Source organism: Streptomyces cupreus (assembly GCF_014257025.1).
In the GTDB taxonomy this organism is placed as follows: domain Bacteria; phylum Actinomycetota; class Actinomycetes; order Streptomycetales; family Streptomycetaceae; genus Streptomyces; species Streptomyces cupreus.
The window spans coordinates 56,237-171,256 of the sequence record NZ_JACMSF010000003.1 but is presented as its reverse complement, the minus strand read 5'-3'; the positions used below and the strand labels follow the sequence as shown (position 1 = coordinate 171,256).

Below are 115,020 nucleotides of genomic sequence, written 5' to 3'. Positions count from 1 at the left end.
TGGCCGATGTGCGGGGAGAGCGCGGAGTCGCTCACCCCCGAGATCTCGATCGTCTCCCACTCGATCGGCACCCCGTGGCAGCCGTCCGAGCCGATGACTTCGAGGTGATGCCGGATCCGCTCGGCGGTCTCCTCGTCCCGCAGCCGTGCCAGCACCGCCTCAGGCCCGCCCTCGCTCGCCCAGCTCGGCAGCAGCGCCGCGAGGGTGGTGCAGCCGGGGGTGTAGGGGTAGGTGTCGAGGCTGATGTCCGCCCCGGCTGCCAGCGCCTCGTCCAGCACCCCCAGCAGCTCCGGCGCCCGGCCTTTGTTCACACCGAAGTTCATGGTGGCGTGGGTGAGGTGGAGCGCGCAGCCCGCCTCCCTCGTCAGGGCCACCATCTCCTCGTACGCCTCGAGCGCACCCGCCCCGTACGACCGGTGGTGCGGGCAGTAGTAGCCGCCGTACGACGCCACCACCCGGCACAGTTCGGTCAGTTCGGCGTCCTTCGCGTACATGCCCGGCGTGTACGTCAGCCCCGACGACATGCCGACCGCACCCTGCTCCATGCCCTCCGCGACCAACCGCCGCATCCGGTCCAGCTCTCGGGGCGTCGCCTCCCGGTCCTCCCAGCCGACCGCGAGCGCGCGGACCGTGCCCTGGGGGATGAGGTAGGCGGCGTTCACGGCGATGCCCCGGCCCTCGAAACCGAAGTCCAGACGGTTCAGATACTCGCCCACCGACCGCCAGTCGAAGTCGATGTCGTCGCCGTGGCCGTTCCAGCCGGTGATCGCGCGGCGGACCTCGGCGAGCGTACGGTCGTCGACCGGTGCGTACGACAGCCCGTCCTGGCCGATGACTTCGAGGGTCACCCCCTGTGCGGCCTTCGCGCTGTGATCGGGGTCCCGCAGCAGGGCCAGGTCGCTGTGCGCGTGCATGTCGACGAAGCCGGGGGAGAGAACCAGGCCCTCCGCCTCCAACTCGCGCATGGCGGAAGGGCGTTGACAGCCCGCCGCCGCTGCCTCGCGCACGATCGAGACGATCCGGCCGTCGTCGACGACCACATCGGCGCGGTAGGAGTCGGCGCCGGAGCCGTCCACCACCTCGGCGTCCCGGATGACCAGATCCTGCACAGCGGGCCTCCTAGAAGAACGTCCGGATGTAGTCGACGACCGTGCCGTCCGCCTCGGCGACCGGGATCAGCGGCCACTTGTCGAAGGACGTGCAGGGGTGGGACAGGCCCAGGCCGACCCAGTCGCCCACCTCCAGGTCCGCCTCGGGCGCCGTACGCAGCCACGCATGCTGGTCGGACAGGCCCGTCACCTCGATCCCGGCCGCCGCGCGCTCCACGCCGTCCCGGCGGACCACCTGTGCGAAGGGCAGGTCCAGGTCGTACGCCGCGTCCCGCTTGCCGGCGTTCAGGAAGGCCTGCTCGGCGGACGGGCGGGAGACCACCTGCGCCCACAGCCGGAACGCGGGCTCCAGGGCGCCCTCCTCGGGGACCCGGTTGAAGGGGGTCAGCTTGCGATAGTGGCCGTCGTCGTGCGAGACGTACGCGCCCGAGCGCAGCAACTTCAGTACCGGTAGGGAGAGGTCGGGGATCTCCCCGAACACATCGGCCACCGCGTCGAACCAGGCGCTGCCGCCCGCGCTGACGACGATCTCGTCCGTGTCCGCGAACCGCCCCGCCTTGTCGAAGTCCACGGCCAGCGCCACCAGCCGGCGCAGCCATGCGTGCACCCGCTCCGGGGTTGCCTGCGGAACCTCGCCCTCGTACCCGGCGACACCGACCAGCCGTAGCGTCGGGGCGGCGGCCACGGCGTCGGCGACCGCGGCGCACTCCGCCTCTGTGCGGACGCCGGTCCGCGCGCCCTCGCCCGCGGCGAGCTCCACGACGACGTCCACGGGCCGGGCGGCGCCCTTCAGCGCCGCGTCCATCAGCTCCACCCCGCGCACGGAGTCGACGTAACAGACGAACCGGAAGGCCGGGTCGGAGGCGAGCTCAGCGGCGAGGCGGCGCAGAGCCGCCGCGTCCACCAGCTCGTTGGCGAGGAACACCCGCTGGATCCCGAACTCCCGCGCCACCCACACCTGGTGCGGTACCGCGAGCGTGATGCCCCAGGCGCCGTGCTCGATCTGGCGCTGGAAGAGCTGCGGGGCCATGGAGGTCTTGCCGTGCGGGGCGAAGGCGAGGCCGTGGCGTTCGGCATACGTCTCCATCAGGCGCAGGTTGTGCTCCAGGCGCTCGGCGGACAGGGCCAGTACGGGGGTGGCGAAGCCGTCCGTGAAGAGGTTGCGCCGCTCGGCCGCGAGCTCGGCGACCGTGCGGCCCATGGCATCCGGCGGGAGGCCCTTGAAGCGGTGGTCGACGCGTTCCTCGGCCAGAAGGGCGAGCGCTTCAGCGGCCATGGGGCCTCCCTGATCTGGAGTGTTGCGTTATCTGCAATGTTCATTGCGTATGTCGCTCACTGCTGTCTAACATCTCGGCCAACACGAGCACAAGGTTGGGGAGCTACGACCATCGTGACCATCACCGGGACCCGCAACACCCCCGACGTCGTCGACGTCGTCACGCTCGGCGAGTCCATGGTCGCGTTCCTCCCCGGCCGACCGGGCCGCCTCGCCGACGTACCGTCCTTCGACCGGTCGATCGGCGGCGCGGAATCCAACGTGGCCTGCGCCCTGGCCGCCGCCGGGCACGCGGCGCGCTGGGTGAGCCGAGTGGGTGCCGACGGCTTCGGCGACCACCTGATCGAGGCGATCGGCTCCTACGGCGTCGACGTGTCGGCGGTACACCGGGACCCGGTGCGGCCGACGGGCGTGTACTTCCGTACGGCGGGGGACCGCGGGACGCACGCGCACGAGGTGGCGTACTACCGGGCGGGTTCCGCCGCCTCCGCCATGTCTTTTCGCGAGGTGGACCTGGCGGCGGTACGGGCGGGCCGGATCCTGCACCTGTCGGGCATCACGGCCGCCCTGTCGGACGACTGCCTGACCTTGCTGCGAGAACTCACGGCCCCCCGGCCGGGGCGGCCCCTCGTCTCCTTCGACGTCAACCACCGACCCGGCCTGTGGACCGACCGCACCGACGCACGTGTGCTGCTGGAACTGGCGCGGGGCGCCGACATCGTGTTCGTGGGGGAGGACGAGGCGAAGGAGGCGTGGGGGGTGAAGGGCGGCCCGGAGGAGATCAGGGAACTGCTTCCGGAGCCGGGGGTGCTGGTGGTGAAGGAGGGGGCGAGGGGGGCGACGGCGTTCCAGGAGCCTGCCTTCGTATGCGAACCCGCCCTGGCCGTCGACGTCGTGGCGACCACCGGGGCCGGAGACGCCTTCGCCGCCGGATTTCTCTCCGGCACCCTCCGGAGCCTCCCCGTCCGGGACCGGATTCGGTACGGGCACCTCTGGGCCGCCGCCGCTCTCACCGCCCCAGGCGACCTCGCCCCGCCCCCCGCCCGCGACACCGCCGACCGCCTCACCGCCCTCGACGGCGACGCGTGGGGGAGACTTCGACTCGGCCCCGGCTGGACACAGACCGAACAGCGGGCCGATGAGGAGGTAGGCACCCCATGAGCCAGACCGTAGACCGCGCGCTGAGCATCCTGCCGCTGCTCGCCGAGGGCCCCGCAGACCTGGGCCAGGTCGCCGACCGCCTGGGGGTGCACAAGTCCACGGCTCTCCGCCTCCTGCGCACCCTCCACGAGCACGGCATGGTCTACCGCCAGTCCGACCAGCGCTACCGCCTCGGCGCCCGCCTCATCTCCCTCGCCCAGGAGGCGATGGAGAACCTCGACATCCGCGAGATCGCCCACCCCCACCTCGTACGCCTCAACGAGAGTTGCGGACACACCGTCCACCTCGCCGTGTACGAGGAGGACGAGGTGCTCTACATCGACAAGGTCGAGAGCCGCTACCCGGTACGGATGTACTCACGGATCGGCAAGCCGGTCGCCATCACCGTCGCCGCCGTCGCGAAGCTGCTCCTCGCCGACCTGCCCGAGCACGAGCGCCGGGCGCTGGCCGACAAGCTCGACTACCCCATGTACACATCCCGTTCGACCCCCAACGCCCCAGCCTTTCTGAGGGAGTTGGACAAGGTGCGCGAACAGGGCTGGGCCACCGACCTCGGCGGTCACGAGGAGTCCATCAACTGCGTCGCCGCCCCCATCCGCGGCGCGGACGGCAAAGTCGTCGCCGCGATGTCGCTCTCCGCGCCCAACGTCGTCGTCACCGCCGACGAACTCCTCACCCTGCTCCCGCTGGTGCGCCGCACGGCCGACGAGATCAGCGGCGAGTACTCAGGCAAGAACCCGGCAAAGGACCCCGTATGACGGACAAGATCGCGCTCACCCCCAAGACCCACACCACCCCGCCCGCGAAGTTCTCGCACGGCGTGAAGAAGGGCAACATCCTCCAGGTCGCGGGCCAGGTCGGCTTCCTGCCGGCCGAGGAGGGCAGGCCGCCCACGCCCGCCGGTCCCACGCTGCGCGAGCAGACCCTCCAGACCCTCGCCAACGTCCAGGCGATCCTGGAGGAGGGCGGCGCGAGCTGGGACGACGTGATGATGATCCGCGTCTACCTGACCGACGTGGACCACTTCGCCGAGATGAACGAGATCTACAACGCGTACTTCGAGGCGCAGAACCTCACCGCCCCGCCCGCCGCACGCACGACGGTCTACGTCGGCCTCCCCGCGGGCCTGCTCATCGAGATCGACGCCCTCGCCGTCCTGAGCTGACGGAGAGCATCTTCGTATAACGATGCAGGGGGCTGGCTGTGTGGCGCACAGGATCGTCGACCATACTGCCCGCTGTGGAGCAGCGCATAGGATCGAGCAGCCAGCCCCTGGAGGGCGCCGGATTCGACCCGGCCTTCGTCCCCGGGCTCACCTCGCCCGTGTCCAAGGAGCCCGTGTCCAAGGAGCCCGTGTCCAAGGAGCGCGAGTCCGAGGAGACGCAGGCGGAGGAGCCGGCGAAGACCGAGGCGGAGGCCGAGGAGACGGTCGTAGAGGAAGCGGCGGAGGCGGCGGAGGACGACGCCGACGATGCCGACGACGACGGCCCCGTTTTCGAAGCCTCCGACCGCCGGGCGAAGATCGTCGCCGACCGCCGCGGTGTCCGTCTCGCCCTGGACGACCAGGAGTGCGAGTTCCGTTGGGACGAGATCGGCGCCGTGGAGACGGAGTCCGCCCGCTTCGGCAAGCGGTTCACCGTCACGGTGCACACTCCTGACCGCCGTTGGTACCCGATCGAGATCGAGGCGACGGCCAGGAGCCGCTTCAGCGAGTGGGAGTCACAGCTCGACGCCGTGCTGGACGCCTACTTCGAGGAGTCCGAGTAGGGAGTCCTCCTAGCAGTACTGGGACTCCTTCCCGATCGACCGGTACATACAGTCCGCGTTCTCCAGCAACTGCAGCACCGCGTCCCGGTTACGAGAGGTCTCCCGCTCGATCACCTCGTCGGGCGGGTAGAACCCACCGCCGGAGCTGGAGCGCGGATACATCTCGAAGGTGTACCCGAAGATCTTGTGCGCACCCCAGAGATAGTCGTCGATCGACCCGTCGGTGATGTACAGATCGCTGGACTGCTCCGGCGTGTAGCCGTTGCTGGCCGCCATCTTGCCGCCGACCGTCGCGAAGGCGTTCCGGTCGTCGGCCGTCATCCCGGTCGTCGTGTCGGAGTACGTGTACCCGAAGGGCCACAGCACCAGTTCGCTGTAGGTGTGGAAGTCGATCGCGGCCTTGATCTGCTGCACCCCGCCGACGACCCGGCCGCGCACGAAGTTCGCGACCACCTTCACCTCGGGCGCGGACTCTGCCGCCGAACCCCGGTACGTCTCCGAGGACGTGGAACCGGAGGAGCCGCCGCAGCAGCCCCAGCGGTAGTTCCAGTTGCGGTTGAGGTCGGTGCCGACGTACGAGGAACCGGAGTTGGGCTGGCGGTTCTTGCGCCAGGAGCGGTACGAGCCGGTCGCGATGTCGTACTCGCCGCCGTCCGGGTTGACGTCGGGGATGATCCAGATCTCACGGCCGTTCACCATGCTGGTGACCCGGGAGTCGGTGCCGTAGTCGGAGGTCAGCTCGCGCAGCAGGTACAGCGCCATCTCGACGGTGAGGTGCTCACGGGCGTGCTGGTGGTGGGTGAACAGCACCTCCGGCTCGGACTCGTCCGTGCCGACGTTGTCGCTGATCTTGATGGCGGTGATGTTCCGGCCCTGGTACGACGTGCCGATCACACGCGTGCTGGCGATGCTCGGGTTCGCCGAGACGATCGAGTTGATCTCGCTCGTCATCTCCGCGTAGTTGTGGTAGCGGGAGTCGGCCGACGGGAAGTCGAGCAGCCGGATGTCGTCCGCGCCGTTCGACCGGTCCGGTACGGCGGCGAGCGGCGTGACCTCGTAGCCGAGCCCGCGCAGCTTGCGGATCTGGTCGGCGCGGCCGGAGACCACCAGGCCGTGTGAGTCGACCTCGTCCACGCTGACGCCCAGACGCTGGATCGCGGTGCGGTCCCTGGCCGTCGAGTGGGTGTGGATCTCGTACTGGCGGATGTCGTCGGCGGAGGGTGCCGCCCTGGTACCGCTGTCGGCGCTCGCCGTGACGTTCGCGGAGAGGGGTGCCGCGAGGGCCAGGGCGAGGAGGGTGGCGAGCGCGGCGGTGCGTCTGCCGCTGCGGGCGCCCGAGCCTCGTATGCGAAGTCGCATGAATTCTCCTTGTGTCTCCAGGAATTCCGGGATCTCCGGAAGTTGGGGAGTGGAGCAGGGGGGTGGTTCAGCGACGTGCTGGTGCGGGTGGCGCTCATCGTCCGCGTGTGGCATGAGCAGGTCAAGGGTGAAAACGGCCGCGATGGCGTGAACCGTTCGGGCGGCGAGGGCCGGGCAGTGTACGCGTGCGGGCGGCATGTGACACGGGCCTGACGGAAGTTGCACCCGGGCGTGTGAGCTTCGTGTGCATGTCCGGGGCGAAGCGGGGACAGTGAGGGTCCGCGGCCAAGAGGAGGGCCGCACTCCGGCTCGCTTCTCGGACCACAACCTCAGAGGACTGGACTGGCTGATCATGGGCGGATCAGCGCCACGGCGAGGCGACCACGGGTCGCCCGAGTCGACCGGCTTCGTCGACCGGCGCACCGAACTGGCTTCGGTACGGCGGTTGTTGGCCCGCGCACGCCTGGTCACCCTGACCGGTCCCGGCGGCGTCGGCAAGACCCGTCTCGCCACGCGCCTCGCGGACCGGGTCCGCGGCACCTTCCCGGACGGCGTCCGCTTCGTGCACCTGGCGGGACTCGACGACCCTGCCCTCGTCCCGCACGCCGCCGCCCACGCCCTGGGCCTGCACGACCACACCGACCGGCCCCCACTGGACGCGCTCGCCGAACGGCTCGGGCACCGGCGGCTGCTCCTCGTCGTCGACAACTGCGAGCATCTGCTGACGGCTTGCGCGCAGCTGACCGCGGCCCTGCTCCAGCGCACCCCGCATGTGCACGTCCTGGCGACGAGCCGGCACCGCCTCGGCCTGATGGGGGAGCACCTTCTGGAGCTACGGCCCCTGCCCGTCCCTGACCCGGACGGCGACCTGTCCCACGCCCACCGCCACCCGGCACTCGCCCTGTTCGCCGACCGGGCCGCCGCCGTGGACCCCGGCTTCCGGCTGACCCCGGACAACCGGGCGGCCGTGGCCCGCCTGTGCCGCCGCCTCGACGGACTTCCGCTCGCCATCGAACTCGCGGCGGGACGGCTGCGGGACCTCGGCCTCGACCAGCTGATGGAGAGCCTGGACGACCGTCAGGAGCTGCGTGCGACGGTCGACTGGAGCCATCAACTGTGCACGGAACAGGAGCAGTTGACCTGGGCCAGAGCATCGGTGCTGTCGGGCGGCTTCGATCTGGAGACGGCGGAGGCGGTGTGCGCGGACGGCGAACTCCTGCGCCCCGCGGACGTCGTGGAGGCGGTCACCGGCCTGGTGGACAAGTCGGTACTGATCAGACAGACGGCGGCCGGTGCCGTGCGCTACCGCCTCCTCGACACCCTCCGCCACTACGGCCTCGACCGCCTGCGCGCCCTGCCCGGCGAGGAGTTCGCTGCCCGGCGGCGCCAGCGGGCATGGATGCAGCGGCGGGCCAGTGCGTATGAACGCGCCTGGTTCGGCCCGGGGCAACGCGAGATCGTAGCCCGCCTGCGAGCCGACCACGACAACCTGCGCGCAGCCCTCGACTTCGGCCTCACGGCACGGGGAGAACGGCTCGCGGTCCCGGGTGAGCGCGACACCGTGCCTGGCGGGTGCTGTGCCGTGCCGGGCGGGTGCTGTGCCGTGCCGGGCGTGTGTTCTGCCGTATCGCGGGAGTGCCCTGCCGAGCCCGGCGAGCACCTTGCCGTCACCGACGTGCCTGCGGCCGCACGGGCCGAGTTCTCCGCCGTGTCTGAGGACTGTCCGGCTGCACCGGCCGAGTTCTCCGCCGTTTCCGACGAGCCTCCGGCCGCACGGGCCGAGTTCTCCGCCGTGTCCGACGACTGTCCGGCTGCACCGGCCGAGTTCTCCGCCGTTTCCGACGAGCCTCCGGCCGCGCGGGCCGAGTTCTCCGCCGTGTCCGACGACCCTCCGGCCGCACCGGCCGAGCCCTCCGCCGTGTCCGACGACCCTCTGGCCACTCCCGAAGACCGGCTCGCCGCTCTCCGTCTTGCCGGCACCCTCTGGTTCTACTGGCACGCCTGCGGCGCCCCCCGAGAGGGCCGTCACTGGCTGGAACGCGCCCTCGCCGCCAACCCCGAGCCCACCCCGGAACGCGCCCGCGCCCTGTGGATCGCCGGACTCCTCGCCGCCGTCACCCGGGACCTCGTGCACGGCCGCCGCCTCGCCGAGGAGGCCCGCGCCCTCGCCCGAGACCTGGGCGACCAGGCCGAAGCGGCCCACGCCGCCTACGTCATCGGCGTCATCACCCTCTTCCTCGACGACCTGCCCACCGCACTCACCCACTTCGAGGCCGCCGCGACCCGGGGCCGCGTCCCCGGCCAGCACCTCAGCCTGGTCGGCCTCGACCGCGTGGAACTCGCCTGCGCGCTGGGCTTCCTGGGCGAGGCAGACCGGGCCGTCGCCGTCTGCGAGGAGGCCCGCCGGCTCTGCGAACGGCACGGCGAGGAGTGGGTGCACTCGTACGTCCTGCGGATGCTCGCCCTGGCCCACACGGTGAAGCGGGACTGGCCCGCAGCCGATCGCCACGCCCACCAGGCCCTGCGCCTCAAGCTCGCCGTGCACGACATCACCGGCATCGCCCTCACCCTCGACCTCCTGGCCCGCATCGCCACGGAGACCGGCGCCCACGAACACGCGGCGCTGCTGCTCGGCGGCGCCGACCGGATCTGGTCCGACATCGACCGCGACCGCTGGGGCTCCGCCGCCCTCAACAAGACCCGCGAGGACAGCGAGCGCCGAGCCCGTGCGGCCCTGAGCGAGGCCGCGTACGAGAAGGCGTACCGGCACGGCAGCGAGCTGGATCTGACGGAGCTGGTGGGCCAGGCCCTCGACGAAGGACGGGCCGCCCCGGAGCCAGCAGCTCAACCACGAGGCACCCATCTGACCCCCCGGGAGTCCCAGGTGGCCGAGCTCGTGGCGCAGGGCCTGGCCAACCACCAGATCGCCGACCGCCTGGTCATCGCCCGCCGCACCGCCGAGGGCCATGTGGAACGCATCCTCGGCAAGCTCGGCCTGAGCAACCGCAGCCAGCTCGCCGCCTGGGTCACGGCCAGGCACTGAACCACCACCCGACACGGCACAGACAGGGGATCGCGTGAGCAACCGACCACAGGCGTTCGACCACCGCATGACCGTCCTCGCCGCCGACGACGCGTTCGTGGCCGCCGCCCTCCCCTTCCTCGCGGAGGCTCTGGACAGCCCCGACGAACCCCCGCCCGTCGCCATCGCCGCCCCCGGCAAACTGGACCTCCTGCGGGACGCCCTCGGCGCCGACGCGAAGCACGTGGGACTCGTCCCGCACACCGACTGGTACACCGGTTCGGCCGCCAATGCCGTCGCCCAGGCGGCCGGTTACCTCGCCGCGCACGGCGGCCCCGGCGGCCGTATCCATCTGCTGATGGAACCCGTCTGGAGCGGCCGGGCCGGACGCTCGCCACGCGAGAGCGCCGAGTGGATCCGCTACGAGGCCCTCGCCAACCTCCTGTTCGCCCCTCTCGCCACCACCGCCCTGTGCGTCTACGACACCCGCACGGCCGGCCCCGCCCTCATCGCCGAGGCCCGCCGCGCCCACCCCGCCACGGGCGTGTACGAGGACCCCGTCCGGCTCGCCGCCGAGCTGGACGCCGTACCCCTGCCACCGCCCCCCGCCGACGCCACGCCGCTGGCCCGCGCGGACGCCGAAGCCGTACGGGCCTGGTCGGGCGGGAGCGGGCTGTCGGCGGCGGACGCGGAGCTGTTCGCGCTGGCCGTCACCGAGGCGGCGGCCGCGCTCGGGCCCGTCACCGGGGTGCGGCTGTGGGGCGAGGCGCCGGGCTGCGTCTGTGAGCTACGCTCCACCCGGCGCGTCGAGAACCCCCTGGCCGGCTTCGTCCCGCCGGACACCGGCGAACTGGAACCAGGACAGGGCCTGTGGTACGCCCGCCAGGTCTGCGCCTACGTCGACGTCCGGGACGACGCGGACGGGTCGACCGTACGCCTGCAATACGGGTAGTGCGGGCGGGACGCAGGTAGGGAAACAGGTATATCTACCCGTGCGCCCGGTCCATGGCCCGACGACCATGGACAACATGCTGCAACTCCGGAACGGCCCCCACCGTCAACCGCCCGTCGGAGCAGGTCATCTGACCGCGGAGTACGACCCCCGCCCCTCCGCGATCCGCGAGGCCCGCGCGGAGGTGCGCAGGCAGCTGGAGCTATGGGGTCTCGCGGGCCAGGATGATGTGCTGGACACCGCCGAGCTGCTGGTCAGCGAGCTGGCGACCAACGCGCTGCTGCACTCGGCGAGCCGGTTCCGGGTGACCCTGTCCGCCGCGCACGGCATCCTGCGCTGCGAGGTCCAGGACGCCGGCCGGCGCACTCCGCAGGTGCTGGACGCGGGCGGTTCGGAGAGCGGGCGGGGGATGTTCCTGGTGGACGCGCTGGCCCGAAGATGGGGCTGCCATCAGGACGGGCAGCGCAAGACGGTGTGGTTCGAACTCTGACGCGCCCTCTTGTCGGCCCGGTCCCGCTGCGGTTTCTTGATCTGCATGGTGGACAGCTCGGGAAACACTCAGACAACACAGACCGACGCAATCGACTCCTCCCCCCGTAAGTCCAGTTGGAAGTACATCGGCCCTGGCATCGTTGTTGCCGCGACCGGTGTCGGCGCCGGTGACCTGGTGGCCACGCTGATCGCCGGAAGCAGCTTCGGGTACACGCTGCTGTGGGCCGCGATCATCGGCTGTCTGGTGAAGATCTCCCTCGCCGAGGCGGCCGGGCGATGGCATCTGTCCACCGGACGCACCCTGTTCGACGGCTGGGCGAGCCTCGGCCGCTGGACCACCTGGTTCTTCGTCGGCTACGTCGTGATCTGGGGCTTCGTGTACGGCGCGGCGGCCATGTCGTCGAGCGCGCTGCCGCTTCAGGCGCTCTTTCCCGATGTGATGGACCTGGAGTGGTGGGGCGTGGCCTGCGGCCTGGTGGGCCTGGTCTTCGTCTGGTTCAACAAGTACGCGGTCTTCGAGAAGGTCATGACGGTCCTGGTGGGCGTCATGTTCGTGGTGACCGTCTACCTGGCGATCCGCGTCACCCCGAACCTCGGCGACGCCTTCGCGGGCCTGCTGCCGGTGCTGCCCGACGAGAAGGACTCCGTCCTCAACACCCTCGGCCTGATCGGCGGCGTCGGCGGCACCATCACGCTGGCCGCGTACGGCTACTGGGTCAACGCCAAGGGCTGGACGAACACCGGCTGGATGAAGGTCATGCGGCTGGACAACCGGGTCGCCTACGCCACCACCGGAATCTTCGTCGTCGCGATGCTCTTCGTCGGCGCGGAACTGCTGCACTCGGCGAACGTCGCCATCGCCAGTGGCGACAAGGGCCTGCTCCAGCTCAGCGACATCCTGGAGGCGGAGTACGGCACGGCGACGGCGAAGTTCTTCCTCATCGGCTTCTTCGCCACCTCGTTCACCTCGCTGATCGGCGTCTGGCACGGAGTGAGCCTGATGTTCGCGGACTTCGTCGAGCGCTACCGCAAGGGCGACGAGACGCGCGGCGAGGAGATCGCCACCGGCAGCCGCGAACGCGGCCTGCCCTTCCGCCTCTACCTCCTGTGGCTGACCTTCCCCCCGATCGTCCTGCTCTTCCAGGGCCAGCCCTTCCGCCTGATCATCATCTACGGCGTCCTGGGCGCGGCGTTCCTGCCGTTCCTGGCCGGCACCCTGCTCTGGCTCCTCAACTCCGCCCGCACCCCGGCCCAGTGGCGCAACGGCGCTCTCAGCAACACCATGCTGGTGATCGCGGGCCTGCTGTTCCTGATCCTGTGCGTGAAACAGATCTGGGACCAGCCGTGGTCGGAGTTCTTCTGACGAACCCCGACCACGGACCGGGGCGGCGCTACGGCAGCGCGTGCACGTGCGGACCCACCGCGTTGGACCACGCGTTGCCCGCCGTCGCGTCCCAGTTCGTCGACCAGGTCATCGCGCCCCGAAGATCGGGATACGTCCTCGACGGCTTGAAGGAACCGCAGTTGGTGCCCTTCGCCAGACAGTCGAGCGCGCTGTTCACCACCGACGGGGACACATACCCGCTGCCCGCGCCCCGGGTCGAGGCCGGCAGACCCAGGCCCACCTGGGACGGGGCAAGCCCGCCCTCCAGCTGGATACAGGCGAGCGCGGTCAGGAAGTCGACCGAGCCCTGGCTGTAGACCTTGCCGTCGCAGCCCAGCATCGAACCGCTGTTGTAGTACTGCATGTTGACGACCGTGAGGATGTCCTTCACGTTCAGCGCCGTCTGGAAGTAGGAGTTCGACGTCGACTGCATGTCGATGGTCTGCGGGGCCATCGTCAGGATCATCGACGATCCCGCCTTCGCCGACAGCGACCTGAGCGCCTGCGTCATGTACGTCGCGTTGAGCCCGTTCTCCAGGTCGATGTCGACGCCGTCGAAGCCGTACTCCTGCATCAGCGCGTACACCGAGTTGGCGAAGTTGGTCGCGGACGCCGAGTCGTTCACCGACACCGTGCCCCGCTCACCGCCGACCGAGATGACGACCTTCTTCCCGGCCGCCTGCTTCGCCCGGACGTCCGCCTTGAACTGGTCGACGGTGTAGCCGCCGAGCCCGGCCGAGTCGAGGTTGAAGGTCACCGCTCCCGGAGTCCCGGTCGCGTCGGCGAAGGCGACCGCGATGATGTCGTACTGCGCCTGGACGTCGGAGAGCTTCTGCACGGTGGCGCCGTTGTTGAAGTTCTGCCAGTACCCGGTCACCGCGTGCTTCGGCAGCGCGGGTCCGGTCGGGGTCGCCGTCGTCGTCCCGGTCACCGTCGCCGACTTCGGCGACTCACCGGCCGAGTTGGTCGCCGTGACCTGGAAGGAGTACGAGGTGGAGGCCGCGAGGCCGGTCACGGTCGCCGAAGTGCCGGTCACCGCCGTCACCTTGGTGCCGTTCCGGTAGACGTTGTAGCCGGTCGCGCCCGAGACCGTGTTCCAGGCCAGGGAGATCGACGACGAGGTCCGCCCGGACACCGTCAGCCCGCTCGGCGCACCGGGGATCGTCGGCGCAGGGTCACCGCCACCGCCCCCGTCGGGCCCGAACACCGAGAGATCGTCGGCGTGGTAGGCGGCCTGTCCGTACCAGCCGTGCGTGTACACGGTCACCGAGCGGGTCGATGAGCCGGTGGTGAAGGTGGTGGTCAGCTGCTTCCAACTGGTGGAGTCCGGCGTCCACGTCGACACGTCCGTCGTGCCGGTGCCGGTCACGCCCAGATAGGCGTACCCGCCCTGCACCCAGGCGCTGAGCGTGTACGTCGAGTTCGGCTGGACCGCGACCGCCTGGGTGCAGCGGGCGTTGTCCTGCCCGGCCGGGGTCGCCTTCAGCGCGGCCGAGCCGCCGTGCACCGGCGAGGAGACGGTCGTGCCGCTGCTCGCGGAGCACGTCCAGTTGGTCAGGCCGGACTCGAAGCCGGCGTTCTTGGCGTTGTTGACATCGGCGGCGGACGCCTGGCCCGTGCCCGCGAAGGAGAGGGCGAGCGCCAGGGTGACGGCACCCGTCCAGAGACGTGTCGATCGTCTGCGTATGGACATGTCAAATAAGTTGGTCCAGACCAATCCTTCTGTCAAGGGGTGCCGTCGAGATGCTCAACCTGCCCCGATTTGGCGCAACTTGTGAAACGGCAGTTCCTCCATAGCTGCAGAAACGCTGTTCTCCGGTCATGGAGCCGTGGATACAGTGCTCAGGTAGTCACGCAGTGAAGTCGACTGTGTGTCCTGGGTGTACCGGAGTGACGCCGGTCGGGCCGGCGGGCATGGGGAGTGGGGAGCTGCGCGTGCCAACTGCCATCGCCGTGACCAGTGCCGACCTGGCGCTGCCGCCACAGGACGAACGGACCGTGCCCGCCGTCGTGCTCCAGGACCTGGACCGGCAACCGCTCGACCGGTCCCTGACCGCCCTTCAAGCGGTCGTCGAGCAGTACGGCCATGTCATAGTCGTCTGCTCCGGGGCCCTCGACCCCACCGTGGAACGCCGGCTGCACACCCTCCGCTCCCTCATGGAGAGCGACCGGATCGCCCTGTTCCGCCCCGAACTGCCTCCGCTCGGACTCGCCGTCCTGGCCCGCCAGTTGCGCCAGCTCGCCTCCTGCGACCTCAGCCCGGGCGTCCTCGCCTCGGCGGGCCGTCTGCTCACCCACTACATCCACGCCGGGGCGCTCCTCGGCTCCGTCACCAAGCTCGACCGGGTCCCCGTCGGGCTGAAGTCCCACGCCAAGTCCTGGGTCCCGGGCAACCACTTCGGCGTCCTCGCCCACCCCGAACCGCAGCTCGTCCGGATCGGCCCCGAAGCCGCCCTCACCGGCCCCGAGTTCGGCACCCGGATGCTCGTCGCCAGAGGCCAGCTCCAGTCCGACTGGGTCACCGACACCCTGGCCAGGTCCTGGAGCGTCCAGGGGCTGCGCGAGGTGCCGCTGCCCGCCGAGTCGGAGCGGTGGTGGGGGACGGGACGGCTGATCGAGTTCTGTGCCTACCTGTCCGACCTGTCCGTGCTGTACCAGCTTGTCACCTCGGTACGCCAGAGCACCTGCCACTGGTGCGGCATCGACGTCATCGGCGACCGCTGTGTGTTCTGCTCCGCGACACCGCCCGTACCCGAGACCCGCGCAGGCTGACCGAACCCGGAAGCCGCGTCAGACCGATCCCGACCGATTCCCCCAATGAGGTTGCACGGTTCATGAACTCCCGTCAGCGCCGCGGCGTGATACTCCTGATCCTGTCGGTCGTCTGCGCCCTCGGCGCCTTCGCCGGCGTGCTGTCCGTCATCGACGACGCCGAGTCCAAGGTCGGCCCCGAGGTCACCGCCTACCGGCTCAAGGCGAACGTGGAGCCCTACAAACCGCTGGCCGCGGCCCAGTTCGAGAAGATCTCGATGCCCGAGCGGTGGCTCTCCGACAACGCGGTCACCGATCTCCGCGAGATCGAGGGCAAGATCGCGGTCACCGCCCTGAAGAAGGGCTCCCTGCTGCAGAGCGACATGATCGTGGCACAGCCCGCCCTGCAGCCCGGGCAGCAAGAGGTCGCCATCATGATCGACGCGGCTACCGGGGTGGCCGGCAAGATCACGCCGAACTCCACCGTGAACGTGTACGCCACCTTCGAGGGCGCGCGGGAGGGCGACCCCGCCCAGTCCAAGATCATCGTCACCAACGCCAAGGTCCTCGACGTAGGCGACCTGACCCCCCTGGAGCCGGACGCCGACGACCGCGACCGGCAGCTCACCAAGGCCGTCCCGATCACCTTCGCACTGTCCACCCTCGACGCCCAGCGCCTCACGTACGCCGAGTCGTTCGCCCAGCGGGTCCGGCTCGCGCTGGTGGCGCCCGGCAGCGACACCACGGTCCCCGAGTCGGACCGGACGTACGAACTCGCGAAGGACAAGTGAGAGGCCCGCATGCCCACGAGGATCCTCCCGGCGGTCGGTGACGCGGACGCGGTCCGGTCGGTAACGACCCTGCTCTCCCAGCTCCCGGACGCCGAACCGGTCGCCCCGGTGACCGACTCCACCCAGCTCATCGACACCCTCGCCCGGCTGGCCGCCGAGTCCGTCGACGAACTGCCCGAGGTCGTCGTCGTCCACGAACGCATCGGCCCGGTCCCCGCCCTGGAACTGATCCGCGAAGTCGCCCTGCGCTTCCCGGCGGTCGGCGTCATCCTCGTCACCTCGGACGCGAGCCCCGGCCTCTTCCAGGCGGCCATGGACTACGGCGCGCGGGGCCTGGTGGCGCTGCCTTTGTCGTACGAGGAACTCGCGAGCCGCGTCCAGGCCGTCGCCTCCTGGTCGGCGGGCGTACGGCGTCATCTCGGCGGCGCCCTTGAGGTGTTCACCGGCGTCGGCGGCACCGTCGTCACGGTGAGCGGCGCCAAGGGCGGGGTCGGCACGACGCTGGTCGCCATCCAACTGGCCCTCGCAGCCCAGGCGTCGGGCCGTAGCGCGGCCCTGCTCGACATGGACCTCCAGACCGGCGACATCGCCTCCTACCTGGACGTCCAGTTCCGCCGCTCGGTCGTCGACCTCGCGACCATCACCGACATCACCCCGCGCGTCCTCGCCGACGCCGTCTTCCGCCATGACACCGGGCTCGCCCTGCTCCTCGCCCCCGGCGAGGGCGAACGCGGCGAGGAGGTCACCGACCGCGCCGCCCGCCAGATCGTCAGCGCCCTGCGCTCCCGCTACGAGGTCGTGGTCGTCGACTGCGGCGCCCAGCTCAGCGGCGCGGGTGCGGCGACCGTGGAGATGGCCGACACCTCCCTGCTGGTCACCACCCCCGACGTGGTCGCCGTCCGCGGCGCCAAACGCGCCGTACGCATGTGGGACCGCCTCCAGATCCGCAAGGCCGAGGAGACCACGGTCGTCGTCAACCGCCACACCCGCGGCACCGAGATCCAGCCCCCGCTGATCCAGAAGATCACCGGCACGGGTCTTGCGGCCACCGTGATTCCGTCGAACTTCAAGGAACTCCAGGGCGCCGTGGACGCGGGCCGCCTCCACGAACTCGACGCCAAGAGCACCGTCAAACAGGCCCTGTGGACCCTCGCGGGTGAACTGGGCCTGGTCAAGGCCCCCGAGGGCGACCGCAGAGCAGGCCGGGGGTCCTTTCGCCGACGGCGGGACGGTGGGGGATGAGCGTGCGTGCGGGGCTACGGGGACGCGACCGGGGCCAGGTCACGATCGAGTTCCTCGGCATGACCCCGCTGATCATCCTGACGCTGGTGCTGCTGTGGCAGTGCGCGCTGCTCGGTTACACCTTCACGCTGGCGGGGAACGCCGCGGACGAGGCCGTACGGGCAGCGACGGCGGCCGAGGACCGACAGGGCGCCTGCCAGGAGGCGGGGCTGAAGCATCTGCCGGACGCGTGGGAGGGCGGCGCCGACGTGGACTGCGGCGAGAGCGGCGGGCTGGTCACGGCCGACGTCCATCTGGAGGTCCCGGTCCTGTTCCCCGGGTCGATCGGCTTCCCCTTCGAGGTCGACGGCCACGCGGGCGCGGTCGTGGAGGAGGGGGACTGAGATGCCGTACGAGCACTTTCGCCGCGACCGTGGCCAGGTGGCCATCGAATACCTCGGGTTCATTCCGATCCTGATCCTGGTCGCCATGGCGGCCGTCCAGATCGGCCTCATCGCCTACACCGCCCAGCAGGCGGGCACCGCCGCGCGTGCCGGAGCGCGCAGTGCCTCGCTGGACGGGCCCTTCGCGCAGGACTGTCAGGCCGCGGTGAGCGGCTGGCTGGCCGACGGGACCGCGTGCGCGAGCGCCGGCCTCGGCGACGAGGTAGAGGTCACCGCGACCGTCGACATCCCGTCCATCGTGCCCGGCTGGGACTTCGGCGACGCCACCAAGTCCGCCACCATGCCGCTCGACCACTGAGGAGCACGAGAGCCATGAGCCTGCGGGCACGAATCAACTCCCCGGAGGAGAACGGACACAGGGGCGAGGACGGCCATCTGGTCGCCTCCTACCGGGCCAAGCTCCTGGAGGAGATCGACCTCGCGGAGATGAGTTCGCTCGCCGCGGCCGAACGCCGGGCCCGTCTGGAACGCGTCCTCGGCCACATCATCAGCCGCGAGGGCCCCGTGCTGTCGACGGTGGAACGCTCCCAGCTGATCCGCAGAGTCGTCGACGAGGCACTCGGCCTCGGCATCCTGGAACCCCTCCTGGAGGACGCGTCGATCACCGAGATCATGGTGAACGGCCCCGACGCGATCTTCGTGGAACGGGCAGGCAGGGTCGAGCAGTTGCCCCTCCGCTTCCCCTCCCACGACCAGCTGATGCAGACCATCGAGCGGATCGTGTCGACGGTGAACCGGAGGGTGGACGAGTCCAACCCGATGGTCGACGCACGCCTGCCGTCGGGCGAGAGAGTGAACGTGATCATCCCGCCCCTGTCCCTGACCGGCGCGACCCTCACCATCCGCCGCTTCCCCCGCTCCTTCACCCTGCACGAGATGATCGGCCTGGGCTCGCTCGACGAGCACATGGTGTATCTGCTGGCCGGCCTGGTGCAGGCGAAGTTCAACATCATCGTCTCGGGCGCGACGGGCACGGGAAAGACGACGCTTCTCAATGCCCTGTCCGGCCTGATCCCCGAGGTGGAACGGATCATCACGATCGAGGACTCGGCGGAACTGCAACTCCAGCAGGGCCATGTGATCCGCCTGGAGTCCCGCCCCCCGAACGTGGAGGGACAGGGCAGGGTCACGATCCGGGACCTGGTCCGCAACTCGCTCCGTATGCGCCCCGACCGCATAGTCGTCGGCGAGGTCCGGGGCGGCGAGTCCCTCGACATGCTCCAGGCCATGTCCACGGGCCATGACGGCTCCCTCGCCACCGTGCACGCCAACAGCACGGAGGACGCCCTGATGCGGCTGAAGACGCTGGCCTCCATGTCGGACGTGGAGGTCCCCTTCGAGGCGCTGCACGACCAGATCAACAGCGCGATCGACGTCATCATCCAGCTCACCCGCTTCGCCGACGGCGCCCGCCGCATCACCGAGATCGCCATCCTCGACAGCCACGGCGGCGAACCGTACCGACTGGCCACGGTCGCCCGCTTCAACGCCCAGCCGATGGCACCGGACGGCCGGATCTACGGCGCCTTCGAGTACTACCCCCTCCCACGCCGCACGGCGGACCGCCTCTACATGGCGAACCAGCCGGTGCCGCAGGCCTTCGGGGTGGCGCGAACCGTGGAGCAGTTGGCGATACGAGCGGCGAGGTAGGGAGGAAGTAATGGAATTCCGGACGCTGATCACGCTGACCACCGGCATCACCCTGCTGACCTGCGCCCTGGCGGTGGCCGGCATCCACGCCTACGCGGCCGGCCGGGCCCAGCGCCAGGCACTGGTGGAGCGACTCTCTTCCTCGGGCCAGATCGCTGTGGGGGGCCGTAGGCGCCGCTTCGGCGACCTGGACCGCAGACTGCGCCGTACGAAGCTGGGCCGGAAGCTGGAACTGCGGCTTGCGGCGACGGGCCTGGACGTGACGCCGGGCGAGTTCTTCGTCTACATGCTGACGGCGGTGGCGGGCCTGTGGCTGGTCGGCCAGGCGACGCTGGCGCCCTTCTTCGGCCCGATAGCGGGGCTGCTGGGGATCTGGGCGGCGGTCCAGTTCCTGAACTGGCAGCGCCAGAAGCGCATCGAGCGCTTCATCAACCAACTCCCCGAGCTGGCCCGCATCCTGGCGAACGCGACGCACGCGGGCCTTGCCCTGCGTACCGCGATCGGCATGGCGGCGGAGGAGCTGGAGGCCCCGGCGGGCGAGGAACTGGCGAAGGTGGCCAACCAGTTGGCGATCGGCGCCTCGATGGACGACGCGCTGGGCGAACTGGCGGACCGACTGCCGTCCCGCGAACTGGTCGTCCTGGTGACGACGCTGGTCCTGTCGAACAGGGCGGGCGGCCAGGTGGTCAGCGCCCTGCGCAACCTGACGGAGACGCTGGAGGAGCGAAAGGAGACCCGCAGGGAGATCCGCACCCAGCTCTCCCAGGTGAACATGACGTCGTACGCCGTCCCGGCCATGGGCATCGGCTCCCTGTTCCTGATGAACGGCGTGAAGGACGGCGCGCTGGACCGTATGACGGGTTCACCGGCCGGTCAGGTGGCGGTGATCGTGGCGTTCGGGCTGTACGCGATCGGTTTCGTCCTGATCCGCCGCCTGTCGCGGATCGACGTCTGAGAGGGGCTGTCATGGCACTGCTGCTGGCCCTGCTGATGGGCATGAGCGTGTGGGGCATCTTCGCGGGCATCCGCATGTACCGGGCGGATGTGAAACTCCCCGGTGACCTCCAGTTGGCGCTGGAGGTGGGCGCGACGCGCACCGGCGCGGTGGACTCGGTGATCGACCGCATGGGCATGCGGTACGCGCCGGCGGTGCTGCGCCTGATGGGCCCGAAGCAGGTGGCGAAGTACCGCCGCAAGATCGACCTGGCGGGCAACCCGGGCGGCCTCACGATCGACCGTTACGCGGCCCGCCGAGCGGTGTACGGCTGCCTGGGAGCGGTAGGCGGCCTGGTCTTCCTGATGCGAGGCCAGTATTTGGTGACTCTGCTCCTCCTCGCCTTCGGCGCGTTCTGGACGGAGGTCGGCATCTGGTCGGCGATCCGGATCCGCAAGGACGTGATCGAACGTACGCTGCCGGACTTCCTGGATGTGTTGGCGGTGGTGGTGAGCGCGGGCCTGGGTTTCCGCCAGGCACTGGACCGCGTGGCCTCCCGCTACGAGGGCCCCTGGGCGGACGAACTCCGCATCACGCTCCGCCAGATGGACCTCGGCATGAGCCGCCGCCAGGCCTTCGCGGAACTCCGACGCCGGAACGACTCGGAACAGGTCGCGATGTTCGTGACGGCACTCCAGCAGGGGGAGGAACTGGGGGCACCGATCGTCGACACGCTGGTGGCGTTGGCGAAGGACATGCGCAGGACGGACGCCCAGAACGCCCGCCGAAAGGCGGCGAGGGCGGTCCCCAAGGCCACGATGATGATCACGACGTTCATGGTCCCGGCCACGATGATCCTGCTGGGGGCGGGGCTGTTGCTGGGGTCGGGGACGGACTTCGGGTCTATTACGGGGGAGTAGGGGGGGAGTACGGGGGAGTGAGTCGGAGTGAGGTTGTGCCGACGGTGGCGCTCGCGCGAGCAAACGCTGAACGGCCGCCCTGGGTAAGGAATTTCCTCGAACTTCTTTCGCAGATGCAATCGGATGTGGGACAGTCGTGGTCGTACCGGCCAAGGCTTCGGCTGAGGGTGCAGGAGGGGGAGATCATGGACCGCATCGCATGCGGGACGCACGACCGACAGATCACCGCCCCCTGCTCCGCCGCCGAGAAGGCCACCAAGAACCACCTCGACCGCATCTTCGCCAAATCCCACAGCGTCAACCGTGCCGAGGCTTCCGCCAAGTGCCCGGGACGCAGGCGTGGTTCACGTCAAGGACTGAGGTGACCGGCGGTGACACGAGGTCGAATTTCAGACAGGACCCGAAATTGGGTCCTGGGACCCTCTGGTGTTCCGGCTGTTCCCGAATACGTTTCTCATGAGCCCTACGAGCCAACTGTTCAGCGATCGCCTGATACCAGAGGGGAACACAATGAAGAACTGGATCAAGTCCCGCGCCGCCCGGGGGGACGAGGGGCAGACGGCGGTGGAGTACTTGGGGATCATCGCGGTGGTCGTGGCGATTGTGTTGGCGATTACGGGGACGGATATCGGTCAGTCGATCTACAACGCGATCACCGACAAGATCATCGAAGTCACCGGTGGATGATGTGGCTGCGTAGGCACGGCGACTCAGGGCAGGCATTCCCCATCTACATCACGGTGGTGGGAGGCCTGCTCTTTCTCGCGTTCGCCTACCTTGCGGTCGGGCAGGCCGCGGCGAATCGGAACGGCGCCCAGACAGCCGCTGACGCTGCTGCCCTCGCGGCGGCGCAGGACACCCGGGACCAACTTGCGGGCAAGTGGATCGAAGTCGTACTCGACCCGACCCAGTGGCAGGACATCTTCGACGGCTACGCACCTGGACTTGTGCCTTCGTCGTGCGCGCGGGCAGATCAGCTCGCGGGACTGAACGACGCGCATGTGACCGGATGCGATCATCCGGGCCCCTTGGAGTACAAGGTCGCGGTCGAGATGGACAAGTCCGTCGGAGACTCCATCGTCCCCGGCACTGAGGAAATTCACTCGACAGAGTCCGCCATCGCCGTGATTGAGCCGCGCTGCACGTTCGAACTCCCCGAAGGCGACGCCGGAGACGATGTGCTGCCGCAGTTGACTTGCAAGGACAGGAACTGGGATCTCGATCCCGAAGACCTCACAGATCTGCCGGGCCCCGAGGACCTCTTCGACGTCCATCTTGCCGACTGACAAGCGAACGACGAGTGATGAAGGAATCAGAGGCATGAGCATTCGGTTCACGACGAAGGCCCGTAGGGGGATAGTCGCTCTGACTCTTGCGACTGGTCTGGCCCTCGGTGTGGCCGGCTGCGGCGGCGGAGACGACGAGCAGAAGCCGAAGCCTTCGGCGTCAGCCTCGGAGGAGAATGGTGGATCCGAGCCGAGTGCCCAGGAAGGACAGGCAGACGAGCCTTTGGCCGAACTGAAGGGGCCCGGCGGCTTGCTGCTTCAGCTCACCTCGGCACAGCGGGACTCGGGCGGCTTCGTCACGGTCGGCGGCACCCTGAAGAACGACGGCGACAAGACCCTGGCACTCCCGGCCCAGTTGAGCGGTAACGAGACCGAGATCATCAGAAACGGTCGATCGTTCGGTGGGGCGACTCTGGTCGATTCCAAGGGAAAGAAGCGCTATTACGTCCTACGGGACACGGATGGCCGCCCTCTCACGACCACGGGCATCACGTCCATCAAATCCGGTGAGAGCATCCCCGTGTTCATGCAGTTCCCCGCGCCACCGAACGACACGACGGAAGTCACCTTCCAGTTGCCCATGTTCGCCCCCGCAGACATCACGATCTCTGGGTGAGGCCTCACATGACCCCCACCCCACCCCGCTTTGCCCTGACCCTCACTGCCGTCTCGGTGATGGTCGCCATGAGCTTCATCGGAGCCGTGACCGCCCACGCGGACGACAACCCCAGCGTCCCCCCAGGAACCGAAGCCACAGCCACCGCCCCCGTCGAAGTGGACCCCAACGACCCAGACCTGAAGCTCCCCGAGGGCGCAACCCTCGCCGAAGCCAAGGTGCTGGACATCAAACAGGTAGTCGAAGACCAGAGCGGTGACGAACGCCGCGAAGACACCAACGCGGACGTGAAGTTCGCGCTGCAGGCGGAGGTCCTGTTCCCCAAGGACAGCGCCAAACTGAACGGCGAGGCAAAGGCCCGAATCGCAGCAATCGCGGAAGAGATCAAAACCCAGAACGCAACAAAGATCCGAGTCTTCGGCTTCACGGACAACCTGGGCTCATCGGCCCACGGCGACGTCCTGTCCAAACAACGAGCCAACGCCGTAGAAGACGTCCTCAAATCCGAACTGAACGACCCGAACATCACGTACGAGGTAAGAGGCTACGGCGAGCAATACCCCATCGCTTCCAACACAACAGAGGCCAGCCGCAAGAAGAACCGACGGGTAGAGGTCTCCTTCCCGCGCTCGGAGAGCTGACCGTCAGGCCGGGTGACGGTCGCCTGCGCCGTACCGTCACCCGGCGGGGATCCCCTTACGTGGTCAGGCTTCTCGCGTCAGGCGCCCGCTTGACGGGCCTGCGGGCCGCGCGCTTCCCCTCGATGATCCACTGGGACGCCCACTCCGCCGACATCAGCGCCCCCTCCTGCCAGCCGGGCAGCGCGGACACCTGGTCGCCGATCACGAAGAAGTTGTCCTGGCCCTGCGGGTAGATCAATGTCGAGTACATCTTCTTGTGCTCCGGGTCATCCCCGCGCCAGTCGGCCCACGCACCCAGTTGGGAGGGCACCTTCTTCCATGCGATCGACATGCCCAGCCGGTCCGGGACGATGGCGTTGCTGGCGAACTCGTCGTGCAGCTTCGTCGCGGCTGCGCGGGCCACGCTCAGCCGTTCCAGGTGCGGGCGGTTGCCGAGCGCGACCGCGTTCTCGTAGTGGTTGTACGCTCCGGTCAGCGTGCCCTTCCCCGCGGATGAGAAATAGTCGTTGGACGGATACCAGATCTGCTCGATCTCGTGATCGATCCTGCTGATGCCTCCGTAGATCTGATACCTCTCCGACTCCCAGAAGCGCTGGTTGGCTTGCCAGCCGACCTTGCAGGCGTCCGCGAAGGGTGTGCCCCGGACAGCGGACAGGAAGTCCTCGGAGAAGTTGTTGAGAGTGACGTGTTTGCGCAGCACCGACATCGGGATGTTGCTCAGGCAGTAGTCGAACCGCTGAGTACGCTCCGTGCCGTCCTGCGTCCAGCTGACGTTCACGCCGCTGCCGTCCAGGGCGATGCCTTGGACAGGCGCCTTGTATGTGATCGTGCCGGCCGGCAGTGCGGCGGCCGCGCGGCGCCAGATGCTGTCCATGCCACCGACCGGCTGAAACGATGTGGTGTGCCAGTGAAGATTGGAGTCCTGATAGAAGGAGTCTTCCCAGAACTCACTCGCCAGCAGGTCCTGGAGAAGCAGTGGATCCACCGGCTCCTCCATCTGCCGGACGGTCGGGGTCCTGGCCAAGCCGGAACGCGTGGAGCCTACGTAGCTCCTGTCGGTGGGATCGAGTGCGCCGAACTCGATGAGAAGATTCCCGAACTGTTCGCGCTGTGCGGGGGTCAGTCCGTCTTCGGCCTGCGTTCCCTTTTGCAGGGCCTGAGTGAGGTACTGGGCGATGTAGCCACGCGTGTCGTTGGCGATCCGGCGGTTGGGCCTGGGTGCGCCCCGCCATGCCTTGTCGGTCTGGTACAGGTTGGCTGTAGTGGTGTGGATGTACGGCTCCAGCGGGACCTTGAGTTTGCGACAGAAGTCGAGGACCCGCTGGTGGACGTACGGGATGCGGCCGGCGCCGAGGTTGAGGTAGAGGTTCTCGTCGAACTGGCAGGTCTGGGTCTGAACCGAACCGTCATCCCACACTTCGCTGATCTCGTCGCCTGGGCGGGCGGTCAGTGTGCGGCCCCCGACCCGGCTCTGGGACTCCAGCACCGTCACCCGGTAGCCGGCCTCCACGAACCGGATCGCGGCCGCCAGGCCGGCGGGGCCGGCGCCGAGGACTGCCACCGTCTTGCCGTTGTCCACCTTCCTGACCGGTCTCGTCAGCCCGTCGGTGGCGGGCGCCGCGAACGCCGGTACGGCTCCGGTCATGACCTGCGCCAGTGTCGCCGAGGTAGCGGCGGCCCCGGCCATGCCCAGGAAGTGACGACGCGAGGTACCCTCGCCCGACTGACTCATCGTGTGCTCCTCCAGCAATGTCAACGACGGCAACTGCGGAGAGTAATCATTATCACGTAGAGTCATCGATGAAGGACGTCGCGTTACGACACGCCACGCGTGGGCCGTTCGCTCGGGTCAGAGCTGCTCGGGTGTGGTGATGCGACCCTGGCTACGGCGAAGAAGAGTTCGACGGCCCGTTCCTGGACAACTGCCTTGTCGAGGGCGCCGACACGTACGGGTTCATACCCGGCGTCGATGATGAGCCGTGCACGGCGAAGTTGAGGTTGAGACCCCGCATCCGGTCGAGTGCCTCGGCGACAACGGGGCCGGGAACGGCGAGTAGGACGCCCCGGCGTCAGCGTCGACGAGTCCATCTTGGCCAGGGCAGAAACAACCACCACTCTCGGTGACAAGAACGACGGAATCGCCCCATGCCGACGAACTCGCCCAGCCCATCGGAGCCACCCCGCGCCCTGGGCCAACTGGTGTGGGCCAATCGCGGCCGTACCGACCCGCTAACGGCTAACGGCTGCTCACCCGATACCGCAGTCCACCTCGACGACCACCCGCACCCCAACCCGCAGCCCCCACCCCACCATCGCCCCGGCCCCGGCCTCCAGCACGTGCCGGGCCCGGAGTCGAGGCAATCCGAGGCGGCCGGGCTTCATGGTGCGTACGGCGATGACACGCAGCCGCCGATCGAGATACGCGACGTCGATGGGGATCCGCATGCCGATGGTGTGCACGCTGTTGGCGGGGGACAGCAGGAGTACCCCGTCCACGGCGTCCCGCCCGAGCAGTCCCCGAGTCCGGGCCCGATAGGACGAGGCGATCTCAAGAGGCAGGCCGATATCCCCCACCTGTCCCTGAACGACCAACTTCCCTCGCCCGTCCCGCCATTGCCGTCCCATGACGAGGTATCTCCCCGATCACAGCAGCGCTATTCACGCCACCGAATTCAGGACCCGAAGCCGAGCCGTTCCCTCACCCGACGTACGACTCAAGTGCCCCGCGACGCCGAACATCCAGCGTGGCGCAGTGAAAGGACCCGCCGAACGGCGCGTAGTGCAGCAGCTCGCACGGCACCGGTTCGAACCCCCAGGATTCGAGCGCACGGAGCATAGAGGTGTGATGCCGCTCCGCGATCACCCGATTCTCGTCGACCATGAGCACGTTCATGCTGAGCCACCTGCCGCACATCGAGGTGATCTTCAGTAGCCGCTCGTCCAGCGGATCGGGCTGGGGAGCGACCAGTACCTCCCACGACCGCAGGACGTCGGGCAGCCGGTCGAGATCGACGTACTCAGGATTGACCAGGACCTTCCCGGGCGAGAGCGGCACGAATGTCGTATCGATGTGCATGGGTGCGCGGCAGCGGCTCTCGATCTCGTGGATGCGATAGCCGGGTCCCAGATGTCGGCGCAACCATTCGATCCCCATCCGGTTGGTGACATTGCTCCGCGTAACGAACAGATCACGCCCCGCACGCACGAAATCGGCCGCGTCGAATACCGGCTCGAACTCGGTGAGGATGTACCGCATGGGCTCGCCCGCCTCGGGGACGCGGAAATCCGCCTCGTAGAGCTCATCGGTGAGCTGGGGCTTGGGCGCCGCCGTCCACCGTGCCCCGCGCCGGAAGTAGTCCTTGAGGATCGGGCGATAGGAATGGGTCTCGAAATACCGGCACGGCCATGCCATCGGGGTCTCGATGATCTCGTCGCCGATCACGAGAAGGCTGTCGCGCGGGCAGGTGTTGCAGAAACCGCGCGACGACCAGTCGGGCGTGCCGAAGCGTCGCCGATGGTCGACCGGATCAGGGCGTCTGACGATGACACCGAGTGACTGAAGCAGGGCGATGAACTGATCGAGCTCATGTTGCGCCCGCTCGACGAGCACCCGCGGGTACCGAAAGCCGGCGGCAAGCCCCTGAATCCGCGCCGCCCACGGGGGGAGATTGCAGGTCACAACGGGATGGTCGGAGGGAATGGTCGCACCGTCGAGCCGCCCGACGACGACCTCCTCCAACGGGTCCCACTCGTTGTGAGAATTCACGGGCGAAACCAGAGACTCAGCAGCCTCAATGCCCATGATCGAGCGCTCTGCTGTCATACCCAACGGCTTTCGAACGCAGACCTCCGTACCCCCATGCAGCCCGGGTTACCCAAATCAGGGATCCAAACCCTCTCACCTGAGCCGACGGGCTCCTTTATCCAGGCCGTCAACCGCTGACGTGCAGGGCGCCGCTGTTGTGACTGGGGACGCCCTCAGCCTTGCCGTGGCCGGTCGAACAGCAGGCGCACGCCTGCGTGGGTCAAGGACTCGCCCAGGGCGCGCAGTTGAGCCGGTGGCATGCGCATTTCGAAGGCTTGCCGCGCTCCGTGGGGAACTGGAGCGCCGTTCCATCTGTGCATCGCAGATGGAACGAGCCCTCGGTGACGGAAACCACGACCACATCGCTTAGAGCCCAAGGACGTGCTCCCTGCTGGACGGTCGCTCCTGGCTCTTCGGACGACAGCCTGGCCCGGCGGTGACGTCGAGTCGCTTCGGATGTCTGAATCATGGTTTGCCAGTTCCCCCGCGACACCCACCAGCATGGTCGGCCCGCGGTCCCGCGTTCGAGCCCTGACCGTCGCAGAACACTTCGTGCAGGCCGTTCTCGTCCTTCACCACACATCAATGGCCAGGGTCATGAGGACTTCCAGGTATCCGCTTCCTCATCAGGGCTGATCCGGATGGCGCGGGCGAATTCGTCGACATCGTCGAGAGCCCGGAGGATCCGGCCGGCGTCGGGATCGGCCAGGATGATCAGGACGTCCGCGGCTTCCGTGCCCTTCTCGTAGCGCCAGGCGTAACGGAGGCCGACGTGCACCTCGTTGCTGTCCTCGTCCTGGTAATAGCGCAGCACTCGCAGGCCGGCTCCCAGATGCGGGGAGTCGAAGTCCTCGACGATGGGAGGCTCGACGGTGTAGCTCGCATCGGCGTGGGTCAGCTCACGCAGTGCCGTTTTCCGGTCTTCGCCCTCCTCGATCTCCACCAGGTCGACATACGCAGGAAGCGGGATCTCCCGTGGGTGCGGGAGATGGAGGAAGACCTCGAAGTCCGGAAATGCTGCGGGCGCCCTGAGGGCGTACATCAACAGGATGTTGGTCAGCAGGTCGACTTCGCCCGGTTCTGGCTTCTCCGACGCGAAATCCTCCCAGAGACCCTCGGCGAAGTAGCGTGCCCACGCCTCAGGAGTCTGCGCCTCCTCGATGTCCTCAAGTCCCGGTTCCGGCCACATGAGCGGGATACGGATCCAAGGGGACAGATCCATGGCGTGCTTGACGTTGAGCCAGCTCACTCATAACTCCATCTGAACGTGCCGACCACCGCGTCGAACAAGTCGACCAGCACGTCGGTGAATTCACTGTCGATATCGCCGTCACCCGGTGTGGAGAAGTTGATGCTGATCCAGCGACCGGGATCGTCCGCCACGGGGATCACATAATCGACCCGCCGCGTCGGCAGGGCGGCCTGCTGTACGGCTTCGGGGGCGGAACTCAGCTGCTCCTCGTCAGGGATGGAGCGGTACGCGCGGCGGAGTGCGGGTGCCCCTGCCACGTCAACCTTTGTCGCCGTTCCGCCGGGGGCGTCCTCGCTGGCCAGCTGAGCGATCACTGCCTGTGGAGGAACCGCGTGGCCTTGGCCGATCGGCATCTCGGCGACGATGAAAGAGGCCATGAGGAAGATGCCCCCGCGCGGGAGCACCGGGACGTAGAGGTCAAGGCCACCGTTTCTTCTGGCCGCACGGGCCTGCTTCTCCAACTGGCGACGCATGTCCAGGCGGAAGCGCATCGCGTCATCCCGGGGAATGCCCTCCGGGACTTGCCCCATGTGCGAGAAGAGGACGTTCTCAAGTGCTTCCTTCGTGCCTTCGCGCAGGGGGATGCGGACCCAGCCGGGCGGCAGGATGAGCTCATAGCCGCGGGGAGCGCTCGCCTCGACGGGGGGTGGCTGTTGCTCCAGATCGGACGTGCTCACGCGCGGGCCTGCTTCTTGAGCTGCCAGTCGGCCACCAGGATCGTCAGGGAGGAGAGCACCGAAATCACGGCCAGCCAGCTGTAGCCGATGGTCGCGAATACGTTCGGGAGCAGGAAAAGGCAGGAAACGATCTTGATCGTCTGCGAGAAGTTGGCACCCCTCCGCGGGTCACGGATCAGCTCTCGGTTCTTGAAGAACAGGAGCAGCATCAGAACCGGGCCAATCATCATCGGCCAAACTGCGTAGCCTGTGGTGAGCCAGTCCATCCCCCCGTATTTGCTTCCGAGGTCTTGGAAGGCAAAACAGAGGATCGGCACCAATGTGAACGCGGCAAGAAATTTCATGGCACGAGACTCTTCTGGGCTTTTCGCCGGGACTGTTGCCACTATCTCCCACTCCAGAAAACTTGGCTTGGAATTTTGCTGCGCCTGATGGCTGTCGGTCGAACCTTACTCAGGATTTTTCACCAGCGACTCCCGACTTCACGCGTGAGAACATCCTTGGCGTCTCCATACGCGTCGCCGCCAAATCTTTCTCCGGCCTTGTCTCCGAGGTCTACGGAGGTGGCTGCCAGGTAGTTCAAGCGGAAGTTCCTTGCCGCCTTTTCCATCGCGTCGGCCGCCCTCACCACATCGGGGTTCCCGCCGAACTCGGCCCGCATCGCCTTGGCGAACTTGCTCGCGCTGACGACCTCCCTATCGCCGCCCAGCAGGCGGTCCAGTCGGGTTGTCCCGGGTCGTGTTTCCTTCGCTCCGATCTGGCGCAGCGCATTCTTCGCGCGCACTGCTTTCGCGCCGCGGGCCGAGTCCGTGCCGTATCGCATGATGTTCTTGTCGAGCAACTTGCGCAGATTCGCGTACCTCTGGAACCGTCCCGCCCTACTTGCGGCCTTGAGTGTTGTCGCTGCGGCCTTCACGCCCTTCATCGCGATGCTGCCGAATCCCAGCGTCGCCAGCGCGAAGACGTCCATGGCGACATCCGCCCAGTTCCCGTCACCGGAGAGGGCCAGCAGTGTGTGCCCAATGCCGACGAGCGCCGTGAGACTGATGGCGGTCACCGTGATCAGGGTCGCCAGCCATCCGACCGGTGTGAAGAGGAGGGCGATAACCCCGATGATGGTCGCTGCCCAACTCAGGACTTCAACGACGGATTTGATCGTATCCGCATGCTCGTGCACCCAGTCCTTGAAGTTCTCCCACGGACTGTCCTTGATGATGTCAGAGATGTCGTGGCCGATGTTCTCGGCGTAATGCTGGGCGCGGGAGTCGCGTTCGGAGATGACCTGGTTGAGCTGCTTGTGGAACGGCGCCAGGTGGCTGTTGAGGTCGGACTCCTCCGACGTCTTCTTGTCGCCGTCCTTCTTGGCCTCGGCTTCCTTTTTCTTCACCTCGGCAGCGTGTTCCTCGTCGGCCTGCTTCGCGCCTCGGAGGACGCCGTCGGCCCGTTCCTGGAAGCCCTCCAGCTCGGTGGCCCAACTGCCGAGGTCGCCGACCACACGTTCGTAGCGGCCCGCCGTCTCGCGGAAGCGCTTTTCGAGGTCGCCGGACTTCTCGCGGATCTTGTCGGCGTACTTGCCCTGCAGCGCGTCGCCGTCGGCCGCCTTGCGTAGGGTGCGGGCCTGGTCGCGGAGGGTTGAGGCGAGGTTCTTCATCCTGCTGACCTCGTCGCGGATGTCCTCCGGATCGCCGGGGATCGGGTCCTTCTCCGCCAGCGGATGCCAGTCGACCGGTCGGCGCCTTCCCTTACCCGTACCCATCCGTCAATTTCCCCCGTTTTTGCCGCGCTTCTTCTCGTTCGCGTTCTTGAGATCGAGGTCCAGCTTCTCGAAGCTCTTGAGTGCGGTCTCTACATGCTTGCCCAAGTCCTCGACATTTTCGAGGAGTTCACGCCGATAGTTGTCCCAGTTGCTGACGAAATCATCCATCTTGCCAGCGATGCTGCCGTGGCCCCAGATATCACGGATGTCGGCGCGGTGTTTGTCGATACCTTTGAGGGCTCTCTTGATGTCCCTCAGATTCGTCTTCGAAGACTCCAGGAGTGTGTAGTCGACTACCAAGCGGTCGTGCTCCCCCATGGGCCTCTCCGTTTGCACTTACGTGGTCAGCACGCTTCCGTTGGGCTCAACTCACCGGCACAGCCACCGCAGACGTCTCCCACTCCCAGCCGGATGATCACGAGGCGGCCGTGCCTGCCGCTACATCCTCTCCCATCCCTAATGTGCTGGCGCAACTGGGGCTGCTGGACACCGGCCGGATCGCCGACCTGCGCAGGGGAGGTGCTCGACTTCGCGCTTGGGCGGGTCGAGAAGGTACCCGTCCTCGCTGTCGCCACCGAGGGCCGACCGTCCAACGTGGCCAAGGCCACCGCGCTGCTCCGCCCGCGTGGCGAGGCCGTCGCCGGAACGACAACAGCCACTCACTCCATTGCCATCCGTTCCGTTGCGATCACAGCTTGACGGAACGGATGGCCGTCCCGCAGAGTCCGGCCGGTCATGGCCGCCCGGCTCCCCCGTCTGTCTCCACGTCGACCACCACTCCGGTCCGCAATCCCCACGCCGCCATGGCCCCAGCCTCGGCTTCCAGCGCATGCCGGGCCCGCAGCCGAGGCAGCCCGAGCCGCGCAGGCTTCATGCCGCGTACAGAGATGACAGGCAGTCGGCGATGGGGATAGGCGACGTCGATGGGATCCGCATGCCGAAGGCCTGGACGCTGTTGGCGGGGAGGGCAGGAGGGCCCCGTCGACGGAGTCCCGCCCGAGCAGCCCTCGCCTGCGGGCCCGAAGCGACGAGGCGACCTTCAGCGGCAAGGTGGCGTCACCGGGCTCCCCCCTACGACCAACTTCCCTCACCCGTCAGACCATTGTCTCCCATGGCAAGTACCTCCCCGATCCGAGTAGCACTACTCCTTGCCGGGCCATGGGCCGCGCGGCGAGCACAAGCCGACCTGCCGGGACCTGATCTTGGTGAGGTATCTCCGTTGCTCGTTCATGAGCGGAACGGCCTGCTCGCGGTAGCTCGGCGAGCGGGCCCCCGCGTTATGCAACCGTCACAGCTCAACCGGGGCTACAGCGCGCCGATTTGGTCATACATGCCCGCCGAACGGCAAGCTTTACCCTGGTGTCGCCGTACCCCCCTGGATAGCGTTGCTTCGCTCAAGAGGAGCCTCGTCACACCGGGAGCCGACCGTGAACCGCCGCCCCACCCTCCTCGCAGCGATCACGCTGACTGCCGCTGCGGCCCTGACGCTGTCCGCGTGCGGGAGCGGCGACAGCTCCAACGGCAAGGGCAACGACAAGATGGCGGGAGTCGGCACAGGGAGCAGGAAGTCCCCGTCGCCGAGGGCTGACGCGTCGGACTCCGATGACCGACCGAAGATCACCTTCCCCTCAGACGCCAAGAACGTTTTCGAGGACCAGAAGACGGGCGACGCAACGAAGGACGCGGTGCTCGCTGACAGCGCCCTGAGTGTGAACGCCGTCGATGAAGCGATCTTTGAGGGGAACACGGACACGAAGGCGCTCGGCTTCTACAACACCGGCAAAGCCCTGGAGTCGTCGATTACTTTCGTGCAGCAGTACATAGACGGCGGCGACACATGGACCGGCGTGACCCGCTACTTCGACTACAAGGTGACCTTGTCCGGCGCTGACAAGGCCTCCGTCACCTACTGCTCCGACGAGGGCAAGTCCTACATCAAGAACCGGAAGACAGGGAAGGTCGACAGGTCGACTGTCACCACGGACTCCTACGTGCTGTACAACACCAGCCTCACCAAGAATGACAAGGGAGTCTGGCAGACCACCGACATCGTCTCGAACAGGGGGAACAAGGCGTGCCAACCGTAAGGAACTCGGCGAGGGTCGCAGCGTTCGAGGCGTCCGAGATGGGCTGGAGGCCCATCCACCGGCCATAGGCTGCCGGTCCGTCGCGGTGCGCATCAGCCACGCGGGCTCTCCGGGCAGCTCGCTCGCCTCTCGGCAGGTGAGAGTCATCGAGCGTCGCCGGTCAGTCGGTTCGTCAGCCTGGCCGTCGTCGGAGGCGCCGGAGGGCATCGCATTGACGAACACCCCCTGCCCTGAACCCCTTGAACGATCTCCTTTGCTCGCTTTTCATAAGCGGAACGGCCCGCTCGCGGCACTGCTCGTGGAGCAGGCCCCCGCGTTATGCAACCGTTATGCCTCAACGGTGTTCACAGGAGACCGATTTGGTGGCATACGCCCCGCCGAACGGCAAGCTTCACCCTGGTGTCGTCACACCCCCCTGGATAGCGTTGCTTCGCTCAAGAGAAGCCTCGCCTAACCGGGAGCCGACCGTGAACCGCCGCCCCACCCTCCTCGCAGCGATCACGCTGACCGCCGCAGCGGCCCTGACGCTGTCCGCGTGCGGGAGCGATGACAGCTCCGAGAACAAGGACAACGACAAGATCGCGGGAGCAGACACGGGAGCCGAGACGTCGGCGTCCCCGAGCGAGAGCGCTCCGGCCGCCGCGGACCGCCCGAAGATCGAACTTCCGTCCGACCTGTCCTACACCTTCGACTGGTCCAAGACGGGCGACCAGGAAAAGGACGCGGTCCTCGCCGACAGCGAGCAGTCCATCAAGGCCGTGGACTTGGCGATCGTCAATCAGGACGCGCTCGACAAGGCGTACCTCTACTACTACGAGGGTGAGGCGGCCGCCACCACTGAGGAGTTCATCAAGGCGTACGTCAAGGCCAAGGCGCGCGTCACTGGTGCGTACCGCTATTACGACGCGGTCGCCAACGTGAGCGGGAAGGACCAGGCCTCGCTTGTGTACTGCGAGGACCAGAGCAAGGCCTACGACATGTACCTGGAGACCGAGAAGGTCAACAAGACGCCGGCCACGAAGAACAGCTACGTGCTCTACACCACCCAGTTGCGCAAGAACGACAAGGGTGTATGGGTGATCGACAAGATCCAGTCCCAGAGGGGAAGCGACAAGTGCCAGCCCTGAGTGCCACTTCGCGAGCGCTGATCGTGCCCGTCGCGATCGTTTCGGCCCTGCTGAGCGGTACCCCTGCGCTCGCTGACAACACAATCGGCGGCGGCGCTCAGGCGCCCACCCCCGGTACCGGCGCCGACGTAGAAGGCGACACCGTCTCCGTGACCGCCGGAGGTGTCGTCTTCGATCACTCGAAGAACGGCAGCGGCAACTCCACGGGCACGCTGACCTCTTCGACCTCCTGGTCGCCCCCTCCTTGCTGGTACGCCCCGAAGTACACCCCCGAGCAGCTCCAGAAGTACCTGGAGCCGATCTGGGAGGCAGGCTCGACGGGCTACGAGTGGGACGCCGAGCAGCGGGAGAAGTACAACGCCAATGACCCGGAGAAGGGCTTCAACAAGGACAAGTCCGGTAAGGGTTACTGGTGGGGCTCGTACGTCGATGAGAGCTACCCCCCGGGCTGGGACTCCTGCGACAAGGACTACTTCTGGGTGGACACCGGCGACGCCCCTCCCGCCGACATCGAGAACGCCGTGACCCCGGAGATCCTCGCCGAACTCGCCTACGCCGAGATCCGAGTCCCCGGCACCGAGGTCACCTTGGCCCCCGAGAACGCCACCAAGGTCAACCTCCCGACCTGGGCCTGGCTGGACGGCGCCGAGTTCAAGCCGGTCTCGGTCACCGCGTCCGTGCCGGTGCTGAACCTTGAGGCGACCGCGACGGCGGAACCGGTCTCGCTCAAGATCGAGCCCGGTACGGCGGACGCCGTCACCTACCCGGCATCCGGCGTGTGCGAGATCAACAACGGCCGTATCGGCGAGCCGTACGCCAAGGGCAAGGCCGACCAGACCCCGCCCTGCGGAGTGAAGTACCTCCGCTCGTCCGGCGACGGCACCTTCCCGCTCCAGGCCACCATCACCTGGGAAATCAACTGGACCGGCACCGGCGGAGCCGGCGGCGACCTCCCCGACGGCACCTTCGGCGCAACCCAGAACGTCGTCGTACAGGAGATCCAGGCCGTCAATCGGTGAGAGCGCCGCGGTAGTCAGTCAGGCTTCGCGGAGGGGGAGACAGCGTGGGCGACAGGATCCAAGCCGACCTTGACCTGATCAAGGACTGCTCGGACGCGCTCTTCGGCATCCACAAGGAGTTCGACAAGCACGGCAACCCTGCCGACGGTTACGGCGATGACTTGGGCAGCGACACGCTCCGCGACGCCTTCGACGACTTCTCCGACACGTGGAAGAAGAACCGCAAGGAGCTGATGAAGGACATCGAGAACTTGGCCAAGTTCACCTCGAACGCCGCCAAATCCTACGACGGCCTCGACCACGACCTTGCGAATGCGCTCCGGGACGCCAAGAAGAACGGGAAGAAGAGCAAGAAATGACAGCCCGCCCGAAGGACTGGTCGCCGTTGTACGACTCCGACCCGATACCTGGCGACCCCGACGAGGTCGCCAAGCTCGGCAAGAAGCTGCGCAGCATGGCCGATGAGATCGACAAGCAGGCGCGGAACATCAAGGCGCTGGCGTCGGTCGACGGGTGGAACAGCGAGGCCGGGCGGGCTTTTCACGAGACGGCAGGCGATACCGCGGATCGGTTGAAGAAGGCGTACGACCGTTACGACGAGGCCTCGGCGGCACTCGGTACCAAGGTCATGGTCGGGGAGAGCGAGGAGTACGCCAGCGAGCTTCACCGGGCGCAGCGCATGGCGGACAAGGGCTTGCAGGACTACCGAGACGCGGAGGTCGACTACAAGGCCGCCGGCAAGGTCCTGGAGCCGCTCAACGGGAAGGTCCTGACCGGCGACGACGCGGTGCAGCACAGCAAGCAGCAGAAGCGGCAGGACGATGCCGCCCAGCTCATGCTCCAGGCGGAGAAGAAGATCCTGGCTGCGAAGCAGATCCGTGACAATGCTGCACGCAAGGCCGCCAGGAGGATCAAGAACGTGATCCATCATGACGGGGTCAAAGATCCCGGTGGGTTCATGGACTGGATTGCGGATCACGCGGACTGGTTTTCTGCCGCCGCGACGATTCTGGCGGTGGTGGCCCTGGGAGCCGCCATTGTCTTCACGGGCGGCCTCGCGGCACCGATTATTGCGGGTCTCGCAGCACTTGCCAGTGCCACAGCTTTGTCGGGGCGCCTGTACGACGTGTTCGCCCGAGGTGGGAAGTTCGATGCGCTGAAAATAGGGCTGGATGTTCTCGGCGTCATCCCTGGGCTCGGAGTCTTGCGGGGTCTGACGGCAGCGGCCAAGGGTGGGCGTGGGCTCGCTGCATCGCGGGGTGTCTGGAACGCTTTCACCAATGGCTTCGCCGTGAAGCGGATCAACGACGGAGTCAGGATCGCGTCCAAGATCCTCTCCAAGCGAGGCATCACTAAGGTGAAACTTCCCGCAGAAGGCTTCAACCCGGAGGTGGTAACTCGGTACGTCAAGGGCGCCAGCTTTACCTATCTCCTCGGGAAGTCGTTGAATCGGCTCCGCGATGAGCGGCACGACGACCAGAGCGGTCACCCCTCGTCGCCGCCGGGCGATGCCCGCCCCATGCCGTCGGCGGACACGAGCCCTAGCGCTCCCAACGGGTCTGGCACGCCCTCGCCGACGCCTCGGCCGAGTCCGTCGTCAGCTGCATTCCGCGGTGCCCTGGCGCCCGTAGGGTAGGAGAAGACTGCCATGAGCAATCAGCAAGGGATGACATTCGGGAAGTTCATGGGCGACGACGGGGGCGTCCACGACATGGTCTCCTCGTCGGTCATCGCCGCTGTCCCTGCCGCCAAGGCAGCAGCCGAGCGGTACGGGCGCGAACTACACTTCGACTTCCTCGATGACAGGGCTGTCCACGCGCTGCTGTTCCATCGTTGGGAGGACAACAGGAAGTGGCGCGGACGCGGCTGTCTGGCCAGCATTCCGCTGTTCATCTTCGCAGCGGGTGCCTGGCCGTTCTGGGATCTGGTGGCATCTCAGAAGTCCCGCTCCTTCCAGGTCGCCTTCATCTGTGCGGACGCCCTGATTGTTGTCGGCCTACTGGCCGGGCTGTATTTGTGGCGACGCCCCAGCCTGCGCGACCCATCCCTGCGCAACGTCCGAATCAGGGCTCGCAGGTACCGCGAGATCGCAGGAATCGCTCGCCGTGGCGGAGCTGACATTCCTGCCACATATCCCTATTACGGCATGTACGCCTCGTCCCGGAAATTCTTCCCGGACGCTCCGGAACTGCCCGCCCCTGAAAGCGATGGCCCCGCGTGACCGGTGCATCCAGCACGGCGACCACCATTCCGGCCCAGTCCCGGTCCAACCCTCGGCAGCCAGTGCAATCCATCGGACGCCCGGACGACATCCATGTCCGCTGGGTGATGCCGGAGATCTTTCACGACATGCCGATCACCGTGGAAGACGACGACGAGACGGTCCGACTGCTTGAGGACCTGGCGGCGAACGCACTTCCCGGAGCCCCCGACGAGGACCAGACCAGATTCGCCGTGTTGTGCGCACTCGGCCTGGACGATCTGCAGACATCAGGAGTCGAGTACGCCGGCATCTGTGTCACCGCGGTCGACGGCGATGTCTGCACCGCCACGGTGATGGCAGCACTTGTCGACAGCCCCGACGGCGACCGCGGCATGACACCGGTGAAAACGATCGCGTCCGGCCTCCGCCAGACGAGCACCGACGAGATCTCGGAACTCGAATTGCCGTGTGGTCCAGCCGTGTCCTGCATCGGCACCCGTAATGCCAAGCTCACCGGCGAGCTGACCGAGTCTGGTGAGAGCCTCACCTTCCCGGCCTCGTTCATCCGTGTCTACGTACCGCTTCCGAACGGCACGATTCTGGTGATGGAGCTCAGCACACCCACCATGGCTGGCTGGGACATCTTCTCCACCATGTTCGGAAACGTCGTGAGCAGCATCCGCCTGTTCAAGGCGGATGGGACGCCGCTGATTGCCTCTGGAACCACGGCGTGACTCCAGCCGAGGCTCCGCCGTCCGACTACCGGCTCCTCGTCCCCCGCGATTGGTTTCGCGTCGACCTCACGCACGAGCGATGGCGACGCCACCTGAAGACCTTCGTGGACAAGGAATCCGCGAAGGGCCGTGCACCCTCAGAGCTCACCCGAAGCCTCTGGATGACGCTGCGCAACACCGCCGAGACCGGACTCGCCGACGGTGCACTTGAGTTCTTCCTGAAGACGGAATCACCCCACAGCGCGGCGCTGCCTGCCTCACTCCTGATCTCACTGCGGCTCACGCCCCCTGGACTGACCCCGCAGCCCGACGAGTTGGCGGAGCGGTTGGCCCACCGAAGTGGCCCCGACAGTGACGTGGATGTCCTTGGCTTGCCAGTGGGAAAGGTGATCCGAGCCGTCACCGAGACCACCATGGACTTCCGCATCCACGTGCCCGGTGGCGTGGGTTACCTGCACTTGGCCTTCTCTCTGCCCCTCAGTGGCACGAACAGCCCGATGGGCAACCTGTGCGAGGCCATCGCGCATTCACTGCGCTGGGTCTCATGACGGTGGCTCGTGTTCTTGTCATTGGGCATGGGGTGCAGGATTGACATCCTCCCCCTCTCAAAAGAGGCGGATTCCAACCCAGGCGGGTTGAGGTTCACGGGCGCTCGAACGGCTGGTGGCCGTTGTCACCCCTCCGGCACCGGCTGTTCGCCGGGGGCGAGGGATCCCGCCCTGTCCTGCCGCGACGTTGATACTTGCGTTCTCATCCGCGTTGCAGGTGAACCCGCAGGACACACAGACGAAGTAGGCTTGGCTCTTGCGCGACTTCTTCTCGATCCAACCGCAGGCACTGCACCGCAGCGACGTAAAGGGTGCGGGAACGTCCTCGACCCGGCCCGGGGCCTTCTGCTCAGTGCGCTGCCTCAGCAGGCCCCACCCCTGAGCGAGGATGCACCGGTTCAGTCCGGCCTTCGGCCGGACGTTCTTGCCGGGTTGCTCGACTGTTCCCTTCGCCGAGCGAGTCATGTTCTTGATGTTGAGCTTCTCGAACCGCACGAGCTGACACGTCCTGGCGAGCATCGTGCTGGTCTTCTCGCACCAGTCCTTGCGCCGATTCGCTTCGCGTGCCTTCAACCGGGCGACCCTCGCGTACTCGGCGGCCTTGGCCTCGCTACCTTTCGGAGCGCGAGCGGCACGCCGCTGGTGCTTGCGGATCTGTGCGCGCTCCTTGACCGTGAGCTGCGGGCAGTTCAGCTTCCGGCCGTCGGACAGAGCGGCGGTAATGGTCACACCCCGGTCGATGCCGAGGACCTCGCCCGTTGTCGGCGGGGCGATCGGCTTGGGGACGACGGCGAACGCGATATGCCATTGCCCGTTGCGGAACGTGACCCGGAACGTCTTTGCGGCGGGCAGTTCGGCACGGGTGAGGCGGAAGCGCACCCAGCCACAAGCGGGCACCTTCACCCGCGCCCATCGTCGGTTCAACCTCTGCACCGCGACCGAGCGGCCCATGACCTGCTGACCCTTGGCGTTCAACTTCGCGCTGCCGTCCGGCTCGAACTCCGGGACACGATCGGTGCCGATGACCCGGAAGCCCTCGTGCACGTGCTTCCTGCGCCAGGTCGGCTCACCGAACCCCGAGGTGAAGCGGGCGTTCTTGGCTGTGGTGAAGTCCTTCAGGGCCTGCTGCTGCACATCCGCGTTCCCGGCGGCGAGCCAGGCGCTCTCCCGCCGGGCTTCGGTGAGCTGACGGCACTGCTCCACAAAGCCGGGCGCGGACCTACGGCTGGGCCGCCAGTACGTGTGCTGCTCCACCGCCAGGTTCCACACGTACCGGGCGTGCGCGCAGTGCAGCAACATCTGCTGCTCCTGCACGGGCGTCGGGTACAGCCGGAAACGTGGCATAGCGCGAACCTAGCCATCCCGTTCCTCTTCCGTGCACGTCTTAGATCAGCACCACCCGTGAGAGTGACCGACCAGCCCTGCCTGCCGGTGCCCTCGACCACAAGGACCTCAACTCCCTTAGCCAAGGCGTTCCGGGGAACTCGCTCATCGCCCCACAGCATTGTCAGTGCCGACTGCCACACTCCCCGACATGAGCGACGCCACCGTAGAACTGCGCGATGTCGTGGAAGCCGATCTGCCCACGTTCCTTGAGTACGAGCCGATCCCGAGGCCGTCCGGCGCTCCCGTTTCGCGCCCCGGCCTCGGGAACGCTTTATGCGGCACTGGAAGGAGCGTGTCCTCGGTGACCCCGACTGTCACGTGCAGACCGTCATCCTCGACGGCGAAGTCGCCGGGCACTTCGTCGCCTGGTGGGAGGGCGACCGGCGGTTCATCGGGTACTGGCTCGGGCGGCCCTACTGGGGGCGTGGTGTCGGCAGTCGTGCCCTTGGGCTCTTCCTGGAGCGCGAGACCACCCGTCCCCTGTACGCCGATCCCTTCAAGGGCAACGCCGCTTCCGTCCGGCTCCTGGAGAAGCACGGCTTCCAGCGCATCGGCACCCTCACGCACGGCGTGGACCACGGGCACGACCAGCACATCATGCTCATGCTCCCGAAGGACTCGTGATCCCGCATTCATGACGCAGCAGTCATAACCCCGCCCGCCGATCCCCCCATCGCCCCACCCCACCCCGCCGAAAATCAGCAGCGCCCTCCGACAGCGGCTGCGATCATCGCGGCATGGGTCAGCAGCACAGCAGCCGTAGCTTCGAGGATCTCGTCGCCGAGGGTGCCGCCGTGCCCACCGAGGGCTGGGACTTCTCCTGGTTCGAAGGGCGGGCCACTGAGGCGCGGCCCAGTTGGGGGTACGCCGTCTCCCTGGCCGAGCGGCTGGCCGGTGCCACCGCCGCCCTCGACCTCCAGACCGGGGGAGGGGAAGTGCTCGACTTCGCCCTCCGCCACAGCCCCAAAGCCCCCCTCCTCACCGTCGCCACCGAAGGCTGGCCGCCCAACATCGCCAAGGCCACCGCCCTGCTCGCGCCGCGCGGGGTCGCCGTCGTCGCCTCGCCCGAGCCGGATCCGCTCCCCTTCGCCGACAACGCCTTCGATCTCGTCTCCAGCCGCCACCCCGTGCGGGCCCACTGGACGGAGATCGCCCGGGTGCTCGCGCCCGGCGGCACCTACTTCGCCCAGCACGTCGGGCCCCACAGCGTCTTCGAACTCGTCGAGTACTTCCTCGGGCCACAGCCGGAGGCCGTTCGCAACGGCCGTGATCCGAAAGGAGAGCGCGCCGACGCCGAGGCCGCCGGTCTTGAGATCGTCGATCTGCGTGCCGAGGAACTCCGCATGGAGTTCCACGACATCGCCGCCGTCGTTCACTTCCTGCGCAAGGTGATCTGGATGGTTCCCGGATTCACCGTCGAGGCGTACGCACACCGACTCCGGTCCCTGCATCAACTCATCCAGGACGAGGGGCCCTTCGTCGCCCACAGCACCCGGCATCTCTTCGAGGCCCGTAAGCCGCGCTGACTCAGGCGTGCGGGCCTACCGCCACCTCTCCGAGCACCAACTCCGGCCGGGCCTCCAGTACTTCACCCACCCGCCGCACCTGCTCCTCCAACTCCCGCTCCTGCCGCGCCGTCAGACTGCCCAGCACCTCCACCGTCACCGTCGTACGACGGCCCTGGCGCCGCTGATGCCACACCCCGGCCGCCACCCCGTCCACTAGCAGCACGGGGTAGTTCCCCGCCTGCCCACCCGCCAGCGCCCTTCGGTACGCCTCCCCGGGGAACAGCGACTCCCGGAGACGCGCGGCGTTGACGTACGCGTCGAAGTACGGCAGCAGCCGCACACCCTTCCACCCCGATGACGGGAACGACGTGTCGCCCGCCACCACCCACGCCGGCGCCCCCTCGAAGTCGACCTCCTCGATCGATCCCTCGGCGGCCGTCTTCCGGAAGAGCCGGGTGGCCCAACCGTCCGGTGCCGCCAGCCACTTGGCGAAGTAGGAGGGCGTCGAGGGGCCGTATGCGTGGAGGTAGCGCCGTAGCAGCTCGGCCGTCGCCTCGGCGGGTGGCAGCGGGTCGAAGTGCGGCGGGCGTGTGTACGTCACCTTCCGGCCCCGCCCGGGGCCGAAGCACAGCGCGCCCGCCTGGCCCGCCCGGTGCAGGACCTGTCGCCAGCGCGGCCACATGTCCTGGAAGGCAGGCATGACCAGGTCGCCGGCCCAGGGGCCGGTGCGGGCCACGACCTCCTCGCTCAGTTCGTCGATCGTCAGGCACACCCCGTCCAGCGCGTCCCCGATCGCCGCCACGATCTGCCGGGCCTGTTCGTCCGTGACCCGGACGTCGGGGGCGAAGGAGGCCGATCCGGAGGGGATGGCGGTCAGGGCGGCGGTCCACAGGGGGAGCTCGTGGGCGGGGAGCAGATGTACGGTGCCGCGCGGGCCGTGGGTCTTCACGAGGGAGCGGTCGTCCCAGAGGGCGGTGCGTACATCCGCCCGGGTCAGGCCGGAGGACCGTACGCCGATCGACAGCTCGGCCGCGGAGAGCACCTGGGCGTGCGCGCCGAGCATCGCCGACACGATGCCGGGGACCGAATCGCCTCCCGACGCCGCATTGGCCAGGAACTGTCGTTCGAGCCGCCGTGCGCTCGTCTCTTGCCAGGAGATCGTCACCGTCATGGGGTGACCGTAGGGGGGACTAGGTCAGGTTGCGTCCTCTTGGTCACCCCACGCCGCCGCACGCCATCCGGCGCCACCGACAGAGCCGTAGCAAATATGGCAAACAAGGCATGAAGGGCAGCCCGCCCTATGCATCCAAGGCTTCGCACCTTGCCCACATTGTTATCGCTTGTCGCTCGCGTCTCATCCGTCTCTCACGTAAGTTCAGACCAAGGTAATTCGCGTCAGTAAAGCTGCGCGCGCGGCACCGCGCAGTGGAGGGGGCTGTGCGGTGCCGTGCCACCTGCGGCGGGTGTGTCGCCGTACGGCCCCGCCCGGGCGTCAAGCCGGCGTTCGCTGCCCGGGTCACCCGGGGGAGGGATGGGCGGACAACTCGCCGAGCGGGTGGCAAGGCTGTCGAACCGGCCGCTTCCCCTCTTATCCGGACCGATTGTCCTGGGGATCCGCCGCGTTCCGGCCATGAGCCTCGCCTGAAACCCCCGCCCGCGCCCACCGCCGCGTCGTCGTCCGGTTTCGGAGAGTAGTTGTGGCACGCCGATGCACGCAGGATCACTTACGAAGGGTTATGGTGGAAACCCCCCCTCGGGCCGGTCCGTCTCCCCCCCACGGACCGGCCCGTTTTCTTTGCCCCGGTTACAGTCCGGTACATGTCATTCGGACCGCCTGATCAGCCGCCGTACCAGCAGCACACGTACCCTCCCCTCGCCATGCCCGACTCGGTGCGCGCGACCCAGATCGTGGTGTGGGCCACCGCGGGAGTCTCCGTTCTCCACGCCTTCGCGGCCGGGAGCGCGTACAGCGCCGGATACATCGTCGGCGGCTACTTCATGCTGTGGGTCATCGCACTCCTCGCGCTCTTCTACCCGAACGCCGGCGGCGGCGTCCGTACCGCCTCGATCGTGCTCGCGATCTTCCAGATCCTCTTCGCGCTGAGCGCGCTGTCCAGGAAGGAAGCCCTGCTCGGCGTCATCCCGCTCGGCGCCGCGATCACGGTTGTCGTACTGCTCAGGCGGGACGCCGCCGACGCGTGGTTCAGCCGGCCCCGGAGCCGCTGACACCCGCCCCCGGCACCCGGGGGTAGGCTTCCGCAGCGGGGACCGCCACCGGGCTGGGACCGCCCTCGGGAATCTGGCCGGGGCCGGCCGCCCGATCCGTACGGAGGGGCTGACAATCACGTGAACCTGCGCGACAAGCTGCGCGGCCTGCTGGTCAGGCTGTACGCGCGCCGGGTGGAAGGTCACCTGGACCACGCTCAGGTGCCGGGGCACATCGGCGTCATCATGGACGGCAACCGCCGCTGGGCGAAGGCCGCGGGTTCCACCACCGTGCACGGTCACCGGGCCGGGGCCGAGAAGATCGAGGAGTTCCTCGGCTGGTGCGCCGAGACGGACGTCGAGGTCGTCACCCTCTGGCTGCTGTCGACGGACAACTTCGAGCGCCCGCAGGACGAACTGGTCCCCCTGCTCGGCATCATCGAGGACGTCGTACGCACCCTCGCCGCCGACGGCCGCTGGCGCGTCCGCCACGTCGGCACCCGCGATCTGCTGCCGCAGGGGATGCAGACCACCCTCAAGGAGGCCGAGGAGGCCACCGCGCACGTCGACGGCATAGTCGTCAACCTCGCCATCGGCTACGGCGGTCGCCAGGAGATCGCCGACGCGGTGCGCTCGATGCTGCTCGACGCCCACGACAAGGGCGTGTCGATGGAGAAGCTCGCCGACACCGTCGACATCGAGATGATCGGCCGCCACCTCTACACCGGCGACCAGCCCGAGCCGGATCTGGTGATCCGCACCAGCGGTGAACAGCGGTTGTCCGGATTCATGCTGTGGCAGACGGCGCACTCCGAGTACTACTTCTGTGAGGTGTTCTGGCCGGCCTTCCGCAAGGTCGACTTCCTGCGCGCGATGCGCGACTACGCCGCCCGCCACCGCCGTTACGGCGGCTGAAGGGCTGAGCCACAGGTCACCCGGGGCTACTCCGTCTGGGGCAGAAGTAACAAGGAGTTCATCAGGGCGCCGTCATATGCCGTGGCATGGCAGCGCTTGTTCGAGGGCATAAGCCAAGCAGGTCGACACCCGAACCACGGGTGTCGGATCTCAGCGGACGGCACGGGGCCGTCCGCCCGGGAGGCCCTTTGCACCAGCCCGATCGTGCGGTCACCGTACGGACGAAGCAGCCAAGGGCCGGTTCTCGGCCCGTGCATCGGGGCCGTCGACCGGTCCAGCTCATCTCCGTCGCTCCCCGACCTCTTCCGAGGGGGTACGTCCTTCCGTGGTGACCAGCACAAAGCGCCACAAGCCCGACCGGCGCACCTACGTTCTCGACACCAGCGTCCTGCTGGCCGACCCGCACGCCCTGAACCGCTTCGACGAGCACGAGGTCGTGCTCCCCATCGTCGTGGTCACGGAGCTGGAGGCCAAGCGGCACCATCCCGAACTCGGCTACTTCGCCCGGCAGGCGCTGCGTCTGCTCGACGAGTTCCGGGTCCGGTTCGGCCGTCTCGACGCCCCCATCCCGATCGGGGACCTCGGCGGGACGGTGCGTGTCGAGCTCAACCACTCGGACCCCAGCGTTCTGCCGACCGGCTACCGCCTGGGGGACAACGACTCCCGCATCCTCGCGGTCGCCCGCAATCTGCAGGCCGAGGGGTTCGACGTCACCGTGGTGTCGAAGGACCTCCCGCTCAGGATCAAGGCCTCGTCCGTCGGACTCCTCGCCGAGGAGTACCGCGCCGAACTCGCCATCACGGACTCCTCCGGCTGGACCGGAATGTCCGAACTGACCCTGGCCGGCGAGCAGGTGGACATCCTCTTCGAGGAGGGGCACGCGTATGTGCCCGAGGCGGCGGACCTGCCGGTGCACACCGGGCTCACCATCCAGTCCGAGCGCGGCAAGGCGCTGGGCCGGGTGACGGCCGAGGGCAACATCCGGCTGGTGCGCGGCGATCGGGAGGCGTTCGGTATCAAGGGGCGCAGCGCCGAGCAGCGCATCGCGCTCGATCTGCTGCTCGACCCGGACATCGGGATCGTGTCGATGGGCGGCCGGGCCGGCACCGGTAAGTCGGCGCTGGCGCTGTGCGCGGGTCTGGAGGCGGTGCTGGAGCGCCGTCAGCACCAGAAGGTGATGGTCTTCCGGCCGCTGTACGCCGTCGGCGGGCAGGAGCTCGGCTATCTGCCGGGCACCGAGGCCGAGAAGATGAGCCCGTGGGCGCAGGCGGTGTTCGACACGCTGTCCGCGGTCACCAGCCGCGAGGTCATCGAAGAGGTCACCGCGCGCGGGATGCTGGAGGTCCTTCCGCTCACCCATATCCGTGGACGCTCGCTGCACGACGCGTTTGTGATCGTGGACGAGGCGCAGTCGCTGGAACGGAATGTCCTGCTGACCGTTCTGTCCCGAATCGGCGCGAATTCACGGGTGGTTCTGACTCATGACGTGGCCCAGCGGGACAACCTCCGGGTCGGGCGCTACGACGGTGTCGTCGCCGTCGTGGAGAAGCTGAAGGGGCATCCGCTCTTCGCCCATGTCACGCTGACGCGGTCCGAGAGGTCCCAGATCGCCGCCCTTGTGACCGAAATGCTGGAGGATGGGCAGATCTGACCCGAGTGCTCAACTTGGGTTGGCTACCAGCCAGTTGGCGCCGTCCGACAAAGGCCCAGAGCCTAGTCGGGCGGCGCCTTGGCGTGTTGCTGTTTCTCGGAAGTCGCAGGGCCAAACGAGATGTGAGCTTTCACACGCGGCACAGAATTGCCTTGCGGTGTCCGGGTGCGGCAGAGTCTCACTCCTGTCAGGCCCCGCATACGACACATCTGTACCCCCAGCGGTACGGCACAACTTGAGAAGCACCGCTAACTCCATAGCGTCGTCGTATGCCGCCCGCGCACCATGCGGCGCTCCCCGCAAGGGAGTTGCCCACCGGGCCCGTGCCTCCCGTGACCCCGCAGTTGGGAGGCCAGTGCCAGGGGCACGATTGCGTCCGCCAGGGTCACCGAAGCGGGCGATGCTGGAAGGAAAACCGTGTGAGCCGGATTTCGGTCCGGGGATTCGCAGTGGCCTCGGCCACCGCGGTCACCGCTGTCGGAAGCGTCGTCGGTGTTGCCTCGGGCAGCACCGCGCAGAACAACGACGCCGAAGCGACGGCAGCCGACGCGACGCTCCTCGCGGACATACCCACGGGCCAGCAGGCCCAGGTGCAGACCGCGTCCCTGACGCAGCAGGCGAACGTCCAGGCGATCGCCGCCGACGCGAGCGCCAAGAAGGACGCGGAGGAAGCGGCCCGCAAGGCCGCCGCCCAGAGCGCGATCGAGAAGAAGGAAGCCGCGGAGAAGGCGGCGAAGGCTGCAGAGGAAGCCAAGGAGCGCGAAGAGGCCGAGGCGAAGGCCTCCCGGTCCTCCTCCAGCTTCCCGGTGCAGAGCTCGTACACCGTCGCGCAGATCCAGGCGATGGCGCAGCAGATGGTGCCGTCCGGCCAGTACCAGTGCTTCAGCAACATCGTGGACCACGAGTCCAGCTGGAACTACCAGGCCGTGAACCCGTCCTCCGGCGCCTACGGCCTCTTCCAGGCGCTGCCGGCCGGCAAGTACGCCTCCGCAGGCTCCGACTGGCAGACCAACCCCGCGACCCAGATCAAGTGGGGCCTCAACTACATGAACGAGCGGTACGGCAGCCCGTGCGACGCCTGGTCGTTCTGGCAGGCCAACCACTGGTACTAGGCCCTCCGCGGCACCTCTCAACCCTCGGCAACCCCTCACCGTCCTACGGTGGGGGGCTTTGCCATGTACGGTCGGAGCCGACGACTCCAGGGGGGAGTGGTGGGGAAAGACGGGGGAAGAGGACGGATCATGTCGCGAGTGCCAGGGTGGCTCGGTCGGCTCGGCAACGGACTGACGCAGATGGGAGAGCGGTTGGACGAGCGCCGCGCGGAGGTGGAGCGCGAGAGCGCCGACTCCCCGCCCGCGCCCTCGCCGATGCCCTCCGACAAGGTGCCGCCGCCCCCTGAACCCCTGCCCGCCGCTCCGGCGCGTCCGGATCCCGCGCTCGCCGTGCCGTGGGGTGTGCGGGTCGCCGCCGAGGCCGGGTGGCGGCTGCTGGTGCTGGCCGGCACCGTGTGGGTGCTGATGCGGGTCATCAGCGCCGTACAGCTGGTGGTGCTGGCGTTCGTGGCGGCGCTGCTGATCACCGCGCTGCTGGAGCCGACGGTGACGCGCCTGCGCCGCTACGGCTTCCCGCGGGGCCTGGCGACCGCGCTCACCGCGATCCTGGGCTTCGTCGTGATGGGTCTGATGGGCTGGTTCGTCACCTGGCAGGTGATGGAGAACATCGACAACCTCTCCGACCAGGTCCAGGACGGCATCGACGAGCTGCGCAACTGGCTGCTGGACAGCCCCTTCCACGTCACCGACAAGCAGATCAACGACATCGCCGAGAACCTGCGCGACACCATCGGCGCCAACACCGACGAGATCACCTCGGCGGGCCTGGAGGGCGTCACGGTCATCGTCGAGGCGCTGACCGGCATTCTGCTTGCGGCCTTCTCGACGCTCTTCCTGCTCTACGACGGCAAGCGGATCTGGGAGTGGTCGCTGAAGCTGGTGCCCGCGGCGGCCCGCGAGGGGGTGGCGGGTGCGGGACCGGCCGCGTGGCGGACGCTCACGGCGTATGTGCGCGGCACGGTGATTGTGGCCCTGATCGACGCGGTGTTCATCGGCATCGGCATCTACTTCCTGGATGTGCCGATGGCCGTCCCGCTGGCCGTGTTCATCTTCCTGTTCTCCTTCATCCCGCTCGTGGGCGCGGTGGCCTCCGGCGCGCTGGCGGTCGTGGTCGCCCTGGTGACCCAGGGTGTGTTCACGGCGGTGATGACGTTGGCGGTCGTGCTGGCGGTGCAGCAGATCGAGGGGCACATCCTCCAGCCGTTCATCCTCGGCCGGGCGGTCCGCGTCCATCCGCTGGCGGTGGTTCTGTCGGTAGCGGCGGGCGGCATGGTGGCGGGAATCGGCGGCGCGGTGGTCGCCGTACCCCTGGTGGCGGTGACCAACACGGTGGTGACGTATCTGCGTGCGTACTCGCGGGAGCAGGCGTTGCAACGGCAGGCGGCCGCTGCGGTGACCCAGGCCGAGCCGGTCGACGCCGAGGGCCCCGTCCACCAGGAGTGAACGGGGCCCAGGGAGAGCCGGCTTACGCGGAGAGCACCGCTTCCGTCTCCAGCGTCACACCGACCGCCTGGATCACCGAGGCGATCTTGAACGCCTCCTGGATGACCTCGCGCTCGATGCCCGCCTTGCGCAGCACCTGCTCGTGCGAGTCGAGGCACATGCCGCAGCCGTTGATGGCGGAGACAGCGAAGGACCACAGTTCGAAGTCGACCTTGTCGACACCGGGGTTGCCGATGACGTTCATCCGCAGACCCGCGCGCAGGGTGCCGTACTCGTGGTCCGACAGCAGATGGCGGGTGCGGTAGAAGACGTTGTTCATCGCCATGATGGCGGCGGCCGACTTGGCGGCGGTGTACGCCTCCGGCGTCAGGTTCGCCTTCGCCTCCGGCTCCAGCTCGCGCAGCACGATCGGGGAGCGCGAGGCGATGGCGGTCGCCAGCACGGTGCCCCACAGCTGCTGCGCCGGGAGGTCGGAGTTGCCGATGACCGAGCCCAGGTTGAGCTTCAGGTCCTTGGCGTAGTCCGGGACCGCGGACTTCAGGGAGTCGAGCGACATCTCAGGTCACTCCCCGGCCAGCAGCTTGACCGGGTCCAGCGTCTCGTCGCCCTTGCTCCAGTTGCACGGGCAGAGCTCGTCGGTCTGGAGCGCGTCGAGGACCCGCAGGACCTCCTTGGGGTTACGGCCCACCGAACCCGCGGTCACCATGGAGAACTGGATCTCGTTGTTCTGGTCGACGATGAAGACCGCGCGCTTGGCGAAGCCGTCCTCGCCCTCGATGCCCAGGTCGCGCATCAGCTCGCGCTTGGTGTCGGCCAGCATCGGGAACGGCAGGTCGCGCAGGTCGTCGTGGTCTTTGCGCCAGGCGTGGTGCACATACTCGGAGTCACCGGAGAAGCCGAGGATCTGGGCGTCGCGGTCGGCGAATTCCTCGTTCAGCTTGCCGAAGGCCGCGATCTCCGTCGGGCACACGAAAGTGAAGTCGGCAGGCCATGCGAACACGATCTTCCACTTGCCCTCGTAGGACTTGTGGTGGATCTGCTCGAACTCCTCGCCCTTCTCCAGCGAGACACAGGCGGTCAGTTCGAACTCGGGGAACTTGTCACCAACAGTGAGCACAGGCTCTCCTTGCAGCGAAGAAGCGTCCGGATCGCGGACGCTTCCCATGGGTTGGACGAGCCCGATGCTGGCACAAGGTGCATTGATTAGAGAAATCGCTACACTCGGTTGTGTTGATCGGAGGCGATTATCAGTGACCGTGGGTAATGGTGGAACCAAGAGGCGGCTGCCCAGTCTGGCCCAGCTGCGGGCCTTCGCGGCCGTGGCGGAGCATCTGCACTTCCGGGACGCGGCCGCCGCCATCGGCATGAGCCAGCCCGCGCTGTCCGGCGCCGTCGCCGCGCTGGAGGAGACCCTCGGCGTCACCCTCCTTGAACGTACGACCCGCAAGGTGCTGCTCTCCCCGGCCGGCGAGCGGCTCGCTGTACGCGCGAAGGCCGTACTGGACGAGGTGGGCGCGCTCATGGAGGAGGCGGAGGCGGTACGGGCGCCCTTCACCGGGGTGCTCCGGCTCGGGGTCATCCCGACCGTCGCGCCCTATCTGCTGCCGACGGTTCTGCGCCTGGTGCACGACCGCTACCCGGACCTCGACCTCCAGGTCCACGAGGAGCAGACCGCAAGCCTCGTCGACGGCCTGAACACCGGCCGCCTCGATCTGCTGCTGCTCGCCGTCCCGCTCGGGGTGCCCGGGGTGATCGAACTCCCGCTGTTCGACGAGGACTTCGTACTGGTCACACCGTTGGACCACCGGCTGGGCGGCCGTGAGGGCATTCCGCGTGAGGCGCTGAAGGAGCTGAATCTGCTGCTCCTGGACGAGGGGCACTGTCTGCGCGACCAGGCCCTGGACATCTGCCGGGAGGCCGGCCGCGAGGACGCCCCGGTCACCACCACGGCCGCCGGTCTCTCCACCCTGGTCCAGCTCGTCGCGGGCGGACTCGGCGTCACCCTGCTGCCGCGCACGGCCGTCAAGGTCGAGACGAGCCGCAGCAACCAGCTGATGACCGGCTCCTTCGCCGACCCGGCCCCCACCCGCCGCATCGCCCTCGCCATGCGCACGGGCGCGGCCCGCAGCGCGGAGTACCAGGAACTGGCCGCCGCACTGCGGGCCGCGCTGCGCCCGCTGCCGGTAAGGGTGCTGGACGCCGGGACCGCCTAGCTCATTCGGTACGCAGACCGTCCGGGCGCATCAGCCTCAGCAGCGGAGGCAGGCTGAGCAGGGTCACGGCGAGGACGACCCCGGCCGCGGCGCCGGTCATCGACAGCAGGCTGCCCCAGTCGACCCGTACCGGCGTGGCCGTCATCCGCAGCAGGACCGCGCCGAGTGTCAGGCCCACCGTCGAGGCCAGCAGCAGGCCCAGGGTGATCGGGATCGCCGTCTGCCACAGCACCGACAGGCTCAGCGTGCGGCGCCGGGTGCCGAAGGCGACCAGCGCCGACAGCAGCTTCTTGCGGTCGCGCAACTGCTCCAGCTGCGACACCAGCAGGCTTGCCCCGATCAGCACCAGCACACACACGGCGCCGACGAACAGGCCGGTGCGGATGGAGGCGTAGCGGTCGGACTGCTCCGTCGCCGACCAGTCCGAGGCGTACATCAGCGGGCCCAGGGCCGCCGCGGTGTTGCGTACCTGCTCACGGGCGTCGGACACGGACGGGTCGAGCCCGATGTAGGCGCGACCGACCATGGCCGGCGCCGCCGCTTCGGGCAGCGCCTTCGGGGTGAGAAGGAAGCCGCCCCGCTCCATCCCGCTCAGATCCTTGCGCGAGTCCACCTCGCGTATCTCCGCCGGTACCTTCCAGGCGACCTCACGGCCCGGGGCGGAGCCCTCGTAGCCCGGGTCCAGGTACAAGGTCTTTCCGGGGACGGCCAGTTGCGGCGTGTCGGTGTCGTACTCCGCGCCGCGTACGGCGAAGACGTCGCCGTCCCGGCAGGAGCGCAGGTCGGCCAGCTCGCGCAACGCCGTGCAGTCGCCGACGGTCACCGCGGCGCTCTTGGCGGGGTCCAGGCGCTTGTCGCCGAGCCAGCCCTCGGAATGGGCGACGACCCGGCGCACGCCCTCGGTCCTCCGCAACCGCTCGGCGGCACCGTCGACTTCGACTCCGCCCCCCACGGTCACCTGCATCTGCGCCTTCGTGACGTCGTAGCCGGTGTCCTTGGTGTAGTCGTCCTCCACTCCGGCGAACAGCATCTGCAGGGCGATGGCCCCGGCCACCGCGACCGCGACGCCGTTGACCAGCCGGGCGGCCGTACCGCTGCTCAACTGCAGCCGCCGTACCGCCAGTTGCCAGGCGATTCCGCCGCCGCCGAGCCGGGCGACGACCGTCTCCACCACCCAGGGCAGCAGCGCCGTCACGCCGACCAGCAGCAGCATCACACCACCGATGACCAGGTACTGGTTGAAGTCGCCGTCGTCGTTGCCCTGCCTGATCATCGGGTAGAGCATCGCGAGTCCGGCGAGCGGCAGCAGCAGCCGCCACCACAGCCTGCGGCGCGCGGGCTTCGCCGTACGCACCACACCGAGCGGCTCGATGACCACCCCGCGCAGCGCGAGCAGCGTCACCAGCACCGCGGCCGCCGGGACCGCCACCGCCACCAGCAGGGCGAGCGCGGGGGAGGGATTGAGGTCGTGCGGGAACACGCTGAACCGGAACAGCTCGACGGAGCCCGCGATCTGACGTCCAATCAGGAAGAAGACCGTACCGAAGACCAGCCCGAGCAGCGCTCCCGCGAGCGCTTCGCCGGCCGCGATCCGGCGGGTCATCCGGCCGTCGGAGCCCACCAGACGCAGCGCCGCGAGCCGCCGGTCGCGCCGCTCACCGCCGAACCGCACGGCCGCCGCGATGAACACTGCGACCGGCATCAGCAGCGCGACGAAGACCACCAGGATCAGCAGGATCAGCACCGGGTCGGTCTTCTCGCGGTACGGGTTCGGGTCGCCGAAGCGGTCGATACGAGTCACCTGGCTGCCGTCGACGTACCGTTCGAGGCCCTCGCCGCCCCGGTAGAAGGTCAGATCGGCCGAGCCGACAAGACCGCTGTCGCCGATGGTGCCCACGATCCGGTCCGGCAGCCGTTCGCGCAGCAGCCTGCCGCCGTCCGACTCCAGCAGCCGCTTCAGGGCGGGGGAGACCACCATCTCGCCCGCCGCGGGAAACTCGGACACCCCGGGCGGCAGCGGCGCGCGCGGCCCCTCGGGCTCCAGCGTCCGGCCCCGTACGTCCTCGCCGCGGAAGCGCGTGTCGGCGTCCGCGACCAGCAGCGTGTCGTCCGCCTTGGGCGCCGTCGCGGAGCCGTAGGTGATGTCGGTGCGTGCGTTGCTCCGGTCGTCCCGGGCCGCCAGCGCGTTCGGGATCGCCGTCGTCAGCAGCAGCAACGCCACCCCGAGCCCGACCCCGACGGCCGTCAGCAGCGCCCGGGTCCAGCCCTCACGCCCGCCGGCGAAGGCGAACCTGACACCCAGGGCGAGGTCCCTCCCCCACTGGTTCATACGATCCGCTCCATGTCCCGGGACCGGCCGTCCCGTACGACGATCTCGCGGTCCGAGTAGGCCGCCACCCGTGCCTCGTGCGTGACCAGCACGACGGCGGCGTTGGTGGCTCGCGCGGCCTCCGTGAGCAGCTCCATCACGCGCTCGCCGTTGAGGGAGTCCAGCGCGCCGGTCGGCTCGTCCGCGAACACCACCCGGGGGCTGGTGACCAGAGCGCGGGCCACGGCGACCCGCTGCCCCTGACCGCCGGAGACCTCGCCGGGCCGCTTCTTGCGCAGGTCGTCGACCTCCAGGCGTTCCATCCAGGACAGCGCGGTGCGCTCGGCCTCCTTGCGGGAGGTGCCGTTCAGCCTGAGCGGCAGGGCGACGTTCTCGACGCAGGTCAGCTCGGGCACCAACTGGCCGAACTGGAACACGAACCCGAACTCCGAGCGCCTGAGCTGACTGCGCTCGGCATCGCTCATCGTGGCGAGCTCGCGCCCGGCGTACGTGATCGACCCGGAGTCCGGCGGCACGATCCCGGCGAGACAGTGCAGCAGCGTCGACTTCCCGGAGCCGGAAGGACCCATCACGGCGACGACCTCCCCGGGATGCACGGAGAAATCGGCACCGTCGAGCGCGACGGTCGGACCGTAGGCCTTGCGCAGCTCCTCGGCCGCGAGCAGGGCGCCTGGGGGCGGCGTCACTTGACCACCACCTCGGCCAGCTTGTCGAGCCGCGCGGCCGTCAGCTCAAGCCAGCGCAGATCGGCCTCCAGATGGAACAGGGCGTGGTCGCAGATCAGCTGGTCCGCGAGATCGCCCTTGCGCTTGCGGTCGGTCAGGATCCGCATCATCCGCAGATGCTCGGCGCGCTGGGTGTCTAGGATGTCGGCGGCGTCGCGCCGGGTGAGCAGCGCGAGGACGACCTTGGTGTACAGCGTCGACTGCAGGTACGGCTCGGGCTTCTCGGGCGTCGCCAGCCACCGCTGTACGTCGGTGACCCCGGCGTCGGTGATCGCGTACCGCTTCCGCTCCGGCCCGCCGCCGGGCTCGATGCCGTCGACCTCGACGAGGCCGTTCTTCAGCAGCCGGGACATCGTCGAATAGACCTGGCCGTAGTGCAGCGGCCGGTCGTGACCGAACTTCTCGTCGAAGGCCCGCTTCAGGTCGTAACCGTGACGGGGGCCCGACTCCAGGAGCCCTAGGAGGGTGTGACCGATGGACATGACGATGACTCTACATGCGGTGTATACGCGGCATGTATACGTCGAGTGTCCAGACCATGGCCGTGGGTACGGCGGCCCAGGTGGGGGCCGACTGTCACGGTTCTGCTACTGGGACTCGGGAGGGTTCACCGGAGGCCGGCCGCGGCGCGGAATCGGCTTGGCCTCGCCCGGCAGGCGCCCCGCCTCCGCGAGGGCGCGCCGCAGGAGGAACTCGATCTGCGCGTTCGCGGACCGCAGTTCGTCCCCCGCCCATCGGGCGAGCGCCTCGTAAACGGCCGGGTCCATCCGCAGCAGCACCTGCTTGCGCTGCGGCCGGCCCTGAGGAGCTGTCACTGGTAGAGGGTCCCTGTGTTGAGGACCGGCTGCGGCGACCGGTCACCGCACAGCACCACCATCAGGTTCGACACCATCGCCGCCTTGCGCTCCTCGTCCAGCTCCACGATGTCCCGCTCGTTGATCCGCGCGAGTGCCGCCTCGACCATCCCGACCGCTCCGTCCACGATCTGCCGCCGTGCCGCGACGACCGCCCCGGCCTGCTGCCGCTGGAGCATCGCCGAGGCGATCTCGGGAGCGTACGCGAGATGCGTGAAGCGCGACTCGATGATCTGCACACCGGCCGCCTCGACGCGCGCGTGCAGCTCGGTGGCGAGCTTCTCGGTGATCTCCTCGGCGTTGCCGCGCAGCGAGAGACCGTCCTCGTCATGGGCGTCGTACGGGTACTCGATGGCGATGTGCCGGACGGCCGCCTCGGTCTGGGTGGAGACGAACTCCAGGAAGTCGTCCACCTCGAAGGTGGCCTGCGCGGTGTCCTCGACCTTCCACACCACGACCGCGGCGAGCTCGATCGGGTTGCCGTAGGCGTCGTTGACCTTGAGGACCGCGGTCTCGTGGTTACGGACGCGGGTGGAGATCTTGGTCCGGGACGTGAGCGGGTTCACCCAGCGCAGCCCGTCCTGCCGGATCGTCCCCCGGTACCGCCCGAAGAGCTGCACCACCCGGGCCTCGCCCGGCGCGACCATGTTCAGCCCGCACATCGCGAGGAAGGCGGCGATGGCGATGAGGATGCCGCCGGTGATCAGTACGGCCTTGGCGCCGGTCCCGGAGACGGCGGTCGCGGCGACGATGCAACCGGCCCCGACGGCGAGGCCGACCAGGCCGAGCAGCAGGGCGAGCCCGCCGCCGATGCTGTGGGCGGAGAACTCCCGCACCCGTGGAGCGGGCATCTCGGGCACGTCGGCGGTGGTGGGCGTGTGGGTGTCGGACATGGATGGATCCCCGTTTCGGTGCACTAGCTTAGATCTATCTAAGTGATAACACTTTAGCGCGCAGGGCAACCCTGTGCATCCCTGAGTGGTCGGTTCCGTTGAGATGGGTGCTGATTGTCACGTCCGTAAAAGACCGGATCGGCAGCCCTGTGTCATATCTCCCGGTGTTAGCTTTCTGAGCTGACCTGAGCGGCGAACCTGTGTGGCACCAGTGCACACCAGAGCGAAGCGGAGCGGATCGGACTCATGGGACGAGCGGAAGAGAGACGAGCGCGGCAGCGCGGTGGCCGCCGCGCGGCGCCCAAGCGTCGCCGCTCGTCCGGCGCGCCCGGCAAGAGCGGCATACGCCGGTTCTTCACCTGGAAGAAGGTCCTCGGCACCTTCCTCGGACTCTGCCTGCTCGGCATCGGCGGCTTCATCGTGCTGTACCTGATGGTGGACGTGCCCAAGGGCAACGCCGCCGCGAGGCTCCAGAGCAATGTCTACAAGTACAGCGACGGCACGATCCTCGCCCGCGACGGCAAGGTCAACCGCGAGATCGTGGACCTGTCCAAGGTGCCCGAGGGCGTCCGGAACACCTTCGTCGCCGCCGAGAACAAGAGCTTCTACAAGGACTCCGGCGTCGACTTCAAGGGCACCGCCCGAGGGCTGATCAACACGCTCAGCGGCAAGGGCGCGCAGGGCGGTTCGACGATCACCCAGCAGTACGTCAAGAACTACTACCTCACGCAGGAACAGACCGTCACCCGTAAGCTCCGGGAACTGGTCATCTCGCTGAAGGTGGACCGCCAGATGTCGAAGGACGACATCCTCGCGGGCTATCTCAACACCAGCTACTTCGGCCGTAACGCCTACGGCATCCAGGCCGCCGCGCAGGCCTACTACCGGGTCGACGCCGAGAAGCTCAGCGTCCGGCAGGGCGCGTATCTCGCCGCACTGCTCCAGGCGCCGAGCCAGTACGACTGGGCGGTCGCCTCCGAGACGGGCAAGGAGCTCGTCAAGAACCGCTGGAACTACGTCCTCGACAACATGGTCGAGGAGGGCTGGCTGAGCTCCTCCGAGCGCCGGTCGATGAAGTTCCCCGTGCCCAAGGAGCCCAAGGCCGCCGCCGGTCTGGAGGGCCAGAAGGGTTATCTCGTCGACCTGGCCAACAACCAGCTCGAAGAGCAACTGATGAAGCAGGAGGGCATCTCCCGCTCCGAGGCCGAGACCCAGGTCAAGAGCCAGGGCTGGACCATCACCCTGAACATCGACCCGAAGAAGCAGGCCCAGCTGGAGAAGTCCGTCGAGACCCAGCTGACCAACAAGCTGGACCCGAAGGAACGCCCCGTCGACGGGGACATCCAGGCGGGCGCCGTCTCCGTCGACCCGAAGACGGGGAAGATCGTCGCCCTGTACGGCGGCGAGGACTACTTCAAGCACTACCGCTCCAACGCGACCAGAACCGACTACCAGCCGGCGTCGACGTTCAAGCCGGTCATCCTCGCCGCGGCCCTGGAGAACCAGGCCGAGACGCAGGACGGCGAGGCGATCGGCGCGAGCACGGTCTACGACGGCGACAGCAGGCGGCCGGTGGTGGACGCGAACGGCAAGAAGGTCGGTTTCGCCCCGCCGAACGAGGACGACGTCGACTACGGCGACGTCACCGTCCAGACCGCGATGAACAAGTCCATCAACTCGGTGTTCGCGCAGATGGGCGTGGACGTCGGCATGGACGAGGTGATGGACACCGCCGCCGAGCTGGGCATGGACGACGACCTGGAGGCGGTGCCCGCGCAGACCCTCGGGTCCATGGGCGCGAGCCCGCTCCAGATGGCCGGGGTCTACGCCACGCTCGACAACCACGGCAAGAAGGTCACCCCGACCCTCATCAAGTCCGCCGAGCAGAACAACCGCAAGGTCACGATGCCCGACCCGATCGGCGAACAGGTCATCAGCGGCGAGACCGCCGACACCGTGACCTCGGTCCTGACCGGTGTGGTCGACGACGGTACGGCCCAGAAGTCCGTGCGTGACAACCCGGCCCGAGACGGCCAGGAGGTCGCGGGCAAGACCGGTACGTCCGACTTCGGCAGGTCGGCCTGGTTCACCGGCTACACACCCGACCTGGTGACCTCGGTCGGCATGTTCGGTGAGGACGCCAAGACGCGCAACCAGGTCAACATGAAGGGCGCGACCGGCACGCTGCCGGGCACGGGCCGGGTCAACGGTGGTGGCCTTCCGGCACAGATCTGGGCGGCGTACATGTTCGGAGTGACGGACACGGACGCCGAGTTCGACCTGGACACCGATCAGGGCGCCGCGGTGGAGCCGACCTGGACGCCGACGAAGACCCAGGAGCCGAGCCGGACGCCGACCCAGGAGCCGACAACCCAGGCCCCGACGACGGAGGCACCGTCGGAAACCCCGTCACAGACGCCGACGGAGACCCCGACGACGACCGAGCCGACGGACGAGCCGACAACGACCGAACCGACGACGACCGAGCCGACGTTCGATATCCCGGAGGACCCGGGGGACCCTGACGCAGACAGATAGGCAAAGGGCGCCCGGAACACACCGGGCGCCCTCTTTCTGCCTGTGTCACCCGCGATTCAGCTCGAACCAGACGACCTTCCCGGTGCTGAGCCGAGTCGCCCCCCACCGCCGGGCCAGCTTGTTCACCAGGTACAGACCGCGCCCACCCTCATCGGTGGCCCGGGCCTGCCGCAGCCGAGGCAGCTGCGGCACATCGTCGCCCACCTCGCACCGCAGCACATCGGTCCGCAACAACCGCAGCGTCACCGGCCGCGAGGCATACCGCACCGCGTTGGTGACGACCTCGCTCACCAACAGCTCGACGGAGTCGGTGAGTTCCTCCATCCCCCAGCGCGACAGCGCACGCCGGGCCAGCCGCCGGGCCCGCCCGGGCGCCGCGTCCTCCGGCTCCAGGAACCAGTACGCCACATCACTCGGCGCGATCCCGTCGAAGCGGGCGGCGAGCAGCGCGATGTCGTCGTCCCGGTCACCGGGGCCGAGCATGTCGAGCACCTCGTCGCACAGCGCTTCCAGCGGCGGCGGATGATCCGGCCCGGTGAGCTGAGCGGTCGCGACGAGCTTCTCGCGGAGCTGCTCTATCCCGGTCCACACGTCCCGCAGCCGCGACTCGACCAGACCGTCGGTGTACAGCAGCAGCGTCGCCCCGGCCGGCGCGTCCAGCTCCACGGCCTCGAAGTCGACCCCGCCGACCCCGATCGGCGCACCGGGCGGCACCCGCAGCACCTCGGCCCGGCCGCCCAGATGCAGCAGAACGGGCGGCGGATGACCGGCGTTGGCGATCGTGATGCGATGCGAGACCGGGTCGTACACGGCGTACAGACAGGTCGCCATGCGGTCCGTGCCGAGCCGCTGCGCCTGCTCGTCGAGATGGTGCAGCACCTCCTGCGGCGGCAGGTCGAGACCCGCGAGCGTCTGGGCCGTCGTACGCAACTGGCCCATGATCGCGGCGGAGGTCATGGAGTGGCCCATGACGTCGCCCACCACCAGCGCCACCCGGCTGCCCGGCAGCGGGATCGCGTCGTACCAGTCGCCGCCCACGCGCGCGGTCTCGGCGGCGGGGAGATAGCGGGACGCGAGCCGTACGCCGGTCGGCCGGGGCAGGGTCTCGGGCAGCATCGTGCGCTGGAGCTCGTCGGCGATGTACGCCTCACGGCCGTACAGCACCGCCTTGTCGATGCCGAGCGCGCTGTGCGTGGCGAGTTGGGCGGCGACCAGGAGGTCGTCCGCCTCGAAGGCGATGCGCTCGGGGCGGCGCAGGAAGAGCGCGGCACCGATCACGCGGCGTCGGCCGCGCAGGGGCGCGAGGATGGCGCGCTGGCCGGTGGGTACGGCCAGTTCGCCGTCGTCGCCCAGGAGTTCGGGCAGTGCGGGGCGGGCGGCGGGCGCGTCGGCGAACACCGGGCGGACCCCGCGCAGCACCTCGGCGAGCGCGCCGCCGGGCCGCACCTCGCACAACTCGGCGGTGACGGCGGACAGTTCGGCCAACTCGGTCGGCTCGGGCAGGCCCTGCACGGGCAGGAAGCCGCCGTCGGTGTCCCGCTCCTCCGGGATCCGGTCGGTGCGCCGCAGCCGCAGCACGACGGGCCCGGTGGGGCGCTCGTCGCCGACCGGCAGCGGATCGCGCAGATAGACCAGGATCGCGTCGGAGAACGTGGGCACGGTCGCCCGGCACAGCCCCATCACGATCTCGTCGAGGTCTATGCCGCGGGCGATCCGCCGGGTCGCGGCGCCCACGAACCGCAGCCGGTCCCCGTCCCGCCGCATCGGCGTGGGCCGGCCGGGCTGCACTCCCTGTCCGGTGCGCCGCTCCTCCGGAGCCGACTCGGTGCTCGGCTGGGCGGGAATGACCTCCGGGGCCGGACGGGGGCGGTGGGTGTCGGAATCCGCGGCGGCGGAGGGCTGCGCATGCTCGGAACCGTTGCTCACGGGGGCCTTGTCGTTGCCGGACGGTGCGGTGGTGCCCGGGGTGGAGGGCGGTTCGCCGGTGCGCGCCTGCGCGGGTAACGCGGCGGCGCCGGGCGCACGGGGCGGTGTCGGGGTACGCAGGAGCGCCCCGCGTGGGTCCGCGGGGTCGGCACCCAGGGGGCGCTCGAAGGAGGTCGGCTGCTCCGTCACGCGTGTGGCATCCATCCGTCCGGGGCGAGTTGTTCGTCCCGCCGAAGTCCCGATACCCGCAATACGTGCCCCAGGAACGGAATTCCCGCGTGGCCAGAGGCTGTTCCTGTGTCAGCGGCGGGCTGTGCGCCGCCCGGACCGGTGTTGCCCTCGTACCCCTCGCTCACGTCCAGCCGCCCCTCGGTGACGATCGGTCAAGCCCAGTGCACGCTCCGGTTGTTGCCGCCGCGCGCCCTTGCGGAGGACGATCCTACGTTTCGTGCCCGGGGGCGCATCAAGGGTCTCATGAGGACAAGTGCGCGGGCGTACGGCCCGAGTGCCCTGGCCGCTCCCCCGGCAGATCCTCCGGCAGTGACGGTACAGCCCAGGACGGGTTCGGGCGCCAGTGCTGCCAGGCGTTCGAGAACGGCGGTCCCCAGGCGCGGATCACCTCCACGGCGGCCCGCCCGGCCTCCCGTACCCGTTCGGCGGTGGCGGCGTCCATCAGGCCGTCCTGCTGGGCCTGCGCGAACTCGTCCTCGTCGCGCCAGCCCCAAGTCCGGTCAGGGTACACACAGATGTCCAGGAAGTGATCCTCCGAGTCGACCCCGCCCGCCCAACGCGCCAGCGGCTCCTCCAGGTTCACGTACCAGTTCTTGAACCGCCAGCCCGGCTCCCAGAACAGCCACACCGACCACGGCTCACCGGGTCTGGCCAGTTTCAGCACCCCGGTGCCGAACCAGCGGTCGCGCTGCACCGTACGCGGCTTGGTGTAGCGCGACCGCAGGGGCTCCTGGTGGACAGGGGTGCCGTCGGCGAGCGCGGGCTTCAGGCACTCGGTCCCGGGCGCCAGCCATACGGCGAGCAGATCGGCGTCGTCCCGTACGACCGTCACGGGACGCACGATGTGGAAGCGCGCACCGGCGTTCTCCCGGTACCGCCACAGAATGTGACTTCCGGGCGCCCAGTGCGCCGGGGACCCGCCCGCTTCCACTGTCGTCATCGCTCCGCCGTCTGCCATGCACAGATATTAGGTGTCACTGACTGACGACGCTGCGGCGAACGTCACGGTTCGCGGTGCCGGCGAGAATCGTCACGGGCGCGTCATACGCAGGACATCCAGGGCTTCGTCCAGCTCAGCGCGGGTGAGGTCGCCGCGTTCCAGATAACCGCCCTCCAGCACGACTTGACGGATGGTCCGGCGTTCCGCGAGCGCCTTCTTGGCGACCTTGGCGGCCTCCTCGTACCCGATGTACTTGTTGAGAGGCGTGACCACGGAGGGTGACGACTCGGCGTATTCGCGGGCCCGTTCACGGTGCGCGACAATGCCGTCGACGGTCCGGTCGGCGAGCAGCCGGGAGACATTGGCGAGCAGCCGGACCGATTCGAGTACGTTCTTCGCGATGACCGGAAGCATCACATTGAGCTCGAAGTTGCCGGCGGCTCCGGCGGTGGCGACGGTGGCGTCGTTGCCGGTGACCTGCGCGGCGACCATGAGCACGGCCTCCGGGATGACCGGATTGACCTTGCCGGGCATGATCGAGGAGCCGGGCTGAAGATCGGGAAGCGAGATCTCGGCGAGCCCGGTGCGCGGTCCCGAGGCCATCCACCGCAGATCGTTGGCGATCTTCGTCAGTCCCACGGCGATGGTCCGCAGCTGCCCGCTGATCTCGACGATGCCGTCCCGCGCGCCCTGCGCCTCGAAGTGGTCGCGCGCCTCGGTCAGCGGCAGCCCGGTGGCGCGGGCGACCTCCTCGATGACGGCGGCGGAGAAGCCGGGCGGGGTGTTGATGCCGGTACCGACGGCGGTACCGCCCAGCGGCAGCTCGGCGAGCCGGGGGAGGGAGGCCTGCAGCCGCTCGATGCCGTAGCGCACCTGGGCCGCGTACCCGCCGAACTCCTGGCCGAGGGTGACGGGCGTGGCGTCCATGAGATGGGTCCGGCCGGACTTGACGACGTCCGAGAACTCCTCGGCCTTTCGCTGAAGGGACCCGGCGAGGTGCTGGAGCGCCGGGACGAGATCGCGGGTGACGGCCGCGGTGGCGGCGATGTGGATGGAGGACGGGAAGACGTCGTTGGACGACTGCGAGGCGTTGACGTGGTCATTGGGGTGCACGTCCCGCCCGAGCCGTTCGCTCGCGAGCGTGGCGATGACCTCGTTGGTGTTCATGTTGGACGAGGTGCCGGAGCCGGTCTGGAAGACATCGACGGGGAAGTGCTCGTCCCACTTCCCGTCGACGACCTCACCGGCCGCCTCCTGAATGGCCACCGCGATGTCCTTGTCGAGCACGCCGAGATCCGCGTTCACCTTCGCGGCGGCGCCCTTGATCCGCGCGAGCGCCTCGATATGGGCCCGCTCGATCCGCTGCCCGGAGATGGGGAAGTTCTCCACGGCACGCTGGGTCTGGGCCCGCCACTTGGCGTGGGCGGGCACCCGCACCTCACCCATGGAGTCGTGCTCGATGCGATAGCTCTGCTCTTCGTCGGCCACTGCCGATCACCTCCACCAGTCACAGCATCCGGGACAGGTCACCTGTTCCCCCGTCGGGGCGGATCTTCACGGCGCGCGAGCGGGAGGGGGGCCGCCGGACAATGAGGGGGGAGTGCAGGGGGGCTCGTCACCCCACAGGAGGCAGGACATGCTCCGCAGCATCAGGACGCTCGGCGCGCTCGGCGCGGGCCTGGCGGCGGCGACCGCCCTCGTCACCGCGGCCCCGGCGTCGGCCCAGGAGGACGACTTCACCCTCTACGCCCGGGAGGTCGCGGGCGACGAGGAGGAGGACCAGCAGCAGGCCCCCGAGGTCGGCGACACCTTCTCCTTCGCCGACGACCTCTTCGAGGAGAAGGGCGGCGACAAGGTCGGCCGGGACGGCGGGGCCTGCACGGTCGTACGCACCGGCAACCCCTTGGACATCCAGTGCGTCGGCACCTTCGTACTGACCGGCGGCCAGATCACCGCCCAGGTGCTCATGACCGTCCCGCTGGAGGAGTCGGCGGAGCTGCCCGCCTTCGACGCGTCGGTCACCGGCGGAACCGGCGACTACCGCGGTGCGAGCGGCCAGATCCACATCACGGAGGACGGGGCCTACGAGAAGCTGGACTTCGACCTGGGTGACTGACCGCCCCTCTGGGGGAGTTCGAGGACGAGGCCCTTCGGGCCGATGGCGTCCGGGGCGGAGCCCCTGGGGAGGGGACGGTAGGGGCGGCGGGGGCGAGAAGTGTCCCCGCCGCACCCGAGGAACTACGCCAGCCCGGGGCCCCGCACAGGGATGGAAGTGAACGTCGGCGCGGGCGCGGGATCTTGGAAGAAGTCGTTGCCCTTGTCGTCCACGACGATGAACGCCGGGAAGTCCTCGACCTCGATCTTCCAGACGGCCTCCATGCCGAGCTCCTCGTACTCGACGACCTCGACCTTCTTGATGCAGTCCTGGGCGAGCCGGGCGGCGGGGCCGCCGATGGAGCCGAGGTAGAAGCCGCCGTGGGTGCCGCAGGCGTCGGTGACCTGCTTGCTGCGGTTGCCCTTGGCCAGCATCACCTTGGAGCCGCCCGCCGCCTGGAACTGCTCGACGTAGGAATCCATGCGGCCGGCCGTGGTCGGGCCGAAGGAGCCGGACGCGTAGCCCTCGGGGGTCTTCGCCGGACCGGCGTAGTACACCGGGTGGTCCTTCAGGTACTGCGGCATCTCCTCGCCCGCGTCAAGGCGTTCCTTGATCTTGGCGTGCGCGATGTCACGGGCCACGACCAGCGGGCCGGTGAGTGAAAGACGGGTCTTCACCGGGTACTTGGTGAGCTCCGCGAGGATCGACTCCATCGGCTGGTTCAGGTCGATCTTGACGACGTCCCCGTCCTGCTCCAGGTGCTCGTCCGTGGTGTCCGGCAGGAACCGCGCAGGGTCCGTCTCCAGCTGTTCCAGGAAGACGCCCTCGGCGGTGATCTTCGCGACCGCCTGGCGGTCGGCCGAGCAGGAGACGGCGATGGCGACCGGGCAGGACGCGCCGTGCCGCGGCAGGCGCACCACGCGCACGTCGTGGCAGAAGTACTTGCCGCCGAACTGCGCGCCGATCCCGATCTTCTGCGTCAGCTCGAAGACCTTCTGCTCAAGATCCTTGTCGCGGAAGCCGTGCCCGAGCTCCGACCCCTCGGCCGGGATCTCGTCGAGGTAGTGGGCGGAGGCGTACTTCGCGGTCTTGAGGGCGTACTCCGCGCTCGTACCGCCGACGACGATCGCCAGGTGGTACGGCGGACAGGCGGCGGTGCCCAGCGAACGGATCTTCTCCTCCAGGAACTTCATCATGGAGGCCTCGTTCAGGACGGCCTTGGTCTCCTGGTAGAGGAACGACTTGTTGGCCGAGCCGCCGCCCTTCGCCATGAACAGGAACTTGTAGGCGCCGCCGTCGGTGGCGTACAGCTCGATCTGGGCGGGGAGGTTGGAGCCGGTGTTCTTCTCGTCCCACATGGTCAGCGGGGCCATCTGGGAGTAGCGCAGGTTGAGGTTCAGGTACGCGTCGTAGATGCCCCGGCTCAGGGCCTCCTCGTCGCCGCCCTCGGTCAGCACGTTCTGCCCGCGCTTGCCCATCACGATCGCCGTGCCGGTGTCCTGGCACATCGGCAGGACGCCCGCCGCCGCGATGTTCGCGTTCTTCAGCAGGTCCAGGGCGACGAACTTGTCGTTGCTGGACGCCTCGGGGTCGTCGATGATCCGGCGGAGCTGGGCGAGGTGGGCCGGGCGCAGATAGTGCTGGATGTCGTGAATGGCCTCCTCGGCGAGCTTGCGCAGCGCCTCCGGCTCGACCTTGAGGAACGTCCGCCCGTCGGCCTCGAAGGTGGAGACACCCTCGGAGGTCACCAGCCGGTACGGGGTGGTGTCCTCTCCCATGGGGAGCAGATCGGTGTACGCGAACTCAGGCATGTCGCCCATTCCTCACTCGACAGATGCGGCGGCTGACCTCCATTGGGCAGCGTCCACCAGCGTAGAACCTGCCGCCGGAGGCGAGCTTGTGAGGTAAGGCTCAGTTCGACCCGGGCGGGGGCTATCGCGATCTATCGTGTTTGGGTACGCTGCTGCCGTGGACCTTCAGAAGCAGACCGCGCCCGCTGCCGCCACCGAGCTCCGTGCCTCCGACGCCGACCGCGACCGGATCGCGGACATCCTCCGCGAGGCACTTGCCGAGGGCCGCCTCACCGCCGACGAGCACAGCGAGCGGGTGGAGGGGGTGCTGAACGCCAAGACGGTGGGCGAGCTGGAGGCCTTCATCAGGGACCTGCCGGCGGCCCATGGTCCCCGGGCGACGGCGTCGTACGCCACCATTCCGAGCCGCCCGACCCACCTCCCGCCGGACCCGGACGACACCGCTGTCGCGATCTTCAGCAGCGCCGTCCGCAAGGGCCGTTGGCGTGCCGGGCGCCGGATCCATGCGTACGCGATCTTCGGCAGTGTGGAGATAGACCTCAGCGAGGCGCTCTTCGAGTACCAGCAGGTCGTCATCAAGGCGATCTCGGTCTTCGGCAGCGTCGAGGTCCGAGTCCCGGAGAACGTGTCGCTGCGCGGCACCGGCGGCGGCGTCCTCGGCAGCTTCGAGGTGGACACGCTGGACGCGGAGGACGCGGCGGCGCCCGTGGTCTACGTGGACGGGTGGGCCGTACTGGGCAGCGTCGAGGCCGGGCCCCGGCGCGGCAAGTTCGTGGCCGACATCCTCGACCGGGTCCACGCCAAGGTCGAGAAGAGTTTGCGCAAGCATCTGGATCATTGACGGTTGCGAATCGAAGCGGAACCGAAACCAACCAGTCCGCTCATCCGGGCGCGCAGGAGCCCCCGGAATCCAGCGGTTCGGAACTGACTGCATAGGCTCGCGTACAACGGGTAGACCTTGCTGCATCGTCTCTCGCTCGCGAAGCCGTCGTCAGGAGTAGACCGTGCTGCAACCGCCGCATTCGTCCCTGCAGGTAGCTGCCGTTCCGGCCCAGCGGGTGCCAGTGCGAGACAGGGACCAAGACGCGCCTTGGCACACCGAGGCGGTGTGCCGGCGCGACGAGGCCGGCCTGTTCTTCGCCCCTTCCAAGGAGCCCACCGCGGCCCGGCTCTCCCGCGAGGAGGCGGCCAAGCGGGTCTGCGCACGCTGCCCGGTCATGGTCGAATGCCGCGAGCACGCCCTCCTCCAGCCCGAGCCCTACGGAGTCTGGGGCGGCCTCACCGCGGCGGAACGCCGAGTGGTCCTGGCCCGCCGCAGGCGCCGGGACCTGGAGCTGAAGAAGGCGGCGAGGGCGGCGGGGCGCATAGCGCAGGCGGGTTGAGCAGAAGAAGGCAAGGAAAAGGGCGCCCCCTCCGCACCGGGGGCGCCCCACTCCTTTGGCGGCCGATCGGCCGGACAGGTGGCTACTTGGCCCGGTCGAAGTCGATCGCGCTGTAGGCCCGCAGCTTGCTCAGCCGGTGCTCGGAGTCGATCCGCCGAACGGTCCCGGACTTGGACCGCATCACGATCGACTCGGTGACGGCGGAGTCCGACCGGTACCGCACACCCCGCAGCAGCTCACCGTCGGTGATCCCGGTCGCGACGAAGAACACGTTCTCCCCGCGGACCAGGTCCTCGGTCGTCAGCACCCGGTCGAGGTCGTGCCCGGCGTCGATCGCCCGCTGCCGCTCCTCGTCGTCCTTCGGCCACAGCTTGCCCTGGATCGTGCCGCCGAGACACTTCACGGCACAGGCGGAGATGATGCCCTCCGGCGTACCGCCGATACCGAGGAGCATGTCGACGCCGGTGCCCTCGCGCAGCGCGTAGATCGAACCCGCGACGTCACCGTCGGAGATCAGCTTGATGCGCGCTCCGGCGTCCCGGATCTCCTTGATGATCCCCTCGTGCCGGGGCCGGTCGAGGATGACGACGGTGACGTCCTCCGGCGTGGACCGCTTCGCCTTGGCGACCCGGCGGATGTTCACCGACACCGGCGCGTTGATGTCGACGAAGTCGGCGGCCTCGGGCCCGGTGACCAGCTTGTCCATGTAGAACACGGCGGACGGGTCGAACATCGCCCCGCGCTCGGTGGCCGCGAGGACGGCGATCGCGTTCGGCATGCCCTTGGCGGTCAGCGTGGTGCCGTCGATCGGGTCGACGGCGATGTCCACCTCGGGTCCGGTGCCGTCACCGACGCGCTCCCCGTTGAAGAGCATCGGCGCCTCGTCCTTCTCGCCCTCGCCGATGACGACAACGCCGTTCATCGACACGGTGGAGACGAGGGTCCGCATGGCGCGCACCGCGGCACCGTCGGCGCCGTTCTTGTCGCCGCGCCCGACCCAGCGGCCCGCGGCCATCGCGGCTGCTTCGGTCACCCGGACGAGCTCCAGGGCGAGGTTGCGGTCGGGGGCCTCGGAGGGGACATCGAGCTCGGAGGGCAGGTGATGATGTTCGGTCATCGGAGCGCACCTTTCTGATACGACGACGGCCGGATGAGGGTAATGGCCATGACTCTATCCTCAGGCCGACAAAATGAGCAGGGGGCCCCACGGATGAGCGGACCGGGGCACCTGCGACGATAGGGGACGTGGCAGGTACGAACGCTAAGCAGAAGTCGGTCCGCAACATGGTCCTCTCGCTCGGGGTGACCATTCTCGCGGCAGGGGTCGTATACCTCTTCATCCCGCACGATGAGTCCGCTCCGGACCTCCCGCGCGTCGACTACCGCGTCGAGCTGCTCACCGCCCGCCGCGCGGCGTCGTACCCCGTGGCCGCCCCCGAGGGCCTGGCCAAGGAGTGGAAGGCGACCTCGGTGCGGTTCCAGGGCGACCAGGGCGACGCCTGGCACCTCGGCTACCACGCGCCCGACGGTGAGTACGTCCAGATCGAGCAGTCGGCTCAGAAGCCGAAGGCGTTCATCGACGAGGCCACCCGGGGTGCCCACGCGACGAAGGCCACCCAGGAGATCGACGGCAGGACGTGGACCCGCTACACCGGCGGCCGTTACGACGCGCTCGTGCTGAAGGCGGACGGCTCGACGACGGTCGTGGCGGGCACGGGCTCGTTCGAGCAGCTGGCGGAGATGGCGGGCGCGCTGAAGACGAAGTAGGTCCGGCGGCGCACGCATGAGGAAGGCCCCCGGCTCGATGCCGGGGGCCTTCCTCATGTCTTGAGGCTCAGACGGTTGTCCTGAGGCTCAGACGGTCGTGATGACCTCGTCGTACGACAGGCGCGGGGAGCGCGGGAACCAGGCGTCCGGACCCGGCTTGCCGATGTTGACCACCATCAGCGGGGTGTGGTCGTCGTCCAGGAACTCCTTGCGGACGCCCTCGAAGTCCACGCCGGTCATCGGGCCTGCGGCGAGGCCGGCGGCGCGGACGCCGATGATGAAGTACGCGGCCTGGAGGGAGGCATTCAGCGCGGCGGCGCCCTCGCGGGCCGGGCGCTCGGCGAAGAAGACGTCCTTGGCCTGCGGGAAGTGCGGGAAGAGCTGCGGCAGCTCCTCGTGGAACTCGTTGTCCGCGGAGAGGATCGCGACCAGCGGGGCGGTGGCGGTCTTGGCCTGGTTGCCCTCGGCCATGTGCTGCACCAGACGCTCCCGGGCCTCGGCGGAGCGGACCAGGGTGACGCGCAGCGGCGACTGGTTGAAGGCGGTCGGGCCGTACTTGACCAGGTCGTAGATCGCCTGGACCTGTTCGTCGGTCACCGGCTCGTCGGTGAAGGTGTTCGCGGTGCGGGCCTCGCGGAACAGCAGGTCCTGGGCGGCGGGGTCAAGAGCGAGAGACATGCGTGAACCTTCTCGGGGGTGTACGTCGGATCCGGGCGCCGGATCAGCTGACACGTCAACTATATGAGTGTGAAGTTCAATGTTCAATCAAAACTGGGGTGGCGTGATCCGCTTCACAGGATCACCGCCGGAGGCCGGGCTACTTCTCGCCCTCGGCCTCTTCCTCCGCCGCCTCCTCGGCCAGCGCCGCGTCCAGCCGGGCCCGTGCGCCGTCCAGCCAGCGTCGGCACACCTTGGCTAGCTCCTCCCCGCGCTCCCACAGCGCCAGGGACTCCTCCAGCGTCGTACCGCCCGCCTCCAGCCGCCGTACGACCTCGATCAGCTCGTCCCGCGCCTGCTCGTACCCGAGCGCCTCATCCACCTTGCTGGTCATGCACTCACCCTAAGCATCGACTCTGACAGTGAACTCACCCTCGGAGACCCGCGCCCGCAGCACCTCGTCGCCGCCGACCTCCCCCGGGTCCCGGACGACATGCCCGTCGGCCTTCTGGAGCACGGCGTAGCCCCGCTTCAGGGTTGCCGCCGGGGAGAGGGCCACCACGCGCGCGTGCGTGTGCGTGAGCTCCGAGTCGGCGCGGTCGAGGAGGTGGCGGAGGGTGCGCCGGCCCCGGTCCAGCAGCGAGGCGACATGGTCGGCGCGCTCGTCGATCATCCGGTGCGGATCCTGTATCGACGGCCGGGCGAGCGCCTGGGCCAGCCCGCGCTCCTCCCGGTCGACGAAGGCCTCGACACACCGCCGGGCACGACCCTGGAGCATCCGCACCCGCTCGTACTCCTCGCCCACGTCCGGTACGACCTTCTTGGCGGCGTCGGTCGGCGTGGAGGCGCGCAGGTCGGCGACGTGGTCCAGGAGGGGGTTGTCGGGTTCGTGCCCGATCGCGGACACGACCGGCGTACGGCACGCGGCGACCGTCCGCACCAACTGCTCGTCGGAGAACGGCAGCAGATCCTCCACGCTGCCGCCACCCCGCGCCACGATGATCACGTCGACGTCGTCGATCTCGTCGAGCTCCTTCACCGCCTGCACGACCTGCGGGACCGCGTGCACACCCTGCACGGCGACATTGCGCACCTCGAAGCGGACGGCGGGCCACCGGTGCCGGGCGTTCTCCAGGACGTCCCGCTCGGCGGCGGAGGCCCGGCCGCACACCAGCCCGATGAGCTGCGGCAGGAACGGCAGCGGCTTCTTGCGCTCCGGCGCGAAAAGCCCCTCGCCCGCCAGCGCCTTCTTCAACTGCTCAAGACGCGCGAGCAACTCGCCGACCCCGACCGGCCTTATCTCGGCGGCCCGCAGCGACAACTGCCCGCGCGGGGCGTACCACTCGGGCTTCGCCAGTACGACGACCCGCGCGCCCTCGCTCACCACGTCCGCCACGGCGTCGAAGACCTGCCGATAACAGGTGACGCTCACGGAGATGTCGTACGACGGATCACGCAGCGTCAGGAACACCACCCCGGCGCCCGGCCGCCGGGAGAGCTGGGTGATCTGTCCCTCGACCCACACCGCCCCGAGCCGGTCGATCCACCCCCCGATGAGCCGCGACACCTCACCGACGGGCAGCGGGGATTCCGCGGACGTGTTTGCAGCCATGCCGGTGAGCGTAACCGCAGGCACCGACATCGAACCGTCCCCGCGAGGACGGCGGCGAAGTGCACCGCGACGGGCAGGTCCTGGCGTCGTCGAGGGAGCGGCGCTCCTGCTCTGGACGGCCCCCCGCCGCAGGCGATCATGATCGCCGCGCCGGCCGCCGGCACCGGCACATGCCGAGGACGGCGCCGAGCGGGGCCGGCTGCGCCGCAGACGGTGGTGGTCCGCGTCGGTCGTAGCGGACGCCGTACCAATGTCGGACATGCCGCAAGTGTCGAGAACCGTCATCCACGACGCGATCTTCGACCCGCCGAGCGCGGCCTTACGATGGGACGCATGACTGCTTCGCCTGGCCGCCGTGTCCTGCTCGCCGCCCCCCGTGGCTACTGCGCGGGTGTGGACCGCGCCGTGATCGCCGTCGAGAAAGCCCTGGAGCAGTATGGGGCCCCGGTCTACGTCCGGCACGAGATCGTGCACAACAAGTACGTCGTGCAGACCCTGGAGAAGAAGGGCGCCGTCTTCGTCGAGCGGACCGAGGAGGTGCCGCCCGGGAACATCGTGATGTTCTCGGCGCACGGCGTCGCCCCCGTCGTCCACGAAGAGGCCGCGCGCGGGAAGCTCGCCACCATCGACGCCACCTGCCCGCTCGTCACCAAGGTCCACAAGGAAGCCGTCCGCTTCGCGAACGACGACTACGACATCCTCCTGATCGGCCACGAGGGCCACGAGGAGGTCATCGGCACCTCCGGCGAGGCCCCCGACCACATCCAGCTCGTCGACGGCCCCGAGGACGTCGCCAAGGTCGAGGTCCGCGACCCCTCCAAGGTCGTCTGGCTCTCGCAGACCACGCTGTCCGTCGACGAGACCATGGAGACCGTCGACGCCCTCCAGGAGAAGTTCCCGCAGCTCATCTCCCCGCCGAGCGACGACATCTGCTACGCCACGCAGAACCGCCAGCTCGCCGTGAAGCAGATGGGCGCCGAGGCCGAGCTGGTCATCGTGGTCGGCTCGCGCAACTCCTCCAACTCCAAGCGGCTGGTCGAGGTCGCCAAGCTCGCGGGCTCCCGCGAGGCCTACCTGGTGGACTTCGCGAGCGAGATCGACGAGGCCTGGCTGGAGGGCGTCACCACGGTCGGCGTCACCTCCGGCGCCTCCGTCCCCGAGGTCCTCGTCGAGGAGGTCCTGGAGTGGCTCGCCCAGCGCGGCTACGGCGATGTCGAGCTGGTGAAGGCGGCCGAGGAGTCGATCACCTTCTCGCTGCCGAAGGAACTGCGCCGGGATCTGCGCGAGGAAGCCGCGGCGCTGATCGCGGAGCGCACCGGCACCGCCCAGGAGTGACTGTCAGTCGTCCGTCGTAACGTAGAGCCATGCAGATCTTCGGTTTGGACATCGGCGGTTCCGGTATCAAGGGCGCCCCTGTGGACCTCGACAGGGGCGCCCTGGCGGAGGAGCGCCTCAAGGTGCTCACCCCGCAACCGGCGACGCCGGACGCGGTGGCCGACGGCGTCAAGCAGGTCGTCGACCACTTCGGCTGGACGGGACCGGTCGGGCTGACCTTCCCCGGCGTGGTGACCGGCGGGGCGACCATCCGCACGGCGGCCAATGTCGACAAGAGCTGGATCGACACCGACGCGCGCGCGTTGTTCAGCGAGCGCCTCGGCGGCCTGCCGGTGACGGTGGTCAACGACGCGGACGCCGCGGGCGTCGCCGAGGTGGCCTTCGGCGCGGGGCGGGACCGCGCGGGCACCGTCATCCTGCTGACCTTCGGCACCGGCATCGGCAGCGCCCTGTTCGTGGACGGCGCCCTGGTGCCCAACACCGAGCTGGGCCATCTGGAGCTGCACGGCCATGACGCGGAGAAGCGGGCCTCCAGCAAGGCCAAGGAGGACGGCGAGCTGACGTGGGAGCACTGGGCGCATCGCGTCCAGAGGTACCTCGCCCATGTGGAGATGCTGTTCTCGCCGGAGCTGTTCATCATCGGCGGCGGGGTCAGCCGTAAGTCGCAGAAGTTTCTGCACTACATCGAGGGCATCAAGGCGGATATCGTCCCGGCCCAGTTGCAGAACAACGCCGGCATCGTGGGGGCGGCGATGCGGGCGGCGAAGGAGTAGGTCACACCGGCGGTCGGCCGCGGGCCACCTTGCGGCGCATCTGGCGCACCTTGCGTACGGTCACGATCACGCCGGTGACGAGAGTCCCGCCGTACAGCCATCCGGCCTGCGTGGCCAGCGCCGTGAAGAGGCCCATCAGCCGGTCCCCGATCCCGTCACCGGCGTCGGCGACCGGTACCAGACCCAGGGCGAAGGCGATCGGTACGACGATGACCGCGGTCACCAGGTCCGCCCTGCGCACCCAGGCCGCGGTCAGTACGCACACCGGCAGGAACAGCACGCCGTAGACCGTGAGCGACGACCCGAACAACAGGGCGTCCAGGCCGCCGAGCGTGATCATCAGCGCCATGCAGAACAGGCCGACGCCAAGGCCGGTGAGCCGGGGGTTCGGCATCCGGCGGACCGTCTGCACCACCGGGGGCGGCGGGCGCCGTACGGCGGCGGGGGGACGGCGGGGGCCGCCGGTCCGCGCCTGGGCACCGCGGCCGCTGCCCCTGGCCTGCGGGGGCAGGGGCGGGGTGCCATGTCGCGTGCCGTTCTGCTGCCCGAACTGTGCTGGGCGCGTCCTGTGTTGCTCCACTGGACCAACTTAGGTCTGCTTATGTGTCCAATCGCCCCTCAGACACGCCGAGGGGCGGACCTTGGCCAAGCGTTCGATACGCAGCCGGTGCCGGGCGGGTCACGCCGTAGACTGGTGGATCGGCCCCACCAGCCTCCAGTCCTCCTCTCACGTACGGGAAGTCGCAACGTGTCGCTCACGATCGGAATCGTCGGTCTGCCGAATGTCGGCAAGTCGACCCTGTTCAACGCCCTGACCAAGAACGACGTGCTGGCGGCCAACTACCCGTTCGCCACGATCGAGCCCAACGTCGGTGTCGTGGGCGTCCCCGACCCCCGTCTTGCCAAGCTGGCCGAGATCTTCGGCTCCCAGCGCATGCTCCCGGCGACCGTCGACTTCGTCGACATCGCGGGCATCGTGCGCGGCGCCTCCGAGGGCGAGGGCCTGGGCAACAAGTTCCTCGCGAACATCCGCGAGTCCGACGCGATCTGCCAGGTCATCCGTGCCTTCAAGGACGAGAACGTCGTCCATGTCGACGGCAAGGTCTCGCCCAAGGACGACATCGAGACGATCAACACCGAGCTGATCCTCGCCGACCTGCAGACCATCGAGAAGGTCCTGCCCCGGCTCCAGAAGGAGTCGCGGATCAAGAAGGACGTCGCGCCGAAGGTTGCCGCGGTCGAGGCGGCGAAGGAGATCCTGGAGAAGGGCGACACGCTCTTCTCGGCGGGCATCGTCCAGGGCTCCGGCAACGAGGAACTCCTGCACGACCTGCACCTCCTCACCACCAAGCCCTTCCTCTACGTCTTCAACGTCGACGAGGACGAGCTGACCGACGACGCGTTCAAGGAGGAGCAGCGCGCCCTGGTCGCCCCCGCCGAGGCGATCTTCCTCAACGCCAAGCTGGAGGCGGACCTCGCCGAGCTGGACGAGGAGGACGCGATGGAGCTGCTGGAGTCGGTCGGCGCCGAGGAGCCCGGCCTCGCCACCCTCGCCCGCGTCGGCTTCAACACCCTGGGCCTGCAGACCTACCTCACGGCCGGCCCCAAGGAATCCCGCGCCTGGACCATCAAGAAGGGCGCGACGGCCCCCGAGGCGGCAGGCGTGATCCACACCGACTTCCAGAAGGGCTTCATCAAGGCGGAGGTCATCTCCTTCGCCGACCTGGTGGAAACGGGTTCGGTAGCGGAGGCCCGCGCGAAGGGGAAGGCGCGCATGGAGGGCAAGGAGTACGTCATGCAGGACGGGGATGTCGTGGAGTTCCGCTTCAACGTGTAGCGGGTGATGTCACCACATCGCTGATCTGGCAAACATGCAGATCAGAAGGGGTTCGACTGCTCGGCGTCGGACCCCTGGGTTTTTCCCGTGCCGGGATGGTGCTGGGAAACCCCTGGCTTCCTCCTGGCGGGCACGGTGATGCCGACCTGGCCCCCTGCTTGGCACGACCGGCTTACTAATGTCAATGTTAGTAACATCGTCGTTAGTGTCATGGGCGGAGGTCGGCAGAAGTGGTGGATTTCGTAGGCCGTAGGCAGGAGCTGGCGACGCTGGAGCGAGAGCTGCAGAAGGTGGCGGCAGGGGTTGGCGGGGAGCGGCCCGGTCGGTGCGTGATGTTGCGCGGGCGGCGCCGAGTGGGCAAGTCGCGACTGGTCGAGCGGTTTGCGGAGCGCTCCGGAGCCCCGTTCCTGTTCTACGCGGCGACTGGTGCGTCCCCCAGGGATGATCTGGCACGGCTGGCCCGGGACGCCCAAGCGTCGACGCTGCCGTTGGCGGGTCTGGTGGCCGCCGCGCGGCCGGAGAGCTGGGATGCCGCGTTCGACGTGCTGGCTGCGGCGCTGCCCGCCGACCGGGCGAGCGTGCTGGTCATCGATGAAGTGCCGTACCTGATGGACACCGCTGGCACCTTCGAGGGGATGCTGCAGCGGGCCTGGGATCGGGTGCTGGAGACCAAGCCGGTGCTGCTGGTCCTCATCGGCTCCGATCTGTCGATGATGGAGGCACTGAACAGCTACGGACGACCTTTCCATCAGCGCGGCCGGGAGATGGTGCTGGGACCGCTCAACCCCGCCGAGGTGGGGCAGATGCTTGGGCTGGATCCGGCGGAAGCCTTCGACGCTGCACTGATCACCGGCGGGCTGCCGCTGATCTGCGCGGAGTGGCCAAGCGGCGCAGGGCTGTGGGACTTCCTCGGCGAGGCGCTGAGCGACCCCGTTTCGGCCCTGCTGGTGTCGGCCGAGCGCTCGCTGGCTGCCGAATTCCCTCCGCAAGCCCAGGCGCGTACGGTGCTGGCGGCCATCGGAAGTGGCGAGCGGACCTTCACCAACATCGCCCGTGCAGCCGGTGGGATCGGCGCCACGCCGCTGCAGCGAGCTCTGGAGCTGCTTACGGACAAACGGATCGCCGCTGGGGAGCTGCCTGTATCGCTGCGCCCGTCGAAGGATCGTCGCTACCGGGTGACAGATCCCTACCTGCGGTTTTGGCTGCATCTGCTCGGCCCGTCCATGGAGGAGATCGAGCGGGGGCGGGGCGATCTGACCCTGGCGCGCATCCGGGAGAACTGGACCAGCTGGCGCGGCCGGGCCGTCGAGCCCCTTGTCCGTGAGGCCCTGGCGCGGATACTGCCCGATGACCGGCTGCCCGCGGCCCCCGCAGTGGGCGGCTACTGGACCCGCACCAACGACGTCGAGATCGATATCGTCGGGGCGGATCGCGCCCCGATTGCCAAGGAGCTGCTCTTTGTCGGCTCCATCAAGTGGCTGGAGCAGTCGCCTTTCGACCGGCACGACCTGGCAGCTCTCCACCGCCACCGCGCTGCCCTCACCCACGAACCTGTTCCCGTCGTGGCGGTCTCGCGCAGCGGAGTCGACTGTCCGGGCCTCGATGCCGCCTACGGCCCCGGCGATTTGCTGACCGCTTGGCCGCTGTGATCATCTCGCAGGGATGTGCGTAGACCGCGGGAACGGGTACTCCGGGGCATATGGCTGGCATCGACCTCAGCAGCAGTGAGTTCAAGGATCATGGCTTCATCGCGCGCCGGTACGCGTACGAGGGGGACAACGTGTCCCCTCCGCTGACCTGGAGCGGCTCACCGGACGACGCGGCCGAGCTGGTGCTGCTGTGCGAAGACCCCGACGCTCCGTCGGGCACCTTCGCGCACTGGATCGTGGTCGGCATCGACCCCCGCAGCGAAGGCGTCAACGCGGGGCAGTGCCCACCCGGCGGCACCGAGCTGGTCAACGGCTACGGCGAGCGTGGCTGGGGCGGACCGCACCCGCCCCCGGGAGACGAGCCGCACCATTACGTCTTCCGCCTGTACGCCCTGTCGGAGCCCTGTGTCCTCCCCGACGAGCCCCGCGCCGACCAGGTGCACGAGGCCGTCGAGAAACGGGAGCTGTCCAGCGGCACGCTCGTGGGGCTCTACCGGCGCTGACGTAAACCATGCCCGAGCTTCCTGACGTCGAAGGGTTCCGGCAGGTCCTGCTGACCTGCCGTGGACGCCGGTCCGTCACCGATGTCGACGTACGGGATGCCGGAGTTCTCAGAGGTGTCTCCGAGGAGCGGCTGCGGAAGGAGCTGGAGGGCAGGCGTCTTGGGAAGGCGTGGCGGCATGGGAAATGGCTCTTCGTGCCGACGGGCGATGGGCCCACGCTTGTCTTTCATTTCGGGATGACGGGATCCCTGCGGTGCTGTGACCAGGAGGAACCAATTGAGGCGCATGATCGCATCGTGCTGACGCTCGGCGGAGAACGGCTTCTGTGTTACCGCGATCAACGCAAACTGCAGGGCGTGCGGCTGGCCGACAGCGCTGATGTCGACCGGATTCTGGAGGGTCTGGGCCCGGACGCCCTGGCCGTGGACCGGGACGAGTTCCTGGAACTGCTGTCGGGGCGACGGGGTGCCGTCAAGAGTGCGCTGATGGACCAGTCCGTCGTCGCGGGCCTCGGAAACCTGCTGTGCGACGAGATCCTCTGGCGGGCTCGCGTCGCCCCTCGGACATCGACGCGGAGCCTGAGCGAGAAGACCCTTCGGCGCATCCACGCGGCGATGGGCCGTGTCCTCGCGACCTCCGTGCGTGACGGGTGTGTGCCGCCCCGACGCTCCTGGCTCACCGGGCGCAGGGACGACAGCGAGCCGGTGTGCCCCCGCTGCGGCACTTCCATGCGGTCGACTCGCATCGCGGGACGCCGCACGGTCTGGTGCCCGCACTGTCAGAACTGAACGACGTTCAGCGCGCTGTCGGCGGCGGCCACCACCGTACGGGCCTGGTGTTCCACCTGGTCGCGCACCGGCACCCAGCGAAGTCGCAGGGCCTTCTCGAAGTCCGTGCACCAGGCGGCGAACAGTTCGTGCAGCTCGCGGTGGAGCGCCGGGGCCGTGTCGTCGTCCGCCGCGCGCAGCAGTCGTAGCAGAAGACCTGCCGCGCGCAGCGGTTGGCGGCGGGCCACTACATCCAGGGAGCAGACCTGGGCCCTCGTCAGTGAGGCTTCGGCCGCCTGCCTCGCGAGCGGTTCCCAGGATTCGGCGACCAGGTCGTAGAGGTCGTCGGCCATCCACTCCAGCACGCGTCCGAGCGCGTTCTCCTCGGCCGGTGGAAGAAATCGGCGCGCCTTGTCGAGTACGGCGGTCACCTGCCGTCCGCCGTCGCGGACCAGCCCGGACAGCTCGCGCAGCGCGTCCGCGGCCCCCGGATGGGGGGACCGGTCGTCGGCCAGGTCGGTCGCCCACATGGGCACTTCGACGATCGCCGTGACGCCGCCGTACCGCATCGGCGCGCACCAGGTGGACAGCCCGATGTTCTCGGACCCGGCGGCCAGGCGGTCGGTGCTGTCCGGCGGGGGCAGTACGTGGATCCCGGGGCTGGGATTGTCCCAGTACAGGGCGTCGTACGTGCCGTGCTGGACCGGAACGCCCAGCGCGCCGGCGGACCTCTGGAAGGGCGGGGCGAGTTCGGGAAGGGCGCGGGTCAACTGGACCCAGCTGCCGCCCGCTTCGACGCTGTGCAGGGAGCACTGGAGGAACGGCCGGAGTTCCTCGATCACGTCGAACAGCGCCTGGCTTTCGGGCAGTTGCCGCGAGACGATCGGTGCCCACTCCGGCTGCTCCGCCGCGACCGGGCGGAAGGCGCTGCCGTAGTAGCCCTCCAGGGTGGGTTCGGGCCCGGCCGTCGCCTCCGTGATCCCCTCGCTCAGCGCGGCGCCGTCCGGGTCGAGGCACAGCACGATGTCCCAGGTGACGAGGGCGGGGTCGGTCGCGGGGGACAGCTGCTCCCCGCGTGCCACCCGCTCCGCCAGCGCGAGCGCGGTCGCGCCGCCGACCGGCTCGTCGGGATGCGGCCGGGCGACCACCAGGACGTGCCGCGGCCCGTGTCCCACGGACAGCATCAGGATCGGACGGCCCGCGCGGGAGGTCCCGATCCGGCGCAGGCGGCCGGTCCCGGGGAACCGGGAGACCAGCCGCCGCGCCGACTCGGTGACGTCCGCGACCGTGAGGTAGCGGTCCATCACTGGCGTCCGGTCAGGAGCCGCCGTTGCCACCGCTGTCGCCGGTGGTCTCTTTCTTGTCCAGCGGACGGATCTCGATCTTGTTCGGCATGCCCTGTCCTCCCTGTGGTGGCTGTGGCGTGCGTGATCTGTCGTGCTCTTGCAAGAGTTCGTCGGTCGGGTCACTGTTGTCAATGTCCGTTGATTCCGGGGCAGTTGGGGATGAAGAGATTGGCGCGAAAGTGACGGTGCACACGATGCGGCGGCCCCGGATCAAGCCGGAGCACCGGGCGTACCGTACGGTCGACGGCCACCTGAGGATCGGCAGCGTCGTCCACGGCATCGGGGCCGAGGTCAAGGATCCCGACGGCTGGGTGTGGACGCTGGTCGAGGCCATGGACGGCACGCGCAGCGCCGCCGACATCGTCGCCGAGGTGTCCCGTCGGCACCCGGAACTGCGGCTGCCCGCCCCCGACATCGCCCAGGCGATCACGGACCTCACCGCGGCCGGCTACGTCGAGGACGCCGGCGCCGCGCTCCCCGAAGAACTGTCCGAGCGCGAACGCGAGCGGTACAGCAGGGGCATGACCCTGCTGCGCTGGATGGACCTCCAGCCGAGGGAGAACCCCTGGGAACCGCAGTTGCGACTGCGCCGCGCCCGGGCCCTGCTGATCGGAGTCGGCGGTACCGGCGGAGCCGCCGCCCGGGACCTGGTGGCCTCCGGAGTGGGGCGACTGCACTGCGTCGAACCGGACGTCGTGGAGCTGTCCAACCTCAACCGGCAGACCCTGTACCGCGAGGCGGACCTCGGTACGCCCAAGATCGACGCGGCGCTGACGGCGTTGCGCGCCCTGAACCCTCACACGACGGTCACCGGCGAGCGCCGCGAGGTACGCGGCCCTGCGGATCTTGAGGACCTGCTGACCTGCGGCTCCGGTGCCGGATCGGCGTACGACGTGCTCCTGCTGGCCGCCGACCGCCCCGCCGCCGTCCGCCGCTGGGCCAACCAGGTCTGCCTGTCCCTGGGCACGTCATGGGCCGAAGCCGGCTACCGCGGCCCCCTGGTGAGCGTCGGTGTCTTCACACCCGGCCGGGGCGCGTGCTGGGAGTGTCTGCGCAGCGCCGAGATCGAGCGCCGCGACCTGCGGCTCGCGCCCGGCCAGGACGAGGACGTCGCCTCGCCCCGCATGCCGTGGAACCCGGTCAACGCCGTGACCGCGGGCCTGTCCGGCAGCCTGCTCGCCCACGCCGCCCTCATGCTGCTGTGCGGCGTTCCGCGGATCGACCCCGGATGCCGCTTCGGCCTCAACCTCATGGTGCCCGGCGACCCGGTCATGCAGCGCTCGCAGCGACGGCCCGACTGCCCCGCCTGCCGAGCGGAACCGGCGGTGAACCCGGGCCCGGAGGACCTACCGTGACGGAGACCACGGCCGAGGACCGGCCCCGCATCGAGCCGTCGACCCGGGTCCAGTTGCACGACCTCGCGGTACGGCGGGACCGGCACGAGTGGATCGTGGGCCGCATGGCCACCCGCACCTTCGTCGCCCTGCCGGCGGCCGGGGCTCGCGCGGTGGAACTCCTCGGCGAGGGGCTGAGCGTGGCCCGCACCGAGGAGAGGCTGCGGGAGGAGACCGGCGAGGAGTTCGAGATCACGGACTTCGTCAGGGACCTGGCCGCCCTCGGGTTCGTGGCGCGGATCGGGGACTGCCCGGTCCCGGACACCGAGCCGCCTCGCGCGACACTGCCGTGGCTGCGCCCCCACCAGGTCCGCCTCGCCCTGCATCCGGCGCTGCCCGTGCTCGTCACAGTGCTGCTCGCGGCCGCCGTGGTCGTGCTGTTCCGCCGTCCCGACCTGCTGCCCGGCTATCGCGACCTGCTGTGGAGCCCGCACGGCAGCCTGGTCCTGCTCACCGGGGCGGCGGCCGGATGGACGCTGCTGCTGGCCCATGAGCTGGCGCACCTGGTCACCGCGCGCGCCGCGGGCGTGCCGGGGAGGATGCGGCTCGGCACCCGGCTCCAGTTCCTCGTCATGCAGACCGACATCAGCGGCATCGAACTCGCGCCCCGCCGCCATCGGCTGACGGCCTATCTGTCCGGCATCGCCCTCAACCTGTCCGTGGCATCGGCCCTGATCCTGACCCTGCCCCTGACGGACACCGGGACGACGACCCACCGACTGCTGGCCGCGGCCCTGCTGCTGGCCCTGATGCCGCTGCCCTTCCAGTGCATGGTGTTCACCAGGACCGACCTGTACTTCGTCCTCCAGGAACTCACCGGCTGCCGGGACCTGTACGGCGACGGCCTCGCCTACGCGCGGTACGTGTTCCGGCGGGCGGTGCGCTCGCCCCGCCGCGCCGAGGCCCCTGACCCGAGCACCCGTCTGCCCCCGCACGAACGCCGGGCCGTCCGCCTCTACAGCGTCGTCCTCGTGGTCGGTACGGCGACCTGTCTGGCCTTCATGGCCGCCGTCACCCTTCCCGTCGACATCGCTCTGCTGGTCCGCGCGGTCCGGGGCCTCGGTCCGGGGCACGGCCTCGCGGGCAACGCCGACTCGGCCGCGGTGCTGATCGTCCTCGGCGGAATCAACGTCCTGTGGCTGCTCACCTGGTGGCGCAACCGCCGTTCACGCAGGGCCGCGGTGTAGCTCCTGGCTCGTCAGCAGGTGGATCGGTTCGCCTACGAGCATCAGGCCGTGGTTGGTCGCCAGGGTCACCGAGCTGGAGCTGCTCCTCGTGTTCCCTGGTGACGGTCACTTCGCGGTCACCTCGGTGAGGTCGGCGAGCAGCTCGGAGGCGATGATCGGGTCGAGCCCGGCGAAGCTGAGGTCGTTCTTCCGGTTGCGCCAGTAGTCGTCGGGGGTCGTGTTCAGCCATACGGCGTGGAAGGTCTGGTCGCCGAGCATGTCGACGGCGCCGACGGCGATACCGGGATCGAGGTCGATGACGAGATACCGGCCCTCGTCGATCCGCCGGTGGAACCAGCGCTCCACGCCCGCGTCCTGCGGGGTGCCCCGCTCCCAGCCGCGCTTGGTCAGCCCGAGCAGCTTGCCGACCGGCACGGTGGCGCCCTCGAAGCGGGCCAGCCGGTGGTCCGCGGCCTCCTCCTCGGTGAGGGCGTGCACGGCACGGCCCAGCTGCGGGAAGGGCTGGAGGATCTCGTAATCGGCGAACAGCTCCGCCCAGGCACCCAGTTCCTCGCCCAGGTTCAGCGGATGGGCCAGCCGGACGCTCGCCTCCTCGGGCAGCGTCAGCTCGTCGCCCTCGACGTCGGCGAACGTACGGTCCTCCGCGACCCGGAAAGCCGTCACCTCGCCGTCGGCCTCACTGAGCCAGACCAGTCGCCGGACCAGATGCCACACCAGCGGATGGGCGACGAACAGCTCCCGGAACTCCCCGGCCGTCCAGGAGCGTTGCGACACCATGGCCGCCTCAAGGCGCCGTACCTGGTCGGAGGCGACGGTGCGCACGTCCTTCTTCAGCGCGGCGAACCGCTTGCGCTCGGCCGGGGCCAGCTCCGGGTCGTCCTTGGCGGCGGGGGCGGGCAGGGCCTTGCGGTGCTTGCCGTCGGCGTCGCGGACGTACGGGCGCAGCAGCTCGTCGAAGCCGACCGTGAACTGCCGTGGGCCGTAGTCGATGACCGTGCTGCCGCCCGCGTCCAGGCCGAAGTCGGGCACGAGCCGGTCGCCCAACTGCTCGCCGGTCAGCCCGAGTCCCTCGGCGACCTCGGCGATCTTCTCCTGGGCGCGCGTCTTCAGCGCCTTGAACGGCACCCGCTGGGCGATGCCGTGCAGATGCAGCAGCGCCACGTCGCTGCCGATCGTCGCGAGGACGTTCAGCCCCTCCACCGCGCGGTGATGCGCGCTCTCACCGGGCCAGGCGCGCACCACGGGAGTGAGCCGCCGTACGACCTCGTCGTCGCCGAGCCAGCCCAGCGCGTGCAGCGCCCAGCTCTCCTTCGGCGGCATACCGGCCAGCCGCCACTGCTCGAACAGGCCCCAGGAGAAGGCGGCGAGCGAGTCGGCGGTGCAGTGCTCGGTCAGCACGTCGAGGCCGGGATAGACATCGCCGGGCTTGGACAGCGCGAGGACGGTGAGGGCGTTGCGGACCGCGTCGGCGGGCAGGGCGCCGCCCTCCTTGAGCCGGATCTGCGGCAGCAGCGCGGGCTCGGCCCAGGCGCCGACGGCCGGCATCCGCGTAGGCAGGGCGCTCTCCAGCGGATCGGCGTCCAGCGCCTCGAAGACGATGCCTGCCGCCTCCTGGCCGGATTCGGCGACCGCTGACAGCACGGCCTCGCGGCCATGGGCGTCCGCCAGCAGCCGTAGCGCCCGCTCGGCACCCCGCCGGGCCTGGCCGGCCTTCCCCACCGCGTGCGGAAGCAGATACGGGACGGTGGCGAGACCGTGCCGCTTCAGCCAGGCGCGGGCCAAGGCGTCGGCGGACTTCAGCCGGGCCAGCCAGTCGCTGACCAGACCGGCGACCTCGACGCTCAGATACGGCATGACCAGCATGCTCAGGGTGGCGGGGTGCCGGGTCGCGGCGCGCAGCATCAGCGGCAGGGCATCCACCCCGAACCGCGCGGCCACCGGCTTCAGCGCGGCCTCGCCGTCCCAGTAGTCCTCGGGAGCGGCATGGGCCAGCAGCGGACGGACCACGTCCTCGGGGCCGGTGACGAACAGCCGGGCCTCGCGGACGTCCGACAACTGCCCGCCGTTCTGCAGGGTCTTGATCTCCTCCTTCCACTCGTACTTGCCCCGCCAGGTGGAGTACCAGGAGGTGACCCCGGCCCACGCCTGCTGCTCATCGGGCTGCCAGACGACCCGCGGCTCCGGGGCGAGGGGCGCCTCGGCCGCCACGCGCGCCTTGGCGGCCTTGCGCTCCTTGGCCCACGGCGGGCTGACCAGCAGCGCGGGCAAGGCCTCCGCCGAAGCCTCGGCCACCCGGTCCCGGAAGGCGAGGCGCGGTTCGACGTACTCGGCGACGCGCGCGGGGAGTTCGGGCAGCACCGCCGCCGTAAGATCGGCGTGCGCCTGGATGTGCGCGGCCAGCAACTGCCCCACCATCGTGGCGTTCTTGGCCGTGCCGATCGCCGCCGCGCCCATCAGACGCAGGGCGCGGACGGGCCGGCGCCGCATCGCCTCCATCAGATACGGCCGTACGTTCTTGTCGTCGACGCGGGCCAGCAGCACCCGGAAGGCATCGTCCGTCGGCAGCTCCACCAGGGCGCTCGCGAAGGCCCGCACCCGGTCGGAGCCGTACGCCACCTCGATGCCCCGCTCCAGCACGGGCGCGATGCGCTCGCCGACTCCCTCGGCGAGCGTGGCGACCAGTGACATCGTCCAGTCGCCCCAGCCGAGGTCGAAGGAGCTCCCGAAGCGGTCCAGTTGCTCCCGGGAGTTCACCGAGCACAGCAGCATGGCCCGCAGGGTCGCGTCGACCTGGTCCGCGTCCGCACAGGCCTCGTCGACCCAGTCGCGCTCGCTGGGCACGACGTACGACACGACGATCCGGCGACGCGCACTGTCCCGGCACTTGGCCAGTACGGCGACGCTCTGCCGGTAGGTGTCCTCGTCGGCCACGGTCAGCAGGGCGCGCAGCCGGTCGGCGAAGGGACGGGACCAGTGACCGTCCGCGGAGAGGGTCCCGGGGCGGAAGCGGATCAGGGGATCCTGCCGCTGGTGGCCGTGCTGCATCCAGTGGGCCTCGATGTCGAAGTACTCCACGACCGCCCGCGCGGCGAAGGCGAGGCCGTGGGTACGGGTCCAGGCGTCCACGAAGACGCCCTCGGGAAGCTGGTAGTGCATGGTCAGCGATGCCAAGGCGGCCGCCCCGAGCGGGCTGTGACTGCCGTTCAGATGGGCGCGGGCGGCCTCGACGATCCGTGGCTCGCTCCCCTGCGCGGCGAGCATCTGCTCGATCCAGCCGGCCTCCTCCTTGAGGCGGCGTCCCAGCAATTCCTCGGTGTCGGAACGCGGTGCGGGAACGGTACGGACGATCCCGCCACGCCTCGGGTGAACCTGGCGGCGCCAGGCGGCGGGCATGACGAAGGTGTCCTCATCGGGAGCGGCGGCCGGTTCCCTCGCCTGCTCGGACTCGGACGCCACCTCCCGATACCCCTCCCGCTCCTTCTCCGCGATCACCTTCGCCAGATACGCCTCGGCCGCCATCGCCGAGCCCAACTCCTTCGGCTGTGTACGCCCCTGCGCCCCGACCCGGCCGTAGCGCACGGTGACCGTCGTCCCCTCGGCCTCCGCCTCCCAGAACTTCGCCGAGCCGTCACCGTCAAACTCCCAGCGCCGCACAGCCCCTCCCCTCCGCCCGGCCCCCTGGCCGACCCGCTCGATCCAAGTGGCTGTCACCGTAGCCGCCCCCACTGACAGTGACCGTCCGCAGGCCACGGCGGCCCGCGTTGTCAGTGGCGGCTGCCATGATCCAGGCAGGCTCATACGAGAGGGACGCCCGATGAACCTCGCCGACCGGCTGATGAACGCGCTGACCGACCCGGACTCCACGTACGAGGACCCGACGCCCGACATGGCGCGGATCTCCGACGAGGAACTCGGCGCCTTGGTCACCGCGGCCTACGGCGTGACCACCTGGACCCGCCCGGCGGCCCGGGCCCATGCCGCCGTCAAGCGGGCGGCCGACGAACGGCAGCCGCGCTACACACCCGAGGTGTGCCGCCGGCTGTTCGAGGTGCTCGCGGAGCGGACCGAGAAGGAGGTCTTCGCGGACCTCACCCTGGGCCTGGACGCGGTACGGCACCGCACAGGCCCGCTGCCCGACGTGTCCGAACCGGTCGGAGCGCTGGTCGAGTCGAGGCTCGCGGAGAACAAGGTGCTCCAGCCGTACGCGCTGCTCGCGGTCGCCGGGCTCGCGGGCGAGGAGACACTGCGTACGACCGTGGAGCGCCTCTCACGGGATGCGGGCCCGATCGTGGCGGACGAGACAGCCGTCGTCGCCGCCCTCACCCGGGACGAGCAGATCCTCCTCGCCGCGATCGACCGGGACCACCCCTTCGGCACCCGACCGCCCGCCGACGCCTGGCGCGGACCGGCCGCCATCTCCGCCTACGTCGCCTTCACCCGCCGTGCTCTGGAGGCCGCGGCCGCCCGCACCGACGCGATCCACGCGGGCGAGATCCCCTACCGCTCGGACAAAGCGTTCACCGACCGGGAGGTCCTCGCCCTCGGGCAGGCCGCGCGCGTGGCGCTGCTGCGCGACGAGCCCTGGCTCCCGGAGCTGTTCGACCGCCTGCTCCCCGGCGTGGCCCTCGCCCCCACGGCCGCAAGGACACTCCCCTCGCAGGCCATGCTGTACGAAGTGGCCCGCGCCGCCCAGGACTTCCCCACGCCCGAGCTGGTCACCGTGATCCGCACTGTGCGCAGGAACGTCCGGCACGCCGGCGTGCCCAGGCAACTGGACAAGATGATCAAGAAGATCGAGGCGGCACTGGCCGAGCGCACCGATGTCGCGCTACGGCTGCCGAGGCTGGACTTCGACGACGAGGGCGTCCTGCGCCGGGAGGCCGGCGACTACACGGCCGTCGTCACCGTCACCGAAAACGCCACGCTGACCTGGGAGAAGGACGGACGCCCGCTGCGCGGCACCCCGGCGCCGGTCCGCCGCGACCATCCCACGCTGGTCAAGGAGGTGCGCGAGCTGGTCAAGCGGGTGGACGCCCAACTCGTCACCCTGGCCCGCGCGTTGGAGGGCGGCTTCACCGTGGACACGGTCCACCCCTACGGCTGGTGGCGCACCGAGCTGGCCGGACATCCGCTCGCCCGGACCGTCGTACGTCGGCTGGTCTGGGAGATCGAGGTCGCGCCCGGCGACTGGCGGGCGGTGCTGCCGGAGGCGGCGGAGGAGCTGCCCGACGCCCCCGACGACGCCTCCGTACGGCTCTGGCACCCCCTGCGCGCCGACGCCGACACCGTCCGGGGCTGGCGGGACCTGCTCACCGAAGGGCGCATCCGGCAGCCGTTCAAGCAGGCGTTCCGCGAGATCTACCGGCTCACCCCGGCCGAGGAGGAGACCGGCGTCTACTCCAACCGCTTCGCCGCCCATCTCGTCCACTACCGCAGGATGTTCGCGCTGTTCAGGGCCCGGGGCTGGTCGAGCGACCGGCTCGGGCCCTGGGACGCCGGGGAGGAGGCCGAGGCCGATCGGGTCCTGGCGGCGGGGGAGTGGCGGATCCGCTTCTTCCACTCCTGGGTCGACCAGGCGGGCGACGACGACCTGGCGGCGACCGACCAGGTCCGCTTCGACCGCCGGGCCGACGGCGACTGGCGCGAGGTGCCGCTCGCCGAGGTGCCCGAGCTGGTGTTCAGCGAGGCGATGCGGGACGTGGACCTGTTCGTCGGCGTCACCTCGATCGCCGCGGACCCCGAGTGGACCGACCGAGGTCCCGAACGCGCCTACTGGGAGCGGGCGTCCTTCGCCGAGCTGACGGCGAGCGCCGACGCACGCCGCGATGTCCTGGAGCGGATCGTGCCCCGCCTGAAGATCGCCGACCGGTGCTCGCTCGACGGCCGCTTCCTGGTGGTCCGCGGCGATCTGCGGACGTACCGGATCCACATCGGCTCGGCCAACATCCTGATGGACCCGGACGGCGCCTACCTGTGCATCGTCCCGGTCCGCCAGAAGAGCGACGGCAGGGTGTTCCTGCCGTTCGAGGACGACCGTCTCTCCCTGATCCTCAGCAAGGCGTTCCTGCTGGCCGCGGACACGGAGATCACGGACGAGACGATCCGCCGGCAGATAGGCCGAAGGACCTGACCTCATCCTCCGCCCACCACCCGCGCGCAAGCCTCCGCATACCCCCGCACCACCGCCCGACGCTCGTCCTCCCGCCGCCACGCCAGCACGTACCGGCTCGGCGAGAGCCCCCGCACCGGACGCGTCGTCACCCCGCCCAGCGTGATCAGCGGAGCGTTCCCGGTGGCGACCAGGCAGACACCGAGCCCGGCCACCAGCGCCTCGTACGTCTCCTCGCTCCCCGCGATCTCCGCGCCGATCCGAGGCGGACGCCCCTCGCGTTCGTCCAGCGCGAGCCAGTGGTCCCGCAGCGGCCCGGCGCTCGGGGGCAGCGCGAGGAACGGCTCCTCGAAGAGTTCGGCGAGGCCGATCTCCTCGCGCTCGGCGAGCCGGTGGTGGTCCGGCAGGGCGACCAGCCGGGGCTCCTCGGCGACCACGACCCAGTCGTAGCGGTCGGCGTCGGGCAGTGGCAGCCATACGAAGGCCACGTCGGCCTCGCCGTCCGCGAGCCCGGCCGTCGGATCGTCCCAGCTCACCTGACGCAGCCGCAGCCGCAGCCCGGTCTCGGGATGGTCGGCCGTGAACCGGGAGCGGATCGCGGGCAGCAGTCCGCCGCGCCCGGGGCTGGTGCTCATCCCCACCACCAGCGTCCCGCGCGCCGCGGCCCGCGCCGACTCCAGCGCCGCCGATCCGTCCGTCCAGGCGTCCAGCACCCGCCGGGCGTGCGGGAGCAGGGCCGCCCCGGCCTCGGTGAGCGTGACGCCCTGCGGTCCCCGGTGGAACAGCACCACGCCCAGTTGCCGCTCCAGCGCGCGCACCTGCTTGCTGAGGGCGGGCTGGGAGACGTACAACCGCTCGGCCGCGCGGGTGAAGTGCAGTTCTTCCGCCACCGTCACGAAGTAGCGCAGGTCGCGCACATGAACGTCCGTCGTCATAGCCATCGGTTATCACCGCGGGTCTTGGACGGGCAACTGACCACTCCCGCAAGCTGGTTCACGCAGGCCGATGCGACTACCGAGACCGCGGGGAGCTGTGATGAACAAGGTGTGGCTGATCACGGGTGCGAGCAGCGGGTTCGGGCGGGCGATCGCCGAGGCGGCGCTGGCGGAGGGCGATGTGGTGGTCGGCGCGGTACGGCGTACCGAGGCGCTGGACGATCTCGTGGCCGCACATCCGGACCAGGTGGAGGCGCTGCGTCTTGACGTCGGCGACACCTCGGCCGCCGAGGCCGCGGTGCGGGACATCCTTGCCCGGCACGGGCGGATCGACGTCCTGGTCAACAACGCGGGCCGCACCCATGTGGGCGCCTTCGAGGAGACCACCGAGCAGGAGCTGCGGGAACTGTTCGACGTGCATGTCTTCGGGCCCGCCGCCCTCACCCGTGCCGTACTGCCGCACATGCGGGAGCGCAGGTCCGGGGCGATCGTGCAGATGAGCAGCATGGGCGGGCAGATGTCCTTCGCGGGCTTCTCCCTGTACAGCGGCACGAAGTTCGCGCTGGAGGGCATGTCCGAGGGGCTCGCCGACGAGGTCGCCGAGTTCGGGATCAAGGTGCTGATCGTGGAGCCGGGTGCCTTCCGCACCTCGCTGTTCGCGGCCGACCGGGCCGGGGCCAGCCCGGACAGCGGGCTGTACCCGAAGGTGAGCCGGACCCGCGGTTTTGTCTCCGGCGGCGACGGCTCCCAGTCGGGTGACCCGGCGAAGGCGGCGGCCGCCATCGTGGCCGCGCTGCAGGCCGAGAAGACCCCGCTGCGGCTGCCGCTCGGGGACGACGCGGTGACCGCCGTACTCGGTCATCTGGACCAGGTGCGGGAGGACGTCGCCGCCTGGGAGAAGACCACCCGGGCGACCGCGTTCGACGACTGACGGGCCCCCGCACGAGGGTCCTGCACGAGATGACGGCGTGTCATGTCTGGCATATGGCACGTGTGTTACGTCCGTGCAGGACCCTTGTGCAATTCCTGTGGAAGCCTCAATCTTTCGGCTGGTGCACAGAGTCCGCACAGGAACGCAAAGTTGACATGATCACGCCTTTTCTGGGCGGGCTCCGGCGTGCCTGCACCACCCCCCACCAGCGCACCACCGATTGAGGAGGATCCCTCAGATGGCAGTGATGCGTTCCACCCGGCGAAGACTGGCCGCGATCAGCGTGGCCGCCTCCGCGGTGCTCACCGCGGGCCTCGTCTCCGCCCTCCCCGCCGGCGCCGCCCCGACCGCCGAAGAGGGCCGTGTCCAGTACGCCGGCGCGGCGAACGCCGTGGCCGAGAGCTACATCGTGACCCTGAAGCCGGAGGCGGCCCGCGCCGGTTCCGCCGAGGGCCGGGCGCTCGCTAAGAAGTACGGCGCCGACATCGAGCGTACGTACAAGAAGGCGCTCAACGGCTACGCGGTCGAGGCCTCCGCGGCCGAGGCGAAGAAGTTCGCCGCCGACCCGGCCGTCGCCTCCGTCGTGCAGAACCGCACCTTCAGCATCGCCGCGACCCAGCCGAGCCCGCCCTCCTGGGGCCTGGACCGGGTCGACCAGCGCAACCTCCCGCTCAACAGCTCCTACACCTACCCGGACTCGGCCGGGCAGGGCGTGACGGCGTACGTCATCGACACCGGCGTCCGCATCACCCACAGCGACTTCGGCGGCCGTGCCTCCTACGGCTACGACGCCGTCGACAACGACAACACCGCCCAGGACGGCCACGGCCACGGCACGCATGTCGCGGGCACGGTCGCCGGCTCCGCCTACGGCGTCGCCAAGAAGGCGCGGGTCGTCGGCGTCCGGGTGCTGAACAACTCGGGGTCCGGTACGACCGCGCAGGTCGTCGCCGGTATCGACTGGGTCGCCCAGAACGCGGTCAAGCCGGCCGTCGCCAACATGTCGCTCGGCGGCGGGGCGGACACCGCGATCGACACCGCGGTCCGCAACGCCATCGCCTCCGGCGTCACCTTCGCCGTGGCGGCGGGCAACGAGTCCACGAACGCCTCGACCAGGTCCCCCGCACGCGTGACGGAGGCCATCACGGTCGGCGCGACCACCTCGTCGGACGCGAAGGCCAGCTACTCCAACTACGGCACGGTCCTCGACCTGTTCGCGCCCGGCTCGTCCATCACCTCGGCGTGGAACACCAGCGACTCCGCCACCAACACCATCTCCGGTACGTCGATGGCGACCCCGCACGTGGCCGGCGCGGCCGCGCTCTACCTGGCCGCGAACCCGACGGCCACACCCGCGCAGGTCTCCTCGGCCCTGACGACCGCGGCCACCCCCAACGTCGTCACCAGCCCCGGCACCGGCTCGCCCAACCGGCTGCTCTATGTCGGCGGCGGCACCACCACACCGCCCGGACCGCGCTTCGAGAACACCGGTGACTACGCAATCAGCGACAACTCCACCGTGGAGTCCCCGGTGACCGTCTCCGGCGTGTCCGGCAACGCGCCCTCGGCCCTGGCCGTCGAGGTGCACATCGTCCACACCTACATCGGTGACCTCCAGGTCCAGCTGATCGCCCCCGACGGCACGGCGTACACGCTCAAGGGCTATGGCACCGGCGGCAGTTCGGACAACATCAACACCACGTACTCGGTGAACGCCTCCTCCGAGGTCGCCAACGGCACGTGGAAGCTCAGGGTCAGCGACAACGCGGCCCTGGACACCGGGCGCATCGACGCCTGGGCGCTGCAGTTCTGACGCTCACCCGCTGACCGGAGGATCCTCCGGGTAGCCGTACTCGTCCTCGTCGAAGGGCTTGGGATCCGTCACCCAGCCCGCGACGAGGACGAGTCGCGTCTCGCGGTGGACGGCGAGAAACCCGAAGGGCCGGTCGATACGGACGTAGGCCTTGGTCGTCTCGTACGGCAGGTCCCCGCCGGGCGCGCTCAGCCAGGCGATTCCCGCCGCCGTCACCGCCGCCGCGCGGAAGCCCTCGGCGCTGAAGGTGGCCGTCACGGACTGCGCGGCCGAGCCCACGGCCAGCGGGGCGGCGCTGATGCCGGGGAAGCCGCCCCACCCCGGGTCTGCGGCACAGGAGAGCCCGAAGAGCTCGGGGCGGGCCAGCAGGTCGTGCCCGGCGGTGAGGGTGAACTCGACGGTGTCCAGGGTCAGCTGTGGAGGAACCGGCTGTGCGGTGGGCAGCTTGGACACGTACAGCCCCGGTCCCGCGTCCCCCTTCTTCAACCGCTCGCCCGCCGTCGGCCGGAGGCTGTCGTCGAGGCAGCCGAGACCCGCGCCGAGAACCTGCCCAGGGGTCATCCCGTGCTCGCCGAGGAGCAGTTGGACGTCGATGCCGTTGTCGCCGCGCACCACGACCCGGGTGACCTTCCCGGCGGGGGTCCGGGCGACCCCGAGGTCGTCCAGGCCTTCAGTGGTACGGCTGAGCCCCGCGCGGCCGAAGGAGCCGAGCCACAGGCCGTGGCCGCCCTCGAAGGGCGACTCCCACGTCGTCCGCAGCACCAGCGCGCTCGCCAGCACCAGTTCGGTCAGCGGCGTCAGCTCCACCGGCATCGCGTCGACGAGCCCGTCGGTCCGCTCGGCGGCCCAGGCGTCCAGGGCCTTCCGGTCCGCCCCGAGGTCCCCGCCGAGCACCCCGTGCGCCTCCGCGGGTAGTCCCGCCACCCACTCCGGCCGGGGTTCGAGTGTGCGCCGCGTCCACAGCCCCAGCGCGGAGTCCAGGCCGACCATGGACTCCAGCGCCCCCAGCAACTCCCGTGCCGCGGACGCCGCCTGATCCGCCGGGACCCCGAGGGCCTCCGCCAGCTCCTCCCGCGTCAGCTCGGCGGCGCCGTCCGTGAGGAAGGCGAGCAGGGGCCAGACGCCGACGGCGGAGAAGACGGTGGCGTCCTCCACCTCGGTGGCCCAGCGAGCGGTCAGCCGATTGACGGCGTGAACCGAGTTCACCACTGAGACCCCGTGAACGGCACCGGCTCCGTGACCCACCCCGCCGCGAGGACCAGCCGTGTGTGGCGGTGCACGGCGAGGAAGGCGAACGGGCGGTCGAAGACGGCGTCGACCGTCGTGACCACCCACCGCAGCTCGGGTATCCCGCCTGCGACCGCCGCCATGGCCGACACCGCGGCGGCCTCGAAGCCGAGCGCCCCGAACTTCGCGACCGCCGCCTGCTGCGCCGAGTCGATGCAGAGCGGGAAGTCGCTGACACCGGGGAAGTGGCCGGGTATCGCGGTCCGGGCCGTCGTCAGCCCGAACAACTCGTGCCGCTCCAGCAGATCGTGGCTCGCGCGCACCTCGTACGCCGCCGTCGTGACGTCCAGCGTCGGCGGGGCCGGCCTCATGGCCCGCACCTTCGTCACCCGCACCCCGGGGCCCACCTCGCCGTAAGGGAGCCGGTCGCCCGGCACCACCCGGTCCCGGTCGGTGAGCAGATCCACGCCCGCCCGCAGCACCTGCCCCGGCGTCATCCCCTCCTCGCCGAGCACCAGATGGACGTCGAGCGCGCCGGTGCCGTACACCCTCAGCTCGGTGACATGGCCGTCCGGGGTGTCCGCCACGCCGACCCGGTCCAGCAGGGTGCTGCTGCGCCGCAGGCCGAGGTACACCTCGCCCTCGCCCCACGGGCCGCCCTCCGGGCACCATGGCGTCTCACGGAAGGGCCGCAGCCAGCGCGTTCGCATCGCCAACGCGCTCGCCAGCACCAGCTCGGCCGCGTCCGTCAGCTTCACGGGCATCTTCTCGACCAGCCCGCCGGTCCGCTCGGCGGCCCAGGTGTCCAGGGCGTTCCGGTCAGCCAGGAGGTCCCCGGTGAGCACCCCGTGCGCGTCCGTCGGCAGCCCCGACCGCCAGCGCTCGTGCAGCTGAAGCGTGCGCCTGGTCCACAGGCCCAGGGCGGAGTCCAGACCGGGCGCCGAACCGAGGGCGGCGAGCAGTTCCCGCGCGGCGGCCGCCGCCCGGTCCGCGGGCATCCCGACCGCGTCCGCCAGCTCCTCGCGCGCCCGGCCCGCGGCGCCGTCCGCGAGGAAGGCCAGCAGGGGCCAGACCCCGGCCGCCGAGAGGACCGTGCCGCCCTCCGCGACCCCGGCCCAGCGCGCGGTCAGCCCGTTGACCGCCCGGATCGTCGCATTCGTGACCCGCATTCCGCCCCCACCCGTAGCGCGCTTACCATGCGCGTGCGCTCTGTCGTACGCCAGTTCTGCATCGTCCCGGCCTCGCCGCCCGAACCAGGAGCACGCTACTCGTGTCGATCCCCCCGCCCCACGGGCCCCACCAGCAGCCGGGACCCCAGGGACCGTACGGGCAGGGCCAGTTCACCCCGCAGAACCCCTACGGCCCCTACCCGTACCACCCCTACGGTCCCTACGGCCGCCCCGCGCCCGTGAACGGCGTCGCCATCGCCGCCCTGGTGCTCGGCATCCTCTGCTTCCTGCCGGCCGTGGGTCTGGTCCTCGGCCTGGTGGCGCTCGCGCAGATCAAGAAGAAGGGCGAGCGCGGCAAGGGGATGGCGATCGCCGGTTCCGTGCTGTCCTCCGTCGGGCTCGCGCTGTGGACGGTGACGCTGTCCACCGGTATCGCCTCCGACGTCTGGGACGGCCTCAAGGACGCGGCGAGCGAGGACGGCACCGCCTACGCGCTCGCCAAGGGCGACTGCTTCGACTCCCCGTCCGGCTCGCTGGAGGGCGCCACCTACGACGTGGAGGAGGTGCCGTGCGCCGGCCGGCACGACGGCGAGGTGTTCGCCGTGGTCACGCTGCCCGGCGGACGGTTCCCGGGCGACGACTCGGTGACCCGGACCGCCGAGGACAAGTGCTACGCGCTGGAATCCGAGTACGCCATGGACCCCTGGGCCGTACCGGACGACGCGGGCGTCTCCTATCTCGTCCCGACCAGCCAGAGCTGGCGCTTCGGCGACCGCGAGATCACCTGCCTGTTCGGCAGCACCGACGACAAGGGCACCCTCACCGGCTCGCTGCGCAACGACGAGACCACCCTCGACGCGGACCAGCTCGCCTTCCTGAAGGCGATGAACACCGTAGACGACGTGCTCTACGAGGAGCCGGAGGACTTCCCCGAGGACGACCTGCCCGTGAACCAGGACTGGGCGAAGGACGTCGAGGGCGTGCTCGGCGAGCAGATCGAGGCACTGGAGGGACACGGCTGGCCGTCCGGTGCCAAGGAGCCCGTCGCCGACCTGCTCGCGGACATGAAGGACGCCCGCGCGGCCTGGGAGAAGGCGGCCGCCGCCGATGACGCGGACACGTTCTACGAGCACTACGAAACCGGCTACGAGTATGTCGACGGCCCCACGACCGTCACCGCACGCGAGGCTCTGGGCCTGGATACCACCGTGCCGTCCTACGACGGGGAGTACGACACCGGGAGCGAGAGCCCCGGCGGCGAGGAACTCGATGTGTGAGCGCGGCCATAACGGGGAGAAAGTGCCTGCGTAAAGCCCTCGGCAAGCACAAGTCATCACATCGAGTGATTCTCTGGCCTTTGCTTGCTTCGCACAACCCACGGTTGCCACGCTGTTGCTGTCTGTAAAATCTGATGGGAGCGGCCAGTGACATTCGGTGAGCAGCCGGCGTACCTGCGTGTCGCGGGTGATCTCCGCAAGAAGATCGTCGACGGTTCGCTGCCACCGCACACCCGCCTCCCGTCCCAGGCGAGGATCCGCGAGGAGTACGGCGTCTCGGACACCGTCGCCCTGGAGGCGCGCAAGGTGCTGATGGCCGAGGGTCTGGTCGAGGGCCGCTCCGGCTCCGGGACATATGTGCGCGAGCGGCCGGTGCCCCGCCGGATCTCCCGCTCCGGGTTCCGCCCGACCGGCGGGGCCACGCCCTTCCGCCAGGAGCAGGCCGACGGTGAGACGCGCGGCACCTGGGAGTCCAGCAGTGAGCAGGCCGAGGCGAGCGTGGCGGTCGCCGAGCGGCTCGGTATCAAGCCCGGCGACCGGGTCATGTGCACCAGGTATCTCTTCCGGGACGCCGGCGAGGCGATGATGCTCTCCACCTCCTGGGAGCCCCTCGCGGTCACCGGCCGCACCCCCGTGATGCTGCCCGAGGAGGGCCCGCTCGGCGGCATGGGCGTCGTCGAGCGGATGCGCGCCATCGACGTCATCGTCGACAACGTCACCGAGGAGGTCGGCGCCCGCCCCGGCCTCGCCGAGGAACTGCACGCCCTGGGCGGCGTCCCCGGCCATGTCGTCCTCGTCGTCCAGCGCACCTACTACGCCTCCGGCCGCCCCGTGGAGACCGCCGATGTGGTCGTCCCCGCCGACCGTTACCGGGTCGCTTATCACCTGCCCGTGAAGTAGCGCACAACTCCGGGGCGGTTACCCCCGGCGCCGACTCAACCGGAGCCCCATCGGCCGGGGTTGGAATCTGGTCGTTCTCGCAGGTCGTCGCCGATGTGTCCGGCATGCCGCTGACCGGATGCGTCGGCGTGCGCCGAAGGCGCGTTCCACGACGTGCGCCCCCCTCGCCCTGGCTAGTTACGTACCTCTTTGTGAAAAGCCGTGTTCGCTGCGTAAAGGTTAGGCGTAGGCTCGGGCATATGCGGATTGCGGTTTCCTTATCGGGCGGGGCTCGGCACAGGCCGCGAGCGGGACGCGGGCGGCCTAAGGGCCTGCCTGACAATTCCCGTCTGCCGCGCGACGTCTGGCACGCGCACTCGCAAGGCGCCGGACCAGACGCCGCGCGGCACGCCCTGCGGGCGGACGACGGGAATTGTCAGGCAGGCCCTAGGGCGGGAAGGAGCGGTGGGGCGTGATGAACGACAGCACGATCACTCTTCCCTGGCTCGTCATACGGCAGGACGACAACGGCAATCGCTACCGCGTGGGCCGGTACGCGACCCGGGCCGAGGCCCAGAAGATCGCGGACAGCCTCGACTCCCGCGGGCACAAGCAGCTCTACTGGGTCGAGCGGATCGGCCAGGGCGGCACCGAGACGGCCAACTGAGACGCCCCCGGGGGTCCCGTAGGCTCCGGCGCATGACGGAACCGATCGTGGTGGTGGGAGCCGCCCTCCTGGACGACGGCCGCCTCCTCGCCGCGCGCCGCAGCGCCCCTCCCGAACTCGCCGGCCGCTGGGAACTCCCCGGCGGCAAGGTGGAATCGGGCGAGACCCCGGAGGCGGCCCTGGTCCGCGAACTCCGTGAGGAACTGGGCGTCCAGACCGAGGCGATGGAGCGCGTACCGGGGGAGTGGCCCCTGCGCTCCCCGTACGTCCTGTGGGTTTGGACAGCGCGTCTCCTTCCCGGCTCCCCGGCCCCGAAGCCCCTCCAGGACCACGACGAACTGCGCTGGCTGACCCCCGCGGAGCTGTGGAACGTGGAGTGGCTGGACCAGGATGTTCCGGCTGTACAGGAAATCGAAGGCCGCATGGGGCGCGCTTAGGGGCGCGGGGCTGTATCGATATGCGGCTCCGCGCGTGCGCCATTTGTGGCACGGTGCGCCCACCGCAGCGATACGGCCGCACAAATATCGGGTATGTGCCCATTAACCCCGTAAAAAAGGACACCGCTGCCTGGGAAGTGATCGGTGTGATCGACACCGAAGGCGACTGCGTCGAGTGGACCTTCTCCGCCGAACCCGGCGCCGTCCGTGCCGCCCGGGCCGCCGTCCGCGGCCGACTGCACGACTGGGACCTGGACAGCCTCACCGACATCGCGGCCCTCCTGGTCAGCGAGCTCGTCACCAACGCCCTGCGGCACGCCACCGGCCCCATCGGCGTCCGCCTCGTCCGCCCCTCCCACCTCGACGATGTCCTGCTCGTCGAGGTCTCCGACCCGCTCCCCGACCTCCCGCGCGAACGGGTCGCCGCGCCGGAGGACGAGAGCGGCCGCGGCCTCCAACTGGTCGCCCACTCCTCCCGCCGCTGGGGCACCCGCCCCGGGAGCGCCGGCAAGACGGTGTGGTTCGAGCTCGCGGTCCCCTGAAACCCGTACGGATGCTGTACGGCGGGCCCCGCCCTGCAGACCGACTGGTTCAGGCCACTGGCAGTTGTCGGAGTCCGTGATTCAACAGCGTGTTGGCTGGTTAGAAGACTGGGAGTGTTTCCGCGGTCCGGTCCAAAAACGATCGGGAACGTGCTGTGATCGTGAACACCGTGTTGTGCGGCGCCGTAGTGCTGGATACTGCGGGCAGCCGCCTCCGGTGACCGGTGCCGGACGCGGTGAGCTGGAGGGGACGGTTCGCGTGAGCGAGATACCAGCGAAGGCCACGGAGTCCGAGGACCCGTCGGACGGCGCGAGGACGGGGGCCGCGGCTGCCGACAGGGTCGCCGCGGTCGATGTGACACGCGACTCCGGCGACGAGCCGGCCGCCGACGCCATGTGGCAGAGCAGTCCGCCCGGCTCCATGTACGACTACATCCGGGTCGCGTCCTTCTCCATCGGCCCCGACGGTCTCGTCGACCAGTGGAGCCTGCGCGCCGAGCAGCTCTTCGGCATCCCCGCCGAGCGCGCCGTCGGCATGGACCCCATCGCGGCGTTCATCGACCCCGACCGGCGCGACCTGGGCCACCGCAAGATGGCCGAGATCCTCGACGGCCGGGAGTGGACCGGTGTCGTCCCCTTCCGCAAGCCGGACGAGGAGACCGGCGGGCGCGGCGAGGAGGCCCTCGCCGAGGTCTACGTCATGCCGACGTGGACCGAGGAGGGCGAGAAGGCGGCCGTCTGCATCGTCGTCGATGTGCGCACCCTGCGCAGCATCGAGACCGACCTCGCCGCCTCGCAGTCGATTTTCGGTCAATCTCCCTTCGGCTTCCTGCTGATCGACCCCGACCTCCGGGTGCGCCGCGTGAACCATCGGTTCGCCTCGCTGTTCGGCGGCACCCCCGACGACCACCGCGGCAAGGGCGTCCACGACTATCTGCCGAGGCCGGAGGCCGAGCGGGTCACCGCCACCCTGCGCCGGGTCCTGGAGACCGGCGAGTCCATCACGGACATGCACGTCACCGGCTTCCTGCCCGGCTCCGACGACCGTCGGCACTGGTCCATCAACCTCTACCGGGTGCACAGCGGCTCCGGCCGCCCCATCGGCATCGCCTGGCTCGGAACCGACATCACGGCCCGCCGGGCCGCCGCCCGTGAGGCCGCCGCGGCACGTCGCAATCTCGCTCTTCTGAACGAGGCCGGCGCCCGGATCGGGAACTCCCTCGACCTGGAGACCACGGCTCGTGAACTGCTCGACGTCGTCGTCCCCGGCTTCTGCGACCTGGCCACGGTCGACCTCTACCAGGGCCTGCTGGCCGGCGACGAGACCCCGCCGGGGCTCGCCGACGGCAGCGCGGAACTGCGCCGGGTGGCCTTCGCCAGCGCGGTCTCCGACGCGCCCTTCGTCGGCGGCGGCGCGACCGTCTCGGTCGGCGCGGTCCACCACTACCCCTTCAACTCCCCGTGCGCGGATGCCCTGCGCACGGCACGGCCGCGGACGGTGCCCGCAGAGGAGGGCGGCCTCGTCCAGTCCACGCTGGCCGTGCCGATGGTCGCCCACGACACGGTCGTAGGCCTTGCGCAGTTCTCGCGGACGAAGGGCAGTGAGCCGTTCGGGGACCGGGACCGGGATCTGGCGGTGGAGCTGGCTGCGCGGGCGGCGGTGTGCATCGACAACGCCCGGCTGTACCGCAGGGAGCACGAGCGGGCGCTGATACTGCAGCGGTCCCTGCTGCCCCCGGGCGACCCGGTCGCCTCCGGCCTGGACATCGCCTGCCGCTATCTGCCGGGCAACTCCTCCGCGGACCGGCCGAGCGAGGTGGGCGGCGACTGGTTCGACGTGATCGAACTGCCGGGCCACCGTACGGCGTTGGTGGTCGGCGACGTGATGGGCCGCGGTCTGCGCGCGGCGGTGGCGATGGGCGAACTCCGCTCGGCCGTACGCACCTTGGCCCTGCTGGACCTGGAACCGGCGGAAGTGCTGAGCGCGTTGGACGAGATCGCGCGGGGCCTCGGCGCACCCGGCGGAGTCCAGCAGGCGACCCGTGCCGCCCGCCGCCCCCGCGAGGCCGACCTGTCCGAGGTGTATCTGGCGACCTGCGTGTACGCGGTCTACGACTCGGTGACCCGCCGCTGCACCTTCGCCAACGCGGGCCATCTGCCGCCCGTCCTGGTCGAACCCGGCGAGGACGCGCTGATGCTCGACGTACCGCCGGGCATGCCGCTCGGCGTGGGCGGGGAGCCCTTCGAGGAGGTGGAGGTGGAACTCCCCGAAGGCGCCCTGTTGGCTCTCTACACGGATGGACTGGTCGAAAGCCGCGATCACCCCCTGGACGAGGGCCTGCAAGCCTTCGTGGGAGCGCTGACCGACCCCACCCGCCCCCTTGAGGACGTCTGCGACCACGTCCTCAACACCCTCGACACCCACCACGGCGAGGACGACATCGCCCTGCTCATGGCCCGCGTCCAGGGCCTGCCCGCCGACTCCGTCGGCGACTGGACGCTGCCTCGCGAGCCGCGCAGCGTGGGCCGCGCCCGCGACTACGCCCGCGGCCAGCTCCTGACCTGGGACCTGGAACCCCTGGTCGACACGGCGGAACTCCTGGTCAGCGAGCTGGTCACGAACGCCCTGCGCTACGGCGAGGGCGACATCCGTCTGCGCCTCCTCCTCGACCGCACCCTGGTCTGCGAGGTATGGGACGCGGGCCTGGTCCAGCCCCGCCGCCGCAGGGCCCGTGACACGGACGAGGGCGGCCGGGGCCTCCAGCTGGTGGGCCTGCTGAGCGCGGCCTGGGGCTCCCGCCGGACGCCCCGAGGCAAGACCGTGTGGTTCGAACTCCCGCTCCCCGACGGCGAGACGGGCCTCACGGACCCGGCGGAGGCGCTGCTGAGCCTGTTCTGACGGCGGGGGTCACTCCCGTCGGCCGCGGGTACGCGGCCCGCCGAAGCTGACGGGGGCCGGACGGTCGACCCCGCCGCCGTGGAGTCGTACGTCCTGCTCCGCCAGGTCCCGGGCCCGGCGCGCGAGGACGTCGGCGGTGAGCAGGTCGGTGAGGCCGGGGGCGGAGGCGAGCAGGCGCTGGGCCTCCGCGAGGCGGGTGCGGGAGGTGCTGCCGACCGCGCCCCGGTGTGTGGTGATGTGGTCGGCCGCCGCGCCGGTGGAGCTCCGGGCGATGAGCGAAGCGGCCGCCGACAGCACCCCGGCCCGCCCGTCGGCGACCGCCACGACACCCCGCACAATCCGTCGCAACGCCTCCATCGGGTCGTACGGCCCTCCGGTCACCTCTTCCCGTACGTCGGCCAGGACGCTGTCGGCATGGCTGATCCGGACGTCGGACTGGCCCCCGGGAGAACCCGCGGCCCGCTCCCGAGCCCCGGCGATCTCGGCCTCCCCGCCCGTAAGGGCGGCCGCGACGAGCCCGGCCGCGCTCGCCAGCTCCCCCGCCAGCCGCTCGACGCTGTCGACGAACACGGCGGCCTGGGCGATGGCCCCTTCGGCGGCCCGCAGATTACGGATGGCCCGTTCCGTCTCACCGAGGTCGGCGCCCTGACGGGCCTCGTTGAGCCGGGTGGTGGCGAACACGAGCCGGTCCTTGGCCTGTTCGACGTACCCGGACACATCGGAGGCAGCGGCGGGACCGTACCGCCTGCGCAGTTCGACGAGCGTGGCGTCCGCGCCACCGGCACGGGCGGCCAGCTCCCGGAACCGGACCTCGGCGACCTCCAATGCCCCGCCCACATTCCCCTCCAGCCCCCGCAGTTGATCGAACCCGGCCGCCTCCGCGTCCAGCAGCCGCCCGGCTTCCTCACAGCGCCCGACGATCCCCGCGAGCACGTGCTGCCGCCCGGTGTCGTCGTCGGGGACACCGTCGTCGTACCGCTGCCGCATCCGAAAGGCGGAGGCGAGCTCGGCTTCGGCGTCACGGAGGGCCCGGGCATAGGGCTCGACGGCCTCGGCGCTTGCCCGAGCCTCGGCGAAGGAGAGTTCCTCCCGACTGGTCCGCACCCAGTCGTCGGCGTCGACGAGGAGGCCGCGTACCTGTTCGTCGAGCTCCCCGAGCGGAGGACCGGCCACCGGGACGGCCTCCCCGCCGGGGGTGGTCCGGGTCCGCGCGCGCCGGGTGCGCCGCACATACGCGTACCCGGCGACGGCAACGGCGGCGGCGGCCGCGACGAGCGGCAACACGAGATCCCCGGCAGCGGACTCCGGCTCCTCCTGAGCGGAACCGCCGGCGACGGGCCGCTCCGACCCGACCGCAACCGGACCGTCCACCTCGGACGTCATCCCTGGCAACACCAGCCACGCCAAGGCGGCCAGCACACCCAGCAAGCCATGCACCACCAGCACGGATATATGCCCGGCGACCCGCCGAGGCCGACCCCGAATCAAGGATGACGTCACATTTCGGAGCGTATGAGCAGGAATGCACGGCCGCGACCGGGGTGGTCCCAGGGGTGGGCGCGGAGACCCAGGCCGACAACGAGGGGACGGGCATGAACGGCGCGGGGCACGAAAACAAGCCGACGACTCAGGAGAGACCGACGGGACGAACGGGAGACGGGGAGCACGTGGAGGAGCCGGCAGAGCTCGGGGAGCCGGGAGCGCTCAGGGAGCCGGAAGGGCTCGGGGAGCCGAAGGCCACCGCACCCGCCGAAGGCGAAGCCGAGGCGGGCGGCCGCGGCAGATGGCGCCGGACAGCCACCCGCACCGCCCTGGCCCTCACCCTCGCCCTGCTCCTCCCCACCCTCACCGCCGCCCTCGCCCTACGCCTGAACTACACGGGCGACCCAGAAGACGGCACGTACACCAGAAACCGTGACGCCATCTGGCTCGGGCACGCCTGGATGGACGGGCGTAAGCGTGACGCGGATGTCACCGCCCTCGTACGGCGGCTCGAAGCCACCGGCATCCGTGATCTCTACGTGCACGCCGGACCGCTCAACCACGACGGCACACTCCCCGCCGACAAATATCCGCGCGCCCGCTGGTTCCTCGACGCCGTCCACCGTGCAGCGCCCGGTGTCCGCGTCCAGGCCTGGCTCGGCGACAAGCTCGCCAGTGAAGGCTCGGACGGGCTGCGCCTCGACGACTCCGACACCCGTGCCGCCGTCGTCGCCTCCACCCGCAAGATCCTCGACACCGGATTCGACGGCGCCCACTTCGACCTCGAACCCCTCCACTCCGGCGACGACGACTACCTCACCCTCCTCGACGCCCTCCGCGAGGAGACCCGCGCTCGCGACGTCCCCCTCTCCGTCGCCGCCCACCAGATAGACCCGCTCCCCGCCCTGCACTCGGTCGCCGGTTTCTTCACCGGGCACCCCAAGTGGTGGTCGCAGGAGTTCTTCGGCGAGGTCGCGCGAAGGGTCGACCAGATCGCGGTCATGTCCTACGACACCGCCATGCCGCTGGAGAGCCTGTACGGCGGTTACGTCGCCCAGCAGACCTCGCTCGCCCTGGAGGTCACCCCGCCCACCACCGACCTCCTGATGGGCCTGCCCTTCTTCCACGAGAGCGACATCGGCCACCACGAGTCCGCCGAGACCGTCTCCGCCGCCGTACGCGGCACCCGCCTCGGCCTGTCCCGCACGGACCCGGACCGGGAGCGCTTCGGCGTGGCCCTGTACGTGGACTTCGCGGCGAAGGAGGAGGACTGGACGGCGTACCGAGAGGACTGGGTCCGGTAAACACGCCGTGGCCCAGACGTCATGTGCGCTTTAACTGCGCGCACCCTTGCGTTAGTTGTGGACGGGCTGTGACCGACCTACGGTCCCGGGATGCGAACGTCAATCACCAGCAAGGCCGCCCGACGCGCCCTGCGCCCGATCGTTCAGCTGATCGACCAGCGCATCGAACGTGAGGTCCGCCGCCATATCGAGATCACCTCGAAGGACGCGCTCCAGAAGGAGATCAGAACGCTGCGCAACCGCCAGCGACCCCTGGAGCTCTTCTTCGACGGCACCGGACGCGGCGCGTCCCGTCTCCCCTCGGCGCCCCATCTCAACCGCACCGTCACCGAGTTGGAGCAGGTCGCCGGCGTCGACCGGCAGGCCGCGGAGCGCAATGCCGCCCAGGCGTTCCGGCTGCTCATCGCGATGGAGGCGCTCGGCGTCGGCAGGATCGCCGGCGGCACGATGAACATCGTCGGCAAGCTCTCCGCCGTACCGCTGCTCGACCCGCCGAACGACGAGGTGCTCGAAATCGGCACCCTGTACGGGATGTTCAGCGCCGCGCTCATCCGGATGCTGGAGCGCGCCGGGCGGACGCCGAGCCTGACCATCGTCGATCCGCTCGCCGGGACCCAGCTCCAGCCCGGCGCCACCATGGGCAACGACGCCTCCGGCACCCCGGTCAACCTGGCCGCCGTACGCACCAATCTGAGCCTCGTCGGAGCGGCCGGCGCCGCCGCCCGTATCCAGCAGGGCTTCTCCGAGGACCCCGAGGTCAGGGCCCTGGTCGCCGACCGTTCCTACGGCGTGGTCATCGTCGACGGCGACCACTCCGCCGCCGGTGTCGCCGCCGACCTGGAGTGGGCGGAACAGATCGTCGCGCCGGGCGGGATCGTCGTACTCGACGACTTCGGACACCCCAAGTGGCCCGGGATCAAGGAGGCGTTCGAGAAGCACATGACCTCGGACACCCAGTTCACGTTCCTCGGCCAGGTGGCCCACTCGGGGTATCTGCGGGCCGCCTCAGCCTGACGCGGACCGCCTGCGGATCTTCGACCCCAGCCACACCAGCGGGTCGTACTTGCGGTCCACGGCCCGTTCCTTCAACGGGATCAGCGCATTGTCTGTGATCTTGATGCCCTCGGGGCAGACCTCCGTACAGCATTTGGTGATGTTGCAGTAACCGAGGCCGTGTTCGTCCTGGGCGGTGGCCCTGCGGTCCAGGCCGGACTCGGCGGCCGCGTCCAGCGGGTGCATGTCCAGCTCCGCCACCCGCATCAGGAAGCGGGGACCTGCGAAGGCCTGCTTGTTCTCCTCGTGGTCGCGGACCACATGGCAGGTGTCCTGGCACAGGAAGCACTCGATGCACTTGCGGAACTCCTGCGAGCGGTCCACGTCCTCCTGCATCATCCGGTACTCGCCCGGGCCGAGCCCCGAGGGCGGTACAAAGGCCGGGACCTCGCGCGCCTTGGTGTAGTTGAAGCCGACGTCCGTGACGAGATCCCGGACGACCGGGAAGGCGCGCAGGGGAGTGACGGTGATCGTCTCCTCGCGGTCGAACACCGACATCCGCGTCATGCACATCAGCCGCGGCCGGCCGTTGATCTCCGCCGAGCACGAACCGCACTTGCCCGCCTTGCAGTTCCAGCGCACGGCGAGATCGGGGGCCTGGGTGGCCTGGAGGCGGTGGATGATGTCGAGGACGACCTCGCCGTCGTTCACCTCGACCGCGAAGTCCTCCAGGCCGCCGCCCCCGACGTCACCCCGCCACACCTTGAAGCGGGCCTCGTAGCTGCTCACTCGTACAGCTCCTCTTCGGCGAGGTACTTGACCAGCTCCTCCTTGTCGAAGAGGGCGAGCAGGTCAGGGCGGATGGGGTCGGTGGTCTCCCGGGTGAGGCTGATCTGGCCGCGCTCCGGGTCGGTCGCCGCCAACCCGCCGGTCGGATCGGCCAGCCGGCACAGCAGGTTGATGTTGCGCCAGACGCGCTCCATCGTCGGATGGTCCTCGCGGGTGTGGCCGCCGCGCGACTCGGTGCGCTCCAGCGCGGCCCGCGCCACGCACTCGCTGACCAGCAGCATGTTCCTGAGGTCCAGGGCCAGATGCCAGCCCGGGTTGAACTGCCGGTGCCCCTCGACCCCGGCCCGTCGGGCCCGGACCCGCAGCTCGGCCAGTTTCTCGAGGGCGTGCGCCATCTCGCCCTCGCGGCGGATGATGCCGACGAGGTCGTTCATGGTCTGCTGGAGCTCCTGGTGGAGGGTGTACGGATTCTCCGGGGCGGCCTCGTCGGGGCTCTCCGCGGAGAAGGGGCGCAGCGCCTCGGCCGACGCCGTGTCGATCTGGGCGTCGTCCACCTCGGGGCGTTCGAAGGCGAGGGCCGCCGCGTACTCGGCCGCGTGCCAGCCCGCCCGGCGCCCGAACACCAGCAGATCGGACAGGGAGTTGCCGCCGAGCCGGTTCGAGCCGTGCATACCGCCCGCGACCTCACCGGCCGCGAACAGACCCGGCACCCCGCGCGCGGCCGCCGTGTCCGACTCGACCGCGATCCCGCCCATCACGTAGTGACAGGTCGGCCCGACCTCCATCGCCTCCGCCGTGATGTCCACGTCCGCCAGTTCCTTGAACTGGTGGTACATGGACGGCAGTCGGCGCTTGATCACCTCGGCGGGCATCCGCGTCGAGACGTCCAGGAAGACCCCGCCGTGCGGGGAGCCGCGGCCCGCCTTGACCTCGGAGTTGATCGCGCGGGCCACCTCGTCGCGGGGAAGCAGTTCAGGGGGCCGCCGGTTGTTGTCCGGGTCGTCGTACCAGCGGTCGCCCTCCTCCTCGGACTCGGCGTACTTCTCCTTGAAGACGTCCGGGACGTAGTCGAACATGAACCGCTTGCCCTCGGAGTTCCTGAGCACCCCGCCGTCGCCGCGGACGGACTCGGTGACGAGGATGCCCTTCACCGACGGCGGCCAGACCATGCCGGTCGGGTGGAACTGCACGAACTCCATGTTCAGCAACGGCGCCCCCGCGAGCAGCGCCAGCGCGTGGCCGTCGCCGGTGTACTCCCACGAGTTCGAGGTCACCTTGAAGGACTTGCCGATGCCACCGGTGGCGATCACCACGGCGGGCGCTTCCAGGACGAAGAAACGGCCGGTCTCACGGTCGTAGGCGAAGACCCCGGAGACTCGATTCCCGTCCTTCAGGACCCGGGTGACCGTGCACTCCTGGAAGACCTTCAGCCGGGACTCGTGGTCGCCGGTCTCCTTGAAGTCCTGCTGCTGCAAGGACACGATCTTCTGCTGGAGCGTGCGGATCAGTTCCAGGCCCGTGCGGTCGCCGACGTGTGCCAGGCGCGGGTACTCGTGGCCGCCGAAGTTGCGCTGGGAGATCCGGCCGTCCTTCGTACGGTCGAACAGGGCGCCCCAGGTCTCCAGTTCCCACACCCGGTCCGGGGCCTCCTGCGCGTGCAGTTCGGACATCCGCCACTGGTTGAGGAACTTGCCGCCGCGCATGGTGTCGCGGAAGTGGACCTGCCAGTTGTCGTGCTCGTTGACATTGGCCATCGCGGCCGCGATACCGCCCTCGGCCATGACGGTGTGCGCCTTGCCGAACAGTGACTTGCAGATCACCGCCGTACGGGCGCCCCGCTCGCGTGCCTCGATGGCGGCGCGCAGGCCCGCGCCGCCCGCGCCGACCACGACGACGTCCCACTCCTGCCGGTCCACCACGGACATCAGAACAACCTCGGATCGTCGAAGGCACCGGACGCAACGAGATAGACGTAGAAGTCGGCGAGCGCCACGCTCACCAACGACGTCCAGGCGAGCAGCATGTGGCGGGCGTTGAGCCTGCCGACCCACTGCCACATCCGGTAGCGCACGGGGTGCTTGGAGAAGTGCTTGAGCTTGCCGCCGACGATGTGCCGGCAGGAGTGGCAGGAGATCGTGTACGCCCAGATCAGCACGATGTTGACGAGGAACACCAGGGTGCCGAGGCCCATGTGGCCCCACTCGTAGTGCTCGTCGCGGAACGCCAGCACGGTGTCGTAGGTCAGGATTCCGGCCACCGGGATCGCGGCGTAGAAGAAGTACCGGTGGATGTTCTGGAGGATCAGCGGGAAGCGGGTCTCACCGGTGTACTTCTTGTGCGGCTCGGCCACCGCGCAGGCCGGTGGGGAGGCCCAGAAGCCCCGGTAGTAGGCCTTGCGGTAGTAGTAGCAGGTCAGCCGGAAGCCGAGCGGGAAGATCAGGATCAGTACAGCGGGGGAGATGCTCCACCAGCTGCCGAAGATCTCCCAGTTGGGTCCGTTCTTCATCGGCTCGCAGTTCTCCGCGAGACAGGGGGAGTAGAACGGCGAGACATACGGAGCCGCGTAGTAGTCGGCGTTGGCGAACGCGCGCCAGGTCGAGTAGACGATGAACGCGAGCAGACCGGCCGCGGTGGCGGCGGGCGCCAGCCACCATCGGTCGGTCCGCAGATGCGGGGCGGTGATCGCGGCGCGCGTACCGGTTCGTACACCGCCGCTGTTCAGATGGGGTTCCGTACCAGTGGCCAAGGGTTGACTCCGGTCGGGTTGGGTTCAGGGGGCTCGCCGGTCCCGGGCGCCGAGACCCTCGTCGTCCGTGTCGATCCAGAGCGAGTCGTCGTACGGGGTGTCGGGGATCGTGACGAGATCGGGGCGCTTCTGCGTCGTGGGGGCGGAGGCCGCCGCGCGCAGCAGATCCACGCTCTCGCGCAGGTGATCGCAGTCGGTACGGACGCGGCGGATGTCCAGACCGCCGCTGCCGAGCTGCTGCTCCAGACGGCTCACCGACCTGTTCAGGTCGTCGAGGCACCGCTGGACTGACGTCAGGTCGTCGTGCACGGACATGACGTGACCTCACTTCCGTCGGCCGTGCGGCCGTGGGTGGCAACGTTCATGCGCCTGCGAGTGTTGCGCGTCACACCTGTCGCTGTGAAGGGACGTGCACCGATTGGCCGAGGCGCGTCGGTGCATCCCGCGGTGCGTTGCGCCGCACGGGTGAGCTTCCCGGCGTCCCTCGCCGTGTCGCCGCCCGTCGCCGAACCCTTTCCTCTTCAGTGGCCGCATAGATGTGATCAGCTCCATATACCGCCAAAAGTGATCATAACGCCCCGCGGCTCCCGGAGGTAAGCAGAGATGTCCTACGACGGCGTCGGTCCCCGCGCCCCCAAGGGGCGCGGGGAACTGCGCGACCAGCCACGACGCGCCCGCAGGCGACCGACGGCCCCTCACGGCCCTTCCCGCGGAGCGCTGCGCTCGGTCGTCTTCCTCAGCGTCAGCGCGCTCGCGCTGGCCGGCTGTGCCTCCGAGGATCCGGCGGGCAAGCCGCTCGCCGGGCAGGACATCGCCCCCGCCGCCCGTTCCCTGGTCGCCGACGGCGGCACCCTGCGCTGGGCCGTGGACTCCGTGCCGGAGACCCTGAACACCTTCCAGTCCGACGCCGACGCCACCACCACCCGGGTCGCCCAGGCAGTGCTGCCGTCCATGTTCCGCCTCGACGCCAACGGGCGGCCGGAGATCAACCCGGACTATCTGGAGTCCGCGAAGGTCGTCGAGACCGAGCCCAAGCAGGTCGTGCTGTACAAGCTGAACCAGCAGGCCGTCTGGAGCGACGGCCGGGAGATCGGCGCCGCCGACTTCGCCGCCCAGTGGCGGGCGCTGTCCGGCAAGGACTCCGCGTACTGGACCGCGCGCAACGCCGGCTACGACCGGATCGAGCGGATCGAGCGCGGCGCCAACGACCTGGAGGTCAAGGTCACCTTCGGCCGGCCCTACGCCGACTGGCGCGCACTGTTCTCGCCGCTGTACCCGAAGGACGTCATGGGCACCCCGGACGCCTTCAACGACGGCGCACGCCGCAAGCTCAAGGTCACCGCCGGGCCCTTCGCCGTGAAGCAGGTCGACCGCAAGGACGACGAGATCACCCTCGCCCCCAATCCGCGCTGGTGGGGCAGCCCGGCCAAGCTGAACGAGATCGTGCTGCGCGCGGTCCCCCGCGACGAGCGGGCCGAGGCGCTGGCTGCCGGGACGCTCGACCTGGCCGAGATCGACCCCGAGACGGTCCGCCGGATCGGCCTCGCCTCCCGCGCCGGCGGCAAGGGCACGAGCACCCCCCTCCAGGGCGCGACGCCCCTGGCCGGCCCCGGCGGCGAGGCGACCGCCGCCGAGGCCCTGCGCGGCTTCGAGATCCGCCGCTCGCTGGAGCCCGCCTTCACCCAGCTCGCCCTCAACGGCGCCGACGGCCCGCTCGCCGACGAACGGGTCCGCCGGGCGGTGGCCCGGGCACTGGACCGCAAGGAGCTCGCCAGCGTCGTCCTCAAGCCCCTGGGGCTGCCCGTCGAGCCCGTCGGCAGCCATCTGGCGCTCGCCGGACAGGCCGCCTACGCCGACAACAGCGGCGCGCTCGGCGGCCAGGACACCGCGGAGGCGCAGGCGCTGCTCGCGGACGCCGGATGGGTGCCCGGTGGCCCGGTGAAGCAGGAGAAGGGCGAGAAGGCGGCCGGGGCCGAGGGCAAGAAGGACGCCGAGAAGAAGGGCGAGAAGGAGGCGGAGGGCGACGACGGCACGTACATCGTCGGCGACGAAAAGGCGCCGGCCGAGGCGGACCGGGAGCAGAAGCGGCACGACCTGAAGCAGGGCGGGGCGCCGGGCGCGTACGCCCCGAAGGGCACGGCGGCTCCCGCGGGCGCCGCGCCCGGGGCGCTGGCCAAGGACGGCAAGGCGCTGACGCTCCGCTTCGTGCTCCCCTCCGGCCCCGGCTCGGAGACCCTGCGGACGGTCGCGGAACGCATCCGGCGCATGCTGGACCGGGTCGGCATCCGCACGGAGCTGTCCAAGGTCACGGACGAGAGCTACTTCAAGGACCACATCGCCTCCGGCGAGTACGACCTGGCCCTGTACTCCTGGCCGGCCTCCGCCTTCCCCGCCACCGACGCCCGCCCGATCTACGCCAAGCCGGTCCCGGCCGCCGACGGCTCCCTGAACGTTGAGCAGAACTACACGCGGGTGGGCACGGACCAGGTCGACCAGCTCTTCGACCAAGCCGTCTCCACGCTGAACGAGGGCGAAACGAAGAGCCTCATCCGCAAGGCGGACTCAAGAATCTGGGCCGCGGCCGGCTCGATCCCCCTCTACCAGCGCCCCCAGCTGACAGCGGCGAAGACGAACCTGGCCAACGTGGGCGCCTTCGGCTTCCAGACCCCGGTCTACGAGGACATGGGCTTCCTGAAGAAGGGGGCGAAGCCGGCGGCCGGGCCGTCGAACAAGCCGTAGCCGCAGGCAGTCGCGCAGCTGGGGGTTCCAGGGCCCATAAAGCCCTCCCCAGCTGCACCGATGCAGCCCGGCGCGCCCCAGTACCCGCGGCCCCGTACCATGGGGTGAGGCCGTGGCATGTCAAGCCCGGCAGGGCCCGCGTAACACAGATGTACGCGCAGGCCGTCCTCACACTCCGGGAGAACGCCGCAATATGGCCACGCGCCACGACATTCGCAACGTCGCCATCGTCGCCCACGTCGACCACGGCAAGACGACCATCGTCGACGCCATGCTCAAGCAGGCCGGCTCCTTCGCCGCGCACGCCGCCGAGTCCCTCGACGACCGCATGATGGACTCGAACGACCTGGAGCGTGAGAAGGGCATCACGATCCTGGCCAAGAACACGGCCGTGAAGTACCACCCGAAGGATGGCGGCGACGTCATCACCATCAACATCATCGACACCCCCGGGCACGCCGACTTCGGCGGCGAGGTCGAGCGCGGCCTGTCGATGGTGGACGCGGTCGTCCTGCTCGTGGACGCCTCCGAGGGCCCGCTGCCGCAGACCCGCTTCGTGCTCCGCAAGGCGCTCCAGCAGCGTCTGCCGGTCATCCTCTGCATCAACAAGACGGACCGGCCGGACTCCCGGATCGACGAGGTCGTCAACGAGACCTACGACCTCTTCCTCGACCTGGACGCCGACGAGGACCAGATCGAGTTCCCGATCGTCTACGCCTGCGGCCGTGACGGCATCGCCTCGCTGACCAAGCCGGAGGACGGCACCGTCCCCGCCGACTCCACCAGCCTGGAGCCGTTCTTCTCCACCATCCTGGAGCACGTCCCGGCCCCGACCTACGACGAGGCCGCCCCGCTCCAGGCCCATGTCACCAACCTGGACGCCGACAACTTCCTCGGCCGTATCGCGCTGCTCCGTGTCGAGCAGGGCGAGCTCAGGAAGGGCCAGACGGTCGCGTGGATCAAGCGTGACGGAACGATCAGCAACGTCCGCATCACCGAGCTGATGATGACGGAGGCGCTCACCCGCAAGCCCGCCGAGGTGGCAGGACCCGGTGACATCTGCGCCGTCGCCGGTATCGCGGACATCATGATCGGCGAGACCCTGGCCGACCCGGAGAACCCGGTCGCCCTCCCGCTGATCACGGTCGACGAGCCCGCGATCTCGATGACCATCGGCACCAACACCTCCCCGCTGGTCGGCCGCGGCGGCACCGGCAAGGGCGCCGACGCGAAGGCGGCCGTCAAGGACCGCAAGGTCACCGCCCGCCAGGTCAAGGACCGTCTGGACCGCGAGTTGATCGGCAACGTCTCGCTCCGCGTCCTCGACACCGAGCGTCCCGATGCCTGGGAGGTCCAGGGCCGTGGTGAGCTCGCGCTCGCCATCCTCGTCGAGCAGATGCGCCGTGAGGGCTTCGAGCTGACCATCGGCAAGCCCCAGGTCGTCACGAAGGACGTCGACGGCAAGACGTACGAGCCGGTCGAGCGCATGACGATCGACGTGCCCGAGGAGCACATGGGCGCGGTCACACAGCTCATGGGCGTCCGCAAGGGCCGTATGGACAACATGTCCAACCACGGCTCCGGCTGGGTCCGCATGGAGTTCGTCGTGCCGTCCCGCGGTCTCATCGGGTTCCGGACCGAGTTCCTGACCCAGACCCGCGGCACCGGCATCGGGCACTCCATCCACGAGGGCTTCGAGCCCTGGTTCGGCACCCTGCAGACCCGTAACAACGGCTCGTTGGTCGCCGACCGCTCCGGTGCCGTCACCGCGTTCGCGATGACGAACCTTCAGGAGCGCGGCGTGCTCTTCGTGGAGCCGGGCACCGAGGTGTACGAGGGCATGATCGTCGGCGAGAACTCCCGCTCCGACGACATGGACGTCAACATCACCAAGGAGAAGAAGCTCACCAACATGCGGTCGTCCTCGGCCGACTCGTTCGAGGCGATCGTCCCGCCGCGCAAGCTCTCGCTTGAGCAGTCGCTGGAGTTCTGCCGTGACGACGAGTGCGTCGAGGTGACCCCGGAGGCGGTTCGCATCCGCAAGGTGAACCTGGACGCCCGCGAGCGCGCCCGTGCCGCGAGCCGCGCCAAGCACGGCTGAGTCGGCGTGTAGCACCGGCACTTGAGCCCGGATCCCCTCATGGTGAGGGGATCCGGGCTTTTTGCAACCGGTTTTTCGACCCCTCAGTGTCCGGATTGCGGAGATCCTCGCCCGATAGCCATGTAACACGTCCGTTTCGCGGCCTTCTCGGAGCGAACGCTTTGTCCAGATTTTGGAAGGTCTACGCGCCAGCTGTGACTGAATTGAGATTTAAAGACAGTGGTCGGTACTTGGCGCATGGCAGATAGTTAGCCGCGTAGCGCTCGGGTCAATGGGTCTCGCGCTGTGGGGACAGCGCCGACTCACGAGCACCAGGGGGTGTCTGACCCTCCGTCAGGGGTGTCGGAGGAAAGACATGAACCCCCTCCTGTCGGTGAACGCGTTGAGTCACGAGGAGGAACCCATGTGCGGTGTCATGCGCACCAGGTGGGTCATGCCGTCCGTTGTCGTCGATCCACGTTCCGCGCGGGGCAGTTGCCGCTGAGGCGCTGACCGGCGGACGAGACCGCCGTTCAACTACGCGCGTCCGGCTGCGGATTTCCCGCATGCCCCGGGGTGCCCCGACGTTTCTTCATGATCCGATCCGCGACCGCGCACACCCTGCGCCGGTCGTGGGTTCGGCACACCCACACCTGTGAAACGGACGAACTGTGACAAGTCCCATCGACATCGAGGGCGGCGGGAGTTCGGTCGTCGTCGACGGCGAACCAGAGCCGAAGACGAAGCCCGAGGACGAGAAACTCATCGGCCGGTCGCCCGGCCAGCTGATGTGGATCCGCTTCAAACGCGACCGCACCGGCGTGATCTCGGCCTACGTCGTCATCTTCTTCTTCTTGATCGGACTGCTCGCCCCGCTGATCGCCAAGCTGTACGGCAAGACCCCGTACACGGTCTACGCCGACGAGCGCCCGGAACTGTTCGACAGCGCGGGTGTGCCGGTGCAGCCCAACGGCGGTATCAGCGGCGAGTTCTGGTTCGGCCTCGAACCGGGCAACGGCTACGACGTCTTCACCAAGCTGCTCTACGGCATCCGCAACTCCCTCGGCATCTCGCTGGCGGTGACCCTCGCCACCGTGCTGACCGGCATCGTCCTCGGGGTCGCGGCCGGCTACCTCGGCGGCAAGACGGACTATGTGATCAGCCGCGTGATCGACTTCCTGCTCGCCATCCCCTCCCAGCTCTTCTTCATCGCGAGCATGCCCGTCGTGGTCTCCCTGTTCGTCAGTCCACGGGACGAGACCCCGGTCTATGTCCGGGTGGTCGCGCTGATCTCGGTGATGTGGGTCCTCGGCTGGATGAGCCTCGCGCGCATCCTGCGCGGCACCGCACTGGCCCTGCGGGAACGGGAGTTCATCGAGGCCGCCAAGGTGAGCGGAGCGCCACCGGGCCGCATCATCCGCAAGGAGATCCTGCCCAACGTGGTCACACCGATCCTGGTGCAGGCCACCTACATGCTGCCGAACTTCGTGACCGCCGAGGCGGGCCTGTCCTTCCTGGGCGTGGGCCTGGTCGAACCGACCCCGGACTGGGGCCAGATGTTCTCCAAGGCGGCGACCGAGCTCGTCATGCAGAACGACATCACCTACATGTTCTTCCCGGGCATCTCGATGATCGTCTTCATCGTGGCCTTCAACCTGCTCGGGGACTCGGTCCGGGACGCCTTCGATCCCAAGACGGCCCGCTGACCGGATATTTGAGGGGCGTCCTCGCCCGACCTCCGCCCGACGACACGATCCGTCGGCGGACAGCACTTCATCGGCACTGGTGAACACACAGATGGGTGGGAATTGAGTGATGGGTAAGGGTGGACGCCACGCGTACGCCGCGATCTCCCTGCTCGCGGCGGGAGCTCTTGTGCTCACCGGCTGCAGCGAGGGCGGCAGTGAAGGCACCGGAAACGACAAGCAGGACAAGGAGAACGCCGAACGGCAGCAGGCAGGCATCGAGTTCGGTGACGCCAAGGCCTCGACCGGCCCCGCCGAAGAGGTCGCAG

104 protein-coding genes and 4 pseudogenes (2 of these 108 only partly in view) are annotated in these 115,020 nt (G+C 69.3%); 67 read left to right on the top strand and 41 right to left on the bottom strand.

Annotated elements, in window-relative coordinates:
• Together H4N64_RS04160 and H4N64_RS04155 are read right to left on the bottom strand one after the other, a co-directional pair.
• Positions 1-1,109 carry the 5' portion of an amidohydrolase family protein gene (locus H4N64_RS04160; protein ID WP_186280713.1) on the bottom strand. The gene continues 487 nt to the left of window position 1, outside the view, so only the first 1,109 of its 1,596 coding nucleotides appear in the window; it begins with the start codon at positions 1,107-1,109; the stop codon falls past the left edge of the window.
• Between the two features lie 10 nt (positions 1,110-1,119).
• Positions 1,120-2,385 carry an amino acid deaminase gene (locus tag H4N64_RS04155; RefSeq protein ID WP_186280712.1) on the bottom strand — a complete coding sequence of 422 codons (1,266 nt, stop codon included), beginning with the start codon at positions 2,383-2,385 and terminating at the stop codon, positions 1,120-1,122.
• Positions 2,386-2,499: 114 nt separating this feature from the next.
• Here H4N64_RS04155 and H4N64_RS04150 point away from each other — a divergent pair, with 114 nt between their 5' ends.
• The 4 genes from H4N64_RS04150 (at position 2,500) to H4N64_RS04135 (ending at position 5,313) form a co-directional block, all read left to right on the top strand.
• Positions 2,500-3,546, top strand: coding sequence for a PfkB family carbohydrate kinase (locus tag H4N64_RS04150; protein ID WP_186280711.1), 1,047 nt, complete (start codon positions 2,500-2,502; stop codon positions 3,544-3,546).
• Positions 3,543-4,304: an IclR family transcriptional regulator gene (locus H4N64_RS04145; protein WP_186280710.1), complete on the top strand. Its 762-nt coding sequence runs from the start codon at positions 3,543-3,545 to the stop codon at positions 4,302-4,304. The genes H4N64_RS04150 and H4N64_RS04145 overlap by 4 nt, the downstream gene beginning before the upstream one ends.
• On the top strand, positions 4,301-4,711 hold the full coding sequence (locus tag H4N64_RS04140) for a RidA family protein (RefSeq protein ID WP_186280709.1): 411 nt from the start codon (positions 4,301-4,303) through the stop codon (positions 4,709-4,711). Before H4N64_RS04145 ends, H4N64_RS04140 begins: the two co-directional genes overlap by 4 nt.
• A 74-nt stretch (positions 4,712-4,785) precedes the next feature.
• Positions 4,786-5,313, top strand: coding sequence for a hypothetical protein (locus tag H4N64_RS04135; RefSeq protein WP_186280708.1), 528 nt, complete (start codon positions 4,786-4,788; stop codon positions 5,311-5,313).
• 9 nt (positions 5,314-5,322) lie between these two features.
• Here the strand turns inward: H4N64_RS04135 and H4N64_RS04130 are convergent, their stop codons facing one another.
• Complete coding sequence (locus H4N64_RS04130) at positions 5,323-6,672, bottom strand: M14 family metallopeptidase (RefSeq protein WP_186280707.1); 1,350 nt, start codon at positions 6,670-6,672, stop codon at positions 5,323-5,325.
• Positions 6,673-7,024: 352 nt separating this feature from the next.
• Here H4N64_RS04130 and H4N64_RS44785 point away from each other — a divergent pair, with 352 nt between their 5' ends.
• The 4 genes from H4N64_RS44785 to H4N64_RS04110 all read left to right on the top strand — a co-directional run bounded on the left by H4N64_RS44785 (position 7,025) and on the right by H4N64_RS04110 (position 12,501).
• The gene (locus H4N64_RS44785) at positions 7,025-9,715 is read left to right on the top strand and encodes a LuxR C-terminal-related transcriptional regulator (protein ID WP_260859532.1); all 2,691 of its coding nucleotides are present in this window, start codon (positions 7,025-7,027) and stop codon (positions 9,713-9,715) included.
• Between the two features lie 34 nt (positions 9,716-9,749).
• On the top strand, positions 9,750-10,646 hold the full coding sequence (locus H4N64_RS04120; protein WP_336246628.1) for an MEDS domain-containing protein: 897 nt from the start codon (positions 9,750-9,752) through the stop codon (positions 10,644-10,646).
• A gap of 76 nt (positions 10,647-10,722) precedes the next feature.
• Positions 10,723-11,136 carry an ATP-binding protein gene (locus H4N64_RS04115; RefSeq protein WP_186280706.1) on the top strand — a complete coding sequence of 138 codons (414 nt, stop codon included), beginning with the start codon at positions 10,723-10,725 and terminating at the stop codon, positions 11,134-11,136.
• 45 nt (positions 11,137-11,181) lie between these two features.
• Entirely contained in the window at positions 11,182-12,501 is a 1,320-nt protein-coding gene (locus H4N64_RS04110) for an Nramp family divalent metal transporter (RefSeq protein WP_186280705.1), read from the top strand.
• A gap of 28 nt (positions 12,502-12,529) precedes the next feature.
• Here H4N64_RS04110 and H4N64_RS04105 read toward each other — a convergent pair whose 3' ends face one another.
• On the bottom strand, positions 12,530-14,215 hold the full coding sequence (locus tag H4N64_RS04105) for a chitinase (protein WP_186280704.1): 1,686 nt from the start codon (positions 14,213-14,215) through the stop codon (positions 12,530-12,532).
• Between the two features lie 221 nt (positions 14,216-14,436).
• Here H4N64_RS04105 and H4N64_RS04100 point away from each other — a divergent pair, with 221 nt between their 5' ends.
• The 13 genes from H4N64_RS04100 to H4N64_RS04040 all read left to right on the top strand — a co-directional run bounded on the left by H4N64_RS04100 (position 14,437) and on the right by H4N64_RS04040 (position 23,796).
• Positions 14,437-15,294 (top strand): hypothetical protein, encoded by an 858-nt coding sequence (locus H4N64_RS04100; protein WP_186280825.1) that lies wholly within the window; start codon positions 14,437-14,439, stop codon positions 15,292-15,294.
• 62 nt (positions 15,295-15,356) lie between these two features.
• Positions 15,357-16,064, top strand: coding sequence for a Flp pilus assembly protein CpaB (gene cpaB, locus H4N64_RS04095; RefSeq protein WP_186280703.1), 708 nt, complete (start codon positions 15,357-15,359; stop codon positions 16,062-16,064).
• 9 nt (positions 16,065-16,073) lie between these two features.
• Entirely contained in the window at positions 16,074-17,306 is a 1,233-nt protein-coding gene (locus H4N64_RS04090) for a CpaE/TadZ family protein (RefSeq protein ID WP_186280702.1), read from the top strand.
• A complete protein-coding gene (locus H4N64_RS04085) occupies positions 17,303-17,689 on the top strand; it encodes a TadE/TadG family type IV pilus assembly protein (RefSeq protein ID WP_186280701.1) in 387 nt (128 codons plus the stop codon). Before H4N64_RS04090 ends, H4N64_RS04085 begins: the two co-directional genes overlap by 4 nt.
• A gap of 1 nt (position 17,690) precedes the next feature.
• Positions 17,691-18,047 carry a TadE/TadG family type IV pilus assembly protein gene (locus H4N64_RS04080; protein ID WP_186280700.1) on the top strand — a complete coding sequence of 119 codons (357 nt, stop codon included), beginning with the start codon at positions 17,691-17,693 and terminating at the stop codon, positions 18,045-18,047.
• 14 nt (positions 18,048-18,061) lie between these two features.
• Positions 18,062-19,399, top strand: a complete 1,338-nt coding sequence (locus H4N64_RS04075; protein WP_186280699.1) for a CpaF family protein — start codon at positions 18,062-18,064, stop codon at positions 19,397-19,399.
• Positions 19,400-19,409: 10 nt separating this feature from the next.
• Positions 19,410-20,354, top strand: coding sequence for a type II secretion system F family protein (locus H4N64_RS04070; protein WP_186280698.1), 945 nt, complete (start codon positions 19,410-19,412; stop codon positions 20,352-20,354).
• A gap of 11 nt (positions 20,355-20,365) precedes the next feature.
• Entirely contained in the window at positions 20,366-21,253 is an 888-nt protein-coding gene (locus H4N64_RS04065) for a DUF5936 domain-containing protein (protein WP_186280697.1), read from the top strand.
• Between the two features lie 185 nt (positions 21,254-21,438).
• The gene (locus H4N64_RS04060) at positions 21,439-21,618 is read left to right on the top strand and encodes a hypothetical protein (protein WP_186280696.1); all 180 of its coding nucleotides are present in this window, start codon (positions 21,439-21,441) and stop codon (positions 21,616-21,618) included.
• Positions 21,619-21,763: 145 nt separating this feature from the next.
• Positions 21,764-21,940 carry a Flp family type IVb pilin gene (locus H4N64_RS04055; RefSeq protein WP_186280695.1) on the top strand — a complete coding sequence of 59 codons (177 nt, stop codon included), beginning with the start codon at positions 21,764-21,766 and terminating at the stop codon, positions 21,938-21,940.
• On the top strand, positions 21,937-22,539 hold the full coding sequence (locus H4N64_RS04050) for a pilus assembly protein TadG-related protein (protein ID WP_418896241.1): 603 nt from the start codon (positions 21,937-21,939) through the stop codon (positions 22,537-22,539). Before H4N64_RS04055 ends, H4N64_RS04050 begins: the two co-directional genes overlap by 4 nt.
• A 34-nt stretch (positions 22,540-22,573) precedes the next feature.
• Positions 22,574-23,155, top strand: a complete 582-nt coding sequence (locus H4N64_RS04045) for a hypothetical protein (RefSeq protein WP_186280694.1) — start codon at positions 22,574-22,576, stop codon at positions 23,153-23,155.
• An 8-nt stretch (positions 23,156-23,163) separates the two neighbouring features.
• Positions 23,164-23,796 carry an OmpA family protein gene (locus tag H4N64_RS04040; protein WP_186280693.1) on the top strand — a complete coding sequence of 211 codons (633 nt, stop codon included), beginning with the start codon at positions 23,164-23,166 and terminating at the stop codon, positions 23,794-23,796.
• 55 nt (positions 23,797-23,851) lie between these two features.
• On the opposite strand, the gene H4N64_RS04035 is transcribed toward H4N64_RS04040, so the two are convergent.
• The 8 genes from H4N64_RS04035 to H4N64_RS04000 all read right to left on the bottom strand — a co-directional run bounded on the left by H4N64_RS04035 (position 23,852) and on the right by H4N64_RS04000 (position 31,604).
• Entirely contained in the window at positions 23,852-25,528 is a 1,677-nt protein-coding gene (locus H4N64_RS04035) for a flavin monoamine oxidase family protein (protein WP_186280692.1), read from the bottom strand.
• 515 nt (positions 25,529-26,043) lie between these two features.
• On the bottom strand, positions 26,044-26,421 hold the full coding sequence (locus H4N64_RS04030) for a DUF192 domain-containing protein (RefSeq protein ID WP_186280691.1): 378 nt from the start codon (positions 26,419-26,421) through the stop codon (positions 26,044-26,046).
• Between the two features lie 73 nt (positions 26,422-26,494).
• A complete protein-coding gene (locus tag H4N64_RS04025) occupies positions 26,495-27,619 on the bottom strand; it encodes an amidinotransferase (protein ID WP_186280690.1) in 1,125 nt (374 codons plus the stop codon).
• A gap of 577 nt (positions 27,620-28,196) precedes the next feature.
• Positions 28,197-28,850 (bottom strand): hypothetical protein, encoded by a 654-nt coding sequence (locus H4N64_RS04020; protein WP_186280689.1) that lies wholly within the window; start codon positions 28,848-28,850, stop codon positions 28,197-28,199.
• Complete coding sequence (locus H4N64_RS04015) at positions 28,847-29,530, bottom strand: hypothetical protein (RefSeq protein WP_186280688.1); 684 nt, start codon at positions 29,528-29,530, stop codon at positions 28,847-28,849. The genes H4N64_RS04020 and H4N64_RS04015 overlap by 4 nt, the downstream gene beginning before the upstream one ends.
• A complete protein-coding gene (locus H4N64_RS04010) occupies positions 29,527-29,874 on the bottom strand; it encodes a hypothetical protein (protein WP_186280687.1) in 348 nt (115 codons plus the stop codon). The genes H4N64_RS04015 and H4N64_RS04010 overlap by 4 nt, the downstream gene beginning before the upstream one ends.
• Positions 29,875-29,993: 119 nt before the next feature.
• On the bottom strand, positions 29,994-31,286 hold the full coding sequence (locus H4N64_RS04005) for a putative T7SS-secreted protein (protein ID WP_186280686.1): 1,293 nt from the start codon (positions 31,284-31,286) through the stop codon (positions 29,994-29,996).
• 3 nt (positions 31,287-31,289) lie between these two features.
• Entirely contained in the window at positions 31,290-31,604 is a 315-nt protein-coding gene (locus H4N64_RS04000; RefSeq protein WP_186280685.1) for a hypothetical protein, read from the bottom strand.
• A 186-nt stretch (positions 31,605-31,790) separates the two neighbouring features.
• Here H4N64_RS04000 and H4N64_RS44780 point away from each other — a divergent pair.
• Positions 31,791-31,925 (top strand): annotated as a pseudogene (locus H4N64_RS44780) (SAM-dependent methyltransferase); the annotation flags it as partial.
• Positions 31,926-32,019: 94 nt separating this feature from the next.
• Here H4N64_RS44780 and H4N64_RS46685 read toward each other — a convergent pair.
• A pseudogene (locus H4N64_RS46685) lies at positions 32,020-32,377 on the bottom strand (DUF192 domain-containing protein).
• 336 nt (positions 32,378-32,713) lie between these two features.
• On the opposite strand from H4N64_RS46685, the gene H4N64_RS03995 reads away from it, so the two are divergent.
• The 8 genes from H4N64_RS03995 (at position 32,714) to H4N64_RS03960 (ending at position 39,004) form a co-directional block, all read left to right on the top strand.
• Complete coding sequence (locus H4N64_RS03995) at positions 32,714-33,373, top strand: hypothetical protein (RefSeq protein WP_186280684.1); 660 nt, start codon at positions 32,714-32,716, stop codon at positions 33,371-33,373.
• Positions 33,374-33,840: 467 nt separating this feature from the next.
• Positions 33,841-34,500, top strand: coding sequence for a hypothetical protein (locus H4N64_RS03990; RefSeq protein WP_186280683.1), 660 nt, complete (start codon positions 33,841-33,843; stop codon positions 34,498-34,500).
• The gene (locus H4N64_RS03985) at positions 34,488-35,519 is read left to right on the top strand and encodes a hypothetical protein (protein WP_186280682.1); all 1,032 of its coding nucleotides are present in this window, start codon (positions 34,488-34,490) and stop codon (positions 35,517-35,519) included. The genes H4N64_RS03990 and H4N64_RS03985 overlap by 13 nt, the downstream gene beginning before the upstream one ends.
• A 44-nt stretch (positions 35,520-35,563) precedes the next feature.
• The gene (locus tag H4N64_RS03980; protein WP_186280681.1) at positions 35,564-35,878 is read left to right on the top strand and encodes a hypothetical protein; all 315 of its coding nucleotides are present in this window, start codon (positions 35,564-35,566) and stop codon (positions 35,876-35,878) included.
• The gene (locus H4N64_RS03975) at positions 35,875-37,155 is read left to right on the top strand and encodes a putative T7SS-secreted protein (protein ID WP_186280680.1); all 1,281 of its coding nucleotides are present in this window, start codon (positions 35,875-35,877) and stop codon (positions 37,153-37,155) included. The genes H4N64_RS03980 and H4N64_RS03975 overlap by 4 nt, the downstream gene beginning before the upstream one ends.
• A 12-nt stretch (positions 37,156-37,167) precedes the next feature.
• Positions 37,168-37,740: a hypothetical protein gene (locus H4N64_RS03970; protein WP_186280679.1), complete on the top strand. Its 573-nt coding sequence runs from the start codon at positions 37,168-37,170 to the stop codon at positions 37,738-37,740.
• Entirely contained in the window at positions 37,737-38,456 is a 720-nt protein-coding gene (locus H4N64_RS03965) for a hypothetical protein (protein WP_186280678.1), read from the top strand. Before H4N64_RS03970 ends, H4N64_RS03965 begins: the two co-directional genes overlap by 4 nt.
• On the top strand, positions 38,453-39,004 hold the full coding sequence (locus H4N64_RS03960; RefSeq protein WP_186280677.1) for a hypothetical protein: 552 nt from the start codon (positions 38,453-38,455) through the stop codon (positions 39,002-39,004). The genes H4N64_RS03965 and H4N64_RS03960 overlap by 4 nt, the downstream gene beginning before the upstream one ends.
• 57 nt (positions 39,005-39,061) lie before the next feature.
• On the opposite strand, the gene H4N64_RS03955 is transcribed toward H4N64_RS03960, so the two are convergent.
• Positions 39,062-40,348 carry an RNA-guided endonuclease InsQ/TnpB family protein gene (locus tag H4N64_RS03955; protein ID WP_186280676.1) on the bottom strand — a complete coding sequence of 429 codons (1,287 nt, stop codon included), beginning with the start codon at positions 40,346-40,348 and terminating at the stop codon, positions 39,062-39,064.
• A 190-nt stretch (positions 40,349-40,538) separates the two neighbouring features.
• On the opposite strand from H4N64_RS03955, the pseudogene H4N64_RS03950 reads away from it, so the two are divergent.
• Together H4N64_RS03950 and H4N64_RS03945 are read left to right on the top strand one after the other, a co-directional pair.
• A pseudogene (locus H4N64_RS03950) lies at positions 40,539-41,014 on the top strand (GNAT family N-acetyltransferase).
• Between the two features lie 113 nt (positions 41,015-41,127).
• On the top strand, positions 41,128-41,916 hold the full coding sequence (locus tag H4N64_RS03945; protein ID WP_186280675.1) for a class I SAM-dependent methyltransferase: 789 nt from the start codon (positions 41,128-41,130) through the stop codon (positions 41,914-41,916).
• A 1-nt stretch (position 41,917) separates the two neighbouring features.
• Here H4N64_RS03945 and H4N64_RS03940 read toward each other — a convergent pair whose 3' ends face one another.
• Positions 41,918-43,069: a winged helix DNA-binding domain-containing protein gene (locus H4N64_RS03940; protein ID WP_186280674.1), complete on the bottom strand. Its 1,152-nt coding sequence runs from the start codon at positions 43,067-43,069 to the stop codon at positions 41,918-41,920.
• 647 nt (positions 43,070-43,716) lie between these two features.
• Here H4N64_RS03940 and H4N64_RS03935 point away from each other — a divergent pair.
• The 5 genes from H4N64_RS03935 to H4N64_RS03915 all read left to right on the top strand — a co-directional run bounded on the left by H4N64_RS03935 (position 43,717) and on the right by H4N64_RS03915 (position 49,224).
• Entirely contained in the window at positions 43,717-44,124 is a 408-nt protein-coding gene (locus H4N64_RS03935; RefSeq protein WP_186280673.1) for a hypothetical protein, read from the top strand.
• Between the two features lie 120 nt (positions 44,125-44,244).
• Positions 44,245-45,018: an isoprenyl transferase gene (locus tag H4N64_RS03930; protein ID WP_186280672.1), complete on the top strand. Its 774-nt coding sequence runs from the start codon at positions 44,245-44,247 to the stop codon at positions 45,016-45,018.
• Positions 45,019-45,343: 325 nt separating this feature from the next.
• Entirely contained in the window at positions 45,344-46,669 is a 1,326-nt protein-coding gene (locus H4N64_RS03925) for a PhoH family protein (RefSeq protein WP_186280671.1), read from the top strand.
• 419 nt (positions 46,670-47,088) lie between these two features.
• Positions 47,089-47,781, top strand: a complete 693-nt coding sequence (locus H4N64_RS03920) for an aggregation-promoting factor C-terminal-like domain-containing protein (RefSeq protein ID WP_186280670.1) — start codon at positions 47,089-47,091, stop codon at positions 47,779-47,781.
• Between the two features lie 129 nt (positions 47,782-47,910).
• Entirely contained in the window at positions 47,911-49,224 is a 1,314-nt protein-coding gene (locus H4N64_RS03915) for an AI-2E family transporter (protein WP_186280669.1), read from the top strand.
• Between the two features lie 22 nt (positions 49,225-49,246).
• Here the strand turns inward: H4N64_RS03915 and H4N64_RS03910 are convergent, their stop codons facing one another.
• Both H4N64_RS03910 and H4N64_RS03905 read right to left on the bottom strand, forming a co-directional pair.
• Positions 49,247-49,780, bottom strand: a complete 534-nt coding sequence (locus tag H4N64_RS03910; RefSeq protein WP_186280668.1) for an alkyl hydroperoxide reductase — start codon at positions 49,778-49,780, stop codon at positions 49,247-49,249.
• Positions 49,781-49,786: 6 nt separating this feature from the next.
• Complete coding sequence (locus H4N64_RS03905; RefSeq protein WP_186280667.1) at positions 49,787-50,341, bottom strand: redoxin domain-containing protein; 555 nt, start codon at positions 50,339-50,341, stop codon at positions 49,787-49,789.
• Between the two features lie 133 nt (positions 50,342-50,474).
• Here H4N64_RS03905 and H4N64_RS03900 point away from each other — a divergent pair, with 133 nt between their 5' ends.
• A complete protein-coding gene (locus tag H4N64_RS03900) occupies positions 50,475-51,437 on the top strand; it encodes a LysR substrate-binding domain-containing protein (RefSeq protein WP_186280666.1) in 963 nt (320 codons plus the stop codon).
• A gap of 1 nt (position 51,438) precedes the next feature.
• Here the strand turns inward: H4N64_RS03900 and H4N64_RS03895 are convergent, their stop codons facing one another.
• From H4N64_RS03895 to H4N64_RS03875, 5 genes are all read right to left on the bottom strand, one after another.
• Complete coding sequence (locus H4N64_RS03895) at positions 51,439-53,766, bottom strand: FtsX-like permease family protein (RefSeq protein ID WP_186280665.1); 2,328 nt, start codon at positions 53,764-53,766, stop codon at positions 51,439-51,441.
• Positions 53,763-54,452: an ATP-binding cassette domain-containing protein gene (locus tag H4N64_RS03890; RefSeq protein WP_186280664.1), complete on the bottom strand. Its 690-nt coding sequence runs from the start codon at positions 54,450-54,452 to the stop codon at positions 53,763-53,765. The genes H4N64_RS03895 and H4N64_RS03890 overlap by 4 nt, the downstream gene beginning before the upstream one ends.
• On the bottom strand, positions 54,449-54,973 hold the full coding sequence (locus tag H4N64_RS03885; RefSeq protein ID WP_015658114.1) for a PadR family transcriptional regulator: 525 nt from the start codon (positions 54,971-54,973) through the stop codon (positions 54,449-54,451). The genes H4N64_RS03890 and H4N64_RS03885 overlap by 4 nt, the downstream gene beginning before the upstream one ends.
• 105 nt (positions 54,974-55,078) lie before the next feature.
• Positions 55,079-55,306 (bottom strand): hypothetical protein, encoded by a 228-nt coding sequence (locus H4N64_RS03880; protein ID WP_186280663.1) that lies wholly within the window; start codon positions 55,304-55,306, stop codon positions 55,079-55,081.
• Positions 55,303-56,238, bottom strand: coding sequence for an SPFH domain-containing protein (locus tag H4N64_RS03875; RefSeq protein ID WP_186280662.1), 936 nt, complete (start codon positions 56,236-56,238; stop codon positions 55,303-55,305). The genes H4N64_RS03880 and H4N64_RS03875 overlap by 4 nt, the downstream gene beginning before the upstream one ends.
• A 246-nt stretch (positions 56,239-56,484) precedes the next feature.
• On the opposite strand from H4N64_RS03875, the gene H4N64_RS03870 reads away from it, so the two are divergent.
• Entirely contained in the window at positions 56,485-58,776 is a 2,292-nt protein-coding gene (locus tag H4N64_RS03870) for a transglycosylase domain-containing protein (RefSeq protein WP_186280661.1), read from the top strand.
• Positions 58,777-58,821: 45 nt separating this feature from the next.
• Here the strand turns inward: H4N64_RS03870 and H4N64_RS03865 are convergent, their stop codons facing one another.
• The 3 genes from H4N64_RS03865 to H4N64_RS03855 all read right to left on the bottom strand — a co-directional run bounded on the left by H4N64_RS03865 (position 58,822) and on the right by H4N64_RS03855 (position 63,361).
• Positions 58,822-60,906, bottom strand: a complete 2,085-nt coding sequence (locus H4N64_RS03865; protein ID WP_186280660.1) for a SpoIIE family protein phosphatase — start codon at positions 60,904-60,906, stop codon at positions 58,822-58,824.
• Positions 60,907-61,174: 268 nt separating this feature from the next.
• Positions 61,175-61,891 carry a cytidylyl-2-hydroxypropylphosphonate hydrolase gene (gene fomD / locus H4N64_RS03860; protein WP_186280659.1) on the bottom strand — a complete coding sequence of 239 codons (717 nt, stop codon included), beginning with the start codon at positions 61,889-61,891 and terminating at the stop codon, positions 61,175-61,177.
• 72 nt (positions 61,892-61,963) lie between these two features.
• Positions 61,964-63,361, bottom strand: coding sequence for an aspartate ammonia-lyase (locus H4N64_RS03855; protein ID WP_186280658.1), 1,398 nt, complete (start codon positions 63,359-63,361; stop codon positions 61,964-61,966).
• Between the two features lie 148 nt (positions 63,362-63,509).
• On the opposite strand from H4N64_RS03855, the gene H4N64_RS03850 reads away from it, so the two are divergent.
• Positions 63,510-63,989, top strand: a complete 480-nt coding sequence (locus tag H4N64_RS03850; protein ID WP_186280657.1) for an allene oxide cyclase barrel-like domain-containing protein — start codon at positions 63,510-63,512, stop codon at positions 63,987-63,989.
• 122 nt (positions 63,990-64,111) lie between these two features.
• Here H4N64_RS03850 and H4N64_RS03845 read toward each other — a convergent pair whose 3' ends face one another.
• Entirely contained in the window at positions 64,112-65,779 is a 1,668-nt protein-coding gene (locus tag H4N64_RS03845) for a fumarate hydratase (RefSeq protein WP_186280656.1), read from the bottom strand.
• A gap of 157 nt (positions 65,780-65,936) precedes the next feature.
• Between H4N64_RS03845 and H4N64_RS03840 the strand changes: the two genes are divergently transcribed.
• The gene (locus H4N64_RS03840) at positions 65,937-66,620 is read left to right on the top strand and encodes a DUF1707 domain-containing protein (RefSeq protein ID WP_186280655.1); all 684 of its coding nucleotides are present in this window, start codon (positions 65,937-65,939) and stop codon (positions 66,618-66,620) included.
• 163 nt (positions 66,621-66,783) lie between these two features.
• Positions 66,784-67,161, top strand: coding sequence for a WhiB family transcriptional regulator (locus H4N64_RS03835; RefSeq protein WP_186280654.1), 378 nt, complete (start codon positions 66,784-66,786; stop codon positions 67,159-67,161).
• Positions 67,162-67,243: 82 nt separating this feature from the next.
• On the opposite strand, the gene glpX is transcribed toward H4N64_RS03835, so the two are convergent.
• Positions 67,244-68,278, bottom strand: coding sequence for a class II fructose-bisphosphatase (glpX, locus tag H4N64_RS03830; protein WP_186280653.1), 1,035 nt, complete (start codon positions 68,276-68,278; stop codon positions 67,244-67,246).
• Positions 68,279-68,406: 128 nt separating this feature from the next.
• On the opposite strand from glpX, the gene H4N64_RS03825 reads away from it, so the two are divergent.
• Entirely contained in the window at positions 68,407-68,928 is a 522-nt protein-coding gene (locus H4N64_RS03825; RefSeq protein WP_186280652.1) for a DUF4245 family protein, read from the top strand.
• Positions 68,929-69,015: 87 nt separating this feature from the next.
• Here the strand turns inward: H4N64_RS03825 and H4N64_RS03820 are convergent, their stop codons facing one another.
• The 3 genes from H4N64_RS03820 to xseA form a co-directional block, all read right to left on the bottom strand.
• Positions 69,016-69,606 carry a malonic semialdehyde reductase gene (locus H4N64_RS03820; RefSeq protein ID WP_186280651.1) on the bottom strand — a complete coding sequence of 197 codons (591 nt, stop codon included), beginning with the start codon at positions 69,604-69,606 and terminating at the stop codon, positions 69,016-69,018.
• Between the two features lie 139 nt (positions 69,607-69,745).
• Positions 69,746-69,979 (bottom strand): exodeoxyribonuclease VII small subunit, encoded by a 234-nt coding sequence (locus tag H4N64_RS03815; RefSeq protein ID WP_186280650.1) that lies wholly within the window; start codon positions 69,977-69,979, stop codon positions 69,746-69,748.
• A gap of 9 nt (positions 69,980-69,988) precedes the next feature.
• Complete coding sequence (gene xseA / locus H4N64_RS03810) at positions 69,989-71,197, bottom strand: exodeoxyribonuclease VII large subunit (RefSeq protein WP_186280649.1); 1,209 nt, start codon at positions 71,195-71,197, stop codon at positions 69,989-69,991.
• 324 nt (positions 71,198-71,521) lie between these two features.
• Here xseA and H4N64_RS03805 point away from each other — a divergent pair, with 324 nt between their 5' ends.
• Positions 71,522-72,532: a 4-hydroxy-3-methylbut-2-enyl diphosphate reductase gene (locus H4N64_RS03805; protein WP_186280648.1), complete on the top strand. Its 1,011-nt coding sequence runs from the start codon at positions 71,522-71,524 to the stop codon at positions 72,530-72,532.
• A gap of 29 nt (positions 72,533-72,561) precedes the next feature.
• Complete coding sequence (gene ppgK / locus H4N64_RS03800) at positions 72,562-73,305, top strand: polyphosphate--glucose phosphotransferase (protein WP_186280647.1); 744 nt, start codon at positions 72,562-72,564, stop codon at positions 73,303-73,305.
• A 1-nt stretch (position 73,306) separates the two neighbouring features.
• Here ppgK and H4N64_RS03795 read toward each other — a convergent pair whose 3' ends face one another.
• Entirely contained in the window at positions 73,307-73,885 is a 579-nt protein-coding gene (locus H4N64_RS03795) for a DUF6542 domain-containing protein (protein WP_186280646.1), read from the bottom strand.
• A 168-nt stretch (positions 73,886-74,053) separates the two neighbouring features.
• Here H4N64_RS03795 and ychF point away from each other — a divergent pair, with 168 nt between their 5' ends.
• From ychF to H4N64_RS46300, 5 genes and pseudogenes are all read left to right on the top strand, one after another.
• Entirely contained in the window at positions 74,054-75,142 is a 1,089-nt protein-coding gene (gene ychF / locus H4N64_RS03790) for a redox-regulated ATPase YchF (RefSeq protein ID WP_186280645.1), read from the top strand.
• Positions 75,143-75,372: 230 nt separating this feature from the next.
• A complete protein-coding gene (locus H4N64_RS03785; protein ID WP_186280644.1) occupies positions 75,373-76,791 on the top strand; it encodes a DUF234 domain-containing protein in 1,419 nt (472 codons plus the stop codon).
• 50 nt (positions 76,792-76,841) lie between these two features.
• The gene (locus tag H4N64_RS03780; protein WP_186280643.1) at positions 76,842-77,294 is read left to right on the top strand and encodes a YbhB/YbcL family Raf kinase inhibitor-like protein; all 453 of its coding nucleotides are present in this window, start codon (positions 76,842-76,844) and stop codon (positions 77,292-77,294) included.
• Positions 77,295-77,302: 8 nt separating this feature from the next.
• A pseudogene (locus H4N64_RS46305) lies at positions 77,303-77,587 on the top strand (DNA-formamidopyrimidine glycosylase family protein); the annotation flags it as partial.
• A 63-nt stretch (positions 77,588-77,650) separates the two neighbouring features.
• Positions 77,651-78,082 (top strand): zinc finger domain-containing protein, encoded by a 432-nt coding sequence (locus H4N64_RS46300; RefSeq protein ID WP_336246633.1) that lies wholly within the window; start codon positions 77,651-77,653, stop codon positions 78,080-78,082.
• Here H4N64_RS46300 and H4N64_RS03770 read toward each other — a convergent pair.
• The gene (locus tag H4N64_RS03770; protein WP_186280641.1) at positions 78,073-79,365 is read right to left on the bottom strand and encodes a M14 family zinc carboxypeptidase; all 1,293 of its coding nucleotides are present in this window, start codon (positions 79,363-79,365) and stop codon (positions 78,073-78,075) included. The two genes, H4N64_RS46300 and H4N64_RS03770, sit on opposite strands and share 10 nt — an antisense overlap.
• A 236-nt stretch (positions 79,366-79,601) precedes the next feature.
• Between H4N64_RS03770 and H4N64_RS03765 the strand changes: the two genes are divergently transcribed.
• Together H4N64_RS03765 and H4N64_RS03760 are read left to right on the top strand one after the other, a co-directional pair.
• Positions 79,602-80,762: a HesA/MoeB/ThiF family protein gene (locus tag H4N64_RS03765; protein WP_186280640.1), complete on the top strand. Its 1,161-nt coding sequence runs from the start codon at positions 79,602-79,604 to the stop codon at positions 80,760-80,762.
• The gene (locus H4N64_RS03760) at positions 80,759-81,988 is read left to right on the top strand and encodes a hypothetical protein (RefSeq protein ID WP_186280639.1); all 1,230 of its coding nucleotides are present in this window, start codon (positions 80,759-80,761) and stop codon (positions 81,986-81,988) included. The genes H4N64_RS03765 and H4N64_RS03760 overlap by 4 nt, the downstream gene beginning before the upstream one ends.
• 105 nt (positions 81,989-82,093) lie before the next feature.
• Here H4N64_RS03760 and H4N64_RS03755 read toward each other — a convergent pair whose 3' ends face one another.
• On the bottom strand, positions 82,094-85,642 hold the full coding sequence (locus tag H4N64_RS03755; RefSeq protein WP_222108499.1) for a DUF4132 domain-containing protein: 3,549 nt from the start codon (positions 85,640-85,642) through the stop codon (positions 82,094-82,096).
• A gap of 160 nt (positions 85,643-85,802) precedes the next feature.
• Between H4N64_RS03755 and H4N64_RS03750 the strand changes: the two genes are divergently transcribed.
• Entirely contained in the window at positions 85,803-88,118 is a 2,316-nt protein-coding gene (locus H4N64_RS03750; protein WP_186280637.1) for a DUF4132 domain-containing protein, read from the top strand.
• A gap of 2 nt (positions 88,119-88,120) precedes the next feature.
• Here H4N64_RS03750 and H4N64_RS03745 read toward each other — a convergent pair whose 3' ends face one another.
• Positions 88,121-89,038, bottom strand: a complete 918-nt coding sequence (locus tag H4N64_RS03745) for a LysR family transcriptional regulator (RefSeq protein ID WP_186280636.1) — start codon at positions 89,036-89,038, stop codon at positions 88,121-88,123.
• Positions 89,039-89,132: 94 nt separating this feature from the next.
• On the opposite strand from H4N64_RS03745, the gene H4N64_RS03740 reads away from it, so the two are divergent.
• Positions 89,133-89,963: an oxidoreductase gene (locus H4N64_RS03740; protein ID WP_186280635.1), complete on the top strand. Its 831-nt coding sequence runs from the start codon at positions 89,133-89,135 to the stop codon at positions 89,961-89,963.
• 238 nt (positions 89,964-90,201) lie between these two features.
• The gene (locus H4N64_RS03735; protein ID WP_186280634.1) at positions 90,202-91,776 is read left to right on the top strand and encodes a S8 family peptidase; all 1,575 of its coding nucleotides are present in this window, start codon (positions 90,202-90,204) and stop codon (positions 91,774-91,776) included.
• A 3-nt stretch (positions 91,777-91,779) separates the two neighbouring features.
• On the opposite strand, the gene H4N64_RS03730 is transcribed toward H4N64_RS03735, so the two are convergent.
• Both H4N64_RS03730 and H4N64_RS03725 read right to left on the bottom strand, forming a co-directional pair.
• Complete coding sequence (locus H4N64_RS03730; protein WP_418896240.1) at positions 91,780-92,982, bottom strand: serpin family protein; 1,203 nt, start codon at positions 92,980-92,982, stop codon at positions 91,780-91,782.
• The gene (locus tag H4N64_RS03725) at positions 92,979-94,172 is read right to left on the bottom strand and encodes a serpin family protein (protein ID WP_186280632.1); all 1,194 of its coding nucleotides are present in this window, start codon (positions 94,170-94,172) and stop codon (positions 92,979-92,981) included. Before H4N64_RS03725 ends, H4N64_RS03730 begins: the two co-directional genes overlap by 4 nt.
• A 101-nt stretch (positions 94,173-94,273) precedes the next feature.
• Here H4N64_RS03725 and H4N64_RS03720 point away from each other — a divergent pair, with 101 nt between their 5' ends.
• From H4N64_RS03720 to H4N64_RS03695, 6 genes are all read left to right on the top strand, one after another.
• Positions 94,274-95,449: a DUF4190 domain-containing protein gene (locus tag H4N64_RS03720; RefSeq protein ID WP_186280631.1), complete on the top strand. Its 1,176-nt coding sequence runs from the start codon at positions 94,274-94,276 to the stop codon at positions 95,447-95,449.
• A gap of 147 nt (positions 95,450-95,596) precedes the next feature.
• Positions 95,597-96,349, top strand: a complete 753-nt coding sequence (locus H4N64_RS03715) for a GntR family transcriptional regulator (RefSeq protein WP_186280630.1) — start codon at positions 95,597-95,599, stop codon at positions 96,347-96,349.
• 454 nt (positions 96,350-96,803) lie between these two features.
• Complete coding sequence (locus tag H4N64_RS03710) at positions 96,804-96,995, top strand: SPOR domain-containing protein (protein ID WP_015658067.1); 192 nt, start codon at positions 96,804-96,806, stop codon at positions 96,993-96,995.
• 32 nt (positions 96,996-97,027) lie between these two features.
• Positions 97,028-97,432 (top strand): (deoxy)nucleoside triphosphate pyrophosphohydrolase, encoded by a 405-nt coding sequence (locus H4N64_RS03705; protein WP_186280629.1) that lies wholly within the window; start codon positions 97,028-97,030, stop codon positions 97,430-97,432.
• A 95-nt stretch (positions 97,433-97,527) separates the two neighbouring features.
• Positions 97,528-97,974: an ATP-binding protein gene (locus H4N64_RS03700; protein WP_186280628.1), complete on the top strand. Its 447-nt coding sequence runs from the start codon at positions 97,528-97,530 to the stop codon at positions 97,972-97,974.
• 259 nt (positions 97,975-98,233) lie between these two features.
• Positions 98,234-100,873 carry a SpoIIE family protein phosphatase gene (locus H4N64_RS03695; RefSeq protein ID WP_186280627.1) on the top strand — a complete coding sequence of 880 codons (2,640 nt, stop codon included), beginning with the start codon at positions 98,234-98,236 and terminating at the stop codon, positions 100,871-100,873.
• A gap of 9 nt (positions 100,874-100,882) precedes the next feature.
• On the opposite strand, the gene H4N64_RS03690 is transcribed toward H4N64_RS03695, so the two are convergent.
• Positions 100,883-102,256, bottom strand: coding sequence for a hypothetical protein (locus H4N64_RS03690; RefSeq protein ID WP_260859531.1), 1,374 nt, complete (start codon positions 102,254-102,256; stop codon positions 100,883-100,885).
• 284 nt (positions 102,257-102,540) lie between these two features.
• Between H4N64_RS03690 and H4N64_RS03685 the strand changes: the two genes are divergently transcribed.
• Entirely contained in the window at positions 102,541-103,659 is a 1,119-nt protein-coding gene (locus H4N64_RS03685) for a glycoside hydrolase family 18 protein (protein WP_336246627.1), read from the top strand.
• 90 nt (positions 103,660-103,749) lie between these two features.
• Positions 103,750-104,673, top strand: a complete 924-nt coding sequence (locus H4N64_RS03680) for a class I SAM-dependent methyltransferase (RefSeq protein WP_186280626.1) — start codon at positions 103,750-103,752, stop codon at positions 104,671-104,673.
• Here H4N64_RS03680 and H4N64_RS03675 read toward each other — a convergent pair.
• From H4N64_RS03675 to H4N64_RS03660, 4 genes are read right to left on the bottom strand one after another with little or no spacing between them, the layout of a single operon-like run.
• A complete protein-coding gene (locus tag H4N64_RS03675; RefSeq protein WP_186280625.1) occupies positions 104,665-105,441 on the bottom strand; it encodes a succinate dehydrogenase/fumarate reductase iron-sulfur subunit in 777 nt (258 codons plus the stop codon). The two genes, H4N64_RS03680 and H4N64_RS03675, sit on opposite strands and share 9 nt — an antisense overlap.
• On the bottom strand, positions 105,438-107,366 hold the full coding sequence (locus H4N64_RS03670) for a fumarate reductase/succinate dehydrogenase flavoprotein subunit (RefSeq protein WP_186280624.1): 1,929 nt from the start codon (positions 107,364-107,366) through the stop codon (positions 105,438-105,440). Before H4N64_RS03670 ends, H4N64_RS03675 begins: the two co-directional genes overlap by 4 nt.
• Positions 107,366-108,187: a hypothetical protein gene (locus H4N64_RS03665; RefSeq protein WP_186280623.1), complete on the bottom strand. Its 822-nt coding sequence runs from the start codon at positions 108,185-108,187 to the stop codon at positions 107,366-107,368. The genes H4N64_RS03670 and H4N64_RS03665 overlap by 1 nt, the downstream gene beginning before the upstream one ends.
• 24 nt (positions 108,188-108,211) lie before the next feature.
• Entirely contained in the window at positions 108,212-108,502 is a 291-nt protein-coding gene (locus H4N64_RS03660; protein WP_186280622.1) for a hypothetical protein, read from the bottom strand.
• A gap of 288 nt (positions 108,503-108,790) precedes the next feature.
• Between H4N64_RS03660 and H4N64_RS03655 the strand changes: the two genes are divergently transcribed.
• From H4N64_RS03655 to H4N64_RS03640, 4 genes are all read left to right on the top strand, one after another.
• Positions 108,791-110,926, top strand: a complete 2,136-nt coding sequence (locus H4N64_RS03655; protein WP_186280621.1) for an ABC transporter family substrate-binding protein — start codon at positions 108,791-108,793, stop codon at positions 110,924-110,926.
• 193 nt (positions 110,927-111,119) lie between these two features.
• Complete coding sequence (gene typA / locus H4N64_RS03650; RefSeq protein WP_186280620.1) at positions 111,120-113,027, top strand: translational GTPase TypA; 1,908 nt, start codon at positions 111,120-111,122, stop codon at positions 113,025-113,027.
• Positions 113,028-113,677: 650 nt separating this feature from the next.
• The gene (locus H4N64_RS03645; RefSeq protein ID WP_186280619.1) at positions 113,678-114,712 is read left to right on the top strand and encodes an ABC transporter permease subunit; all 1,035 of its coding nucleotides are present in this window, start codon (positions 113,678-113,680) and stop codon (positions 114,710-114,712) included.
• Between the two features lie 109 nt (positions 114,713-114,821).
• On the top strand, positions 114,822-115,020 hold the 5' portion of the coding sequence (locus H4N64_RS03640; RefSeq protein WP_186280618.1) for an ABC transporter substrate-binding protein. Its footprint extends 1,610 nt past the window's final position; the window shows 199 of its 1,809 coding nt (coding positions 1-199); the start codon lies at positions 114,822-114,824; its stop codon lies off the right edge, out of view.

Excerpts from the sequence above, each read along its gene's own strand:
- H4N64_RS04155 (WP_186280712.1), bottom strand. The coding sequence starts at position 2,385 with ATGGCCGCTGAAGCGCTCGCCCTTCTGGCCGAGGAACGCGTCGACCAC.
- H4N64_RS04145 (WP_186280710.1), top strand. The coding sequence starts at position 3,543 with ATGAGCCAGACCGTAGACCGCGCGCTGAGCATCCTGCCGCTGCTCGCC.
- H4N64_RS04140 (WP_186280709.1), top strand. The coding sequence starts at position 4,301 with ATGACGGACAAGATCGCGCTCACCCCCAAGACCCACACCACCCCGCCC.
- H4N64_RS04130 (WP_186280707.1), bottom strand. The coding sequence starts at position 6,672 with ATGCGACTTCGCATACGAGGCTCGGGCGCCCGCAGCGGCAGACGCACC.
- H4N64_RS44785 (WP_260859532.1), top strand. The coding sequence starts at position 7,025 with ATGGGCGGATCAGCGCCACGGCGAGGCGACCACGGGTCGCCCGAGTCG.
- H4N64_RS04115 (WP_186280706.1), top strand. The coding sequence starts at position 10,723 with ATGCTGCAACTCCGGAACGGCCCCCACCGTCAACCGCCCGTCGGAGCA.
- H4N64_RS04110 (WP_186280705.1), top strand. The coding sequence starts at position 11,182 with ATGGTGGACAGCTCGGGAAACACTCAGACAACACAGACCGACGCAATC.
- H4N64_RS04105 (WP_186280704.1), bottom strand. The coding sequence starts at position 14,215 with ATGTCCATACGCAGACGATCGACACGTCTCTGGACGGGTGCCGTCACC.
- H4N64_RS04100 (WP_186280825.1), top strand. The coding sequence starts at position 14,437 with ATGGGGAGTGGGGAGCTGCGCGTGCCAACTGCCATCGCCGTGACCAGT.
- cpaB (WP_186280703.1), top strand. The coding sequence starts at position 15,357 with ATGAACTCCCGTCAGCGCCGCGGCGTGATACTCCTGATCCTGTCGGTC.
- H4N64_RS04090 (WP_186280702.1), top strand. The coding sequence starts at position 16,074 with ATGCCCACGAGGATCCTCCCGGCGGTCGGTGACGCGGACGCGGTCCGG.
- H4N64_RS04085 (WP_186280701.1), top strand. The coding sequence starts at position 17,303 with ATGAGCGTGCGTGCGGGGCTACGGGGACGCGACCGGGGCCAGGTCACG.
- H4N64_RS04080 (WP_186280700.1), top strand. The coding sequence starts at position 17,691 with ATGCCGTACGAGCACTTTCGCCGCGACCGTGGCCAGGTGGCCATCGAA.
- H4N64_RS04075 (WP_186280699.1), top strand. The coding sequence starts at position 18,062 with ATGAGCCTGCGGGCACGAATCAACTCCCCGGAGGAGAACGGACACAGG.
- H4N64_RS04070 (WP_186280698.1), top strand. The coding sequence starts at position 19,410 with ATGGAATTCCGGACGCTGATCACGCTGACCACCGGCATCACCCTGCTG.
- H4N64_RS04065 (WP_186280697.1), top strand. The coding sequence starts at position 20,366 with ATGGCACTGCTGCTGGCCCTGCTGATGGGCATGAGCGTGTGGGGCATC.
- H4N64_RS04060 (WP_186280696.1), top strand. The coding sequence starts at position 21,439 with ATGGACCGCATCGCATGCGGGACGCACGACCGACAGATCACCGCCCCC.
- H4N64_RS04055 (WP_186280695.1), top strand. The coding sequence starts at position 21,764 with ATGAAGAACTGGATCAAGTCCCGCGCCGCCCGGGGGGACGAGGGGCAG.
- H4N64_RS04050 (WP_418896241.1), top strand. The coding sequence starts at position 21,937 with ATGATGTGGCTGCGTAGGCACGGCGACTCAGGGCAGGCATTCCCCATC.
- H4N64_RS04045 (WP_186280694.1), top strand. The coding sequence starts at position 22,574 with ATGAGCATTCGGTTCACGACGAAGGCCCGTAGGGGGATAGTCGCTCTG.
- H4N64_RS04040 (WP_186280693.1), top strand. The coding sequence starts at position 23,164 with ATGACCCCCACCCCACCCCGCTTTGCCCTGACCCTCACTGCCGTCTCG.
- H4N64_RS04035 (WP_186280692.1), bottom strand. The coding sequence starts at position 25,528 with ATGAGTCAGTCGGGCGAGGGTACCTCGCGTCGTCACTTCCTGGGCATG.
- H4N64_RS04030 (WP_186280691.1), bottom strand. The coding sequence starts at position 26,421 with ATGGGACGGCAATGGCGGGACGGGCGAGGGAAGTTGGTCGTTCAGGGA.
- H4N64_RS04025 (WP_186280690.1), bottom strand. The coding sequence starts at position 27,619 with ATGACAGCAGAGCGCTCGATCATGGGCATTGAGGCTGCTGAGTCTCTG.
- H4N64_RS04010 (WP_186280687.1), bottom strand. The coding sequence starts at position 29,874 with ATGAAATTTCTTGCCGCGTTCACATTGGTGCCGATCCTCTGTTTTGCC.
- H4N64_RS04005 (WP_186280686.1), bottom strand. The coding sequence starts at position 31,286 with ATGGGTACGGGTAAGGGAAGGCGCCGACCGGTCGACTGGCATCCGCTG.
- H4N64_RS04000 (WP_186280685.1), bottom strand. The coding sequence starts at position 31,604 with ATGGGGGAGCACGACCGCTTGGTAGTCGACTACACACTCCTGGAGTCT.
- H4N64_RS03975 (WP_186280680.1), top strand. The coding sequence starts at position 35,875 with ATGACAGCCCGCCCGAAGGACTGGTCGCCGTTGTACGACTCCGACCCG.
- H4N64_RS03970 (WP_186280679.1), top strand. The coding sequence starts at position 37,168 with ATGAGCAATCAGCAAGGGATGACATTCGGGAAGTTCATGGGCGACGAC.
- H4N64_RS03955 (WP_186280676.1), bottom strand. The coding sequence starts at position 40,348 with ATGCCACGTTTCCGGCTGTACCCGACGCCCGTGCAGGAGCAGCAGATG.
- H4N64_RS03945 (WP_186280675.1), top strand. The coding sequence starts at position 41,128 with ATGGGTCAGCAGCACAGCAGCCGTAGCTTCGAGGATCTCGTCGCCGAG.
- H4N64_RS03940 (WP_186280674.1), bottom strand. The coding sequence starts at position 43,069 with ATGACGGTGACGATCTCCTGGCAAGAGACGAGCGCACGGCGGCTCGAA.
- H4N64_RS03935 (WP_186280673.1), top strand. The coding sequence starts at position 43,717 with ATGTCATTCGGACCGCCTGATCAGCCGCCGTACCAGCAGCACACGTAC.
- H4N64_RS03915 (WP_186280669.1), top strand. The coding sequence starts at position 47,911 with ATGTCGCGAGTGCCAGGGTGGCTCGGTCGGCTCGGCAACGGACTGACG.
- H4N64_RS03910 (WP_186280668.1), bottom strand. The coding sequence starts at position 49,780 with ATGTCGCTCGACTCCCTGAAGTCCGCGGTCCCGGACTACGCCAAGGAC.
- H4N64_RS03895 (WP_186280665.1), bottom strand. The coding sequence starts at position 53,766 with ATGAACCAGTGGGGGAGGGACCTCGCCCTGGGTGTCAGGTTCGCCTTC.
- H4N64_RS03885 (WP_015658114.1), bottom strand. The coding sequence starts at position 54,973 with ATGTCCATCGGTCACACCCTCCTAGGGCTCCTGGAGTCGGGCCCCCGT.
- H4N64_RS03875 (WP_186280662.1), bottom strand. The coding sequence starts at position 56,238 with ATGTCCGACACCCACACGCCCACCACCGCCGACGTGCCCGAGATGCCC.
- H4N64_RS03870 (WP_186280661.1), top strand. The coding sequence starts at position 56,485 with ATGGGACGAGCGGAAGAGAGACGAGCGCGGCAGCGCGGTGGCCGCCGC.
- H4N64_RS03865 (WP_186280660.1), bottom strand. The coding sequence starts at position 60,906 with ATGGATGCCACACGCGTGACGGAGCAGCCGACCTCCTTCGAGCGCCCC.
- fomD (WP_186280659.1), bottom strand. The coding sequence starts at position 61,891 with ATGGCAGACGGCGGAGCGATGACGACAGTGGAAGCGGGCGGGTCCCCG.
- H4N64_RS03850 (WP_186280657.1), top strand. The coding sequence starts at position 63,510 with ATGCTCCGCAGCATCAGGACGCTCGGCGCGCTCGGCGCGGGCCTGGCG.
- H4N64_RS03845 (WP_186280656.1), bottom strand. The coding sequence starts at position 65,779 with ATGCCTGAGTTCGCGTACACCGATCTGCTCCCCATGGGAGAGGACACC.
- glpX (WP_186280653.1), bottom strand. The coding sequence starts at position 68,278 with ATGACCGAACATCATCACCTGCCCTCCGAGCTCGATGTCCCCTCCGAG.
- H4N64_RS03820 (WP_186280651.1), bottom strand. The coding sequence starts at position 69,606 with ATGTCTCTCGCTCTTGACCCCGCCGCCCAGGACCTGCTGTTCCGCGAG.
- H4N64_RS03815 (WP_186280650.1), bottom strand. The coding sequence starts at position 69,979 with ATGACCAGCAAGGTGGATGAGGCGCTCGGGTACGAGCAGGCGCGGGAC.
- xseA (WP_186280649.1), bottom strand. The coding sequence starts at position 71,197 with ATGGCTGCAAACACGTCCGCGGAATCCCCGCTGCCCGTCGGTGAGGTG.
- H4N64_RS03805 (WP_186280648.1), top strand. The coding sequence starts at position 71,522 with ATGGGACGCATGACTGCTTCGCCTGGCCGCCGTGTCCTGCTCGCCGCC.
- ppgK (WP_186280647.1), top strand. The coding sequence starts at position 72,562 with ATGCAGATCTTCGGTTTGGACATCGGCGGTTCCGGTATCAAGGGCGCC.
- H4N64_RS03780 (WP_186280643.1), top strand. The coding sequence starts at position 76,842 with ATGGCTGGCATCGACCTCAGCAGCAGTGAGTTCAAGGATCATGGCTTC.
- H4N64_RS03770 (WP_186280641.1), bottom strand. The coding sequence starts at position 79,365 with ATGGACCGCTACCTCACGGTCGCGGACGTCACCGAGTCGGCGCGGCGG.
- H4N64_RS03765 (WP_186280640.1), top strand. The coding sequence starts at position 79,602 with ATGCGGCGGCCCCGGATCAAGCCGGAGCACCGGGCGTACCGTACGGTC.
- H4N64_RS03750 (WP_186280637.1), top strand. The coding sequence starts at position 85,803 with ATGAACCTCGCCGACCGGCTGATGAACGCGCTGACCGACCCGGACTCC.
- H4N64_RS03745 (WP_186280636.1), bottom strand. The coding sequence starts at position 89,038 with ATGGCTATGACGACGGACGTTCATGTGCGCGACCTGCGCTACTTCGTG.
- H4N64_RS03740 (WP_186280635.1), top strand. The coding sequence starts at position 89,133 with ATGAACAAGGTGTGGCTGATCACGGGTGCGAGCAGCGGGTTCGGGCGG.
- H4N64_RS03735 (WP_186280634.1), top strand. The coding sequence starts at position 90,202 with ATGGCAGTGATGCGTTCCACCCGGCGAAGACTGGCCGCGATCAGCGTG.
- H4N64_RS03725 (WP_186280632.1), bottom strand. The coding sequence starts at position 94,172 with ATGCGGGTCACGAATGCGACGATCCGGGCGGTCAACGGGCTGACCGCG.
- H4N64_RS03710 (WP_015658067.1), top strand. The coding sequence starts at position 96,804 with ATGAACGACAGCACGATCACTCTTCCCTGGCTCGTCATACGGCAGGAC.
- H4N64_RS03705 (WP_186280629.1), top strand. The coding sequence starts at position 97,028 with ATGACGGAACCGATCGTGGTGGTGGGAGCCGCCCTCCTGGACGACGGC.
- H4N64_RS03690 (WP_260859531.1), bottom strand. The coding sequence starts at position 102,256 with ATGACGTCCGAGGTGGACGGTCCGGTTGCGGTCGGGTCGGAGCGGCCC.
- H4N64_RS03680 (WP_186280626.1), top strand. The coding sequence starts at position 103,750 with ATGCGAACGTCAATCACCAGCAAGGCCGCCCGACGCGCCCTGCGCCCG.
- H4N64_RS03670 (WP_186280624.1), bottom strand. The coding sequence starts at position 107,366 with ATGTCCGTGGTGGACCGGCAGGAGTGGGACGTCGTCGTGGTCGGCGCG.
- H4N64_RS03660 (WP_186280622.1), bottom strand. The coding sequence starts at position 108,502 with ATGTCCGTGCACGACGACCTGACGTCAGTCCAGCGGTGCCTCGACGAC.
- H4N64_RS03655 (WP_186280621.1), top strand. The coding sequence starts at position 108,791 with ATGTCCTACGACGGCGTCGGTCCCCGCGCCCCCAAGGGGCGCGGGGAA.
- typA (WP_186280620.1), top strand. The coding sequence starts at position 111,120 with ATGGCCACGCGCCACGACATTCGCAACGTCGCCATCGTCGCCCACGTC.